Annotated in this window: 93 protein-coding genes, 2 other RNA genes and 2 pseudogenes (1 of these 97 running past the window's edge); 62 read left to right on the top strand and 35 right to left on the bottom strand. The window is 33.8% G+C overall.

From position 1 onward, the window contains the following. Positions 1-710: the 5' portion of a phosphoglucosamine mutase gene (gene glmM, locus E0F91_RS06005; protein ID WP_132065415.1), read on the bottom strand. The gene continues 679 nt to the left of window position 1, outside the view; only the first 710 of its 1,389 coding nucleotides appear in the window; its start codon is at positions 708-710; the stop codon falls past the left edge of the window. Positions 711-828: 118 nt separating this feature from the next. Between glmM and E0F91_RS06000 the strand changes: the two genes are divergently transcribed. From E0F91_RS06000 to E0F91_RS05975, 6 genes and pseudogenes are all read left to right on the top strand, one after another. Then, positions 829-1,413: an acyl carrier protein phosphodiesterase gene (locus E0F91_RS06000; RefSeq protein ID WP_132065414.1), complete on the top strand. Its 585-nt coding sequence runs from the start codon at positions 829-831 to the stop codon at positions 1,411-1,413. A gap of 343 nt (positions 1,414-1,756) precedes the next feature. Beyond that, a pseudogene (locus E0F91_RS17945) lies at positions 1,757-2,035 on the top strand (GxxExxY protein). 283 nt (positions 2,036-2,318) lie between these two features. Further along, positions 2,319-4,004: a gamma-glutamyltransferase gene (ggt, locus tag E0F91_RS05990; RefSeq protein WP_132065413.1), complete on the top strand. Its 1,686-nt coding sequence runs from the start codon at positions 2,319-2,321 to the stop codon at positions 4,002-4,004. A gap of 15 nt (positions 4,005-4,019) precedes the next feature. Then, positions 4,020-5,705, top strand: a complete 1,686-nt coding sequence (gene ggt / locus E0F91_RS05985) for a gamma-glutamyltransferase (protein ID WP_132065412.1) — start codon at positions 4,020-4,022, stop codon at positions 5,703-5,705. Positions 5,706-5,758: 53 nt separating this feature from the next. Further along, positions 5,759-6,427 (top strand): DNA alkylation repair protein, encoded by a 669-nt coding sequence (locus E0F91_RS05980; RefSeq protein WP_132065411.1) that lies wholly within the window; start codon positions 5,759-5,761, stop codon positions 6,425-6,427. A 42-nt stretch (positions 6,428-6,469) separates the two neighbouring features. Continuing rightward, complete coding sequence (locus tag E0F91_RS05975) at positions 6,470-8,254, top strand: chloride channel protein (protein ID WP_073355508.1); 1,785 nt, start codon at positions 6,470-6,472, stop codon at positions 8,252-8,254. Between the two features lie 79 nt (positions 8,255-8,333). On the opposite strand, the gene rnpB is transcribed toward E0F91_RS05975, so the two are convergent. Further along, an RNA gene (gene rnpB, locus E0F91_RS05970) (RNase P RNA component class A) lies at positions 8,334-8,666 on the bottom strand. Positions 8,667-8,784: 118 nt separating this feature from the next. On the opposite strand from rnpB, the gene E0F91_RS05965 reads away from it, so the two are divergent. After that, the gene (locus tag E0F91_RS05965) at positions 8,785-9,081 is read left to right on the top strand and encodes a hypothetical protein (protein ID WP_132065410.1); all 297 of its coding nucleotides are present in this window, start codon (positions 8,785-8,787) and stop codon (positions 9,079-9,081) included. A gap of 223 nt (positions 9,082-9,304) precedes the next feature. After that, complete coding sequence (gene dnaX, locus E0F91_RS05960) at positions 9,305-10,390, top strand: DNA polymerase III subunit gamma/tau (RefSeq protein WP_132065409.1); 1,086 nt, start codon at positions 9,305-9,307, stop codon at positions 10,388-10,390. Between the two features lie 43 nt (positions 10,391-10,433). Here the strand turns inward: dnaX and E0F91_RS05955 are convergent, their stop codons facing one another. Then, positions 10,434-10,649: a hypothetical protein gene (locus E0F91_RS05955; protein ID WP_132065408.1), complete on the bottom strand. Its 216-nt coding sequence runs from the start codon at positions 10,647-10,649 to the stop codon at positions 10,434-10,436. Here E0F91_RS05955 and E0F91_RS05950 point away from each other — a divergent pair. Then, the gene (locus tag E0F91_RS05950; protein ID WP_243698847.1) at positions 10,624-11,040 is read left to right on the top strand and encodes a DNA polymerase III subunit gamma/tau; all 417 of its coding nucleotides are present in this window, start codon (positions 10,624-10,626) and stop codon (positions 11,038-11,040) included. The genes E0F91_RS05955 and E0F91_RS05950 overlap by 26 nt on opposite strands. Positions 11,041-11,051: 11 nt before the next feature. On the opposite strand, the gene E0F91_RS05945 is transcribed toward E0F91_RS05950, so the two are convergent. The 3 genes from E0F91_RS05945 to E0F91_RS05935 all read right to left on the bottom strand — a co-directional run bounded on the left by E0F91_RS05945 (position 11,052) and on the right by E0F91_RS05935 (position 14,599). Beyond that, on the bottom strand, positions 11,052-11,942 hold the full coding sequence (locus E0F91_RS05945; protein WP_132065407.1) for a Ppx/GppA phosphatase family protein: 891 nt from the start codon (positions 11,940-11,942) through the stop codon (positions 11,052-11,054). An 87-nt stretch (positions 11,943-12,029) separates the two neighbouring features. Beyond that, positions 12,030-14,117, bottom strand: coding sequence for a polyphosphate kinase 1 (gene ppk1, locus E0F91_RS05940; RefSeq protein WP_132065406.1), 2,088 nt, complete (start codon positions 14,115-14,117; stop codon positions 12,030-12,032). Then, positions 14,114-14,599 (bottom strand): SixA phosphatase family protein, encoded by a 486-nt coding sequence (locus E0F91_RS05935; RefSeq protein ID WP_132065405.1) that lies wholly within the window; start codon positions 14,597-14,599, stop codon positions 14,114-14,116. The genes ppk1 and E0F91_RS05935 overlap by 4 nt, the downstream gene beginning before the upstream one ends. Positions 14,600-15,189: 590 nt before the next feature. Here E0F91_RS05935 and E0F91_RS05930 point away from each other — a divergent pair. The 4 genes from E0F91_RS05930 (at position 15,190) to E0F91_RS05915 (ending at position 23,039) form a co-directional block, all read left to right on the top strand. Next, entirely contained in the window at positions 15,190-19,581 is a 4,392-nt protein-coding gene (locus E0F91_RS05930) for a DUF7507 domain-containing protein (protein WP_132065404.1), read from the top strand. 158 nt (positions 19,582-19,739) lie between these two features. Further along, on the top strand, positions 19,740-20,648 hold the full coding sequence (locus E0F91_RS05925) for a PorP/SprF family type IX secretion system membrane protein (protein WP_132065403.1): 909 nt from the start codon (positions 19,740-19,742) through the stop codon (positions 20,646-20,648). Positions 20,649-20,660: 12 nt separating this feature from the next. Beyond that, positions 20,661-21,056, top strand: a complete 396-nt coding sequence (locus E0F91_RS05920; protein ID WP_243698846.1) for a flagellar motor protein MotB — start codon at positions 20,661-20,663, stop codon at positions 21,054-21,056. A 42-nt stretch (positions 21,057-21,098) separates the two neighbouring features. Continuing rightward, the gene (locus E0F91_RS05915; RefSeq protein WP_132065402.1) at positions 21,099-23,039 is read left to right on the top strand and encodes an OmpA family protein; all 1,941 of its coding nucleotides are present in this window, start codon (positions 21,099-21,101) and stop codon (positions 23,037-23,039) included. A gap of 522 nt (positions 23,040-23,561) precedes the next feature. On the opposite strand, the gene E0F91_RS05910 is transcribed toward E0F91_RS05915, so the two are convergent. From E0F91_RS05910 to E0F91_RS05880, 7 genes are all read right to left on the bottom strand, one after another. Next, entirely contained in the window at positions 23,562-24,065 is a 504-nt protein-coding gene (locus tag E0F91_RS05910; RefSeq protein ID WP_132065401.1) for a CAP domain-containing protein, read from the bottom strand. A 164-nt stretch (positions 24,066-24,229) separates the two neighbouring features. Next, positions 24,230-24,874, bottom strand: coding sequence for a pyridoxamine 5'-phosphate oxidase (pdxH, locus tag E0F91_RS05905; protein WP_132065400.1), 645 nt, complete (start codon positions 24,872-24,874; stop codon positions 24,230-24,232). Positions 24,875-24,969: 95 nt separating this feature from the next. Beyond that, positions 24,970-25,875, bottom strand: coding sequence for a ribonuclease Z (locus tag E0F91_RS05900; RefSeq protein WP_132065399.1), 906 nt, complete (start codon positions 25,873-25,875; stop codon positions 24,970-24,972). A gap of 294 nt (positions 25,876-26,169) precedes the next feature. Next, positions 26,170-26,502 (bottom strand): ribonuclease Z, encoded by a 333-nt coding sequence (locus E0F91_RS05895; protein WP_066076426.1) that lies wholly within the window; start codon positions 26,500-26,502, stop codon positions 26,170-26,172. 74 nt (positions 26,503-26,576) lie between these two features. Continuing rightward, a complete protein-coding gene (locus tag E0F91_RS05890) occupies positions 26,577-27,503 on the bottom strand; it encodes an aspartate carbamoyltransferase catalytic subunit (RefSeq protein WP_132065398.1) in 927 nt (308 codons plus the stop codon). Positions 27,504-27,551: 48 nt separating this feature from the next. Next, on the bottom strand, positions 27,552-28,091 hold the full coding sequence (gene pyrR, locus E0F91_RS05885) for a bifunctional pyr operon transcriptional regulator/uracil phosphoribosyltransferase PyrR (protein ID WP_066076432.1): 540 nt from the start codon (positions 28,089-28,091) through the stop codon (positions 27,552-27,554). A 976-nt stretch (positions 28,092-29,067) separates the two neighbouring features. Then, the gene (locus E0F91_RS05880; RefSeq protein ID WP_132065397.1) at positions 29,068-31,575 is read right to left on the bottom strand and encodes a M14 family metallopeptidase; all 2,508 of its coding nucleotides are present in this window, start codon (positions 31,573-31,575) and stop codon (positions 29,068-29,070) included. Between the two features lie 238 nt (positions 31,576-31,813). On the opposite strand from E0F91_RS05880, the gene E0F91_RS05875 reads away from it, so the two are divergent. From E0F91_RS05875 to E0F91_RS17690, 5 genes are all read left to right on the top strand, one after another. Beyond that, complete coding sequence (locus E0F91_RS05875; RefSeq protein WP_132065504.1) at positions 31,814-33,241, top strand: L-serine ammonia-lyase; 1,428 nt, start codon at positions 31,814-31,816, stop codon at positions 33,239-33,241. 691 nt (positions 33,242-33,932) lie between these two features. Next, positions 33,933-34,409 carry a hypothetical protein gene (locus E0F91_RS05870; RefSeq protein ID WP_132065396.1) on the top strand — a complete coding sequence of 159 codons (477 nt, stop codon included), beginning with the start codon at positions 33,933-33,935 and terminating at the stop codon, positions 34,407-34,409. A gap of 1 nt (position 34,410) precedes the next feature. Beyond that, positions 34,411-34,842 (top strand): DoxX family protein, encoded by a 432-nt coding sequence (locus tag E0F91_RS05865; protein ID WP_132065395.1) that lies wholly within the window; start codon positions 34,411-34,413, stop codon positions 34,840-34,842. After that, complete coding sequence (gene chrA, locus E0F91_RS05860) at positions 34,832-35,962, top strand: chromate efflux transporter (protein WP_132065394.1); 1,131 nt, start codon at positions 34,832-34,834, stop codon at positions 35,960-35,962. The genes E0F91_RS05865 and chrA overlap by 11 nt, the downstream gene beginning before the upstream one ends. Positions 35,963-36,292: 330 nt before the next feature. Then, positions 36,293-36,463, top strand: coding sequence for a hypothetical protein (locus tag E0F91_RS17690; protein WP_165930094.1), 171 nt, complete (start codon positions 36,293-36,295; stop codon positions 36,461-36,463). Positions 36,464-37,367: 904 nt separating this feature from the next. Here the strand turns inward: E0F91_RS17690 and E0F91_RS05855 are convergent. Then, positions 37,368-37,799 (bottom strand): nuclear transport factor 2 family protein, encoded by a 432-nt coding sequence (locus tag E0F91_RS05855; RefSeq protein WP_132065393.1) that lies wholly within the window; start codon positions 37,797-37,799, stop codon positions 37,368-37,370. Positions 37,800-37,900: 101 nt separating this feature from the next. Between E0F91_RS05855 and panB the strand changes: the two genes are divergently transcribed. The 9 genes from panB to E0F91_RS05810 all read left to right on the top strand — a co-directional run bounded on the left by panB (position 37,901) and on the right by E0F91_RS05810 (position 49,805). Continuing rightward, positions 37,901-38,719 carry a 3-methyl-2-oxobutanoate hydroxymethyltransferase gene (gene panB, locus E0F91_RS05850; protein ID WP_132065392.1) on the top strand — a complete coding sequence of 273 codons (819 nt, stop codon included), beginning with the start codon at positions 37,901-37,903 and terminating at the stop codon, positions 38,717-38,719. Positions 38,720-38,739: 20 nt separating this feature from the next. Beyond that, a complete protein-coding gene (locus E0F91_RS05845) occupies positions 38,740-39,429 on the top strand; it encodes an RluA family pseudouridine synthase (RefSeq protein ID WP_132065391.1) in 690 nt (229 codons plus the stop codon). Positions 39,430-39,574: 145 nt separating this feature from the next. Further along, positions 39,575-40,903, top strand: coding sequence for an aldehyde dehydrogenase (locus E0F91_RS05840; protein WP_132065390.1), 1,329 nt, complete (start codon positions 39,575-39,577; stop codon positions 40,901-40,903). Beyond that, positions 40,894-41,631, top strand: a complete 738-nt coding sequence (locus tag E0F91_RS05835) for a nitroreductase family protein (protein ID WP_132065389.1) — start codon at positions 40,894-40,896, stop codon at positions 41,629-41,631. Before E0F91_RS05840 ends, E0F91_RS05835 begins: the two co-directional genes overlap by 10 nt. A 24-nt stretch (positions 41,632-41,655) precedes the next feature. Further along, positions 41,656-42,438: a hypothetical protein gene (locus E0F91_RS05830; RefSeq protein ID WP_243698845.1), complete on the top strand. Its 783-nt coding sequence runs from the start codon at positions 41,656-41,658 to the stop codon at positions 42,436-42,438. Positions 42,439-42,740: 302 nt separating this feature from the next. Beyond that, entirely contained in the window at positions 42,741-46,583 is a 3,843-nt protein-coding gene (locus E0F91_RS05825; protein ID WP_243698844.1) for a PAS domain S-box protein, read from the top strand. A gap of 87 nt (positions 46,584-46,670) precedes the next feature. Further along, positions 46,671-47,531: a KPN_02809 family neutral zinc metallopeptidase gene (ypfJ, locus tag E0F91_RS05820; RefSeq protein ID WP_132065387.1), complete on the top strand. Its 861-nt coding sequence runs from the start codon at positions 46,671-46,673 to the stop codon at positions 47,529-47,531. 169 nt (positions 47,532-47,700) lie between these two features. Further along, complete coding sequence (locus E0F91_RS05815) at positions 47,701-48,990, top strand: DEAD/DEAH box helicase (RefSeq protein ID WP_132065386.1); 1,290 nt, start codon at positions 47,701-47,703, stop codon at positions 48,988-48,990. A gap of 335 nt (positions 48,991-49,325) precedes the next feature. Beyond that, positions 49,326-49,805 carry a hypothetical protein gene (locus E0F91_RS05810; RefSeq protein ID WP_132065385.1) on the top strand — a complete coding sequence of 160 codons (480 nt, stop codon included), beginning with the start codon at positions 49,326-49,328 and terminating at the stop codon, positions 49,803-49,805. A 437-nt stretch (positions 49,806-50,242) separates the two neighbouring features. On the opposite strand, the gene E0F91_RS05805 is transcribed toward E0F91_RS05810, so the two are convergent. The 3 genes from E0F91_RS05805 to E0F91_RS05795 all read right to left on the bottom strand — a co-directional run bounded on the left by E0F91_RS05805 (position 50,243) and on the right by E0F91_RS05795 (position 53,928). Further along, positions 50,243-50,941 carry a pseudouridine synthase gene (locus E0F91_RS05805; RefSeq protein WP_132065384.1) on the bottom strand — a complete coding sequence of 233 codons (699 nt, stop codon included), beginning with the start codon at positions 50,939-50,941 and terminating at the stop codon, positions 50,243-50,245. Positions 50,942-51,397: 456 nt separating this feature from the next. After that, positions 51,398-51,979: an REP-associated tyrosine transposase gene (locus tag E0F91_RS05800; protein ID WP_424955338.1), complete on the bottom strand. Its 582-nt coding sequence runs from the start codon at positions 51,977-51,979 to the stop codon at positions 51,398-51,400. Positions 51,980-52,392: 413 nt separating this feature from the next. Beyond that, positions 52,393-53,928 (bottom strand): YifB family Mg chelatase-like AAA ATPase, encoded by a 1,536-nt coding sequence (locus E0F91_RS05795; protein ID WP_132065382.1) that lies wholly within the window; start codon positions 53,926-53,928, stop codon positions 52,393-52,395. Positions 53,929-54,161: 233 nt separating this feature from the next. Between E0F91_RS05795 and E0F91_RS05790 the strand changes: the two genes are divergently transcribed. From E0F91_RS05790 to E0F91_RS05775, 4 genes are all read left to right on the top strand, one after another. Then, positions 54,162-57,152, top strand: a complete 2,991-nt coding sequence (locus E0F91_RS05790; RefSeq protein ID WP_132065381.1) for an amidohydrolase family protein — start codon at positions 54,162-54,164, stop codon at positions 57,150-57,152. 70 nt (positions 57,153-57,222) lie between these two features. After that, positions 57,223-58,530 carry an amidohydrolase family protein gene (locus E0F91_RS05785; protein WP_132065380.1) on the top strand — a complete coding sequence of 436 codons (1,308 nt, stop codon included), beginning with the start codon at positions 57,223-57,225 and terminating at the stop codon, positions 58,528-58,530. 9 nt (positions 58,531-58,539) lie between these two features. Beyond that, positions 58,540-58,917, top strand: a complete 378-nt coding sequence (locus tag E0F91_RS05780; RefSeq protein WP_073352947.1) for a PH domain-containing protein — start codon at positions 58,540-58,542, stop codon at positions 58,915-58,917. Between the two features lie 329 nt (positions 58,918-59,246). After that, complete coding sequence (locus tag E0F91_RS05775; protein WP_132065379.1) at positions 59,247-60,563, top strand: ammonium transporter; 1,317 nt, start codon at positions 59,247-59,249, stop codon at positions 60,561-60,563. Between the two features lie 258 nt (positions 60,564-60,821). Here the strand turns inward: E0F91_RS05775 and E0F91_RS05770 are convergent, their stop codons facing one another. Further along, positions 60,822-62,672, bottom strand: a complete 1,851-nt coding sequence (locus E0F91_RS05770; RefSeq protein WP_132065378.1) for a CocE/NonD family hydrolase — start codon at positions 62,670-62,672, stop codon at positions 60,822-60,824. Positions 62,673-63,172: 500 nt separating this feature from the next. Between E0F91_RS05770 and E0F91_RS05765 the strand changes: the two genes are divergently transcribed. From E0F91_RS05765 to E0F91_RS05745, 5 genes are read left to right on the top strand one after another with little or no spacing between them, the layout of a single operon-like run. Further along, positions 63,173-64,645 (top strand): sodium:solute symporter family protein, encoded by a 1,473-nt coding sequence (locus tag E0F91_RS05765; RefSeq protein WP_132065377.1) that lies wholly within the window; start codon positions 63,173-63,175, stop codon positions 64,643-64,645. Next, positions 64,626-65,060 (top strand): GNAT family N-acetyltransferase, encoded by a 435-nt coding sequence (locus E0F91_RS05760; RefSeq protein ID WP_132065376.1) that lies wholly within the window; start codon positions 64,626-64,628, stop codon positions 65,058-65,060. Before E0F91_RS05765 ends, E0F91_RS05760 begins: the two co-directional genes overlap by 20 nt. Positions 65,061-65,066: 6 nt before the next feature. Then, a complete protein-coding gene (locus E0F91_RS05755) occupies positions 65,067-66,209 on the top strand; it encodes an amidohydrolase (RefSeq protein WP_132065375.1) in 1,143 nt (380 codons plus the stop codon). After that, positions 66,199-67,350, top strand: coding sequence for an alanine racemase (gene alr / locus E0F91_RS05750; protein WP_132065374.1), 1,152 nt, complete (start codon positions 66,199-66,201; stop codon positions 67,348-67,350). Before E0F91_RS05755 ends, alr begins: the two co-directional genes overlap by 11 nt. Beyond that, a complete protein-coding gene (locus tag E0F91_RS05745) occupies positions 67,350-68,423 on the top strand; it encodes an alanine/ornithine racemase family PLP-dependent enzyme (RefSeq protein ID WP_132065373.1) in 1,074 nt (357 codons plus the stop codon). The genes alr and E0F91_RS05745 overlap by 1 nt, the downstream gene beginning before the upstream one ends. Before the next feature lie 119 nt (positions 68,424-68,542). Here E0F91_RS05745 and E0F91_RS05740 read toward each other — a convergent pair whose 3' ends face one another. The 3 genes from E0F91_RS05740 to E0F91_RS05730 are packed head-to-tail and all read right to left on the bottom strand — an operon-like array spanning position 68,543 to position 73,200. Continuing rightward, positions 68,543-70,576, bottom strand: a complete 2,034-nt coding sequence (locus tag E0F91_RS05740) for a protein-disulfide reductase DsbD family protein (protein WP_132065372.1) — start codon at positions 70,574-70,576, stop codon at positions 68,543-68,545. Then, positions 70,576-71,886 carry a tRNA lysidine(34) synthetase TilS gene (tilS, locus tag E0F91_RS05735; RefSeq protein ID WP_132065371.1) on the bottom strand — a complete coding sequence of 437 codons (1,311 nt, stop codon included), beginning with the start codon at positions 71,884-71,886 and terminating at the stop codon, positions 70,576-70,578. The genes E0F91_RS05740 and tilS overlap by 1 nt, the downstream gene beginning before the upstream one ends. A gap of 27 nt (positions 71,887-71,913) precedes the next feature. Continuing rightward, positions 71,914-73,200 (bottom strand): anthranilate synthase component I family protein, encoded by a 1,287-nt coding sequence (locus tag E0F91_RS05730; protein ID WP_132065370.1) that lies wholly within the window; start codon positions 73,198-73,200, stop codon positions 71,914-71,916. Positions 73,201-73,623: 423 nt separating this feature from the next. Between E0F91_RS05730 and E0F91_RS05725 the strand changes: the two genes are divergently transcribed. Beyond that, positions 73,624-74,001: a DoxX family membrane protein gene (locus E0F91_RS05725; RefSeq protein WP_073352937.1), complete on the top strand. Its 378-nt coding sequence runs from the start codon at positions 73,624-73,626 to the stop codon at positions 73,999-74,001. A 248-nt stretch (positions 74,002-74,249) separates the two neighbouring features. On the opposite strand, the gene E0F91_RS05720 is transcribed toward E0F91_RS05725, so the two are convergent. Both E0F91_RS05720 and E0F91_RS05715 read right to left on the bottom strand, forming a co-directional pair. Continuing rightward, a complete protein-coding gene (locus E0F91_RS05720; protein ID WP_132065369.1) occupies positions 74,250-75,248 on the bottom strand; it encodes an LLM class flavin-dependent oxidoreductase in 999 nt (332 codons plus the stop codon). A 172-nt stretch (positions 75,249-75,420) separates the two neighbouring features. Continuing rightward, on the bottom strand, positions 75,421-76,623 hold the full coding sequence (locus E0F91_RS05715; RefSeq protein WP_132065368.1) for an NAD(P)-dependent oxidoreductase: 1,203 nt from the start codon (positions 76,621-76,623) through the stop codon (positions 75,421-75,423). A 249-nt stretch (positions 76,624-76,872) separates the two neighbouring features. Between E0F91_RS05715 and E0F91_RS05710 the strand changes: the two genes are divergently transcribed. Both E0F91_RS05710 and ssrA read left to right on the top strand, forming a co-directional pair. Continuing rightward, positions 76,873-78,072 (top strand): serine hydrolase domain-containing protein, encoded by a 1,200-nt coding sequence (locus E0F91_RS05710; RefSeq protein WP_132065367.1) that lies wholly within the window; start codon positions 76,873-76,875, stop codon positions 78,070-78,072. 111 nt (positions 78,073-78,183) lie between these two features. Beyond that, positions 78,184-78,580: a transfer-messenger RNA gene (gene ssrA / locus E0F91_RS05705) on the top strand. 295 nt (positions 78,581-78,875) lie between these two features. On the opposite strand, the gene E0F91_RS18075 is transcribed toward ssrA, so the two are convergent. The 4 genes from E0F91_RS18075 to E0F91_RS05685 all read right to left on the bottom strand — a co-directional run bounded on the left by E0F91_RS18075 (position 78,876) and on the right by E0F91_RS05685 (position 82,641). Beyond that, on the bottom strand, positions 78,876-78,998 hold the full coding sequence (locus tag E0F91_RS18075) for a hypothetical protein (RefSeq protein WP_279432782.1): 123 nt from the start codon (positions 78,996-78,998) through the stop codon (positions 78,876-78,878). 126 nt (positions 78,999-79,124) lie between these two features. Continuing rightward, positions 79,125-79,595: an OsmC family protein gene (locus E0F91_RS05695; protein ID WP_132065365.1), complete on the bottom strand. Its 471-nt coding sequence runs from the start codon at positions 79,593-79,595 to the stop codon at positions 79,125-79,127. A 602-nt stretch (positions 79,596-80,197) separates the two neighbouring features. Further along, the gene (locus E0F91_RS05690) at positions 80,198-81,592 is read right to left on the bottom strand and encodes an exonuclease domain-containing protein (protein WP_132065364.1); all 1,395 of its coding nucleotides are present in this window, start codon (positions 81,590-81,592) and stop codon (positions 80,198-80,200) included. A 272-nt stretch (positions 81,593-81,864) separates the two neighbouring features. Beyond that, the gene (locus E0F91_RS05685) at positions 81,865-82,641 is read right to left on the bottom strand and encodes an XRE family transcriptional regulator (RefSeq protein ID WP_132065363.1); all 777 of its coding nucleotides are present in this window, start codon (positions 82,639-82,641) and stop codon (positions 81,865-81,867) included. A gap of 853 nt (positions 82,642-83,494) precedes the next feature. On the opposite strand from E0F91_RS05685, the gene E0F91_RS05680 reads away from it, so the two are divergent. The 13 genes from E0F91_RS05680 to E0F91_RS05620 all read left to right on the top strand — a co-directional run bounded on the left by E0F91_RS05680 (position 83,495) and on the right by E0F91_RS05620 (position 95,637). Continuing rightward, complete coding sequence (locus E0F91_RS05680) at positions 83,495-84,292, top strand: sulfite exporter TauE/SafE family protein (RefSeq protein ID WP_132065362.1); 798 nt, start codon at positions 83,495-83,497, stop codon at positions 84,290-84,292. A gap of 526 nt (positions 84,293-84,818) precedes the next feature. Then, a complete protein-coding gene (locus E0F91_RS05675; RefSeq protein ID WP_132065361.1) occupies positions 84,819-85,202 on the top strand; it encodes a hypothetical protein in 384 nt (127 codons plus the stop codon). 208 nt (positions 85,203-85,410) lie between these two features. After that, positions 85,411-86,811, top strand: a complete 1,401-nt coding sequence (locus tag E0F91_RS05670; RefSeq protein WP_132065360.1) for an MBL fold metallo-hydrolase — start codon at positions 85,411-85,413, stop codon at positions 86,809-86,811. A 12-nt stretch (positions 86,812-86,823) separates the two neighbouring features. Next, the gene (locus tag E0F91_RS05665; protein ID WP_132065359.1) at positions 86,824-87,141 is read left to right on the top strand and encodes a rhodanese-like domain-containing protein; all 318 of its coding nucleotides are present in this window, start codon (positions 86,824-86,826) and stop codon (positions 87,139-87,141) included. A gap of 233 nt (positions 87,142-87,374) precedes the next feature. Then, the gene (locus E0F91_RS05660) at positions 87,375-87,683 is read left to right on the top strand and encodes a DUF202 domain-containing protein (RefSeq protein ID WP_132065358.1); all 309 of its coding nucleotides are present in this window, start codon (positions 87,375-87,377) and stop codon (positions 87,681-87,683) included. Positions 87,684-87,724: 41 nt separating this feature from the next. Next, positions 87,725-88,939 carry an MFS transporter gene (locus tag E0F91_RS05655; RefSeq protein ID WP_132065357.1) on the top strand — a complete coding sequence of 405 codons (1,215 nt, stop codon included), beginning with the start codon at positions 87,725-87,727 and terminating at the stop codon, positions 88,937-88,939. 60 nt (positions 88,940-88,999) lie between these two features. After that, positions 89,000-89,569: a TlpA family protein disulfide reductase gene (locus tag E0F91_RS05650; RefSeq protein WP_132065356.1), complete on the top strand. Its 570-nt coding sequence runs from the start codon at positions 89,000-89,002 to the stop codon at positions 89,567-89,569. Between the two features lie 102 nt (positions 89,570-89,671). Continuing rightward, positions 89,672-90,235, top strand: a complete 564-nt coding sequence (locus E0F91_RS05645) for a YeeE/YedE family protein (RefSeq protein WP_073354932.1) — start codon at positions 89,672-89,674, stop codon at positions 90,233-90,235. 10 nt (positions 90,236-90,245) lie between these two features. After that, a complete protein-coding gene (locus E0F91_RS05640) occupies positions 90,246-90,743 on the top strand; it encodes a DUF6691 family protein (protein WP_132065355.1) in 498 nt (165 codons plus the stop codon). 6 nt (positions 90,744-90,749) lie between these two features. Beyond that, positions 90,750-91,847 (top strand): c-type cytochrome, encoded by a 1,098-nt coding sequence (locus E0F91_RS05635; RefSeq protein WP_207919035.1) that lies wholly within the window; start codon positions 90,750-90,752, stop codon positions 91,845-91,847. 5 nt (positions 91,848-91,852) lie between these two features. Next, positions 91,853-92,272: a DsrE family protein gene (locus E0F91_RS05630; protein ID WP_132065354.1), complete on the top strand. Its 420-nt coding sequence runs from the start codon at positions 91,853-91,855 to the stop codon at positions 92,270-92,272. Between the two features lie 99 nt (positions 92,273-92,371). After that, a complete protein-coding gene (locus tag E0F91_RS05625) occupies positions 92,372-94,066 on the top strand; it encodes a bifunctional metallophosphatase/5'-nucleotidase (protein ID WP_132065353.1) in 1,695 nt (564 codons plus the stop codon). Between the two features lie 143 nt (positions 94,067-94,209). Then, the gene (locus E0F91_RS05620; protein WP_132065352.1) at positions 94,210-95,637 is read left to right on the top strand and encodes an OprD family outer membrane porin; all 1,428 of its coding nucleotides are present in this window, start codon (positions 94,210-94,212) and stop codon (positions 95,635-95,637) included. Between the two features lie 407 nt (positions 95,638-96,044). On the opposite strand, the gene E0F91_RS05615 is transcribed toward E0F91_RS05620, so the two are convergent. Then, positions 96,045-96,491: a tellurite resistance TerB family protein gene (locus E0F91_RS05615; RefSeq protein ID WP_132065351.1), complete on the bottom strand. Its 447-nt coding sequence runs from the start codon at positions 96,489-96,491 to the stop codon at positions 96,045-96,047. A gap of 461 nt (positions 96,492-96,952) precedes the next feature. On the opposite strand from E0F91_RS05615, the gene katG reads away from it, so the two are divergent. Beyond that, the gene (gene katG, locus E0F91_RS05610) at positions 96,953-99,205 is read left to right on the top strand and encodes a catalase/peroxidase HPI (protein WP_132065350.1); all 2,253 of its coding nucleotides are present in this window, start codon (positions 96,953-96,955) and stop codon (positions 99,203-99,205) included. Positions 99,206-99,873: 668 nt separating this feature from the next. Here katG and E0F91_RS05605 read toward each other — a convergent pair. Both E0F91_RS05605 and E0F91_RS05600 read right to left on the bottom strand, forming a co-directional pair. Next, complete coding sequence (locus E0F91_RS05605; RefSeq protein ID WP_132065349.1) at positions 99,874-101,454, bottom strand: NADP-dependent glyceraldehyde-3-phosphate dehydrogenase; 1,581 nt, start codon at positions 101,452-101,454, stop codon at positions 99,874-99,876. A 59-nt stretch (positions 101,455-101,513) separates the two neighbouring features. Continuing rightward, positions 101,514-101,825 (bottom strand): rhodanese-like domain-containing protein, encoded by a 312-nt coding sequence (locus E0F91_RS05600; protein ID WP_132065348.1) that lies wholly within the window; start codon positions 101,823-101,825, stop codon positions 101,514-101,516. A 283-nt stretch (positions 101,826-102,108) separates the two neighbouring features. Between E0F91_RS05600 and E0F91_RS05595 the strand changes: the two genes are divergently transcribed. The 8 genes from E0F91_RS05595 to E0F91_RS05560 all read left to right on the top strand — a co-directional run bounded on the left by E0F91_RS05595 (position 102,109) and on the right by E0F91_RS05560 (position 107,544). Then, entirely contained in the window at positions 102,109-102,735 is a 627-nt protein-coding gene (locus E0F91_RS05595) for a Crp/Fnr family transcriptional regulator (RefSeq protein ID WP_132065347.1), read from the top strand. A gap of 68 nt (positions 102,736-102,803) precedes the next feature. Next, the gene (locus E0F91_RS05590; protein ID WP_132065346.1) at positions 102,804-103,592 is read left to right on the top strand and encodes a sulfite exporter TauE/SafE family protein; all 789 of its coding nucleotides are present in this window, start codon (positions 102,804-102,806) and stop codon (positions 103,590-103,592) included. Between the two features lie 78 nt (positions 103,593-103,670). Beyond that, positions 103,671-105,086 carry an MBL fold metallo-hydrolase gene (locus E0F91_RS05585; RefSeq protein ID WP_132065345.1) on the top strand — a complete coding sequence of 472 codons (1,416 nt, stop codon included), beginning with the start codon at positions 103,671-103,673 and terminating at the stop codon, positions 105,084-105,086. 17 nt (positions 105,087-105,103) lie between these two features. Next, positions 105,104-105,307 (top strand): YgaP family membrane protein, encoded by a 204-nt coding sequence (locus E0F91_RS05580; RefSeq protein WP_132065501.1) that lies wholly within the window; start codon positions 105,104-105,106, stop codon positions 105,305-105,307. Position 105,308: 1 nt separating this feature from the next. Next, positions 105,309-106,118, top strand: coding sequence for a methyltransferase domain-containing protein (locus tag E0F91_RS05575; protein WP_132065344.1), 810 nt, complete (start codon positions 105,309-105,311; stop codon positions 106,116-106,118). A gap of 35 nt (positions 106,119-106,153) precedes the next feature. Beyond that, positions 106,154-106,360 carry a hypothetical protein gene (locus E0F91_RS05570; protein ID WP_132065343.1) on the top strand — a complete coding sequence of 69 codons (207 nt, stop codon included), beginning with the start codon at positions 106,154-106,156 and terminating at the stop codon, positions 106,358-106,360. Then, positions 106,353-106,655 (top strand): thioredoxin, encoded by a 303-nt coding sequence (gene trxA / locus E0F91_RS05565; RefSeq protein WP_132065342.1) that lies wholly within the window; start codon positions 106,353-106,355, stop codon positions 106,653-106,655. Before E0F91_RS05570 ends, trxA begins: the two co-directional genes overlap by 8 nt. Positions 106,656-106,929: 274 nt before the next feature. Next, the gene (locus E0F91_RS05560; protein ID WP_341825465.1) at positions 106,930-107,544 is read left to right on the top strand and encodes an LOG family protein; all 615 of its coding nucleotides are present in this window, start codon (positions 106,930-106,932) and stop codon (positions 107,542-107,544) included. Between the two features lie 109 nt (positions 107,545-107,653). Here E0F91_RS05560 and E0F91_RS05555 read toward each other — a convergent pair whose 3' ends face one another. The 5 genes and pseudogenes from E0F91_RS05555 to E0F91_RS17940 all read right to left on the bottom strand — a co-directional run. After that, on the bottom strand, positions 107,654-109,801 hold the full coding sequence (locus E0F91_RS05555; RefSeq protein ID WP_132065340.1) for a hybrid sensor histidine kinase/response regulator: 2,148 nt from the start codon (positions 109,799-109,801) through the stop codon (positions 107,654-107,656). A gap of 69 nt (positions 109,802-109,870) precedes the next feature. Beyond that, complete coding sequence (locus tag E0F91_RS05550; RefSeq protein ID WP_132065339.1) at positions 109,871-113,185, bottom strand: chemotaxis protein CheB; 3,315 nt, start codon at positions 113,183-113,185, stop codon at positions 109,871-109,873. 716 nt (positions 113,186-113,901) lie between these two features. Continuing rightward, positions 113,902-114,168, bottom strand: coding sequence for a transposase (locus E0F91_RS18180; RefSeq protein WP_424955336.1), 267 nt, complete (start codon positions 114,166-114,168; stop codon positions 113,902-113,904). A 92-nt stretch (positions 114,169-114,260) separates the two neighbouring features. Beyond that, entirely contained in the window at positions 114,261-114,788 is a 528-nt protein-coding gene (locus E0F91_RS18175) for a transposase (protein ID WP_424955337.1), read from the bottom strand. 40 nt (positions 114,789-114,828) lie between these two features. After that, positions 114,829-115,028 (bottom strand): annotated as a pseudogene (locus E0F91_RS17940) (ISAon1 family transposase N-terminal region protein); the annotation flags it as partial. A gap of 82 nt (positions 115,029-115,110) precedes the next feature. On the opposite strand from E0F91_RS17940, the gene E0F91_RS05530 reads away from it, so the two are divergent. Further along, the coding region (locus E0F91_RS05530) for an ISAon1 family transposase N-terminal region protein (protein WP_207919034.1) at positions 115,111-115,343 on the top strand (233 nt) is incomplete at its 3' end.

Genomic DNA, 115,343 nt, shown 5'->3' with positions numbered 1-115,343 from the left:
AATTCTGAAATATCAGTTAAATGTTCTTTTAACGGTTCTGGATTGTGAGGGAAATGTCCGTTTGGTTCGCAGTATAACTCCACCACTTCAACGCCCATTAGTTCCAATAATCTTGGGATGATAATTCCACCCGATGAGTTTACACCATCAACTACTACCTTGAATTTCGCTGCTTTTACTGCATCAACATCTACCAAAGGCAAATTCAATACTTCATCAATATGAATATCCATATAAGCATCGTTAATCAGAATGACTCCTAAATCATCCACATCCGAAAAATCAAAAGCTTCTGCTTCGGCAATTTCAAGAATTTTTAATCCTTCTTCTCCGTTTAAGAATTCTCCTTTTTTATTCAATAATTTCAAGGCATTCCATTGTTTAGGATTGTGCGAAGCGGTCAAGATAATTCCACCTTCGGCTTTTTCTAACGGAACGGCCACTTCAACAGTTGGTGTTGTCGAAAGCCCCAAATCAATTACGTCTATTCCTAAACCAATTAAAGTGTTCACAACCAAATTGTGAATCATTGGTCCCGAAATTCGGGCATCACGACCTACAACAACAGTGATTTTTTCTTTTCCAATGTAATCTTTCAACCAAGTTCCGTAAGCCGAAGCAAATTTTACTGCATCAAGTGGAGTCAAATTATCCCCTACTTTCCCTCCTATTGTTCCACGAATTCCCGATATTGATTTTATTAAAGTCATTGCTTATTATTTTAATTTTTGAATTGTAAATTTTAAATTGCCTACAAATATAATAATTGACGGATTACAAAAGTCAATTAGATTTCAAATTCATCATTTAAATTCCTAAATTAGGCGAATGAATTTTTTAGCACACATCTATCTTTCTGGCAACAATGATCTACTTAAAATTGGTAACTTCATGGCCGATGGAATTCGGGGAAAACATTTTGAAAGTTATCCATTAGAAATTCAAAAAGGAATCATACTGCACCGTGCCATTGATACGTTTACAGATGCACATCCTGTTTTTAGACAAAGTACGAAACGTCTTCATCAGCATTATCACCATTATGCTGGAGTGATTGTAGATATTTTTTACGATCATTTTTTAGCTAAAAATTGGAGTAGTTATTCCGATGAAAAACTGGAGGATTTCGTTGAGCGTTTTTATCAATCTTTACGGGATAACAACAACGTGCTTTCGGAAAGAACCATAAAAATAATGCCTATTCTATTTAAGGAAAATTGGTTGGTAAGTTACCAAACAATCAGTGGAATTGACCACATTTTAACGCAAATGGATAGCCGGACAAAAAATCAATCAAACATGCGGTTTGCTACAACAGAACTACAAGAGTTTTACACGGATTTTGAAAACGAGTTTACAGCATTCTTTGAACAACTGAGGACTTTTGTAAAACAAAAAATACTTGATGAATGATTACAATGTTATCACATAAAAATATAGATTTTTCTTAATTGGTTAAAATTGAGATAATAAATTTACCTACATTCTTATATAAGATAATTAAAATTTTTGAAATAAATTAAATGAAAATTAACCACATAGAAACATAGAAAAAAAGAAATCTATAGTCCAATTCTTGGATTAACAGAGTTACAATTTATGATTTAGAAACGAAATATTTTTGAAAATTAGATAGCTATAAAATTTAGTTGTTACTGTGTTTTCAAAAAAAATCTGAAAAATAAATTATACCTGTTGGTATTCGTTTAAAGATATAACAGTCTAAAAATAGTATTAATTTGAAATAGTCTAAGGAATGATTACACAAAAATATCTTAATGATTTAAGCTTTCAAATTATTGGTGCGGCAATAGAAGTTCATAAAATCATGGGTAGAGGCTTACTAGAAAGTGTTTATCATCAATGAATGAAAGAGGAATTAAGGTTAAGAAATATTAATTTTATTTCAGAGCATAAAATACCTGTAATTTACAAGGGCAAAATGATGGAATCTGATTTTAGATGTGATTTGTTAATTGAAAACTTGATTGTTATTGAATTTAAAGCCGTTTCAGAAATCCATCCTGCTTTTTAAGCTAAACTTTTGAATCACATGAAATTATTAAAATCACCGAAAGGTATTTTGATAAATTTTAATTGGTTTAATATTTTCAAGGAGGGACAAAGGATTTTTGTTAATGAATTTTATAAAATCTTACCAAAAGAATAAATAAATCCACCTATGAAATCTAATATTAAGCGAAGCTTCTTAATATACAAACTAATATTCTATGTCTCTATGTGGTTAGAACATTTGAAGTAATACATAATAAAAACAACCACAACTTTACACATAAAACCAAAATACCATCTTAAAAATGAAAAAAATAATTCTCTTCCTTTCCTTAGCAATTCTAAGCTGTAAATCGAATGAAAAAACGGTAGAACCTACCGGCTTAGTAACTTCAAAAGCTATGGTAGTTTCAGCTCGGGAAGAAGCTTCGCAAATTGGAGTTGCAATCCTAAAAAAAGGTGGAAATGCTTTTGACGCGATGGTTGCCACAGAATTGGCTTTGGCAGTTTCACATCCACAAGCTGGAAATATTGGTGGTGGTGGTTTTATGGTTTTCAGAAAAGCCAATGGCGAAACGGGAGCTATCGATTATAGAGAAAAAGCTCCTTTGGCAGCTTCTAAAGATATGTTTCTGGACAAAAAAGGAAATGTAATAGAAGGAAAAAGTAGAGCAACGGCTTTGGCATCTGGAATTCCGGGAACAATAGCTGGAATATTTGAAGTACACAAAAAATATGGTTCTTTACCCATCAGTGAAATTCTAAAACCCGTAATTGCTTTGGCAGAAAGAGGTGTTGTTGTCACTAAATTTCAAGCCGAAAGTTTGGCTTATTATAGAGCCTCCTTTGTGAAAAGTAATGGTAAAAATAGTTTGTTTTCCAAAGTTTATAAAGAAAATGACACTATAAAATATACCGCACTAGCAGCAACACTTAAACGAATTGCGAAAAATGGTCGCGATGAGTTTTACAAAGGTGAAACAGCTGAAAAACTGATTGCTTTTCTGGCTAAAAAAGGTGGAAATGCCACAATGGAAGATTTAAATAGTTACAATGCGAAGTGGAGAACTCCAATTACTTTTCAGTATAAAAATTTAAAAATCACGTCGATGTCACCACCAAGCAGCGGTGGAATTTGTCTGAATCAAATTATGAAAATGATTGCCCCTTTCAACCTTTCACAAATGGGACACAACAGCTTAAAAACAGTCCAAGTACTTACAGAAGCTGAACGCAGAGCCTATGCGGACAGGAATTATTTCTTGGGTGATCCGGATTTTGTAAAACTTCCAATAAAAGAATTAGTAAGCCCACCGTACTTAGAAAAAAGAATGAAGGATTTTTCATTTGATCAAGCTTCAAAATCCTCTGATATTGCGCATGGAACAATCAAAGGATATGAAAGCAACCAAACTACGCATTATTCTATAATTGATGCTGCCGGCAATGCAGTGTCAGCAACTACAACTTTAAATGATAATTATGGGTCAAAAATATATTGCGACGAATTAGGTTTCTTTTTGAATAATCAAATGGACGATTTCAGTGCAAAACCAGGTATCCCTAATTTATATGGTCTTACGGGAAGTGAAGCCAACAGCATCGCTCCAGGAAAAAGAATGTTGAGTTCTATGACGCCAACGATTGTTGAAAAAGAAGGAAAACTTTTCATGGTTTTAGGAACGCCGGGAGGTTCCACTATAATTACATCCGTTTTACAAACGATATTGAATGTCTATGAATTTGGAATGAGTATGCAAGAAGCCGTAAATGCTCCAAGATTTCACCATCAGTGGATGCCAGATGAGATTACTTTTGAACCCAATTCTTTCGATAAAAAACTATTGATTGATTTGAAGAAAAAAGGCTATCGCATCAATGAAAAAAATAAAGAAATTATTGGCGAAGTCGATGCCGTTTTGGTTCTTTCAAACGGCAAATTGGAAGGTGGCGCTGATAAAAGAGGCGATAACAAAGCCGTTGGTTTTTAAATTTATATACTGAAAATGAAAAAAATTATTATTCTATTGAGTGTTTTATCTATTGGTTGCAAAACCCAACAAAATAGTGTTCAACCCACCGGATTAGTGTCTAATCAAGCGATGGTCGTTTCGGCACGTGAAGAAGCTTCCAAAATTGGTGTTGAAATCATGAGAAATGGAGGCAATGCTTTTGATGCAATGGTTGCTACCGAATTGGCTTTGGCAGTTGCCTATCCGTTTGCAGGAAATCTAGGCGGTGGCGGTTTTATGGTGTATCGAAAAGCAAATGGCGAAATTGGTTCTCTAGATTACCGAGAAAAAGCCCCACTAGCAGCAACAAAAAATATGTTTCTAGACGAAAAAGGAAATGTAATAAAAGGTAAGAGTACCGAATCTCCGCTAGCTATTGGTGTTCCCGGAACAATTGCCGGCGTTTTTGCAGTTCATGCAAAATTAGGTACATTACCGATCGAAGAAATTCTGAAACCTGTTATTGCACTAGCAGAAAGAGGAGTTGTTGTTACCAAAAAACAAGAAGACCGATTGGCTGCGTATCGAGATAAAATCATCAAGGTAAATGGAGACAAGACCTTATTTGCAAGGGCTTTTAAAGAAAATGATATCATCCGCTATCCTGCACTAGCCGCTACATTGAAAAGAATTTCAAAAAATGGCAAAGATGAATTTTACAAGGGAGAAACTGCTAAAATATTAGTGAAATACCTTCAGGAAAAAGGAGCCATAATCACGATAGAAGATTTGGCTCAATACGAAGCCAAATGGAGAACACCACTCACTTTTGACTACAAAGATTTAAAGGTAATCTCGATGCCTCCACCCAGCAGTGGCGGAATATGTCTGGCTCAAATATTCAAAATGATTGCACCTTTTGACCTAGCAAAAATGGGCCATAATTCAACCGAAGCCATTCAAGTTATTGTAGAAGCAGAAAGACGCGCTTACGCAGACAGAAGTTATTATCTGGGCGATCCTGATTTTGTAAAAATCCCTTTGAAAGCTTTAATGGCAGATGGTTATTTGAAACAAAGAATGTCAAATTTTAGTTTTGAAAAAGCCAATTTATCATCGGAAATAAAAGAAGGAAAAGTGACGTATAATGAAAGTACAGAGACGACACATTATTCCATTGTTGATCAATTTGGGAACGCCGTTTCGTCAACCACCACCCTTAATGATGGGTATGGATCTAAATATTATTGTGATGAATTGGGATTTTTCCTAAATAACGAAATGGACGATTTCAGTGCCAAACCAGGTGAACCTAACATGTTTGGATTAGTGGGCAATGAGGCCAACAGTATTGCGCCACAAAAACGAATGTTGAGTTCCATGACTCCCACCATCGTAGAGAAAAACGGTAAATTATTTATGGTTGTCGGTTCTCCGGGTGGTTCAACAATCATTACATCAGTATTGCAAACCATTTTAAATGTTTATGAATACAGTATGAGTATGCAGGAAGCGGTAAATGCGCCTCGTTTTCATCACCAATGGTTACCGGATTTGATCACATTTGAACCCAACACTTTCGACACTAAAACATTTGGAACCTTAAAATCAAAAGGATATTTAATCAATGAAAAGACAACTCCTGTTATAGGTAAAGTGGATGCCATATTGGTTTTACCAAATAACAAAATGGAAGGTGGTGCTGATTTTAGAGGAGACGATAAAGCCGTAGGATTTTAATCCTTCTCCCCAAACTTCGGAAGCGCTCACGATGACGGAAAAAATTAATACTTATGAACTTTATACTTGCCTTAGAAAGCGCTTTTACAGCAAATAAAAATCCAAAAAATGCATTTGCGATGGCAAAATACATGAAGAACAACTTTACTTTTTTTGGGATAAAAACGGAAGAAAGAAGGCGTATTTTTAAGGAAATTTGGAAAGAAAACAAACAAGAAGTTTCAGCAAATACAGGAGCAATTGTATCAGAATTATATTCAAAAATAGAACGAGAATTTCATTATTGCGCCATTGAAATTTTGATAAAAGAAGGCAAAGGAAAATATAAAAAAGAAGATATTCAACTGATTGAAAAACTGATAAGAGATAATTCTTGGTGGGACAGTGTCGATACGATTGCAAAGTACATTTTAGGTCAGTATTTAACGGAATTCCCATTAGAAACCAAAAAGGTAATAGAACGATTTTCAACAGCAAAAAATATGTGGTTGAATCGAAGTGCAATTTTATTTCAATTGGGTTATAAACAAAAAACAAATGCTGATTTTTTATTTTCCGAATGTTTAAAGCATTCCCATTCTAAAGAATTTTTTATTCAAAAAGCAATCGGTTGGGCGTTACGAGAATATGCAAAAACAAGTCCTGAAGACGTTATAGCGTTTGTAAAATCCAATGATTTAAAAAAATTAAGTACAAAAGAAGCATTAAAAAATATGTGTTAGGATTAAAATAATAGTAGTTTTGTATCCCCTTTAAAAAATATCATGTTCAAAAAATATATTTCAAAACTAGAAACAGTAATTGCAATTGCGCAGTCTTTATTGACTCCAAAACAGTTTATATTTCTATCCGCCGTTTTAGTGGGTATTTCTTCTGCATTTGCTGTAATTGTGCTAAAAACGTTTGCTCACTGGGTTTTTTCATTCGCGACTTACGTTAACGGAATCTTGAAATTAGGGTTCATTAATAGTATTCTACCTATCATAGGTATCATATTGACTGTTTTAGTGGTTAAGAAAGTTTTAGGAGGGAAAATCCAAAAAGGCACTTCCCAAATTTTATACGCTGTCGCTAAAAAAGCAAGTATTATTCCCAAAAAACAAATGTACGCTCAAATCGTCACCAGTTCATTAACCGTTGGTTTAGGAGGTTCCGCTGGTTTAGAAAGTCCTATCGTGATTACTGGTGCAGCTTTTGGTTCGAATTACGCACAAAAATACAAGTTGAGTTACAAAGACCGAACTTTACTAATAGGATGCGGCGTTGCTGCCGGAATTGCCGCCGCTTTTAACGCCCCAATTGCAGGTGTTTTATTTGCCATTGAGGTATTGCTAGTAGATGTGAGTATTGCAGCCTTTACACCCATCATGATTGCGGCTGCAACAGGTGCTTTGGTCTCCGTAATTGCATTAGACGAGAAAATTTTGTTGTCCTTCAAACAACAACAAAGTTTTGATTATCATAACATTATTTATTATATTTTGTTAGGATTGTTAACAGGATTTATATCCATATACTATTCCCGTAATTTCCAGAAAGTAGAACATTTCTTTGCAAGACTAAAATTATCACCCTATAAAAAAGCATTATTTGGAGCTTCCATTTTAGCGGTACTTATTTTTATTTTTCCTACACTTTTTGGTGAAGGATATGAAAGTATTAAAACATTGTCCGAGAGTGATCCAGGAAAATTATTAGAAAACACGTTGTTTAGTGAGTTTAGAGACAACAGTTGGGCGCTATTACTTTTTGTAGGCAGCACAATGATGCTAAAGGTTTTTGCCACAGGGATAACCCTAAGTAGCGGTGGAAACGGCGGTAACTTTGCTCCTTCCTTGTTTCTAGGATCTTATGTTGGATTTTTCTTTTCCAAATTTCTAAATTTAACCGGGCTCACTAACTTGCCAATCAGTAATTTTACTATGGTTGGTATGGCTGGAATCTTGAGTGGTTTGTTTCATGCTCCGTTGACTGCGATATTCTTAATAGCAGAAATAACTGGAGGTTATAACTTAATGATTCCCTTAATGATTGTGGCCTCTATTAGTTTTGCGATTTCAAAACGTTTCGAAAAACATTCCATGGATGTTAAAACGCTAGTGGAAAAAGGACATGCCTTTACTAGTAATAAAGACACCAATGTGCTATCTACTTTAGAGACCAATTCCATCATACAAACTGATTTCTTAACAGTTACTCCTGATGAAAATTTAGAACGACTAGTAGATTTAATTTCCCATTCCAATCAAGTAATATTTGGTGTAGTTGATGTAAAACAAAACTTATTAGGAATCGTTCACTTTAATGATATTCGAGAAATAATATTTAATTCCTACCGCGTAAAATATACGTTGGTCAAAGAGATTATGCTTGCGCCTATTGAAATAATTTCACCTGATGACAGCATGGAAATAGTAATGAACAAGTTCGAGAAATCAAAAAAAGCATTTTTACCTGTTCTTAAAGAGGAAAAATACTATGGTTTTATTTCTAAATCTATAGCACTGGAGGCTTATAGAACAAAACTAAAATCAATGACGATTGAATAGTATAGCACGAAACAAAAAGGAGAATGCTGCTTTAATAAATTTCTTTTGCTTTTAAAAGTAAATCTGAAGAACCCATTGAAAAAAAAGCAGACCTATAAGCCGGATTCTGTAAACACTGAATTTATTTCAGTGTCCCCTTATCATTTATCTAGATCTCATATTACTACGAGACTCAAGCTATCTACCCTTCAGCAACGGACGAGAAGCCCTTAAATGCTGATATACTTGATATTTCACCGCATAGAGTTTACCTGGTTTCACTACAGCATTACCTGTACATACTTTCTGTTGCACTTGTCCTAATCTCATCCGTAAAGACGAGACCGACGGGCGTTACCCGCTATGCTTCCCTCTGGTGTCCGGACTTTCCTCCCTCTTGATTGCTCAAAACGGCGATAAGGCGGTCTGCGGTGCAAACTTACACTATTTAATTCTTTTTTTTCATTTACTGTTACTTACTTTAACAAGCCTTTTACAATCAATTCACAATAAAATAGTTACCTTTAATAAATAACTAAAAAATCTCTATTATGTCAAATATGTATCATTATGCCACCGTTTCTAAAGCTTTAGATGATTTGAATGAAATGGGATTTACCTTTGATTTTAATCTTCATGATGAAGATATTGTAAAAAACCCAAGCCATTATGAAATTCAACATATTTACCGCTACGAAGGAGACACCAATCCAGATGACGAAGCAACAGTTTATGGCATCAAATCTACTTCAGGTAAAAAAGGTGTGTTTGTAGCGGGATATGCAGCAAATTCTGATAATGGTGCCGCAAGGGTTCTAATTGATCTTAGCATCAAAGGAAGAAAATAATAAATCCTTTTAAAAAAATCATAGTGGATACTATTTTCAGGAGCTATTTCCAACTATCCGTTGCAATCTTATCCGCCGAACCACGGCGCATAAGGATTTTCACTACTACCTGGGCTATGGAATTTGGTAAACAAAAACCATTTTGAAAATTCTAAAATCTTTCAATACTTAAATTTTTCCATCTTTAAATTAAAACCTATATTTGCTTTCGAATAAAATTTCTATGGAACAATTTGTTGTCTCGGCCCGTAAATATCGTCCTCAAACATTTAAAGATGTTGTAGGACAAAAAGCCATTACCAATACTTTATTGAATGCCATAGAAAGTAATCACTTAGCCTCAGCATTGTTATTTACAGGACCTCGTGGCGTTGGAAAAACAACTTGCGCCCGTATTTTGGCTCGTAAAATTAACCAGCCAGGATATGATGATCCCACTGAAGATTTTGCCTTTAATGTCTTCGAATTAGATGCTGCATCGAACAACTCTGTTGATGATATAAGGAATCTTATTGACCAAGTGCGGATTCCGCCACAAACGGGACAATACAAAGTCTATATTATCGATGAGGTTCACATGTTGTCTTCGGCAGCTTTTAATGCTTTCCTAAAAACATTGGAAGAACCGCCTAAGCACGCTATTTTTATTTTGGCAACGACCGAAAAACACAAAATTATTCCAACGATACTTTCTCGTTGTCAGATATTTGATTTCAAGAGAATTACCGTTAAAGATGCCAAAGAGCATCTTGCCGAAGTTGCCACCAGTCAAGGCGTAGTTTTTGAAGATGACGCTTTGCATATTATTGCTCAAAAATCTGATGGTGCCATGCGTGATGCTTTGTCAATTTTTGACCGAGTAGTTTCTTTTTGTGGAAAAGATTTAACACGTCAGGCCGTTACAGAAAATTTGAATGTGTTGGATTACGAAACGTACATCAACATCACCGACTTGCTTTTGGAAAATAAAATACCAGATTTATTAATGGCTTTTAACGAAATTCTAGCTAAAGGTTTTGACGCGCATCATTTTGTATCGGGATTGGCTTCTCATTTTAGAGATTTATTAGTTTCTAAAACACCTGCAACTTTAACTTTATTAGAAGTGGGGGAACAAGCACAGCAAATGTATGGGGTGCAAGCACAAAAATGCAGTCAAGACTTTCTATTGAAAGGAATTGAGATTGCAAACGATTGTGATTTAAAATACAAACTGAGTCAAAACCAACGACTTCTTGTTGAACTTTGCCTAATGCAACTGGCCTCTATCACTTTTGATGGAGAAAAAAAAAAGTTGAGCAATATATAATTCCACCTACTTATTATAGAAAGAACGATTATTCAATAACGGTTCAACCGACAATTGAAGATCCAAAACCTGCTATACAAGTTATAGAATCAGTTCCAATAAAAGAACTGGAAACTAAAACTACTGTTCCATCAATTCCAGTTGCTAGTCCCGCAACAAAAAGTAGTATTGCACAATCCGAAGGACCAAAAGTTTCTGCGTTTTCATTATCGAGCATTCGAGCCAAAAAAGCATTGGAAGAAAGCAGTAAAGGAATCATAAAAGAAGTACTTCACTTACCCACGGAATCTTTCACCGAGACAGAAATGTTGTTGTATTGGAATAAATATGCCCAACGATTAGGAGACAAAGGTTACAAAATTATGGAATCCTTATTACTCATTAACGATCCAAAATTAAATGGCACTGCGATATCAATTGAATTACCAAATGAAGGTTCTAAATTAGATTTTGAAAAAGAATTAAATGGGCTTCTAGGCTACTTGAAAGGACACTTACACAATCATGATATTACAATCGAAGTGATAGTCAATGAAAGCGTAGAAAATAAAAGAAGTTTCAATGACCAGGACAGGTATAATAGATTTTTAGAAATTAATCCAAATATTGAACTATTACGCACAACATTTGGATTAGATTTAGACGCATAATTTATGTAAAACTAAATTTTACCGTAGTACATTGCTTTTACAATTCCATCAGAAAGTCCAATTTTTGGTACATATATATTCCGTGCTCCACTCCATTTCATAGCATTCAAATAAATCCTTGTAGCTGGGATAATTACGTCAGCACGATCCGGATTCAACCCTAGTTCAGAAATTCTTTGTTCATAAGTAAGAGAATTCAAAAAAGTATATTGCGAATTCATATAAATATAGGAAAGCGGTTTCTCTTGTATCTTTCCAGACATTTTAAACAGTTTATTTATATTTCCACCGGAACCTATAAGTGTAACATCGTCATATTCTTGCGTATTACTTTTAATCCATTTTTCTATTTCATCCCAAACTACATCGCAGACCATATCATTTAGCAACCGCACCGTTCCTGCTTTAAAAGATCTTGAATTAATCATTTTCCCATTAGAAAACAAGGTGAATTCGGTACTTCCGCCACCAACATCAACAAAAAGATAGGTTTGATCTGTTTTCAATAAATGATGTAAATCAGTAGAAGCAATAATGGCAGCCTCTTTCTTACCATCAATAATTTCAATTTTTATATCGGCTTTTTTCTTAATTATTGCGACAACTTCTTTTCCGTTATAGGCCTCACGCATCGCTGATGTAGCAAATGCCATATAACGTTCTACCTTATGTACCTTCATTAAAAGATTAAAAGCTTTCATGGCGTCACACATTCTTTCGATATTCTCCTCTGAAATTTCTCCAACAGTGAAAGCATCCTGCCCAAGACGAATGGGTACACGAACCAAGGAACTTTTATTAAATTGAGGCTCTTTTCCCTCCTGTTCCACAATATTTGCAATCAACAAACGCATGGCATTGGAACCAATATCAATTGCTGCATATTTTTTTATTTTAATCATCTTTTATTGATTCGTTTTATTTCTTAACTAATGATTTATTCCTTCTTGAAAGATTCAAAAATAAGGTGCTTAATCTTAATCAAATAATTATACTTTAGCTTTAATTTGAGACTCTGCTTGGAGTTTATTTTGATAGTATTTATAAGTTTCTAATTGTGCTCTAAAAATAGGATTGTGATTGCGATAGCGGTATTTATTATCTAATTTATACGAGTGAAAACGAGCTTTTACATTGCCTTTCCACCCAATATCAAAATTATCAATTAGTTCGTTTTTTATACCTTGATCATAAATTGGGCAGGTTACTTCGACCCGACCATCTAGATTTCTGGTCATGAAATCCGCAGATGAAATGTAAACTTCTGTTTGCCCTGCATTACCAAAAATATAAATTCTAGAATGTTCCAAATAATTATCAACAATACTTATGGCCTCAATGTTATCGCTCATTCCAGGAATACCAGGTATTAAGGAGCAAATTCCTCTCACCTCAAGTTGAATCTTAACTCCTGCTCTACTGGCTTCGTATAGCTTATCTATCATTTCGAAATCAGACAAACTATTCATTTTTAGTTTAATATGTGTTTTTCTTCCGGCTAATGCATGGGTAATTTCTCTGTCTATTAATTTCACAAATCGTGTTCTAGTGTAATGTGGCGAAACGATCAGATGTTTGTAGCGATGTACCCTATAATTGATATCAAAAAACTCAAATATCCTCATGATATCTTTCAGAATTTGTTGGTGACTAGTGAAAAGGGTAACATCCGTATACACTTTGGCTGTTGATTCATTGAAATTTCCTGTAGAAATAAAACCATAGCGCTTTATTTTGTCATTTTCATATCTTTCAATAACGCAAATTTTGCTGTGTACTTTAAGCCCTTTTATTCCAAAAATAAGTTCAATACCTTCTAACTGCATTTGCTCTGCATAGGAAATATTAGAGGTCTCGTCAAAGCGAGCTTGTAGTTCAATTTGAACGGTAACTTTCTTACCGTTTTTGGCAGCATTAATAAGGGAACTAATGATTTGAGAATTTTTGGCCAATCGATACAGTGTGATTTTTATGGTAACCACTTTAGGATCTAACGCAGCTTCTCGCAAAAACTTGGTCAGATAAGAAAAGGATTGATATGGAGCATTCAATAAATAATCTTTTTCACTTATTTTTTCCAGCATACTCCCTTCCAAACTTAATCCTGGTATAGGTAATGGATCGTTCGTTTGATATAATAAATCATACCTCCCTAGATTTGGAAAATTCATGTAATCCCTTCTGTTGTGGTATCTTCCTCCTGGAATAATACTATCTGTAGAGACAATTTTCATTTTATCTAGAAAAAACTGCAGTGTATCCTCTTCGATGAGTTGGTCATAAATAAAACGCACCGGTTCTCCTATTCTTCTGTCTTTTACACTCAATGCTATTTTTTCAATCATACTTTTGCTCAAATCACTATCGATATCCAATTGCGCATCTCTAGTAATTTTTATCATGTGAGCAGAAACACTTTTGTAATCAAAAATATTGAAAATATTACTCAAATTATGTCTGATTACGTCATCCAAAAGTATGATATACTGTTTTTCATTATTGGATGGTAATACAACAAAACGATTAATTGTTTTAGGAATTTCGATTACTGCATAACGAACTTCCGAATTTTTATTCATAACTAATTTAATAGCTAAATACCCTGAAGTGTCTTTTAATACAGGGAATTCTGCCAAATCATTTAAGATAATGGTAACTAGCTCAGGACTCACTTTTTGAATAAAAAAATCTTTTAGAAAAATTTCCTGTTCAATGGTAATATCTGATTCCGTAATAATAAATATGTTTTTAGTCTCCAGTTCGCTTTCGATAATGTTTAGAATTCGTAAACTTTCAGATTGTTGTTGAATAACAATTTCAGTAATATCCTTAACTAACTGCTGTGCCGAAATCCCTCCTAAGTATTTTTCTCCAGATATGCCCGTTAAACTTAATCGTCTAATAGCCGCAAAACGAACTCTAAAAAACTCATCTAAATTATTTGAAAAAATTCCCAAAAAACGCAACCGATCTAATAAAGGAACTGAATTATCGCCTGCTTCTTGTAATACACGTGCGTTGAAAGCCAACCAACTTTTTTCTCTATCAATATATTTATATTCTAATACTTTATTCATCTTAAATTTTTGGGAAATATTATTTTTTCAATTTTACCTTTCTTTATTTTTTTCCAGTCCTCTGTTTCAAATTTTAAATGAACAAAACCTGAAGTTGGAACATTTTCGATATAAACATCCCCAAATTTATTAACAAAATCTGTAATTGCTCCATTATGTCCAAAAAGAATGACACTTTCATAAGAATTACTATAGGATTTGATCACTTTCTCTAAATCATTTTCATCAAATGTATAAAGATCATCTTTGTAAATGATACTTTCGATAGGATAGGCTAAATTTTGAGCAAAAATTAACGCTGTGTTTGTTGCTCTTTTTGCAGTACTACTAAAAATTACATACGCTTTCGGAATTGAATCTTTAGCTTCGGACGATACTAGATGAGCATCTTTTACACCCTTACAAGTCAAACCGCGATCTTTATCATGTATGGGAACTTCCCAACTTGATTTTGCATGGCGAACCAAAAATAAGTTTTTCATGAGTGGAAAATAATTTTGTTATCAACTAGTAAAATTTATCAAATACAATTTACAAAACTAAAATTTATTATCCTTGTTTTTAACTTTTTATTCTGTAATAAAGTATAAATATTGTTTATTAAAAACTTACTTAATATAAATATTACTAGTGTAATCTTCTTATAAATTAATGTTAAAAACACTAATTTATTCTAGCAAGCATGTCTCTGTAATAGCGATTTTTATATTTTTTTTATATTTTTTTAAGATTGAATTAACATAAAAATGTACTTAAACGACTTTTTGTGTTGTTTATAGAAAAAAAAGTTAACTCTAACTTTTTACATTTAATTTGGCTCCTTGAACGTCGCCCTGTTTAAAAGAAAATAACTCAAATCTAAACTATCAACCTACATGATAAAAAAATACTTTACCTCAAAAAATTTCTACTCCGAATTTTGTAATTTATTTGAAAATTCATTCACTCAAATTTTCAAAAAATTAGCTTTGTTGTATTTCACTTTATTTAAAGAATTAGCATTTAAAAAAATATACATTTATTAATCAGATAGTTAATAAAAGATCAGGAAAAATCATATACAATAGATTTTATGAAAACAAAATTACTCCAACTTAAAAAAATCATTCTAATTTCCATTATTTTACTATTCGCTAATATAATTAATGGTTATAGTCAAGAAAGCGGAACGGATGGAAATTATTGCCCAGGTCCAGGCTCAGTAGGTGATGAATATGCCACTGGAATATTCTTTAAACAAATAGTAAATAGTGGCGCAAGTACAACATGCGATATTAACACAATATTTGCCAAAGTAAACACAAACACAGCTGTACTAAAAATTGGAATGAAAATTGGTAATTCTGGGTCAGCTTTATTTAGAGTTTATTTAGATACCGATAATGATCCTACAACAGGATTGACTTCTGATCAGTTTGGAGGTTTCTTAGCCGTAGCTGGAGCAGAATATATTATAGAACTAAATGCTAAAAATAATTCTACATATACACTCTTCACTGGAAATGGATCAACATTAACCGCTATATCTAATAATGGTTTAAGCGCTACTAATGGTAATTTCAATGGCTGCAATTCATCAGATGGAACATTTTTAGAATTTAATATCCCCTTTGCAAGCATAGGAGTTGATATCTGTGATTTAAATAATCCTGGTTTAATTAAAGTCACTAAATTGGCTTCAGTAAGTGGTGGATCTTCTACATCAAATAGATGTAACGACATTCCATTAACTTTTGGAATCCCTTTAAAAGGATCTGTTACTCCAGCATTAACTACTATATGTTCAGGAAACAATAGCACTCTTTTAACGGCTAATGGTATTACAGCTGGATCTACTATTGTAAAGTGGCAATCATCAGTTAGTCCATTTACTACTTGGACAGATATAAATACTACCGCTACTACTTACACTCCTATAAACTTAACGAAAACAACTAAATTCAGAGCAGTATTTACTAATTTAGGTATTTGTAGTGGAGTTAATATTGCTACAAGTGAAGCATTAATTACAGTCACAGAAACTCCAATCCCAACTGCTACAAATCAAAATTTCTGTTCAGGGGACACAAAAAAAGTTAGTGATTTAGTTGCAAATGGCACATCTATAAAATGGTATTCTGCAGCAAATGGAGGTGCTTTATACGCAAACACAGATTTATTGGTTTCTGGAACTTATTATGCAAGCCAAACCACTAATGGATGCGAAAGTGCAAGAATCGCCGTAATAGTGACAATAAATCAAACGCCAACTGCTCCAATAATTAATAATCAAACAGTATGTTCTGATGGAACAACAACTCAAACTTTAACAGCTGCAACAACTGATGGGGGTATAGCTTGGTATGACGCAGCCACTGGTGGAAATATAGTAACTTTACCTACTCAAATAGGTGTAGGTTCAAAAACTTATTATGCACAAGCAAATAATGGTTCATGCTCTAGTATAACAAGAACACCTGTTAAATTAACTATAAATCCATTACCAGGAATCCCTACAGCTTTAGATGTAGAGTACTGTGAAGGTGATTTGGCTCAGGCTCTAACTGGAACTCCTAACGACTCTGCTAATTCTTTACTTTACTTTAGTTCAGTGGACGCATTAGGTCAAGCAACCTTAATACCTAACACCAGTACTCCTGGAATATTTACTTATTACGTCGCTGAGGAAAGGAATTCTTGTATCGGTCCTAAAAAACAAATTACAGTAACCGTTTATGCAAAACCAACAGTTACTGCACTGGTAACTAACGTTTCTTGTAATGGTGCTGCTGATGGAACTATCTCAATTTCGGGTGTAAGTGCAGGTGCAACTACAACTATCAAATTAAATAATACAGGTGCTGACTTAAGTGCTCAAACTAAATTTGGTCCCGGAACTTATACTATTACTGCTACAAACGGTTCTTGTACTACTTCAAAAACAGTAACGATCACTGAACCTATTCCGGTAACTGTTACTGTTACTGAAACTAATGTTTCTTGTAACGGTGCTGCTGATGGAACTATCTCAATTTCGGGTGTAAGTGCAGGTGCAACTACAACTATCAAATTAAATAATATAGGTGCTGACTTAAGTGCTCAAACTAAATTTGGTCCCGGAACTTATACTATTACTGCTACAAACGGTTCTTGTACTACTTCAAAAACAGTAACAATAACAGAACCTATTCCGGTAACTGTTACTGTTACTGAAACTAATGTTTCTTGTAACGGTGCTGCTGATGGAACTATCTCAATTTCGGGTGTAAGTGCAGGTGCAACTACAACTATCAAATTAAATAATACAGGTGCTGACTTAAGTGCTCAAACTAAATTTGGTCCCGGAACTTATACTATTACTGCTACAAACGGTTCTTGTACTACTTCAAAAACAGTAACAATAACAGAACCTATTCCGGTAACTGTAACTGTTACTGAAACTAATGTTTCTTGTAACGGTGCTGCTGATGGAACTATCTCAATTTCGGGTGTAAGTGCAGGTGCAACTACAACTATCAAATTAAATAATACAGGTGCTGACTTAAGTGCTCAAACTAAATTTGGTCCCGGAACTTATACTATTACTGCTACAAACGGTTCTTGTACTACTTCAAAAACAGTAACGATCACTGAACCTGCAATAGCAGTGACGGTGAGTGGAATCGCTACTAATGTGTCTTGCTTTGGTGAAGCAAATGGTTCTATCGCTGTCACAAATAGCGTTGGTTCTACTGTAATAATCACCAATTCTTCTAACAATGTAGTTTCTAATGTAAACTTACCTGCTGGAACATATACAATTACTGCTACTGCTCCTAACGGAAACACTACTGGTTCTTGTTCGGCTACAGCTCAAGTTGTAATAACTCAACCCAGCAATGAATTAGCTGCTATAGCAATTGTTACTAACAACAATAATTGTGTGGGATGTAGCAATGGTACCATAACTCAGACTGTTTCTGGGGGAACATCTCCATATACATATTTATGGACTAATGGAGCTACATCAAAAGATCTTACTGGTTTAGCAAAGGGCATTTATAGTGTTCAAATTAAAGATAATAATGGTTGTATTGCAAATTATTCTTATGCAATAACAGAGTCGGGTATTGCTCTTGTCAAAACAGCTGCTGTAGGTGGAACGGGTAAAGTGGGTGATGTAATTACCTATACTTTTGCAGTAACCAATACGGGAAATACAACACTGACTAATGTAGTAGTGACSGATCCAATGGTAGGTTTAACCATTACTGGAAACCCAATTGCAACCCTGGCAGTAGGCGCTTCTAATGCAACTATCAAAGGAACTTACACCATTACKCAAACGGATATCGATGCTGGTAAAGTGGTCAACACGGCTTTAGCTACAGCTCAAGATCCTAAAGGAAATGATGTAACGGATAKCTCTGGTACTACCGTGACTAACGATACTCCTACTGATACGCCGCTAAACCAAACGCCAAGTATTGCTCTTGTCAAAACAGGAGTGTTCGCTGATACTAATAATGACGGTTTCGCACAAGTTGGTGAAAAAATCAACTATAGCTTCACTGTGACAAACACAGGAAATGTAACGGTAACAAATATTAATATTACCGATCCAATGCCAGGGTTAACCATCACAAATAGTCCAATTGCTTCTCTTATTGCTGGAGCGACTGCAACTTTAAACGGAACTTATACTTTAACTCAAGCGGATATCGATGCCGGTAAAGTTGTAAACACAGCTTTGGCTACAGCCAAAGATCCTAAAGGAAATGATGTAACGGATATCTCTGGTACGGCTGTTAATAACAATACGCCTACTACTACTCCATTAGTGCAAAATGCAAAATTAGAAGTTGTTAAAACTGCTTCGACTGATAGTTATAGTTTAGTTGGAGATGTAATTAATTATACTATCGAGGTTAAAAACACTGGTACAGTCACATTATATCAAGTACTAGTAACTGATCCATTAACTGGATTGAGTACAACTATAGCAAGCTTAGCACCTGGCGGTTCTCAACTGTTTAACGAGACCTACACTATCACTAATATTGATTTAGTAAACAATAGTGTTATTAACACTGCTACTGCGAATGGACTGACTCCAGATAACACTAGTATCAGTGCTTCAGATTCTGTAGTTGTTGAAAAAGCTATAGTATTAGGTTGTGGAACAATTCTAGTTCACAACGCCTTTTCTCCAAATGGAGACGGTATAAACGAGGTGTTTGTTATTGATAATATTGATGATACTGATTGCTACCCGGAAAACACTGTTGAAATATATAACCGTTGGGGTGTATTAGTTTTTGAAACTAAAAACTACAATAATCAATCTAATAATTTTGAAGGTATCTCTCGTGGAAGAACAACTGTTAATCAGTCTTCAGGTTTACCTACCGGAACTTACTTTTATATTCTAAATTACAGTACTATTGATGGAAATGGTAAAGTGGAAATCAAAAAATTAGACGGGTATTTATACCTTACTAAGTAATTTTGACTTAATTTTAAAACCTGAGGATTTTTAAATTTCCTCAGGTTAAAAAAATGAATTAGCCCTATTCTTTAATATAAATAATATTGAAATTATTCTTAACTATCCTTCTGGACATAAATAAAGAATTTGTTCAATGACATTAAAAAAAATCTACTATGAGAACAAAAATATTTTTAATCTTGTTAATGTCTACAGCATTTACTGGTTTTGCACAGCAAGATGCACAATATACTCAATACATGTACAATACTATTAATATCAATCCCGCATATGCAGGATCTCGAGGTGCAATGAGTATTTTTGCCATGCATCGTACACAATGGGTAGGATTAGATGGAGCTCCAGTAACAAATGCAGCTTCTATAAATACCCCATTAAATAATAACAACCTAGGACTAGGAATTTCATTTATTAATGATAGGATTGGGCCTACTAATGAAAATACTATTTCTGCTGATTTTTCGTATACAATTCCGATGTCGGAATCTTTAAAGCTTTCTTTTGGTATTAAAGGTACAGCTAATTTATTCAATTTGGATGTCTCAAAATTGAATCCAGTTGATTTAGATCCATCAATTCAAAACGTAGAGAATAAATTTTCACCTAATATTGGAGCAGGTTTATATCTTCATTCTGACAAAGCATACGTAGGTTTTTCCATTCCTAATTTTATTGAATCAAACCGCTATGATGCTAATGAAATTGCCATTTTTAAAGAAAAAATTAATTATTATTTAATAGGAGGTTATGTTTTTGATATAAACAGCACTCTGAAATTTAAGCCTGCAGTACTATCGAAAATGGTCATTGGTGCCCCATTACAAGTCGATCTTTCTGGTAATTTTATGTTTAATGATAAATTTGTCGTTGGTGTTGCCTACAGATGGAGTGCTGCACTAAGCGCTATGGTTGGATTTCAAGTTTCTGATGGTATGTACATAGGATATGGATATGACAGAGAAACAACACGCTTAAGCAACTACAATTCTGGATCACACGAAATATTCTTACGTTATGAGATATTTAAAAATAATGGTAAAATAATAACTCCACGATTCTTCTAGAAATTAAATAGCATGAAAAAAAATACATTCTTTTGCATTATACTAATTAGTCTAATTTATTTTAAAGGAAATGCTCAAGATTCCAAATTATTTATAAATGAAAAAACAAGTGACAAATATGTCTACGTGGATGTAATCAAAACCTATGAAAGGATTGCTGAAAAAGGATATAAATCAGCTGATCTATTTAAAAAAATTGGAGATTCTTATTACTTAAATGCAGATTTTGGTAACGCTGCTAAATGGTACTGTAAATTATTTGCCATGGATATTAATTTAGAACCTGAATATTATCACCAATATTCTAAATCTTTATTATTTATTGGTCAAAATGATATTGCTAATGAAATATTAGAAAAATTAAAACAAAAATCACGGCTATTACACGAGAAAAAAAATCAGAAATAAAGACAAAATCACAACGCCAAAATTCTTTTAAAAACAATTATTATGAAAAATAATATACTCCTCTATATAACCTTATTAACCGCTTTTTCATTTAATGCACACTGCCAACAAGGAAAGGTTACGGCTGCTGATAAAAAGTACGACAACTATGCCTACATAGATGCTATAAAAACTTACGAAAAAGTGGCCGAAAAAGGATATAAATCAGCTGAGATGTTTAAAAAATTAGGCAATTCCTATTATTACAATGCCGATTTAGAAGAAGCTGCAAGATGGTATGGAGAGTTATTTTCGATGGACACAACTGATTTAGAACCAGAGTATTACTTTCGATACGCACAGTCCTTAAGATCTATTGGTCAAAATGATAAAGCAAATGAATTAGTACAACTATTTAATCAAAAATCGGGAAACGATAGCCGCGGAAGGCTTTTCATGAAAAACATGAATTATCTTGACGCGATAAAAGCCAACTCTGGAAGATATAAAATTGAGGATGCGGGAATAAACTCAATCTATTCAGATTATGGAACTGCACTTTATGCAAATGAAATCGTGTTTGCATCCGCTAGGGACACTGGAAGTTTAGGACAAAGAAAACACAAATGGACAAATCAATATTTCACTAATTTATACTCCGCAAATTTAGGGGAAAATATGACCCCGGGACAACCACAGAAGCTTGACAAAAAGATAAATTCTAAATTTCACGAGTCTACCCCTGTTTTTACAAAAGACGGAAAAACAATGTACTTTACCCGAAACAATTATCTTGATGGAAAAAAAGGTAAAGATGCTAATAAAATTACTTTATTAAAAATATACAAAGCCACTTTAGAAAATGACTCTTGGTCAAATATAATTGAACTTCCTTTTAATAGTGACAATTACAGTGTTGCACATCCTATGCTAAGTCCTGATGGAAAGACACTATATTTTGCATCAGATATGCCGGGAACAATTGGTCAATCTGATTTGTTCAAAGTACAAATAAACGATAATGACACCTACAGTAATCCAGAAAACTTAGGTAAAATGATCAATACGGAAGGAAGAGAAACTTTTCCATTTGTAAATGATGAAAACGAAATCTACTTTGCGTCAGACGGTCATCCCGGTATGGGAGGCTTAGATGTTTTTGTTTCAAATATAAATGCTGACGGAACTTTTAGCAATATACAGAATCTGGGTGCAGATATCAATTCGCCCAAAGATGATTTTGCTTATCTTATCGATACAAAATCAAGAAAGGGTTTTTTTACATCCAATAGAGATGGTGGATTGGGCTATGATGACATTTATAAATTTTTAGAGTTAAGAAAAATCAAATGTCAGCAAATTTTATTCGGTGAGATTACCGATCTTGTAACAGCAGAATTACTACCTGATACTAAAATAACACTATTTGATAATCAATTTAATGCTATTAGCACAACTGTATCTAATGATAAAGCGGCTTATTCTTTTATGGTTGAATGTGGAAAAACTTACTACGTAAGGGCTCAAAAACCGGAGTATACCACAAAAGAACTAAAGACTACAATAGCTGAAGAAAATGGAAAAACATACTTACCAATAGCATTAGAAAATGCAAAATGTAAAGTAACTATTGGTGATGATTTGGGTAAATGTTTCAATATTAAAATGATTTATTTTGATTTAGATAAATCAAATATTCGTCAAGAAGCAGCATTTGACTTAGAAAAAATATTAGATGTTTTAAACCAAAATCCAACAATGAAACTTGATATTCGTTCCCATACCGATAGTAGACAAACTTTCAAATATAATGAAGCTTTATCTGATAGAAGAGCTAAATCTACTATTAACTGGCTCATCAAAAATGGCGTAAGTGCTGACCGATTAACTGGTAAAGGATATGGTGAAACTCAATTAGTAAACAAATGTGCAGATGATGTAGAGTGTACTGAGGAAGAACACCAACTAAATAGAAGAAGTGAATTTATCATTACTGCTCTTTAATCAATCACAATTGAAATTCAATAGGCTGTCTAATTTAGGCAGCCTATTTTTTTTGCATTAATCGAACTTAAATAGAATAAACATTTACCATTAATAGATACAGTATCCAGCATATTGATCATCAAAATACATTACATAAGAGGTAAAAACAAAAAAGCCTAATGAGAAAAAGATTCATTAGACTCTTTAAACCTGGAAACTCTGTTAATATTTTTAGAATATCAAAACAATATGAATTCTATAATCAAATATTTAAAAAAGATAAAACTGTTATGGATTTGATTAATAAAAAAATAGTAAAAACTAGTATTTAAGTTGTTCTTCACCAAGAATTATAAAATCATTTGAAACGAATATTAAACGCAACAACAGTTGTTTTATTAAACCAAAATAGAAATTAAACGACATTAACGCATCTGATTTTATACTGCATTTTCTTATAGGCTCTTTTATCAGCTTTTAGAAAATATAAATGGCTGTCTCTTGGGGGGAAGACAGCCACTTAAATATAAAAAACTCAACTTAAATTTTCGCAAAGATGTTTGTGTAATATTTTCTACCATTTAAAGGATTTTCTTTTATTGCAATTCCAAAATGGGTAAAGTTACCTTCTATATTTTCTTTATGACCAGGACTTGCTAACCACGCATTCAAAACTGCCTGTGGTGTATTAAAGTTGTATGCTATATTTTCACTTACAGATTTGGCTCCTAAAGTCTTCATAATGTTTTCTGAACGCGCAGCAAAATCATTATGATTAACTACATTGTTTGCGATCATGTAATTATCATGCTCTTCTGATTTGTATGACATGTGGTTGATTTTTTCCAAGCGATTCAAACCTTTGCTAACTCTGTGAGCATTTATCAAATCCATAGTCTCTAACTCAATAGAATTGTATGAGTAGGCAACTACTTTTTGAACGGTTGCGTCAGCGGTTTCAATTTCAGAACTGTCTGAGGAACAGGAATTCATAGTGCATATCACAGCAGCGAGCAATAATGCACGAAGTAATTTTATTTTCATAATTTAGGTAGGTTAGGTTTAAAGTAGATTGTGGGGCAAACAACTTTAATATATAATACTATGTTTTTTATTTCTTATTCAAACATACATCTTTTACCGTTTAAGTACCTAAAAAAATCGATGAACTACATCATAAAAATAATTAAATGTGTATAATTCTTACATTAAGGAGAAAGACGGTCTATTTTCCAAGAATAATCTTGTTGGCTAGAATACCGAATTCTATCATGTAATCTATTAGGTCTTCCTTGCCAAAATTCTACCTCTAAAGGAGTTACAAGAAATCCGCCCCAATGTTTTGGCCTTGGAATTACAATGCTATCAAAATCTTTTTCTAACTGCTTCAAGTTTTGCTCTAAATAGTCTCTAGAAGGAACCACTTCACTTTGATTGGACACAATTGCTCCTAATTTACTTCCATCGGGTCTGGATTCAAAATAACTATCAGAAGTTATTTCCGAAGTTCTTTTTGCAATTCCCTTGATGATTACTTGTCGTTCCATAGTATGCCAAAAAAAAGACAAGCAAACATTTGGATTTGCTGTAATAGCCTTACCCTTTTCTGAATTGTAATTGGTGTAAAAAATAAAACCTTCTTCAGTAAACTTTTTTAACAAAACAACTCTAGACTTCGGAAAACCATCTAAGCCTATTGTAGCAACTGTCATCGCATTAACTTCGCTGTCACCTCCAAATTCCTCTACTTCATGAAACCATCGGTTAAACAAGTTAATTGGGTCTTCTGGGATATTAGATTCCAATAACTCACTCTTCTCGTATGATTTTCTGTAATTACTTAAATCATTCATAATTTTTATTTTAAAATGTTATTGCTGAACCATTCGATTTAAAATTATCGAAAAATCCAGCAGTTATTTGATACTTAAAATTGTTTTTTTTAACTTTAAAACTCAAAGGTTTTTCCGTCATCAGCCAAGAGCACTTTAGGAAAAATAGTTTCGGCTTCTTCCTTAAACAATTCGATACTTTCATATCGTGTGGAATAATGACCTAAAATCAATTGTTTAGCATTAGCTTTCAAAGCAATTGTTGCCGCTTCTTTTGCAGTAGAATGTAATGTTTTTTTTGCCAGATTTTCCTCAGATTGCAGGAAAGTAGATTCGTGGTACAACACATCTATATTTTCTATAATTGGAAGCATCGCTTCATTGTAAACCGTATCAGAGCAAAATGCGTAATTCATTGCTGGAATTGGATCAAATGTTAATTTACCATTTTCTATAACTCTTCCGTCTTCCAGCGTTATGTCCTTTCCGTTTTTTATTTTTTGGTAATAACAAGTCTCTATCTCATAATTTTGGACGGCATCCAAATTCAATTTTCGGTCTCCAATTTTTTCTTGGAACAAAAAACCATTCGTATACACACGATGTTTCAAAGGAATGGTTTTTACCAAAACCTTTTCGTCTTCAAAAATAATTTCACTTTCTAGAGATTCCAATTCGTGGAAAAACAAACCATAATTTGTCCAAGAATTAGACAATCGCAATTGCAATTTAATAATTTCCTTAATTCCTTTTGGTCCATAAATATGTAGATCAGTCGTTCTGTTCAACAAAGTAAATGTAGAAACCAAACCAACCAATCCAAAAAAATGATCCCCATGTAAATGAGAAATGAAGATATGATTAATTTTAGAAAACCGGATCTTATTCTTGCGCAATTGCACTTGCGTTCCTTCTCCGCAATCGATTAAAAAAAGTCTGTTTTTTATTTCTAAAATCTGGGAGGTGGGATTGGTAAAAGTTCGTGGTGTAGCTGCATAGCAACCAAGTATTGTTAGTTTCAATTTTTAAATTTCATGTTAGAAGTTACGATAGAATTAGAAATGGAACATTCATAATTCGCTTTATAAAAATTAATTACAAAATACTATCCTTGTTTTCCCTGATATTTTTTAATTTGTAACCCTTGAGAAATTGCCAATAATAAGTTAGCACCTACTCCCAAATAGCTGTATGTATCGTCATCAGTAAAAACTTTATAGAGATTGAGACCCATTAAAATTATAAAACATGCGAATAGAATAATGCTTAAAATATGTGCGTCCTTTTTGTTTTTGTAAAAATCCATAAGATATTTGTTAAAACCCTAAATCTCTTTCAATCTCTTCCATTTCTATAATATCATGCGCCTCTAATAAGGAAGGCACCACGGTTAATTTAGCAGGAACGGCATTATAATCAAAATCAGAAGTAATGATAACAAAAGATTTTTTTGCTTTTTTATGTTGTTTCGATAAAGGCATAAATTGCTTAATATCATTCGTAGATAAATCTTTATGTAACAAAAGATCGATCATTATGTTGTGTTTTTCGAACGTTTTATACTGGTGCGTAACCTTCATAAGAAAAGACATAAAATCCCCTTGTGTATCTCTAATCGTTACGGTATGTCCTTTTTGATCTACTTTCATTTTTATTATATTTATGAAACTACCCAGCGGTATTTTCGATTACAAGTAGCTAATTTACAAAGTTTCACCTAAAACTACTGAATTTTTGATGCCAAAAGATAAATTACAGCCATTCTAATTGCAACACCATTTTCTACTTGGTTTAAAATCACTGATTGGCTTGAGTCAGCAACTTCGCTAGTAATTTCCACACCACGATTGATAGGCCCTGGATGCATGATGACAATTTCTTTATCTAAAGAATCTAAAAGTGTTTTATCCACTCCATATTGTTGTGCATATTCTCTTGTTGAGGGAAAAAAATTCACGTCCATCCGTTCATTCTGTACACGCAACATATTTGCCACATCACACCATTCAAGTGCTTTTCTAAGATTCGGTTCTACCGTAACTCCTAGCGATTCAATATACCTAGGAATAAGTGTTTTAGGCCCACAAACTTTCACTTCGGCCCCTTGCATTTGCAAGGCATATATATTAGATAATGCAACTCTAGAATGCAAAACATCACCAACAATAACCACTTTTTTCCCAGCGACCTCTCCTAATTTTTCTCTAATCGAATAACTGTCTAATAAAGCTTGCGTAGGATGTTCATGCGCACCGTCTCCAGCATTAACGATACTTGCTTTTACATTTTTGGATAAAAAATAAGCAGCTCCCGGATTTGCATGACGCATTACCACCATATCAACTTTCATCGAAAGTATATTATTCACCGTATCAATTAGTGTTTCTCCTTTTTTGACAGAGGATTGTGCAGCTGAAAAACTAATAACATCAGCTGATAACCGTTTTTGCGCAAGTTCAAAAGAAAGTTTTGTTCTCGTACTATTTTCGAAAAAAATGTTGGCAATGGTAATGTCTCTTAAAGAAGGTACTTTTTTTATGGGGCGATTAATGACTTCTTTAAAATGATCGGCTGTTTCAAAAATTAGGTCAATATCATTCTTATTGATGTATTTTATGCCTAACAAATGATTTACGCTTAATTCTTTCATTGCTGTTTACGATTATTAGTTTTTTAATAGTTAGCGTTTAAAAACGATCTAACTTGTAATTAGATAGACACCATCTTCCCCTTCATTTTCTTTCCAGCTCACTTTGACTTTTTCGTTATTGATTGCATCAACCTGTCTTCCTCTATAATCTGGCTGAATAGGCAAATTGCGACTGAAACGTCTGTCGATTAATACCAATAGTTCAATTTCTGAAGGCCTACCAAAAGATTGAATAGCGGTCAAAGCAGATCTGATACTTCGTCCAGTGAACAAAACGTCGTCTATAAAAATGACTTTTTTATTTTCAACAATAAAATTAATTTTAGTTTTATTGGCCTCCAATGGTTTGTCGGTTCTTCGGAAATCATCTCTAAAAAAGGTAATATCCAAGTAACCTAATTGAATTTCAGGAGTTTGGTATTCATTTTCCAGAATTTCTTTCAAGCGCTCCGCTAAAAAAACACCTCGTGGTTGAATTCCAACTAAAATTGTATCAGAAAAATCTAAGTGTTTTTCAATTAATTGACAGGCCAAACGATGTAATATGATAGTTACTTCTTTTGCAGTAAGTAATACTTTTTGACTCATAGTAGATTATATTGTTTGGTTTGACAAAGATACGAATTCCGATTTAGGATTTTATAATTTAAAACAGAGAAAATAAACATCCCCGCTTGCTTATGAATTATAATCCAAATTGCTTTTTTATAAAAACATCCTAAAGCATTTTTATAATGGGATTTCGGACACCAATTATAAGTGAAATTGAATAAAATCTATTAAAAGTCTAACAGATAAGCTATAAGAATAAAACAATGGTGCATTTTTTTTACCATATAAGTCATTTAAGTTTCATTTTTTAGGCTTATATACCTTAAACAACAATAAGGTCATTTAAGGCTTAATGCTTATATGACTCCTATGTTAAATATTATTTCAGTCATTTTTATAATACGACATTAAATAGGTCCAACTACTTAGATTAGCTAATGTAGCTGTAATATGATAAATTCCTTTAAACAAATTTGATACTAGAGCATTTCAGCGGCAATTGAGATGATTGATTTTGTTCGACTGCTTTTTATAAAATAACGCTACTTTTTATTCTGCTTTGTTGTGTAAAATAAAGAATAGTGCTGTTTAACGATCCCTATTTTTGTTTTACTTTTATACTTAAACATTAATTTAAATTACCATTTCACACACTTTTTTATATGAATTATATAATAACGTCTCTAAATTATATAACAAACTGCTTAGTTGAAAGCAATAATTTTACATTTTTAACCTAAACTAATTAATCATGCAAAAAAAATTAACGCGATTATTGATACTTTTTATAGTATTGATATCATTTTCAAGCTGTTCAATAATAGAAGGAATATTCAAAGCTGGAGTAGGTGTTGGCATATTTATAGTTGTTGCAGTACTGGCCATACTAATTTTTATAATCAGCAAAATTTTCGGAAGAAAATAAGTCACTGCACTTTCGAATGGTCATTTGATCCCAATAAAAAAGAGCCCATTGCTGTGCTCTTTTTTATGGTTTCAATATTTTGGCTATTTAATTTACTAAAAACAAAGCATTACTAAATAATAAATTGCCATTTTCCCAGAAACCTCTAAATAATGGATTGTCGACCATATAGATTACAGATCCGTCACCTTTACTTTCTACAGCAAAACTTACCGTATTATTCAATTTCTTTTTGATTTCATTCCCAATAAAACCATAGCTTTTATAATCTTTGGGCACATAAACGACATTAGTCGCTTTCTTTAACAAAGAATAATGTCTATCGTCCGTTTTTAGACTGAAATATTTATCCCCTAAACCAAAAGACATTGGATGTGTTTTATTAAGCATGTTCTCGATAATAGCGCCAGGAATTGATTTAGAAATATACCTACGCTCCGAATCTTGAAAATCTAAAAAACGTTCTTTTAACGCTTCCTCTTCAGCCTCTTTCTCTGAACTCAATTTGTCTTCCTCGGATGCAAATGGACTTAATGCATAGCCTTCTTTTCCCTCAAATAATGTCAACGCACTATTCATTGCAATCACTTTTCCTCCGTTTTTAATCCATTCTCCAATTTTCTTTTGTTGGTCTTCGGAAAATTCATAATACCCATCTGCTAAGATTAACGTGTTATAATTAAACAAGTTTAATCTATTGAAATTATTTACTTCAATCACACTTACTGGATAACCAATTGTTTCTTCCATATAATACCAGGCAGCACCAAACTCAGTGGAACCAACACCTTTTCCAGATAATAAAACCACTTTTGGCGCTTTTAATAAATTAAAATTTTCGCCTCCTACATCTTTTGAATTCGAGGAAAAACCCGTAGCAATATAATTGTAATCGGTTTTTATTTTTACTATTCCTGAAATTGTTTTTTCAAAATCAACTATTTTAGGATTATCTGCTTTGGTGACTAACAAACCACCCGGCTCCACAATTACTTCTCCAAAAACAGCTTTCTTCATTGCTGATCGCACTTTGATATTATTTTGGTGCAACAAAGATAATACCTGAGCTGAAATTCTATTATTCCAAGGAATATGAAACGCATACACGTTTTGCGGAATGACTTTTTCCTGCATTTCAATTGCCATTTTTGTTTTAACAGCTACACTATTTTTCAATGCATACCCTTCTACTCCATAAGCCAGAGGCAATGCCCATGAAGTAATATCATACGATAAACTGTCATTCAATTTTTGGTTTGGTTCAAAAAGTACTTGCGCAAAAACAGCTTTCGGCTGGTCTACTTTCACAATTAAATCATTTGGTTCAATCGTAAAACCTTTTTCTGTTTTTGTAGTATAATTAAATCCTGATGCTTTTTGAGTGCCATCAGCATAACTAAATTCTACATTATTTTTTTTCAACAAATCCGCCATTTGAACCAACTTCGGATTGTTTTTCATCACATACATTTTATAATTTCCCTTGACTGTTTTTCGAGAATTATTCATAAAACCTCTAAAACCTTTTAGCAAAACATCTGCTTGTGCTGCCGCTGATTCTACAACCGTAAGAACCGCCGTTGCATGATGGGTTAATCGGTCTTTTATTGTCAATGTGATTCCGTTACTCATTGTGACTGCTCTCCCAGCTCCTATTCCGCCCTGTTCCATAGTCATGCCTACTGCTCCATTGTAAGTAGGATAGGTATCTCCATAACTTGGATAAAACAAATCAAAACGCTCCCCTGTATTGTACATCCAGTTTTGAGCATCAAATTTTTTAGATATATTTTTACCTAACGTATAATGAAAATCTTTTTGATACTTTTCAATATATTCGTGCAATGGTTCCGCTGACGGTGGGAAAAAATAGGGAGAATTATAGCCCATTTCATGTACATCCGTGTGTACTTGAGGCATCCACTGGTTGTACAATGCAATACGCTGTTGGGTTTCCGGTTGGGTTTGCCATGCCCAATCCCTGTTTAAATCAAAGATATAATGGTTGTACCTTCCTCCTGGCCAAACTTCCATGTGCTCTCTGTCTGACAAATCGGGATGCGTTTTTTTACTTGAAATTTCTCTTAACCAATTCCCATATCTGGAATATCCATCAGGATTAATGCATGGATCCAAGATTACAATGGTGTTTTCTAACCACTTTTTAGTTTCAGAGTTGGAGGGATTTACCAGCTCATAGGCCACAGTCATGGCACTTTCAGTTCCTGCAAATTCATTTCCATGAACATTAAAACTCAACCATACAATTAATTTATCACCAATCATTTGGCTTTTGTTATTGGACAAACCAATAGCGGCTAAATTATTATTTCGAATTTGTTCTAAGTTAGCCAAATTCTCAGGACTAGAAATAAAATATACATTTAAATCCCTTTGTTCAGGAGTTACTCCATATTTTTGATGTTTTATTAAAGGAGATTTTTCAGTAAGCTGCCTAAAATAATTTTCAGCTTGATGGTAATACGTTATTTGCTTTCCGTAATTGGGCAAAAATTCTGAAGGACTTTGCACTTGAGAGTGAACACTGAGCACCAGAGTTAGCATTAGGTAAAAAGAAAAAACAGTCTTTTTCATATTATTTCGGGTTAGTTATGCCTCAAAAATAGCCATTTACAAAGTCTTTCACAAGCAAAATTTTCTATTAATTAAATACGGATTATACCATAGCTCCCCTCGTTCATTAATTAATTTTTCTTTGAGGAATACTAACATTACAGCACTATTCTTTATTAAATAATTAATAAAATCCTGTATATAATTCGGATACTAATAACATTCTATTATATTTGTCGATCACAAAATGAAACAACAGATGGAAGAATGTATCTCAGTTTTTGACATGCTAAAAATTGGTGTAGGACCGTCAAGTTCACACACACTAGGCCCATGGAGAGCTGCCGAACGCTTTTTAGGTGAATTGAGAAATGAGTTGTTACTTCATGCTGTAATCCGAGTAAAAATAGACCTGTACGGTTCTCTTTCTTTGACTGGAAAAGGGCATGCAACGGATTTAGCCGTCATGCTAGGATTGAGCGGACAAGATCCAGAATACATTCCAATAGAAAACATTGCTGCTATTATAAAATCCATTGAATCAAAAAACGAAATTAATTTAGGAAACGAAAAGCCAATCCCTTTCTATTTTCTTCAGGACATCATTTTTAATAAAAACTTCCTTCCTTTTCATGCCAATGGAATGACGTTCACGGCTTTTATGAACGATGATAGCGAATATATATCTACTTTTTATTCTATTGGTGGAGGATTTGTAGTCAAAGAGGAACGCATTAACGCTAAAAAGAAAATACAAATAAAATGTGCTTTTCCTTATCCTACAGACAAAGCATCAGAACTATTAGAATACTGTAAAAAAGAAAATAAATCCATCTCGGAAATCGTTTTTGAAAACGAAAAATCAATGCGTACGGAAGCCGCAATTGATCACGAACTGATCCGTATTTGGCACACCATGCTGGAATGCATGTACATTGGCTGTCATTCTGAAGGGATTCTTCCTGGGGGATTAAACGTGCGCCGAAGAGCATTTGATATGCACCAAAACCTAATTGGTTTAGCCAATTATAATTCTCCTCAAAGTTGGCTTGAAGAAATTAGAAAAACAGAAGTTAAATTTCGTCAAATCCTACAATGGGTGAGCTGTTTTGCACTTGCAGTAAATGAAGTCAATGCCGCATTAGGCCGTGTGGTAACAGCTCCAACTAACGGAAGTGCTGGCGTTATTCCTGCAGTTTTAATGTATTACTTAGTGATTGAAAACCACCAAGCCGATGAAAAGCAAATCAAACAATTCCTGATGGTTGCCGGTGAAATAGGAAGCATTTTCAAGAAAGGGTCTACTATATCAGCGGCAATGGGCGGTTGTCAGGCTGAAATTGGAGTGTCCTCCTCGATGGCAGCTGCCGCTTTATGCGAATTAATGGGTGGGACACCAGAGCAGGTTTTAATGGCAGCCGAAATTGCCATGGAACATCATCTTGGAATGACCTGTGATCCTATTGGCGGATTAGTGCAAATTCCTTGTATTGAACGCAACACCATGGGCGCCATAAAAGCTATTAATGCAGCCGAATTAGCCTTAGCAACCGATCCAGAAAATGCAAAAGTTCCCTTAGATAAAGTAGTAGAAACCATGTGGCAAACCGCCAAAGATATGAACAACAAATACAAAGAAACTTCCGAAGGTGGTCTGGCAATTGCCGTGAATATGGCAGATTGTTAATACTAAACTTATTTCAATAGTACATCACACATTTTTTTTAGCAAACAAACTGGTTGTCAATTGCAAACGTAAATTTTTATATACGTTAAATAAAGCTGTAGCAAACAAAAAAAGACTGATTAAAAAGATAATTGAAAGAAAGTTAATCCATAAATATTTTACGAAAATTTTCATTATTTACAATTAGTGTTTACTGAATATTATTAGTAAACTTATCGAGTGCGCTGTAAAAATTTGTAAAAAAACGATTTTTGATGACGCCAAAGTGAAGAAGAACTTTTCATAGTATTCAAAAAGACCTTTTAATGTATTTTAAAGAAGGCGAAACAGTCAAAGTAAAATAGAATTAGGCAGTAATCGTTCTGAAAGGAGAAAAATAGACCTTGTAAAAACTAAAAGTTCTTTTCAATTACTCTTCAAGCCTAAAGCTCCCTTGCATAAGGGAAAAGTTACAAGCAAAATGATTATAAAAATTTGAGTTAGATTTGATGCTTTAGCAAAAATTGCGAAACAACAAAAGCAAGTACTTTGCATCCTTGAAAACCCAATAACCAAATATCGTTCCTAAAACAGGACAGATGTATTCACTTATTTACCAGAAGATTATAAAATAATTTAAATAATTGAGGATAGATTTAACTATTTGAATCCTTTAATTAGGGTATATTGCACTATTTGAATTTACAAGACAATGAAACTACTATTTAGCATAATAGCCCTAGGCCTTTTAGGTTGTAATCAACAGAGAAACCAAAAAACGGTGCAAGGTAACTGGATTAAAGGGAGTGAAAGCGATCAAATTACTACCATTGAAAAACAATTTAGAGGTTTTGACAAAGCGATGATTGAAACTGGGTATCGTTATCAGGAGCTTTACTGGGCTGGACAAGATAAGAATTGGGAATACGCCGATTATCAATTAGATAAAATTAAAGTTGCCATTGAATCTGGGCTCGAAAGAAGACCTAAGAGAGCTAAGTCTGCGGAGCATTTTTTAACACTTGTCATACCTGAAATGAGAAAAGCAATAAAAAGTAAAGATACCGCGCTTTTTAACAAAGATTTTAAAACCATGACAATTAACTGTAACAATTGTCACGCCATGGAAAAAGTTCCTTTTTTTACCGTAAAAATGCCAATAAACAGACAATCACCAATACAAAAATAAAATGTTTAAGAAATTAATAAATACAGATCGCGAAAAAACAACTATGCTCATTCGTTTAATGGTTGGGGCTGTTTTCCTTTCTGAAGGTATTCAAAAGTTTTTATTTTCAGAAACTTTGGGAGCGGGAAGATTTGAAAAAATTGGTTTACCAGCTCCTGAATTTTTAGGCGGTTTTGTTGGCCTATTCGAAATTCTTTGTGGTGCTCTGATTTTAATTGGACTTTTTACAAGATTAGGAAGTATTCCGTTAATAGTAATTATGCTTGTTGCAATTGCAACGACAAAAGCAGATGTGTTAGCTGAAAAAGGGGTTTGGGAAATGCTGCATGGAAGTAGGACAGATTGGGCAATGCTAATAGGCAGTATCTTTCTATTATTGAAAGGCGGTGGCTTTTGGTCGCTCGACTTAAGAATTTCAAATAATGGAGCATAGAGTTGACTTGAAAGAAATTGCAAAACTTTTTCTAAAACTGGGCATCATTGGTTTTGGTGGTCCTTTGGCACATATTGCAATGATGAGGGAAGAGGTGGTTGCAAAGAGAAAATGGCTAACGGAACAACATTTCCTAGACTTAATTGGCGCAACAAATTTAATTCCAGGACCCAACAGCACCGAAATGGCTATTCATATTGGACACGAGAAAGCAGGTTGGAAAGGTTTACTTGTGGCAGGAATTTGCTTTATTTTTCCTGGAGTTTTTATTACCGGAATCTTTGCTTGGATATACAAACAATACGGACAGTATCCAGAATTCCAACCTTTTATCTACGGTATAAATCCCGCCATAATCGCCATTATACTTGCTGCAACTTTTCCTTTGGCTAAAAAATCATTAAAATCAGTTGAATTGGCCATCATCGGAGTTCTAGTTTTAATAAGTTCATTGCTTCACTTTAATGAAATTTACTTAATGTTTGGGGCTGGCCTAGTCGCCTTACTCCTGTTCACAATCCGGAATAATAAATTACAGAAAACCAATACTCTTTTCCCTCTTACATTTTTGCAAATAACAAATACAACAGTACTTTCAGCTACGAATTTAAATCTATTCTGGATATTTTTAAAAATTGGAACAGTACTTTATGGAAGCGGTTATGTATTATTTGCTTTTCTGGATAGCGAATTAGTATCTACAGGACTTTTATCAAGGCAGCAACTCCTTGATGCTATTGCAGTAGGACAATTTACTCCTGGTCCTATTTTTTCATCGGTTACTTTTATAGGTTATCAAATCAATGGGATTTCTGGTGCTATTATTTCTACTATTGGAATTTTTGTTCCTGCTTTCCTTTTTGTTGCAATGCTTAATCCACTGGTTAAGAAAATGCGAAGTTCAAAATCGTTCTCTGCTTTTTTAGATGCAGTAAATATTGCTTCAGTAGCTATAATTATTTCCATTTGCTTTTCAATGGGAAAAGAATCCATTACAGATTGGCGAACCACTAGTATTGCTATTTTAAGTATAGCTTTTACATTTGGTTATAAAAAAATAAATAGTGCTTTTATAGTTTTAGGAGGTTCCTTATTTGGTTATCTGTTAACATATTTATAAACAACTCATTGGATGCAAATAGTGAAAATTTCATTTATAGACCTTTGTGTATAAAAGAATGCTTCGAAAACTAATTCCCCAACAAATTTAAATAGAATTAAGGTGTATGGATTTGAATTAAAAAACATCTTAAATTTTGCTATAGCTTTATAGACTAAACAACGATTTTAAAATCTTTTAATCTTGACAAAAATAACTTTTTTTGAGTCGAAAGCGAGACGCTCAGAAGTAAATAGTTTAAAATTTTCCTACAGATCATTTAAATACAGATAACATACAATTTAAATTTTATCCCTACCTTTAAAAATACTTTTATTTAATCTAAAAAAAATGGAAATCAACTGGATTATTATTGGCATTGTCATTTTCTTCGCAATTATTTTGATTGTATTCCTTTTTAGAAAAAATCAAAAAGATAAAAAGAAGTACACTCATTACTTGAATAATAATTACAAAAAAGCTACTGAGGAAGAATCAGATTTGAATGATGATACGTATTAATTTACATACTTCCCATTTATAAGAATTAGCATTATTTTTCGTTTGACTTTTCAAAAATTTGTTTATTCACTAATTTAAAAAATAAACAATAAAATCACACTAAAAATGAAATAATAAATCTTAATTGCTGATAGTATCTATAGTAGTTAAGAACAAAAAGTACTTATTTAAAATTTCAAAGACTTGATTCAAGAAACAAATGAGTTTCACAAAGCAAATTTATTACAAACCCCGAATGCAAGTTAATGTGTAGAAATTCATCGTTTTATGATAAATATAGATCCAGCAATAAAAAATATTTTCAGTTAGAGCGAAAAATAGGATTCACAAAAATTAATTTCAAATCGCGTTATGCACTCAATTAATTAGAAATAGAAGTGCCTACACATCTAAATGTTCCTCATGTAACGTGGAAAAATTATTCAACGGAAGCTGGATTGAAACTTAATTATTCAAAAAATAAAAATTTACCATTAAAGTAAATACTTATTACAGCGTCCTATTTTAAAAAATGCCTTCAAAATATTTTACAATAGGACTGGCAAATGGTAATAAGGAAAACATGAAATTGCTTCTAATTTTATACCGTTAAAGAATAGAAAGTAGTTCCTAAAAAAAAGAATAAAATGCGTTCCTTAAATACGTTAAAGTAGAGAATCCTAAAATACTACTAAGAATAGTATTCCAACTATAACACCAATAAAACAATACTGTAACTCCATTTATTGTGTCATTTCGCGCTACAAAAGTGCAATTGGAAATGTTTTATTATATAATTACGTCAAAGTCTATTAGAATAATTTTTCTTCTTTGTCAATAACCAAGTAGATTTTCGAAAAACGATCTCTATAAATTTAAAATACAAAGCTACCTTTTTAAATGCTCACAAATAAATAAACAGGGTTTACTTTCTTCGAGTATCAATAATATGAATGATTTTCCAACTGCTATCTTCTTTGAAAAGTGTAAAAGCATTCACGCCTTTATGACTTAATTTTTCATTTATATAAAACTCATAAGGTGTCCAAGCATGAGCCACAGCACCGTCTACTTGAATAGAAAAACTTAGAATTTTTTCAAAAAACTTTAAATCCACAGGAATAGAAGCGATGGATTTATAAAATGTTTGCAGTTTTTCATTAGACAAAGTATTGCCTTTATTGCTCTCAGCAATGGATTGTAAAATCATGCCCTCGTCGCAAAGAGCCTTAAGTTTTATTGAATCTTTGGCATGAAAAGCTATGAAAAAATTTTCAATAACTTTTTGAATCTCTTGATTTTGTGCCTGAGAATATCCCGAGTAAAGCAATAAAATTAATACTAGCATTTTTCGCATGATTCTTTTTTTAATTAATTTGTATCTGTAACAATATTAGTGTTACATTTTTCATCAAAAATTATACATTTCATTACCTTTACAAGCTTAAAATAACAACTATGTCTGTCGCTAAAAAAGATTACAAAAGGATTACCACGAAATCACTGATTGATATGAAAGCCAACGGAGAGAAAATCTCTATGCTAACGGCTTATGATTACACTATGGCAAAAATCGTTGATACTGCCGGAATCGATGTAATTCTCGTTGGTGATTCTGCTTCAAATGTCATGGCAGGTCATGAAACAACATTACCTATCACTTTAGATCAGATGATCTACCATGCCTCCTCTGTAGTTAGAGCTATAGAAAGAGCTTTAGTTGTCGTGGATTTACCTTTTGGAAGCTATCAATCAGATCCCAAAGAAGCCTTGCGATCTGCTATTAGAATTATGAAAGAAAGCGGTGGACACGCAGTAAAGTTAGAAGGTGGTAAAGAAATTAAAGAGTCTATCAAGAAAATATTAAACGCAGGAATTCCTGTTATGGGCCATTTGGGTTTAACCCCACAATCCATTTATAAATTTGGGACTTATACCGTTCGCGCTAAGGAAGAAGAAGAAGCACATAAACTAATCGAAGATGCTAAATTACTTGAAAGACTAGGTTGCTTCGCCTTAGTTTTAGAAAAAATACCAGCACATTTAGCCGAGAAAGTAGCCCAAAGCATATCGATTCCAGTTATAGGCATTGGTGCCGGTGGCGGAGTTGACGGACAGGTTCTAGTGATTCACGATATGTTAGGAATGAACAATGAATTCAGCCCTCGTTTCTTGAGAAGATATATGAACTTATATGAGGGAATGACCACTGCTATAGGTCAATATGTAGCTGATGTGAAATCGAGTGATTTCCCTAATGCAAATGAGCAATATTAATCCTATAAAGGGGAGCTAATATGAAGATTATATCCAATAAAAACAATATTCAAATTCTGCATGAAGACAACCACCTCATTGTGGTCAATAAGCGTGTGGGCGATATTGTACAAGGCGATAAAACGGGTGATAAACCATTGTCTGATGTTGTTAAAGAATACATTAAAGACAAATACAGTAAGCCTGGAGAAGTATTTCTGGGCGTCGTACATCGTTTAGACAGACCCACAACTGGAATTGTGGTTTTTGCCCGAACTACTAAAGCATTGACGAGGATGAATGAGTTATTCAGTAACCGGGAAACTCAAAAAACCTATTGGTGTATTGTCAAAAATAAACCTTTAAAGTCTGAAGATAAACTCGTTCATTATTTAAAAAGAAACGAAAAAAACAATTCTTCAAAAGCACATTTAAAAGAAGTTCCCGACAGTAAACTAGCTAGTTTAGACTATAAAATCATTAAGGAACTCAACAATTATTTCGCTCTGGAAATCAATCTTCATACTGGCAGACACCATCAAATTAGGGCGCAACTTTCGGCTATTGGGTCCCCAATAAAAGGAGATTTGAAGTATGGTTTTGACCGAAGTAACCCTGATGGTGGAATTCATTTGCACGCTCGAAAATTAGTTTTTACACATCCTGTAACCAAAGAAGATATTGAAATAGTTGCAGCAGTACCAAACGATGTGATCTGGAATGCTATTTAATTTTTATTGGAATAGTAACAAAATAGATACTTCAAAGACTTATGTATTATAAAACAGGAATAATTTTTCCTGTTTTTTCGTTTTTATTTGGAATAGAAACTTGGATTAAAATAATAATCTGTATTTTTAAAACTAAAATCATCTAATGAATCATAAAACCGACATAAATTACCGAAAAGAATCCTTAAAAAAACTATTACATGTCATTACAAAGCATGAAGAAGCGATCATTAAGGCTTTGTATGATGATTTCAAAAAACCTGCTTTTGAAGCTGTTTTAACTGAAACCAATTATGTGATTAGTGATCTTAAAGAAACTATAAAAAATATAAATTCTTGGGCTAAGCCAAAAAAAATTAGGGCTTCGTTGTTGAATTTTCCTTCTTCAGATTATGTTTACAGCGAACCGTATGGCCATGTTTTAATACTTTCACCATGGAATTATCCTTTCCAATTAGCGTTATGTCCTCTTGTGGCTGCAGTAGCCGCTGGAAATAAAGTAACCTTAAAACCATCCGAACTTACACCACACACTGCCGCTATTATTTCCAAAATTATAAGTGAAACTTTTCCTGTAAAAGAGGTAGTAGTTGTCACGGGTGATGCTACTGTGGCGGCGGATTTGTTAAAAAAACGGTGGGATTATATCTTTTTTACAGGAAGTGTCGCTGTAGGGAAAATAGTAGCGAAGGCTGCCGCCGAAAACTTAACTCCTGTTACTCTGGAGTTAGGAGGAAAAAGCCCTTGCATTGTTGATGAAACGGCTAATTTAGAATTGAGCGCCCGTCGTATTGTATGGGGGAAAATTATAAATGCAGGACAAACATGCGTTGCTCCTGATTATATTTTGGTACATCATAAAATGAAGGACACTTTAGTGAAATTCTTGATTCTGGAAATTGAAAAAGCTTTAGGAACAAATCCAGAAGAATCTCCTGATTATGCTAGAATTATCAATTTAAAAAACTGGGAACGTCAATTGAGCTTATTGGAAAATCAAGAAACGCTCTTTGGAGGAAAATCTACCAAAGAAAGCTTATACCTAGCTCCTACTTTACTCGACGAACCTAAAATGGACAGTAAAGTCATGCAGGAGGAAATTTTTGGTCCCATACTTCCCATACTTTCTTATAAAACAAAAGCAGATATTGAGAAAATAATTTTAAGCTTTGAAAAACCATTATCATTGTATTTATTTACTCAAAATAAATCCTTTGTAGATGAAGTGTTACAAAAATATTCGTTTGGTGGCGGCTGTGTCAATGATACAGTAATTCATTTGGCTAACAATAAACTTCCTTTTGGTGGTGTTGGAAATTCTGGCATGGGTGCTTATCACGGAAAATTGAGTTTTGATATTTTTTCCCATAAAAAAGCGATCGTAAAAAGAGGAACTTGGCTGGATTTACCGATGCGCTATGCTCCGTACAAAGATAAATTACAAACCATTCAAAAATTATTGAAATGGATTTAAGCACTGAAAAATCAGTGAGCGAAGCTATTAAATACAGACGCTCTGTCCGTGTTTTTAAAAATGAAGCACTTGATATTCAAAAAGTAAAAGACTGCATTCAATTAGCGGCTCTTGCACCTACGAGCAGTAATATGCAGCTTTGGGAGTTCTATCATGTAGTGTCTCCAGATTGCATTGAGCAGATTGCGAAAGCAAGTTTTGATCAAAACGCAGCAAAAACGGCGCAACAATTAGTCATTGTTGTCACTAGAAAAGACCTTTGGCGCAAAAGAGTTAAATCAAATATTAAGTATCTAAAAGCGCAATATGGCAATAAACCGGAAGCCGATTATTCGAAGAGAGAAAAGTTTGCTTTAAATTATTATCAGAAAATTATTCCTGCTCTTTATTTTGATTTTTTTGGAATCATTGGAATGATTAAATTTCTTGCTTTTCAAATTATTGGAATATTCAAACCCATTTATAGGCAGGCTCGCCAAAGTGATATGCGGATTGTGGCACATAAAAGTGCTGGACTAGCGGCACAAAATTTTATGATTGGTATGGCTGCCATAAAATATGATACCTGTCCCATGGAAGGTTTTGATTCGCTGAGAATTAAAAAAATACTACATTTGCCCGCTTCTGCAGAAATAAACATGATTATAGGATGCGGGATCAGAGCTACAAATGGGCTTTATGGGGATCGATTCCGTATCCCTTTTGAAGAAACCTATTTTAAAATATAACCAATTAAATAATACTAAAACCAAATGATGAATACTACTCAAAATCGAATAGAAAGAATAAAAAATAACGGATACGAATTGGATTTTGGTACTGTTTTCAACCATGCATTCGAAAATTACAAAAAAATTGCACTTTATGGCGGTCTAGTTATTTTTGTGTTTTTTTTCCTCTTTAGTTTAGTAGCATTTGGAATACTCATTGCTTATTTTGGCAGCGCCGCCACTTTAGAATTTCTAAAACCAGAAAACCTAAAACCAGAAGCACTTTCTTTATCTACTTTATTAATTATTTCAGCTGTTTCCGTTTTAATCGGTTCGTTGTTAAGTCCTTTTACTGCTGGATTAATAAAAATGGCCTATTGTGCTGAAAGAGATGAGGAGTTTCATGTTTCAACTATGTTCGAGTTTTTTAAAGCTCCATATTTCAAGGAACTTTTCATCGCTACATTACTCGTTTCTGTAGTGAGCTCTATCCTCTCTGCGATAATTGATTACGCACAAATTCCAATTCTGGGTTTTGTTAATACCTTGACTGTAACTTTATTCACCATCTTAATGATTCCGCTTATCATTTTCGGGAAATTAAAAGCCATTGAAGCTATAGAAACAAGTCTTATGATTGTATCGAAACAACCCCTGATTCTATTGGGTTTAATTATCGTTGGAGGTGTTGCAATAATGGTGGGATTAATAGGATGTTGTATCGGAATTTTCTTTACTATACCTTTTATGTATTCTTTATACTACGTTATTTATAGTAAAATAATTGGATTTGAAAGCGAAATTGAGCAAGAGGAAACAATCTAATTAAACTTGTATTTGAATAAAAACCATTACAGAAATAGCAATCTGTTTTGGTTTTTTATTTAAAATAAATTACTAAATTAACTGCCAAAATAACTCCTAATTAATTTAGTTTTTAACCTAAGCCAATACAACCTATGGTATTCTACTATAGCCAATTATATACTTCCCCAAGAGAATTGATTTTTTTGTGGACACCTAACTCATTAGTAACTAATGTGCTATTTTGTATTGTTATTCCTGTTTTAATCCTTTTTCTAATATATAAGATTTTCAAAATAAGAACAGGATTAAAAAGTAATTTATTGGAAAAAAGTGCCAAGGCCATTACTAAAAAAAAGGAATATCAAATTTATCTGCTGTTTTTAGGAATCATATTACCCATCATAGAAATTACTTATGAATTTTTAAAAATCAGACCTAAAAGCTTACTGGTAATTAACTTCAGTATCGGAGCCTGCTTTCTGATTTTGTTTTATATCAGCACCAAATCCGAAATAATTTTTAGAAATATTCAAAAAATTTTTACTGTTTGTTTTTTACTCTATTTTAGCGTAATTTGTAGGAATATAATAGTTACTCCTACAGATATTATTCCTATAATAGCTTTTGTAGTAACGTTATTTTTTTCCTATATCGTTCTCAAATCTTTAAAACTGTACTGGGGTTTTATAACGGCTGTCACTATCTATTTTGTTGTTATTTATGTTTTTGAATTAGTGCCCTTTAAAACAATTTTAGTATTATTTATCAACTCCGTTATCATTGTAATTATAAATTATATTCGCTTCATATTGTGGATAAATAATAATAATGTAACTAAATTTAACAATCAAATTATCAACAAAGGAAATTCTCTGATTTTAGCAACAAATAAAAAAGGAGAAATTGTTTTTTGTAGTGAAAATGTAGGGACCATTTTAGGTTACACTGTAGCCGAAGTTATGGGATTGGGCTATTGGAAAGTAAGCGAAGATACTGAATTCTATGGGGAAGACTATCACAAGAAGTTTAAAGTTGATAGAATTTTTACCCGAAAAGTAAAATGTAAAAACGGAGATTACAAGCACATACAATGGAATGACAAGAAATTTTCAGATGATTTAATTATTGGTATTGGTCAAGATGTGACTAGTGAAATCAATTTACAAAATCAATATAAAAATTTAATTCAAAACGCAACTGATCTTATTTTTGAGGTAGACAACCTGGGTAATTTCACCTTTGTAAATGAATTTACGATAAAAACGTTAGGATACTACAAAAAAGAAATGTTGACCAAACATTATTTAGAATTCATACGCGAAGATTACTGTACTAAAATCAAAAGCTTTTATCAGAATTTGTTAGAAAATGAGCAAGACTTTCCTACGATCGAATTTCCATTACTTAAAAAGAACGGCGAAGAATTATGGGTATCTCAAAAAGTAATTACCAATCGAAATGAAACAGGAATCTTAATAGGATACTCCGGTATTGCAAGAGATATTACTAAATTAAAAAATATTGAATTTGAAAATAAAATTCGTCAGAAAAAAGTAGAAGATTACAACAAAACAATTAAAAAACTATCCACTACAAACTTTAGTAGTTACAAAAATCTTGATCTTAGTATAATGCAAATCATTGAAGCTGCTGCAAAAGCTACTAAATGCAATCGAGTTAGTTATTGGAATTATACCGAAGAGTTGATTACTTGTGAAAACTTGTATGAATTAGAAACCAATACCTTTAGTAAAGGATATGTTATTGAAAAGGAAAATTATCCTATTTACTTTGAATCTATAAAAAGCAAAAAACAAATAAGTGCACCTGATGTATTTAAAAAATGGGAATTATCAGAATTTAAAGAAAATTATTTTCTAAAATATGATATCAAATCTCAACTTGACATTCCTGTTTTTATCAGTGGCGAACTAACTGGGACGATCAGCTTTGAAACGGCAAAAAATAAAAGGTTATGGGATAATGATGATATTATTTTCGCCAGAACAATCTCTGACATCATCTCATTGACTATAATTTCTCATAGTAGATACGAAGCAGAGAAAAAATTAAAATATAAGAGTGATTTGTTATCGGCTATGGCTCTTTGCACCGAGAAATTTTTAAACAGCAATGACATCAACGATATTTTCTCAGATGTTCTTATAATTATGGGAAAAGCGACTAAATCTCATAGAGCATATTACTACGAAAATGATTTAAATACAGGTTTGATAAGTCAAAAATACAGGTGGATAATACAAAACATAAAACTATCTGAAAACAATGTTAAGCTTCAAAATTTACCACAAGAATACTTTGAAGAACTAATAACGCCCCTTCTAAATAATAAAATATATACAGCCTTAATTCCTAAAATTCAAAATGTTTCCTTAAGAAATAAACTGATTAATGTTGACGTAGTGTCTCTAATCCTTTTTCCAATTTTTGTAAAAGACAAATTCCATGGATTTTTGGGATTTGATGATACAAAGGAAGAGCGAAAATGGTCAGAGGATGAAGTAAATATTTTACAAACATTAGCGAGTAACATCGCATCTTCAATAGAGCGCATTACAAATGAAACCGCTATTTATGAAAGTGAAGAAAAATTCCGATTGTTAGCTAATAATATTCCAGGAAGTGTATATTTATCAAATTATGATGACGATAATACTAAAATTTATATCAATGATGAAATTGAAAAACTTACTGGTCATCCAAAATCAGAATTCTTAAATAATCAATTGTCATTTATTGATTTAATTCATCCCGAAGATAAAGTGAGCACTATTGCTGCTCAGAAATATGCAATAGACAACAGAATCCCAATTCATTTAACGTACCGAATTATACACAAAGACAATCACATTGTTTGGGTAGAAGAGTTTGGTGATACTATCTATAAAGATGGAAAAATTGCTTTTATTGAAGGCATTTTTATTGATATTACCGAGAGAAAAAAAACCGAAACCGTTATGCAACAAAAAGAATTAGCTGAAGCCGCCAACAAAGCTAAATCTGAATTTCTAGCGAACATGAGTCATGAAATAAGAACGCCTTTAAATGGAATTATTGGGTTCACTGATTTATTAATGAAGACAAACCTTGGAATCACACAGGAGAAATACATGACAACGATAAGTCAATCTGCACATTCTTTACTAGACATTATCAATGACATTCTTGATTTTTCAAAAATTGAAGCCGGTAAACTCGATTTATACATTGAAAAATATGATATTCATGAAATATTAAAACCTGTAATTGATTTAATTTTATATGAGTCCAATCAAAAAAAGTTGAATTTAGAACTTATTATTCCGTCTGATATCCCTAAATATCTTTGGATCGATAGCGTTCGCTTGAAACAAATTTTAATCAATTTATTAGCCAATGCAGTGAAATTCACTTTAAAAGGTGCTATAAAACTAGAACTATCCTTAATCAAGGAAATAGATAATTCAAGAAATATAATTCGATTTGCCGTAATCGATACAGGAATTGGAATATTAGAAGAAAATAAAAAGAAAATATTTCAGGCCTTTTCACAAGAAGACAGCTCAACTACTAGAAAATTTGGTGGCACGGGTTTAGGACTAACAATTTCAAATCAATTGCTTGGTTTGATGAACAGTCATTTACAATTAGAGAGTACAGTAGATGTAGGAAGTACTTTCTATTTTGACTTAGAATTAAAAACTAGTAACGAAGCATCTGAAAGTATTAGCTTATTCGATACTAATTTTGATACCATTAAAGACATAGCAGTGAGAAGCAAAGTCACAACTAAAATAATAACTGTTTTAATAGTGGAGGACAACAAGGTGAACATGTTGTTACTTCAAACTATTATCAAAAACTTATCGGTACCTACTTCTATTTATCAAGTTGTAAATGGTAAAGAAGCTGTAGAACAATATGAAAAAATAAATCCTGATATTATTTTTATGGATATCCAAATGCCTGTGATGAATGGTTATGAAGCGACAGAAATCATTCGGAACTTAAAATCGGGACAGGACGTACCTATAATTGCCATTACCGCGGGAACAGAAAAAGAAGAAAAAGAAAAATGTCTAAATGCAGGTATGAATGATTATATTCCAAAACCAATAATAAAAGGAATCATTGAAGAAACATTTTTGAAATGGGTACACTGAACTCAATTTAAAAAGATAAAATAATTATACCTAAAATGATGTAATTTTGTAACACAAAAGCGTACTAACAATTAAAAATAACAGATTATGAAATGGAGTGGCAGACGTTCAAGTGAAAATTTTGAAGACCGAAGAGGAATGTCTTCTGGTGGAAAAACAATTGTTGGAGGTGGAATTATTGGTATTATTATTTTGTTACTAAACACTTTTGGTGGAGAAAATGTCCAAATGCTTACGCCAATCCTAGAACAAATGAATCAAGGAAATAGCGCTCCAACGGAACAAAGAGATTTAACCGCAGCCGAAATCGAAGAAGGCAAATTTATAGAAGCCATATTAGTAGATACGGAGGATGTGTGGAAGAAAATATTTCAAGAGAATAATATGCAGTATGAAAGACCAAATTTAGTATTGTTTACCCAAGCTGTTGAAACAAAGTGCGGTAACGCTACTTCTGCATCTGGACCTTTTTATTGTCCAGCAGACCAAAAAGTCTACATGGATTTATCATTTTTTGAAGAACTGAAAACTAAATTTGGTGCTCAAGGAGGCGATTTTGCAACAGCATACGTAATTGCACACGAAATTGGTCATCACGTACAAACGGTACTAGGAACTTCCGCAAAAATGAGACAAATGCAACAAGGAAAAAGCCAGGCTGAAGCCAATAAATTATCAGTAGCGCTGGAATTACAGGCTGATTTTTACGCAGGTGTTTGGACACATTACAATCAAAAAATGAACAACTTCCTAGAAGAAGGCGATATTGAAGAAGCATTAAGTGCGGCACATGCCGTAGGTGATGATGCAATTCAAGCTAAAATTCAAGGACATATTGTTCCCGAATCTTTTACGCACGGAACTTCTGCACAACGAAAAGCTTGGTTTATGAAAGGCTATAAATCGGGAGATATCACTCAAGGCGATACTTTTGCAGAAATAAGATAAAGTTCAATTCAATAAGAATTTAAAAATCGGGATCTATTCCCGATTTTTTTTTGTGCTTATATTTAAACAAATCGGGTCAATCAAAAGCACATCGGAAAAATTAACAGTACCTTTGCGCCCAATTAAAAAAGTAACCTACATACTAGTGTTTACTTTATAAACACCATTTATGTCATTTAACTCATTAGGTTTATCTGATGCTTTACTTAAAGCCATCAGCAAAAAAGGATATACAACTCCTTCTCCAATACAACAAAAAGCAATTCCCCCAATATTAGAAGGTAAAGATGTTCTGGCATCCGCACAAACAGGAACAGGAAAAACAGCCGGCTTTACATTACCTATTTTACAACTATTATCACAAGGGCAGCACTTAAGACAAAGACCTATTCGGGCCTTAATATTAACGCCAACAAGAGAATTAGCCGCGCAAATATTAGCGAATATCAAAGAGTACAGTGTGTTTTTAGACCTGAAAAGCACCGTTATTTTTGGTGGTGTAAACCAGAATCCACAAGTGACACAACTGCGTCAGGGTGTCGATATTTTAGTGGCCACGCCAGGTCGATTAATCGATTTGCAAAATCAAGGACTAATATCACTTGCTAAAGTAGAAATCTTAGTTCTTGACGAAGCAGACCGCATGCTGGACATGGGTTTCGTAAGAGACATTGAGCGCATTATAAAAGTATTGCCTTCAAAAAGACAAAACTTGATGTTTTCGGCAACATTCTCAACAGACATCAAGAAATTGGCGATGGGAATTTTGCACCATCCCGTTCATGTAGAAGCTACCCCGGAAAATACAACAGTGGATGCTATTACTCAAATAATATATCCTGTTGCCAAAGAGAAAAAAACAGAATTAATCATTAAATTGATCACGGAAGGAAACTGGAAACAGATTTTAGTTTTTACCCGTACCAAACAAGGCGCTAACAAACTGACGGAAAGCATGATTAGCGCCGGTATTAAAGCAGCAGCTATTCACGGTAACAAAGGGCAAGGCGCACGAACCAAAGCCTTAGCGGGTTTCAAAGATGGAAGCCTAACAGCTTTAGTCGCTACTGATATTGCCGCGCGAGGTCTGGATATTCCATTGCTGCCGCATGTTGTCAATTTTGAATTGCCTAATATTCCTGAAGATTACGTTCACCGAATTGGTCGTACCGGAAGAGCTGGAGCAAATGGAGAAGCTATTTCGTTATTCAGCCCGGACGAAACGGTGTTTTTACGTGATATAGAAAAACTGGTAGGTTTAAATTTACCTAAAGAAAACATCAAAGGTTTTGAACCAGATCCTAACGCTTCCAAAGAACCAATTAAACAAGGGCAAGGAAGACAACAACGCGATTCAACTCCGCGAAAACCAAAAACCGAAACTACAAACCGAAGCAGCAATAACAGTTTTGGTCCAAGACGCCCGAGTCAAAGTAATGACAGACGCTCTAATAGATAATTAATTTTTATTCTTTTTTAGGAGCAGCATATTTTCGTTTTTTAAGAACGTATTTCCCGCTATACATTACAAACCTAGTAAGAGCTGAACACCAGCTCTTACTAGGTTTTTCATTGCTATCGGGGCTATATAGCGCGTTTTTATTTTCATAATAGTATTTGTAAATTCATCCCATAAATTTACAATAGCAAGATGACTTGTAAGAAAAAATCAATATATTTGGAATAAATAGTATGACTGTTGTGAGACCTATCGACCCTGAATTGGGTGGCTTTGTATGCTTTTGTCAGACATACAAGCAAGTCAGCTGTAATTGCTAAAAAAAACAACTCAAAATGAAGAAATGGATTTTAATATTATTTATATTTTTTGGTTTAAAATCAAGTGCTCAAAATTCAATTCCTCGTTTTGTTAAACTTACATTGACAGAAATCAAATCTATTGAAACAGAGTTTAATTGGCATGATGAAAATATATTGGTTATTAACTTCATAACGCCGATAAATTTTTCAGATTTAGATTATGATAAAAATATTACTCAAACAATTGATTATTGGAGTGAATTTTATAAAAATGTAGATCTAAAAAATGCTAAAAAAGAATTTGTTTATTCTGACTGCATAGGAAGAAATCAAATATCTAAAAACAATAATATTCATATTGACAAAAACGAAATCATTCGCAACATTTTTTTTCCTAAAGATAAAACTTGCTCATCAATAGTTATTCTTAATAAAAATGGTGATTTCAAAATACTAACTGGAAAATATAATCAACAAGAAATTACTGATTCAATATCCGAATTGAAGAATTAATTGCAACTACTTGTAACAGCGCGCAAAACTTCATTGCTAAGTTTTCGGTAAGTTTTGACCCCGCTGGCGCGAGTGTACTGCTCGTGAATACTATCAAAAGTAAATCACTAAAAATTTGTAATAGCCACGAGCGGGACTCGCGCGCTAGCAATCACATCATCAATTTTGCAGATTTTAAAACCTGCTAAGCAAAGTCTCTGACTTTGAGTATGTTTTTTTCAGTATCCGACTGACCTTAAAATTCAAATATTTTAAAAACAAAATCGATTATAAATAGAAAGTCACTCCTCAAAATAAGAGACTCTGTGGAACGTTGCGATAAAAATCTGAAATCAAAAATCGTTAATCAAAAATCTGAAATCTATTCCTCTTTATACTGAAAACTGTTGATTCGAAATAGACCAATCATTTATAGCATTACTTTACAAATCAATATTTTATTCATACTCTTTCAAATCTAGCTTAAGAATAGTACCAACTCTGCTAAACTCTTCATTAATCTTAGCATTCAAGATCAGTGGTTCATTTGTTATGGGATGATTAAAAATTAACTGATGTGCATGAAGCATCATTCCTTTCAGTTCAAAATGCTCCAACCATAATTTATTTTGTTTGTTACAACCATGTGGCCGACTTCCTAAAATGGGATGAAAAATATGTTTGAAATGTTTTCGTAATTGATGCATACGCCCCGTTTCTGGAATCGCTTCTACCAAACAATATCGTGACGTTAGTTTATTGTTAAATTCTAACTCAATTTCGGTACTTTGCAAGCGATGAAAGTAGGTTATTGCATTTTGTACAATACCATCATCATTGGTTAAATCATAATCAATCGTTAGTTCTTCGGGTGACCAACCCCGTAAAATTGCTAAATATTTTTTTTCGACTTCGCGTGTGGCAAAACGATCATTCATAATTTTTAAAACGGCTGTATCCAACGCAAATAATAAGACACCAGATGTTTTGCGATCCAACCGATGAATAGGATAAACGTGTTGCCCTCCTATTTGATTTCTCAATTCTTGAATAGCAAACACTTTTGCATCGCGCGCATAAAATGATTTGTGAACTAATAATCCACTTGGTTTATTAATTGCAATAATATATTCGTCTTGGTACAGGATTTCTAACATGTGGCAAAAATAAAAGAGATTTCTATCGAAATCTCTTTTTTGACTTATTTATTTCTATACTTTTCTTTTTTCCCTGCTCGATCGCTCCGCAAAGTCTCTGACTTTGAGGATGCGTAATAAGGTCTCCGACCTTTCTCAGCACTTGTCAAAAGTACTAATCGATTGCGGTTTCAAAACATCAATTACTCACGCTCCGCAAAGTCTCTGACTTTGAGAATGTGTAATAAGGTCTCCGACCTTTATCACCACTTATAAAAGGTATTAATCGATTGCAGTTTCAAAACATCAATTACTTACGCTTCGCAAAGTCTCTGACTTTGAGAATGTGTAATAAGGTCTCTGACCTTTCTCAGCACTTATCAAAAGTACTAATCGATTGCAGTTTCAAAACATCAATTACTTACGCTCCGCAAAGTCTCTGACTTTGAGGATGTGTAATAAGGTCTCTGACCTTTCTCACCACTTATCAAAAGTACTAATCGATTGCGGTTTCAAAACATCAATTACTGGATTATCAACTTTTGTAATTGCTGTAATGCCACTATCTTCAACATAATTGGAAGCACTGGAATATATATAATGAGAAGCTTTGTCCACTATTCCTGCTCGAACAGGATTCAAATGTATATAATCCAATTTCGACCAAAAGAACTTTTCTGAAAAAATTTCTTCAGGATGACTCCCATATTGCCAGAACTGATATTTTTCATTTCGACTGTGACTTTTACAAGCAAATTCAAAACGTTTCAGCATCCAATCGGCTCTACTTTCTGGCTCATTTTCAATTTTACTCAAAATAGTCTTTGCCGTAAACTTCTTGAAATCCCGAATCAAATCAGATAATTTATTGTTTTCTGATTGAATAATTAAATGCATGTGATTGGACATAATTACAAATCCATACAAAATCATTCCTTTGTTTTTAATGCAAAAATCCAAACTTTCGATAATACAATCTTTATACGTTTTTCTAGAAAAAACATCAACCCAGTCTACAACCGTCGCGGTTATAAAATGCGGTTTGGATTGATCTCGAATTATAAATCCTTCTTTATCTTTAATTTTGTCTTTTTAGGGTCAGTCAGAGACTGAAAATCACTTCCTCAAAGTCGGAGACTTTGCGGAGCATAAAATTTTAAATTTTGCTTCCGCAATACAAAGTATCCGAATTGAGGATGCGGTCATCAGTAGTAACGGACTTATAAATTACTCGTCTCGCTCCGCAAAGTCTCTGACTTTGAGGATACATTCGTCAGTCTGTGACTGACATAAAATCAACTATATCAAATCAATTTCTCGCTCCGTAAAGTCTCTGACTTTGAGGATGCATTCGTCAGTCTGTGACTGACATAAAAATCAAATAATCAAAAATAAAATCGATTGAAAACCGAGAGTCACTACCTCAAAGTCGGAGAATTTGCGGAGCATAATCTATACAACTAAAATCTATTTTAACCCAACCAACCATCACGATCCAAGCTTCTGTATTGGATTGCTTCAGCAATATGACTGGAAATTACTATTGGAGCGGCATCAAGATCAGCAATTGTTCGTGCCACTTTCAAAATACGATCATAAGCTCGTGCCGAAAGATTCAATCGTTCCATTGCCGTTTTCAATAATTGTTTGGAAACATCATCCAAGGCACAATATTCCCGAATGTGTTTGGTATTCATTTGTGCATTGTAATGGATGTTTTCCATTTGCTCAAAGCGAGCAGTTTGTATTTCTCGAGCAGCAGTCACTCTTTTACGAATGTCAACACTGCTTTCTGCTTTTTGGTCATCAGATAATTTTTCGAAAGGAACTGGCGTCACTTCGATGTGAATATCAATTCTATCTAATAAAGGTCCGGAAATTTTACTTAAGTACCGTTGCATTTCGTGTGGAGAAGATGTTTGTGGAGAATCAGGATCGTTAAAAAAACCGCTTGGACTAGGGTTCATACTGGCCACCAGCATAAAAGAGGAAGGATAGGTAACTGTAAACTTGGCTCTCGAAATTGTCACTTCGCGATCTTCTAAAGGTTGACGCATTACTTCAAGAACATCTCTTTTAAATTCCGGCAATTCATCCAGAAATAAAACGCCATTATGCGCCATAGAAATTTCACCCGGTTGCGGATAACTTCCTCCACCAACAAGCGCGACGTTCGAGATCGTGTGATGCGGACTACGAAAAGGGCGTTGATTCATCAAACCGACTTCCTTTAGCTTTCCGGCAACACTATGAATTTTAGTCGTTTCTAATGCTTCACGTAACGTCATCGGCGGCAAAATACTTGGTAATCGTTTGGCAAGCATTGTTTTTCCAGCACCCGGCGGACCTATCAAGATAATATTATGTCCTCCCGCTGCCGCAATTTCCATACAGCGCTTGATGCTTTCTTGTCCTTTGACATCTGAAAAGTCAAATTCGGGAAAATCTAATGTTTTATAAAATTCGGCTCGTGTATCTATAGTTGTTGGTTCCAGAGTTCCTTTTCCTTCCAAGAAATCAATCACTTCCTGAACATTTTCGATTCCATAAACATCTAATCCAGCAACAATTGCTGCTTCTTTTACATTTTGCTTTGGAAGAAAAAAACCTTTAAAACCTTCTTCTTTGGCTTTTATCGCAATTGGCAAAGCGCCACGTATCGGTTGAAGACTTCCATCAAGAGAAAGTTCTCCCATAATAATGTATTTATCAACATCCTCCGCCTTGATTTGTCCGGACGCAACCAAAATTCCTATAGTTAAAGTTAAGTCATACGCAGAACCTTCTTTACGCAAATCGGCGGGAGCCATATTGATCGTTATTTTTTTCCCGGGCATGGCGTAACCATTATTTTTAAGTGCAGCCGCAATTCGGTAACTGCTTTCCTTGATGGCATTGTCTGGCAAGCCAACTAAATGATAACCAATCCCTTTATCAATATTTACCTCAACTGTAATAGTTGTAGCTTCGACTCCAAAAACTGCACTTCCAAAAACTTTAACTAGCATCTGTATTTATTTTATTCTAAAATTAGAGAAAACTTTTCTTATTATTATAAAAAATCTTACATAACTTCTGATAAAATACTAAATAACATAAAATATTCAAAAAATACTCCAAATAGTATGATGATCAACCCAATACCATTCATTATTCGCAAAAACAAAATGTTAAAATTTAAAAAATTGAAGGTATAATATTAACATTTTTCTACTTTTAGGAAATAATTAGAAACCACACTATGAAAAAAATTGTATTACTTCTCTTTTTAAGTTTTTTACTGCCAAAAACCTACGCACAAGAATACTTTCCGAATAATGAAAGTGTTCAAAACAAAAACACCAATTTTACCGCTTTTACCAATGCGAAAATTTATGTAACGCCCACACAAGTTATCGAAAAAGGTACCTTACTGATTCAAAACGGAAAAGTTATCGGTGTTGGAACAAATATTTCCATCCCAAAAAATTGCACGACAATCAATCTGGAGGGAAGATCCGTTTATCCTTCTTTTATTGATATGTATACCAGTTTTGGAATCGAAAAACCAAAAGGAATCACCGAAAGAAACCCTTTGTATGATACAAAAAGATCAGGTTTTTATTGGAATGAGAGCATTCGTTCCGAGGTGAATGCTTACGAAGCTTTCAAATACGACCAAACTAAAGCCGAAGAATTATTAAAAGCCGGATTTGGTGTTGTGGGAACTCATATCCCAGACGGAATTGCACGCGGATCAGGAACTTTAATCGCTTTAAACAACTTTGAAAAAAAGAATCAATTGCTTTCTGATAAAGTGACCAATCACTTTGCGTTTACTAAAAGTGTAACCACAAATCAATCCTACCCAAGTTCTTTAATGGGAATGATGGCATTATTACGCCAAATGTATCATGATCTGGATTGGTACAAAAAAGGCAATTCAACAACCAAAGATTTATCATTAGAAGCCTTAGCAAATAATGAAAAATTGATCCAAATATTTGCTTCTGAAGACAAATTAAACAGTTTACGTGCTGCCAAAATAGCGAAGGAATTTGGTTTAAATTATGTTCTTAAAGGAAACGGAAACGAATTTGAACGCATTGAGGAAATCAAAAAAACGAGTTCTAAATTTATTATTCCAATCAATTTCCCTGAAGCCTATGATGTTTCAGATCCCAATCAAGCGAACCAAATGGAATTAAAAGATTTGCGTTTTTGGAACCAAGCGCCTACTAACCTTAAAGTTTTAGCTGATAACGGAATTGTTTTCGCATTGACGACAGACAAATTAAAGAAAATGGAAGATTTTAGACCGAATCTTTTAAGAGCCATCAAATATGGTTTTGATAAAACAAAAGCGTTAGAAGCATTGACTACAATTCCTGCTGCACTTTTAGGAAAAAGTAACGAAATGGGAACTTTGAAAACAGGAAGTTTAGCGAATTTCGTTATTACTTCTGGAGAAATTTTCGAAGAAAAAACAATACTCTATGAAAACTGGGTTCAAGGAAACAAATTTGTTATTAATGACTTGACTACAAAAGATATTCGTGGGAATTATGATTTAACCATCAACAATGAAAAATACAAATGGAAGATTAATGGCGAAATTAGCGCACCAAAATCAGAAATTACAACAGTTGATGCTAAAAAAGTAAACTCAAAACTGACGATGACCAACAATTGGATTTCGACAGTAATCAAACCTAATGATTCCACTAAAACTAGCTTTATTAGATTAATTGGATATATTGAAGACACACAAAATCTTTCTGGAAAAGCCGTTTTATTTAATGGAAATGAAGTAAAATGGTCTGCTGTAAAAACGGCACCTTTTGTAAAAGTGGTTGATTCCTCGAAAATTGAGAAAAACAACATGATTATCCCAACAACATTTCCAAATGTTGCTTATGGTAATTTGAAAAAACCCACCGCAGAAACCTTATTATTCAAAAATGCTACTGTTTGGACCAATGAAAAAGAAGGGATTCTTGAAGAAACGGATGTATTAGTTAAAAACGGAAAAATCGCGTCTATCGGGAAAAATATTTCTGACGCAGCTGCAACAATCGTCGATGCCAAAGGCAAACATTTAACCAGCGGAATTATTGATGAACATTCGCATATTGCAATTTCTAATGGTGTCAACGAAGGCGGACACAATTCTAGTGCTGAAGTAACAATACAAGATGTGGTAAATTCAGAAGACATTAATATCTACAGAGATTTAGCTGGTGGAGTAACTATTTCGCAATTATTACACGGTTCCGCTAATCCTATTGGTGGACGCTCTGCAATTGTAAAATGGAAATGGGGTGCTTCTGCAGAAGAAATGCTTTATAAAAATCAACCTGGTTTCATCAAATTTGCTTTGGGAGAAAATGTAAAACAAGCCAATTGGGGAATCACTAATCCTACTCGTTTTCCGCAAACCAGAATGGGAGTTGAACAAGTTTTTACCGATTACTTCCAGCGTGCAAAAGAATATGATATGGCTTGGAAAGCATACAATTCTAGTGGTAAAAAAGCAAAAGGAAATGCGCCAAGAGTCGATTTAGAATTACAAACATTAGCTGAAATATTAAACAAAGAACGTTTCATTAGTTGTCATTCTTATGTACAATCGGAAATTTTGATGTTGATGAATGTTGCCGAAAAATTTAATTTCAGAGTAAATACGTATACTCACATTCTTGAAGGATATAAAGTAGCCGATAAAATGAAAGAGCACGGCGTTGGAGCTTCTACTTTCTCAGATTGGTGGGCGTATAAATTTGAAGTAAATGATGCTATCCCTTTTAATGGGCCAATAATGCACAATGCGGGACTTGTAGTAGCCTACAATTCTGATGATGCTGAAATGTCCAGAAGACTGAATCAAGAGGCGGCAAAAGCAGTGAAATATGGTAATATATCGGAGGAAGATGCTTGGAAATTCGTGACGCTGAATCCAGCTAAACTATTGCGTATTGATGATAAAGTAGGAAGTATAAAAGTGGGTAAAGATGCGGACGTTGTATTATGGAATACTAATCCGTTATCTATTTACGCTAAAGCTGAAAAAACCCTTATTGAAGGAGTTGTATATTATGATGCGCAAAAAGATGAAGCGCAAAGAGTAGCGATTGCTAAAGAAAGAAATGAGCTGATCGGTCAGTTACTGCAAGAAAAGAATAAAGGTATGAATACTCAGGAACCTAAAAAGAAGGAAAAAATAGAATATCACTGTGATTCTATGGAAGAATAACGGAGTAATTTGAATTTCAAAAAACCGAGCTTTTATAAAAAAGCAAAGCAATTTTAAAAAACGTATAAATATGATTAGTAAAAAAATATATCTCTTAGCGTTAGTATGTAGTATATCAATACTTGCAAAAGCACAACAAACACCTGCCGCTAAACAATTAAAATCTGTTTTAATTCTTAATGCAACAGCGCATTTAGGGAATGGTGAAATAATTGAAAATAGCGCCATCGGATTTGTGGATGGAAAAATCACTTTGGTTGCGGATGCTACAGTAATCCGACTAGCCGCAGGAGCATACGATGTAACGATTGATGCCAGCGGAAAACATGTCTATCCAGGATTTATTGCACCAAATTCTACATTGGGACTTGTTGAAATTGATGCTGTAAAATCATCCGATGATGAAGATGAAATTGGAGTTATGAATCCAAATGTAAGAAGTATTATTGCATACACCGCCGATTCAAAAGTAATAGAAACCGTGAGACCCAACGGTATTTTAATGGCTCAAATCACGCCACGTGGTGGAACAATCTCTGGATCTTCCTCCATTGTTCAATTGGATGCCTGGAACTGGACAGATGCTTTGGTAAAAGAAAATGACGGAATCCATGTAAATTTCCCGACTACCTTTAGAAGAGGTGGCTCACGATTTGAACCTGGAAATATCGAAACCAATAAAGATTATACAAAACAAATTTTAGAATTATCAGGATTTTTATCTAATGCCAAAGCCTATTTAGGTGAAAGTTCAAAGGAAAGAAATTTAGTTTTAGAATCCACAAAAGGTCTATATGACGGAAGCCAAACGCTATTCATTCATGCCAATGAAGAAAAGCAAATTATAGATGCGGTGCAATTTACCAAAGAAAATGGTATTAAGAAAATGGTTATTGTTGGTGGTTATGAAGCCTACAAAGTTGCTGAATTATTACAAAAAAACAATATTGGTGTCTTATTAAGGAGAGTTCATGACATGCCTGACAATGATGATCATGATATCGATTTGCCATACAAAGCAGCCAAATTATTATCCGACAAAGGTGTTTTGGTTGGTTTAGAAAATAGTGGTGCTCATGAAAGGATGAATACCAGAAACTTACCATTTTTAGCAGGAACATGCGCTGCTTACGGAATGGATAAAGAAAAAGCGTTACAATTAATCACTTCGAATACTGCAAAAATATTAGGAATTGATGCGCAGTGTGGTACCTTGGAGCAAGGAAAAGATGCTACGTTATTTATATCCGAAGGTGATGCTTTAGATATGAGAACCAATAAATTAACAAATGCTTTTATTCAAGGTAGAATGATCAGTTTAGAAACGCATCAAACTAGGCTGAATGAGAGATACAAGACTAAATACAATCAAAAATAAAGCAATATCATGGGACTATTTAACGCCATTTTAGGCAATGCATCTGAAGTTAACATTGAAAATGTTTCGAAGGAATTCGAGCCTATCTTAATTGATGGTGAGGTAATTGAAAAAGCATATAAGCTCATTCGCGATATGTTTATCTTTACGAATAAAAGGCTGATTCTAGTCGAAAAACAATTGGTAGGTAGCAAAGTTGATTATATGTCGATTCCATATTCTAGTATCAAGAAATTCTCTAAAGAAAGTGCAGGAATATTAGATTTGGATGCCGAATTAAAAATTTGGTTAAACCACGATAATAATCCAATTGTGAAGCAATTTGGAAAAGGTGGAAATAATATTAATGAAGTCTATAAAATTTTAAGTCAACATACGTTGAAATAAAAAAACATAATTTTCAGCATCGAAAGGCACTAATTGTAATCCAAACAATTAGTGCCTTTTTTAGTTTAACCCATTTTTAGTTGAAAATGAGAACCCGTAATTAGAATCCAGTTGATTTTTTTTCTAATAATAACGCGTTACTGGGCTTTATACTAAAATTTCTTTAACCTAATTTTAACAAATTATAGATATTAAGATTAAATTATATAATACCTACAATAAAAAGGGGTGTAGATTATTTAAATCATAAAAATTAAACATTCAACTGATTTTTTAAGGGGGTATATTCAGTATTTTTATATTTTTATCGAAATTTAAAACTAAAAACAATGCGAAAAATTATTTTAAGTGTATTATTGATCACCATTTTGGTAGTAACCCTTTTTTCAAATTATTTTCTAATAGACAGCCCTGCGCCTGCTGAAGCTGTCAAATTTGACACCGGCGATACCGCTTGGATGATTGTTGCTACAGCACTTGTATTAATCATGACTCCTGGTTTAGGTTTCTTTTACGGTGGAATGGTAGGTAAGAAAAATGTAATCAGTACCATGCTTCAAAGTTTTATGGCTATGATAATTGTAACCGTATTATGGGTTGTAATCGCTTTCGGATTATCATTTGGACCAACGATTGGTGGCGTTATAGGAAATCCAATCCCGAATTTATTCTTTCAAGGCGTAGGTACTGATACAGCTTGGAGTCTAGCTCCTACAATTCCATTTATGCTGTTTGCTTTGTTCCAAGCAAAATTTGCAATAATTACACCTGCCTTAATCACAGGAGCTTTCGCTGAAAGAATTCGTTTTTGGGCATACTTACTATTTATGGTTTTATTTATATTACTTGTTTATACACCACTAGCACACATGACTTGGCATCCAGATGGTATTTTCTTTAAAATGGGAGTATTGGATTTTGCCGGTGGAACAGTAGTTCACATGAGTGCTGGATGGGCAGCATTGGCAGGAGCCATTTTCTTAGGAAGAAGAAAAGGACAAAAAGTTAATCCGGCACGTATTACGTATGTGTTATTAGGAACTGGTTTATTGTGGTTTGGATGGTTTGGTTTCAACGCAGGTTCAGCATTAGGTTCTAATGGCCTAGCAGTTCAAGCACTTGGTACGACTACTGTTGCTGCCGCTGCCGCTGGAATGGCTTGGGTATTTCTTGATAAAATTCTCGGTCACAAACTTTCTGCAATGGGAGCTTGTATAGGTGTAGTTGTAGGTTTAGTAGCGATTACTCCTGCCGCAGGTTTTGTTAGTATTCCTCATGCTTTGTTCATCGGAATTTTTGCCAGTATTGTGAGTAATATAGTGGTTAGAAGTTTCCACAAAGGAAAAATTGATGATGCTTTAGACGTTTTCGCTTGCCACGGTGTAGGTGGAATGGTTGGTATGCTTCTAACGGGCGTATTCGCTTCAAAATCAATCAACTCTGTTGTAGGAGATAATCAAGGACTAATTTTTGGCGATGCTACACTATTCTTAAACCAATTAACAGCATTAGTTGTGGTTTCAGTGTTTGCATTTTCAATGTCTTATTTCCTTTTCTTTATTGTAAACAAAATTACTCCACTTCGTGTAAGTGAAGAAAAAGAAGAATTAGGTTTGGATATTTCTCAACATGGTGAGTTTTTATAAATCGATTTTTAAATAAAATCTAAAAAACACTCTGAAATTCAGAGTGTTTTTTTTTGCACTAAACTCATTTATATATTAATGATTTAGTGCTGTCTGCCAATTTATTTAGAGAAGAAAAACTATCTTTCAAAACCGAATTTACTAGATTAATTTTAGTCTCTGTCATTTAAAAACAAAATCCCAATCTTAAAGAAAAAGATTGGGATTTTGCTTTTAGTATAGTGGAATGCTTTTTTAGCACAGAACCAGATTACCATCTTATTTTAATATTGTAAACTCAATTTTAGAGTCGTTATATATTCTATGTGTTTGTTTTTGGAAATCCTCTGGTTTAGCATAAAATATATTATCAACAAACGTTTGCGGATTCAAATCAATAAACGGAAACCAAGTACTTTGAACCTGAATCTGGATTTTATGCCCTTTTTTGAACGTATGAAAAACATCTTGCAACTTAATATTTACTGCTGTTTTCTCATTGGCAACAAAAGCTTCTGGTTTTGAAAAACTGTTTCTAAAACGACCTCGCATTACTTCACTGCGGACCATCATGTGGTAATTGCTCATTTTCAAATAAGGAGCCACATCTTTCGTCTCTGGTTCATCGTTAGGAAAAACGTCCACCACTTTCACAATCCAATCGGCATCCGTTCCTGTTGTTGAAACTTGTAATTTAGCCAATATTTCTCCTGCTAATGTGGTATCATCGGCCAATACTTCTGTTTCAAAAACAATAACATCTGGACGTCGAGCAGCAAAACGCTGATCATCTGTCATATATTTCCTTGGCGTAAGCCCTGCTTGTTTAATGTCTTCAGAATAAGGAACCGGTTTCTTAGGATCACTGATGAATTCTTCAAAAGAGATATTTCGCTTTGCCATTTTTGTCAATTGACTTCCTTGCAAAAAGAAATCTTGTTTCTCTGTATTCTTAGGTGGCCAAGTTTCATAGGTTTTCCACTCTTTTCTACCCGTATCAAAAACATACGCTTCCGGTAATTTATTTTCACCTTTTCCATTATTTTTCAAGAAATGACGGAAGAAATTAGCTTCGATATTTTTTTGATAATAACCAGAAATACTATCTCCAAAATTAATATTACCAATCACTTGTTTTGCTGAATTTCTAGCCCAATCGCCGTGACTCCATGGTCCCATAACGATGATGTTGTAGTTTTTACTACTCTTTTCTATCGTACTGTAGGTATTCAAAGGTCCATATAAATCTTCGGCATCAAACCAACCTCCTACTGTCATAACCGCTGGTTTTATATTTTTTAAATGTTGTAAAATGCCACGTTTTTGCCAAAAATCATCATAACTGGAATGATCTTTAAGCTGCTGCCAAAATTCATTCTCTTTACCATAATATTTATCCAAATTTGACAAAGGACCTGCATCCAAGAAAAACTGATAATCATCATTTGTTCCTGTATTTGTAAATTTATACCAAGGCTCTGTAGTACGCTTTGTTTTTTGTGGCCCAAATAATGGCGTTACTTTCCAATAGCTCAACAAATATGCTCCATTATGATGAAAATCATCAAAAAAGAAATCGGCAATACACGCTTGAGGCGAAACCGCTTTCAAAGCTGGATGATTACTCAACAAAGAATATGTTGCGTAAAATCCAGGATATGAAATCCCCCAAGTTCCAACATTTCCGTTGTTATTTGCCACATTTTTCACCAACCAATCTATCGTATCATACGTATCCGATGCTTCATCGGTAGCTGTCCTTCCTTTTTTATTTGGAATAAAACCACGCATATTATCGTATAATCCATCACTCATAAACCTACCACGAACATCTTGATAGACCACAATATAACCTTCTTTCATCATTGTCTCGCTTGGAGAAATACTTCTTTTGAACTGACCTTCTCCATATGGACCAGAATTATAAGGCGTTCTTTGCATTATAATCGGATATTTTTTAGAAACATCTTTGGGAGTGTAAATAGCAGTAAATAATTCTGCACCATCGCGCATCTTGATGTGCACTTCTTTTTTAGTATAATTATCCGAAACATAATTTGTTGCTTTATTGTCTTGGGCAAATAATAGTGCTCCAATAAAAAAAAGCGAAATACTGAGTAGTTTTTTCATGAATTTTTTGAATTAAAATAGTTTCTAAAGATAAAAAATCTCTTTTGAATAAAATATCCTTATTTTATCTTTTTTAAAACTCCTATTTAGAAAGTTTAAATAAACATCAACGCTATTTCAATAGCTTATTTTTTTTGAAAAAATCATTCTAAAAACAATTCAATTACACCTTCAAATCTGTCTTTTTCTGCATTGAATAAAACTTTGACAAAAACCAAATCACTTTGACTATTTACACACAAAACAAGCGATTTTACATACAAAAAGCACATTTTACCCATTTTAAGAGCTTTTTTCAGATAATTCGCCTTATATTTGTAAAATACGAAATTTTATTTCGAGGTTATTTAAGTCTTTTTTTTTGACTTTAATGCCTATATCTAAGATCCCTTATTTCAGATATTATTCTGAAAAATCATCTTTTTTTTGCAGCTTACTGCATCTTTTGCCTTTTGGAAAAATTCCATTTTCAGGCTATTAAATAATCGAAAATTAAGAATATGCACATAATAGATTATGCAATCTTTGTTGTTTATATGTTAGCAATGTTAGGCGTTGGTGTTTACTTTTTTAACAAAAATAAAACTGCTGAAGATTTCTACGTAAGTGGCAGAAATATGAGCAGCTGGCACATTGGTTTATCCGTTGTTGCCACTGATGTTGGCGGTGGATTCTCAATAGGATTAGGCGGACTTGGTTTTACAATGGGAATATCTGGTTCTTGGATGCTTTTCACCGGACTTCTAGGCGCTTGGTTGAGTGCCGTTTTTCTTATTCCAAAAGTAAGCGCATTAGGACACAAATACAAGTTTTTTACTTTTCCGCAAATATTTAATCATTTCTATAACGCTAAAGTGGCGCTGCTGGCCGGAATTATTTCTGCTATTGGATATATCGGATTTACGAGTTCTCAGGTTTTGGCTGGAGCCAAATTAGCTTCGGCAACCATAAAAGGACTTGATTTACAAACTGCATTAATTGTCATGGGCCTAATCGCAGTAATTTATACCGCTATTGGAGGATTAAAAGCCGTCATTTATACCGATACGATCCAATGGTTAATCTTAATTGGAGGGTTAGTATTCATAGGAATTCCTATTGCCTATACTGCCGTAGGAGGTTATGATGCGATCAAAACCACCTTAGCACCTGAATATCTCTCGCTGACTAATGTGAAATGGTATCAGATTCTAAACTGGTCCATAACCATTATTCCCATTTGGTTTGTAGGAATGACTTTGTACCAACGGATTTATGCCAGCAAAGGCGAAAAAGAAGCGAAAAAAGCATGGATGATTGCCGGGGTTTTTGAATGGCCAATAATGGCATTTATGGGAGTAATTCTGGGAATGCTGGCAAAAGTGGCGGCAACAAAAGGAATGTTTGATGGCATTACTGATGCAGCCAATATGGACAGCGAAATGGGATTGCCTATTTTACTGGCCACCATATTGCCTGTAGGATTAATGGGATTGATGCTTTCCTCCTACTTTTCGGCAATACTTTCTACTGCAGATAGTTGTTTAATGGCGGCATCAGGAAATATTGTTACTGATATTATTGCTAAGTTTTCAAAAAAAGAATTAAGTCATAAAAAAGAGCTTCGACTTTCACAAATGGTCACCTTAATCGTTGGTTTTCTTGCCATTTTAATTGCGTCCCAAATGCAAAATGTACTAGAACTAATGCTGTACTCCTACGCTTTCATGGTTTCAGGATTATTCGTTCCAGTAATAGGCGCTTTATTTTGGAAAAAAAGCCATCCAACAGCTGCTTTTTGGAGCATGCTTTTTGGCGGTGCCACCACAATCCTGCTAATCGTCACAGAGAACAAACTTCCTTTAGGAATAAAACTACCGGAACACTTAGACGCAAACCTTTACGGAATAAGTATTTCACTTATTTTATTCGTCACAATATCAATTTATTACAATAACAAAAAAGAAAGACAAAATGGAATTCAAACAAATTAATGCCACAACTGGAGAAGATACCGTTTATACCAACCCAATTATAGCCTTATTTCTTTATGCTCATTTAGAACAATACGGCGATACCGTTGCGGACATCACAAAATGTATGGATTATGTAATGAATCCCAGTAAAGGAGGAAACATCATAGTTGGTATCGAAGAACAAAAAATTGTAGGTGTTGTGATCTTAAACAACACGGGAATGAAAGATTTTATTCCCGAAAATATTTTAGTGTATATCGCCGTAGACAACAGTCAACGCGGAAAAGGTTTTGGAAAACAATTAATGCAAAAAGCCATATCGATCGCTGAAGGAAATATTGCGCTACATGTAGAACCTGATAATCCGGCTAAAAAATTATATGAAAAATTAGGTTTTACCAACAAATACTTAGAAATGCGTCTCATAAAATAGACCAAAATGGAAAACTCAAACGCACTCATTCTTTTACGAAAGGAATTACACCAACATCCTGAGGTTTCAGGAGAAGAAATTCACACGGCAAAACGAGTCCTTTCTTTTCTTGAAAATTATCCTCCTGATGAAGTAATTACGGAAATAGGAAAAACTGGCCTGATTGCGATTTACAAAGGTAAAAAAACCGGAAAAACAGTATTATTCCGATGTGAACTCGATGCTTTGCCAATTGAAGAAACTAATGTTTTCGGACATCGTTCCCTAAATAATGGTGTTTCACACAAATGCGGTCACGATGGTCACATGGCTATTCTTTGTGGTTTAGCTGCTGAATTGTATCATAATAAACCGGAATCAGGAACTGTTATTTTGTTATTTCAACCTGCTGAGGAAGATGGTAGTGGTGCTCAAAAAGTATTATTGGATACCAAGTTTGCTTCTATCCAACCTGATTACGTCTTTGCGCTTCATAATTTACCAGGTTTTCCAATGCATCAAATTGTAGTTAAAAACGAAACTTTTAGCTGCGCTGTCAATAGTATAATTATCAAATTAAAAGGCAAGACTTCCCATGCAGGCGAACCCGGAAAAGGAATAAATCCTGCATTAGCCATAGCCGCAATAATTTCGGAATTTAACACCATTATTCAATCCGATATTACCAAAGAAAACTATTGCTTGATTACTGCTATTTATACCAAAATGGGTTCGAAAGCCTATGGCGTTTCTGCGGGCGCAGGAGAAATTCATTTTACAGTGCGGAGTGACAGCAATTCGCAAATGAGAAGGATTGAACTCACTTTAGAAAATTTAGCCCAATCAATTGCAAAAAAACATAAATTAACTTGCAAAACAAGTTGGACACAAGGTTTTCAAGCCAATGAAAATGACAAAACTGCTGTGACATTCATCAAAAAAGCAGCAACTATAAATGGTTTTGACTTGCTTGAAAAAGACAAACCATTTACTTGGGGCGAAGATTTTGGTTTGTTCACACAACACTATCCCGGAGCCATGTTTGGACTCGGTGCAGGAATAAACACTGCTGCTTTGCACAATCCTGATTATGATTTTCCAGATGAAATTATTACAACTGGAGTATCCGTTTTTCATCAAATTAGTAAACAAATTACAAATGCACACTAATTCACTCATAGAGCTTAATCGCTCCGCGTATCAGAACAATATCGATTTTCTGAAAAAGACTTTCGGAAAAAAAGTATTGGTTTCCTCTGTAGTAAAAGGAAACGCGTATGGTCACGGAGTACAGGAATTTGTTTCTATGGCTTTTCAATGTGGCGTAACTCATTTTTCTGTTTTTGATGTTCAGGAAGCTAAAGTTGTAAAAAGCACATTAAAGAATAAAGCAACTATTATGGTTATGGGACTTGTTCAGGATGAAGATATGGAATGGGTAATCCAAAATGATGTCGAATTTTTTGTTTTTGATAAAAGTCGATTGACGAAAGCTATGAAAACCGCTAAAAAACTGGATAAAAAAGCGATTTTACATATTGAAGTTGAAACCGGAATGAACCGAACCGGTTTTGATAAAAGTGAACTCAATGCGGTGATTGCCTTTTTAAAAAAAGAAGATCAACATTTTACTTTCAAAGGGCTTTGCACGCATTATGCGGGTGCTGAAAGTATAGCCAATTATTACAGGGTAGATCAACAAATCAAGAAGTTTGAAGAAATTTATGCCTTTTTCTGTAAAAATGACCTGAAGCCACAAATCAGACATTCTGCTTGTTCTGCAGCATCTATAATGTTTCCGCAAACCAGAATGGATATGGTACGGATCGGAATAATGCAATACGGATTGTGGTCCAGTCCAGAGGTATTTGTGACCTATTTAAACTCTAAAAAGAATAAAATTGATCCGCTCCAGCGCGTCATCAGTTGGAAAAGTACTATCATGAGTATAAAAAAAGTCAATATTGGTGATTTCATTGGGTATGGAACTAGTTTTATGGCTAAAAGGAAAATGAAAATTGCCGTCATCCCTATTGGCTACTGTCATGGATACAGTCGCTCATTGAGCAATCAAGGTCGTGTTCTTATCCATGGGCAACGTTGTGTTGTAGTGGGTTCCGTAAACATGAACATGATGACTGTCGACATTACTGACATTGAGATGGCAAAAAAAGAAGATGAAGTGGTACTTATCGGCACTCAAAAAGAGCTATCTGTTTCTGTCGCTTCTTTCAGTGACTTCAGCAACCAACTTAATTACGAATTATTAACTCGGATTTCTAAAGCAATTCCACGTAAAATTATAGAATAATGGCCTTTATAAAATTATATCGCAAAAAACTCGAAGAAAATTATGCCTTTCTGGATCACATTTTTAAATCTAGAAATATCCAGTGGGGTGTAGTTTCCAAACTTTTATGTGGAAATAAAATATATCTCAAAGAAATAATTGCTTTAGGAGTGCGGGAAATTCATGATTCCAGAGTGAGCAATTTAAAAAAAATCAAAGCACTGGATCCGGAAATTCAAACCGTTTATATCAAACCACCCGCAAAACGAAGTATTGAAAGCATTGTTAAGTATGCCGATATCAGTTTTAATACTGAAATCTACACCATACAATTGCTTTCTAACGAAGCTGTAAAGCAAAATAAGATTCATAAAGTCATTATCATGATCGAAATGGGTGATCTTCGAGAAGGTGTTATGGGTGAAGAGCTAATCGCTTTTTACGGTACTATTTTAAAAATGCCAAACATCGAGATTTCAGGAATAGGAACTAATCTCAATTGCCTTAGCGGTGTGATGCCCACGCAAGACAAGCTCATTCAATTGAGTTTATATAAGCAATTAATTGAAGCTAAATTCGATATAAGCATTCCGTTTGTCTCTGGAGGAACCTCCGTGGCAATTCCGCTTATACTTAAAAATGCACGCCCAATGGCTGTCAATCATTTTCGAATAGGCGAAGCGCTCTTTTTTGGAAAAGATCTATTCACCGGCGATACTATGGAGGGAATGCATAACGATGTATTCAAATTATACGCTGAAATTATAGAAATTACCGAAAAACCAAATACGCCTACAGGTGAATTAGGTGAGAACGTCGCCGGAAATTCTTTTTCCATGAATGACGTTACCGATTTAGGAATTACGTCTTTAAGAGCTATCTTAGATATTGGGTTGTTAGATATGCAACCGCAGTATTTAGAATCGGATGATGCTGATATTACTATTGTAGATGCCAGTTCTGATATGTTGGTTATCGATATTTCTAATTCTAAAAAGACGTATAAAATTGGAGATTTAGTTGCTTTTAAAATTAGATATATGGGCGCTTTATATCTTTTAAATTCAGATTACATCGAAAAAACAATCGAGTAGTAAAGTACTTAAGCGAGATGTATTGCTATACCAAAATCAAAAAATTGCACTAATTACCTAAGATTACTTCTTAGAAATTAGTGCAATTTACGTTTACTATTTTGTCCAGAAGCTAGCTGCTATTTTACCTTTACAAAGCGATCAATTCCTTCTCTTAACCAGCTTTTATAAGCATTGATGTCTGAGTTATAACTCTCTGGTTTACTGGACAACATATTTTCTTCTATATCTATAACAATGTAATACGGTTGTGCATTGGCTTTGTACCGAGTGATTTGGAAATCACTCCATTTATTCCCCACACTTACAATTTCTTTACCCGTTTCTTTAGATACATATTGCTCGCTTTTTGGCAATTCTCTTTTATCATCCACATACAAAGAGATTAGTACCACTTCCTCTTGTAATATTTTTAGAATCGCAGGATCAGACCAAACATAATCTTCCATTTTTCTACAATTCACACAAGCATATCCTGTAAAGTCCAGTAAAATAGGTTTGTTTACTGATTTGGCATAAGCCAATCCTTTTTCATAATCTTCAAAAGCAATAAGATCATGGGGTCCTAAATGTGCGCCTTCCGGCAAAATTTGAGCTGATGCGTTTGAACCTCCTTTTGAATTTCCTACTCCGTATGGGTTTTCGCTATACGTCATTGGTGGCGGAAAACCAGAAATTAATTTTAATGGCGCTCCCCAAATTCCAGGGATCAAATAGATGGTAAAGGCCAAAACTACCAATCCGAAAGACAATCTTCCTACCGAAATATGACTCATCGGACTATCATGTGGCAGCGTAATTTTCCCGAATAAATAAAAAGCTAATGTTCCAAAAATAGCAATCCAAATTGCCAAGAAAACTTCTCTTTCCAAGAAATGCAATTGCAATACCAAATCTGCATTTGACAGAAATTTGAAAGCTAAAGCCAATTCTAAAAATCCTAAAACTACTTTAACAGTATTCAACCAACCGCCGGATTTTGGTAATGAATTCAACCAACCTGGGAACATCGCAAATAACATAAAGGGTAAGGCTAAAGCCAATGAAAATCCGAACATTCCTACAATAGGCGCAATTCCGCCTTTAGAAGCAGCTTCGACTAAAAGGGTTCCTACGATTGGTCCTGTGCACGAAAAAGAGACAATCGCTAATGCCAAAGCCATAAATAAGATTCCAATTATTCCACCTCTATCCGCTTGATTGTCTACTTTATTTGCCCAAGAATTAGGTAACATAATTTCAAAAGCACCTAAAAATGAAGCTGCAAATGTGACTAACAAAACAAAGAAAATAATATTAAACCAAACATTGGTCGACAACGCATTCAGTGCATCGGCACCAAAAATCCACGTCACTAAGAATCCTAAAACTACATAAATGAAGATGATAGCAATTCCATAAATAATGGCATTTCTAATTCCTTTTGCTTTTGTTTTACTTTGTTTCGTAAAGAAACTTACCGTCATAGGAATCATTGGGAAGACACATGGCGTAAGCAATGCTGCAAATCCAGATAAAAAAGCAATAAAGAAAATAGACCACAATCCTCTTTGTTTGGAAGGCTTCGTATCCAGAACAGGAACTTTTTCAGGAGTAACAACCTGTTCTTTATTTACATCTGTATTTGTAACTGCAGTGTCAACTTTAGCTGAATCTATTGTCGTTAAATCTGTTGCTATAGTAGCGATTTCTGTTGTTTTTGAAGCCGCAGGAATGGTAAACGTGAAACTTTTTTCTATATTAATACAAACCTCTTTGCACACCTGATAATTAAAATCGACTTTAATTTCAGTCAGCTTCGGGTTTGTTATTGCAATTTCTTGTTGTATTTGGCCTTTCTTTTCAAAGAATGTTTCGTTAACCTCAAATATGTCATTATAGGCCGTTCTTGTTTTACTTTCTTTGGCCTTACCTACTAAAGTAAAATTCCCTTTTTGATTTTTGAAGATGATTTCTAATGGTAATGGCCCACCGTCTGGAGTAAACTGCGAATACAAATGCCAATCATTTTCTATGACAACATTAAAAGTAAGGATGTAATTACTCTCTGATTTCTTTTCTATTTTCGTAGTCCATTTTGCAGGATCAAGAATTTGGGCATTTCCATTGGCAAAAGCCAAAAAAGCAATAAGTATAAATAGTAGTTTCTTCATTATTCCAATTGTATTTTAAGTATATTCTTTGTTGTATTGTCAATTCTAAAACGTTCGTCTTGACGAACATTAATAATCCAAACGATTGCATCATTCGAACATAAAAGCCAAGTGATTTCTTTTTCTAACAAGGATAATTTTTCATCTTTAAAAAGCTTACTCACTTTCTTTGATTTGCCATCCATTCCAAAAGGTTCAAAACGATCGCCCTCATTCCAATGACGCAAAACCAGTGGATAGTGTAATTTATCAGCGTCCACAAAGATAGTTTTATTTGAAACGATACTCATGTCGGCTACTTTGCAAAACGTAAGATTTAAGGGAATATTAACTTCTTTTTGATTTTCAGCAATAAAATATTCTTCGCTTTCATCCGCAGAATTTATCGGACTTAGGATTAAAGAATCTCTGTCTTTCAATAATCGATATTCTGGCGAAAAAACGAATTTACCTGATTGGCTTTCGACCAAATTATAAATATCATCCCATGCCGAAAATCCAAATTCTTTCAGCCATTGGTATAAATACGATTGGTAATTGGGCAATTGTTGCAATTTCTTTAAATCAAAATAAATAGTATCCTCCTCTTGTTTAGCCACTTGCTGATAAATCATAATCGAAGCATCTTCAATCATAACTTGCGCTTCTTGCAAATAGTTTTGCGTTTTATGAAACGAGGAAAGAAAATTTGGATTCAATTCCTTTAAAAGCGGAACCAGATGATGGCGAATTTTATTTCGAAGGTATTTATCGGATGCATTGCTGCTATCCTCACGCCATTGAATATTATTTAATGTGGCATATTCTGCCATTTCTTCTTGGCTAAATGCCAAAAGTGGACGGATTACTTTATCATTTTGCTCTGGAATACCTATTAATCCCTCTAAACCAGTACCACGTGACAGATTGATAAGAAAGGTTTCTAAATTATCATCGGCGTGATGTGCGGTTAGAATATAATTGAATTTTTCGGTTTCTAATAATTCATAAAACCAATTATATCGCAGCTCGCGAGCGGCAACTTGCGTAGAAACTTTATAATCTTCAGCAAAAGCTTTAGTATCAAATTGTGTTATAAATACCGGAATATCATTTGCGACAGCATATTCCTGAACAAAATTTTGGTCTTCAAAACTTTCCATTTCACGCAACTGAAAATTACAATGTGCAATTCCTATTTTATAATCCAATTGTTGAAATAAATGCACCATTACCATACTATCTTTCCCTCCGCTTGTAGCAAGAAGTATTTTTTTTCCGTCCAAGAATTGGAAAGTATCACGAAGATGGTTTTGGAATTTCTGTAGCATGTTCAAATTTAATTAATTCGTTTGTATTTAACTTAAAACTTCTCGCATCGCTTTTGCTTTAAGCAAACATTCTTCATATTCGTTTTCAGGAATGGATTGCGAAGTGATGGCACTACCAACCGAGAAAGAAATATATTTCTTTTCTTGATTGTACAAAATACTTCGGATCACGACATTGAAATCAAAATCACCGTTTGGTGCAAAATAACCAACTGCTCCACTGTATAAACCTCGTTTTGTTTCTTCCAATTGTTCAATGATTTTCATCACCGAAATTTTTGGTGCTCCAGTCATACTTCCCATTGGGAAAGTGGTTTTTAAAACATCAACAACAGAATATTGCGCATCTAACTTTGACGTCACTGTAGAGATCATTTGATGCACTTGCAAAAAAGAATAAATTTTGCACAATTCTTGGACTACAACAGATCCTTTTTGTGCCGTTCGAGACAAATCATTCCGTACTAAATCCGTAATCATAATGTTTTCGGCTCTTTCTTTTGGGTCTAAAGCCAATTGTACTTTTGATTTTTCATCTTCGATTGGGTCTGAAAATCGTTTCGCAGTTCCTTTAATCGGTTGCGAAATAATCAGTTCTCCCTCTTTCCTTACATAGCGTTCTGGTGTCGCCGAAAGTAAAAAGTGCATGTTATTTTTAAAAAAAACAGCGAATGGAGGCTGAGAAATTTCATTGAGTTTACTAAATTTTTCAAAAGGATCTAGGGTGGCATTTTCGGCAAAAAACTCCATGCAAAAATTGGCTTCATAGATGTCCCCGCGATGAATGTATTCCAAAATTTTAGCCACTTTTTGAAGATAATTCTCCTTCGGAATCCGTTGTTGAATGGCTGTTTGTGAATCCTGATTACTGAACACTGAACACTGAACACTTATTTCTTCAAAATCTTCCTCCACTTCATCATCACACATAGTAAGATATTGAATTTCGAGTTCATTTCCTTTCAATAAAAACAGTTTTTTAGGCTGAAAGAAATACAAATCGGGAAATTCTAATCCGTCAAAATTATGAGATTGTAACTCCTCAATATCATTTTTTAAATCATACGATAAATAGCCAAAAAGCCAGTCTTTGGTACTTTGTTGGTATTGTTTCAAGTCTTCAAAAGCATTGTGAAAATCAGTTTTAATGGATGTTAATGCATCAACAGCAAGAACACAATCATAACTGGAATAATTTTGTGGATAATCATTACTGTCCAAATAAATGATTTCTCGAAACTGTTGAGACCATAATAAAAGCTGTTCTTTAAACAGTTTTGGATCAGAAATAGACTTGTAAATTGAAGTTCTCAAAGAGTATTGGTATTTAAAATTCAAAATTACAATAAAAAATAAACCTTCAATAATTGATTTTACTAAAAATAGCTTATTTTTTTGTAAATTTGATAAAGCAGAATCAATTTCAGTTTTTTCAATCTTTGAAATAGTCTTTTAAAGTCTCAAAAAAATCAGACCTTAAGACCTTCAGGGACAAAAAAGCAATTGATTTTTTACACGAAAAGAATTTTACTTCAATCCACAATTTACGGATAAAAAAACAACTTGTAGGATTGTATCAGACTATAATTCACGAATAGGAACCAGCAGCTCAACAGTGGTTTAACACTACTAATTTTGCAGCTTTAAATGGGCACGGATGGGAAATTGCAAATAGGATAAAAATTGCAAACCCATTATGATAATTCTCTTATATGTAACCAATAAAAACCATATAGTATGAAAATTGCAATCCTTATTATTCGATCTTTATTAGGAATCTTATTCCTTTACACCTCAGTTAGTTTTTTTCTGCACCTTGCACCTGAAGCCGAAACTACAGGTAATTTTAAAGCTTTTAATGTTGGTTTAATGGCGTCAACTTATCTGATTCCTTTGGCAAAATCTTTAGAATTCCTTTGTGGACTTTCTTTCATCACTGGTCGCTATGTAACCCTCGCGAACCTTATCATTTTACCCGTTACATTAAATATCCTATTGATTAATTTTTTCCTAACCCCAGAAAATTTACCAGTTGCCTTATTTGTGTTTTTTGGTAATATCTTTTTAATAATTAGTCATTGGTCAAATTACAAAGGTTTATTTGTAGCAAAATAATTTGGTTTTAAAAGTAAACTTTACATTCCAAATCAAAGCCTTGATTTATTGGAATGCCTATTTTCAGGGCTACATTTTTTAACAATTTAAACAATTTCAAATCAACAACAATCACATGTACAAAAAGCACTAGTTAGTGCTCCATTTAGAATTTAACACAATAAGAAAGAGTGTTTTACCTGTGTCAGATAATAAAAAAACAGTACTAAAGGGATTCCATTTTAAAAGTCACAATCTTTATAGTGAATTTATATGGTATCGATAACCTCTTTCATTAATTGTATGCTTTTCAATTTATCCTCGTGATTAAAAATTGGACTGGTAATCATCAATTCATCGATTTGCGTGTAGTCTATAAATTGTTTTAGTTCGATTTCTACTTTCTTTTTGCTTCCAATAAAGGAACAAGATGTCATTTGGTTCACATGAAAATGTTCTTCTTCCGTCATAATTCCATCCAAAGAATCCACTGGCGGCTGCAATGGTTTTCTATTATTCCGAATCAAGTTCAGAAACATTTGGGTCAAGCTAGTGGATAACCTTTGAGCTTCTTCATCTGTGTCAGCTACAATTGCATTGGCGCAGGCCATTGTTTTGGGTTTGTCTAAATATTTTGAAGCTTGAAAATTTTCACGGTAAAATTGAAACGCTTGCACCATTTGTTTGGGGGCAAAATGTCCAGCAAAAGCGTATGGCAATCCATTGGCTGCAGCCAAAGCAGCACTATCCATACTAGAACCTAAAATCCAAATAGGGACATCCGTTCCTTCTGCAGGAAAGGCTCTAACCTGTGCATTCGCATTATCTTTTGAGAAAAAATCCTGAAGAGCAGCAACATTCTGAGGAAAGCGCTGTGACTGTTCGAAAAAATCTTTGCGAATGGCTTGCGCGGTTAATCCATCGGTTCCTGGCGCTCTTCCTAAACCTAAATCAATACGGTTTGGATACAAAATCTCCAGTGTGCCAAACTGTTCAGCAACAATTAATGGAGCGTGGTTAGGCAACATGATTCCGCCAGAACCTACTCTAATATTCTGAGTTTTACTGGCAATATAACCTATGAGTACAACCGTAGCGGTACTGGCTACATGAGCCATATTATGGTGTTCAGCCAACCAAAATCTATTGTATCCTAGACTTTCAGCAAGTTGCGCTAGTGCTGTTGTTTTTTGAAAAGTATCCTTTGCATCGCTATCTTGAGTAATTATGGCTAATTCTAATATGGAAATTGGAATGTTTTTTTTCATTATTAATTTCAAATTTTAACAAAAATAATCATTTCCTATTGAGCCTAAAATTCTGTGGTGTTAATAGATTTATAATGTTTGAAAAAACGAAAAATTGCTTACTCCCTTGGAGCCATAAAAAAAACCTGCAACTTGAAAGGGCAGGTTTTATAATTTATTTTAAAAAAAAGACTTATTTCCCATCTACATAATCTTGCAAATAACTAAATCTTGGAGTCAATTTACCATTCTCAGTAATTTTAGCTCTTTTCAGAATCCCGTTTTTATCTTCGTTAAAAAATGCTGGAATTACGTGTTCTAAGAACATTTCACCAAATCCTTCACTAGCATCTTTTGGCAGTTCGCATGGTAAATTATCCACGGCCATGACAACAATTGCTGCAGGATGAAAAACATCTGATTCTTGATGTTCGTTAGGTAAATAGCCATACAAAGGTTCTGCAATAGTAGAGGATCGTAGCGTGCAAGCGATAGGACCATTCACATCGCAAGAGACATCGGCAACCACTTTAATCTTGCAATCATTCGCTTTCAGCATTTCTTGGGTAAGAATTACTGGAGCGTCATTACCATAAAAATGTCCTGTGATATAGATGTCAGACACTTTAGTGAATTTTTCAAAATCAGAAATGTAATCCTTTGGATTTTGATAAAAATCAGTGAAGTCTAAAACCTGTCCGTCCTTGCGCTTGTTGTATTCCAATACATCAATTTGAGTGTAAACTGGTTGCGAATAATTTTTTGTCAAATAATTTTCAATGGATACTTCCTTTATTTTTATTGCATCTAAAACTTCTTTAGCTCCATTACCTACTTTACCCGTTCCAGTAATTACAAATTTTAAAGGCGGTAATACCAATCTTTTCAAATGAGCAATTAGTGCCTCTTTATCTGAAAGAGTTTCTGCTTTTGGCAATTTAAACAATTCAAATTTTATTCCAAAAGCCCGAATACTATTGTAAGCGCCCACAATTCCAGCGTATCTTCCAAAACCAATTAATCTGCGGTTTTCTGCATCTACAATGGTTTCATAGTCGTACAAATCAATATTATTGGCTAATATGGCTTGCAACAATTTTCTATTGTAGGGTTGCCTTTTGATGGTATGGGAAAAGAAAAAATATGTTTTATTAGGAATTAAATTTTCTACCGGTACTTCTTTCACGCCAAACAGTACATCACAGTCACTGATATCAGCGGTAACTTCAATTCCAAGATTTTCATATTCAGAATCGGTGAAAATCCTAATATCAGAACGTTCTACCATTACGGAAACATTTTGATATTGCTGTTTTAACTTTGTTAATGCGTTTGGTGAGAAAACAACTCTTCTATCAGGCGGATTTTTTCGTTCTTTTAAAATTCCAAATTTCATATCTCTTGTGCGCTTTAAAATTTATTTAATATAACTTTATTGTGTTTATTTGTTACAAATATAACAATTTAAACGAAATTGAATTTATTTTTCAGTAAAATCTATAATTTGCAATCCCACTATACACTGACGCACATAATGATACAGTAATTGTAATCAAAAGCATCTGGTAAAATAGTGTTAAGGTTTAAAAAAACAGGGAATCAAAACACATTGATTCTATATATTTGCCCTTCTAGCACTACAGAAATGAATTTTATAAAAAAAACAAATATACTACATATATTCCTGCTCCTTGTGATATTAAGCTCTTGCGCCAAAGAGAAAAAGAAAGTGGAATTAAATGATGCGCAACTCCCAAAGAGTACATTGCCTAAAATGAAGCCTTTATCTAAACCAGAGCCCAAGCTCACTGCCGCGTATATCAATTCAAAAAAGCAGGAGATTGACTCTTTTTACAAAAAAAATTGGCCAAATAATAGTGCAAATGGCAGTTTTCTGGTAGCAAAAAACGGGCAGATTATTTATGAAAAATACGAAGGGTACGCTAATTTTAGAGATAAGATAGAAATTAATAAGACCACACCACTGCATCTTGCATCAGTTAGTAAAGTCATTACAGCTACTGCTATTTTGAAATTAGTCAATGCCAAAAGAATCGAACTAGATCAAAAGGTCAACACCATTCTCAGGGAATTTCCTTATCCAGATGTTACCATAAAAACATTACTCAATCACAGAAGCGGCATGCGCAATTATGCCTATTTTACAGATCGTGATAAAACGGTTTGGGACAGACACAATATACTGACCAATCAGGATATCCTGACGATTATGGCAACCAAAGATATTGGTCTGGAGTTCAAAACTGACACCCGTTTTAGTTACTGCAATACTAATTATGCCATGTTAGCCTTAATAGTAGAAAAAATCACAAAACTTCCGTTCAAAGAGGCCATGAAACAAATCATTTTTGATCCCTTAGGAATGAAAAACACGTATGTTTTTGATTATGATAAGGATAAAGATTCTGCTGTCACGTCCTATAAAGGAAACAAAGTAGAGATAGGAAAAGACTATCTAGATGCTATTTATGGCGATAAGAATATCTATAGCACACCTAGAGATTTATTAAAATTTGATAGAGCAAGAAGCAGTGCTACTTTTTTAACACCAGCATTGCAAGCTATGGTATATAAAGGATACAGCAACGAACGCAAAGGAACCAAAAATTATGGTCTTGGAATCCGAATGGTGAATTGGGAAACGGGACAAAATTTTTATTTTCACAATGGTTGGTGGCATGGAAACACCTCATCCTATATTACTTTGCGAAAAGAAGGTGTTACTATAATCGCATTATCTAATAAATTTACGCGCAAAACGTATGACGTTCGGAAATTAGCCGTTTTATTTGGAGATTATCCTTTCAAATTACGAGACGAATAAAAAAAGGTATGATTTTTAACACTGTCTTTAAAGATTAGCGATACAAATTCAACTTTAAAAGTGTATATTTGCAAACTCAAAATTCAAGTTTAAATTTTGAAATTAAATAATGGGGTCGACTGGTTTTGACAGCAAGTCGAATTGATAAGTAAGCACGTCGAGCATTGAGACCTTGCTCGTAAATATAAGATCTTACCATTTTACACGGCGAAAATAACTACGCTTTAGCTGCATAATCCGAATTATAGTACGATTAAGCCACGTTCCTATCAGATAGGAAAGCTGGATTCTCCTTGAAAGCCTTGGTTTGTGGCGTTCAGATAAGGGGAACCGTAAAAATAGACCTAGATTTCCATGAGCTTCGGGTGGATTTCAAAATTAAGAAGATAAGTAGCGTGTGGCTGTTTCTGGCCTAGCACACTATCGAAAACTCAATCAGGAAATAAACGCGTAGAAAGCTTTTTAGTTGCTTGTTTGGACCCGAGTTCGATTCTCGGCGACTCCACAAAATGCCTTGTAAATCTTTGATTTGCAAGGCATTTTTTTTTCGAATCAAGGAGTATGCATTATTACAATGCTGGTATTTTTGGACTATAAGTTGTTGGTAGAAAAGTAGGAGAGTAAAATTTGAATTCGTAACTTTGGGTAAATACATAAAAAACAATGAAAAAACCAACTAATAAATCCCCTCATTTTGAAGTAAGTGACAGCTCTTATTTTCGAGTAATTCATCAGTTTTTAGACTTTACTCTTTTAGCAAGCCACTATTTAAATAAAAACTTCGGTTTTTCAAGAGTTATGGCTTATGTAGAGTCTCTTAAATTATTTTTATTGGCACGAAGAAGAATTGTTTCGGTATTTCTTTTCTTAGCCGTTTTGTTTATCGCAACTTCATCGTTTGCTGTTTCTTCCCTAGCTGTATTCATAATCACCTCTTTCACTTTTAGTTGGACTCTTTTTCTTTCATCATCTAAAAAATAGAAGCCGAACACAATTGAAATGTAAATAAATTACGCGAAACCTTACAAATTCTTTATTTAACTTCTACGAAATTATCCTAGTTCACAACTTGGTTCATGAAGAATTGGAAAACTACAGGAGTTGGCAATAAAACAAAGTTCGTTTGCTTTTTGATGTAAACGTAGTGCTTCGGCTATTTTTTCTTTTTGTGTTATGACTACTTTTGGATACAAGCGTACTTCAATAAAGCGTCCGCTACCGTTATCTAAAACTTCAAGCGTTGCCTCAGCCGCATCAGTGTAAGACAGCACTTCGATTCCGTTTTGAGAACAAACATATAAATAGGACATCATGTGGCAGGAAACGATACTGCTCAATAATAAATCTTCAGGATTATACAAAGTTGAATCTCCTTTGAAAGCCTTAGCAGCCGAAACATTTAAAATAGGCTTCCCTGCTATCGTAATGCTATGGCTTTTACTAGACTTTTTAGAAGTAGGACCCTGCTCACTTTTAACTAAAAACCAGTCCAATTTTGCTTTGAATATATGTTTAAAACTCATTTTTTTATTTTTATTCCAAAAGTAATCAAATCAACGATTGCTTACTTATACTATTTGATGACTAACTTAGATTAAAAACGCTGTCAATTTAAGCAGTACGCAGTAAACAAACAAAATATAAAACAATCTTCCATTCAATAAGTAAACTATTCTTTATGTTCAATATCAAAATAATACAACAAGCTTAGTAGCATTATTAAAAGTAAAGGCATGGCTATTAAAAAAACCACCTATTACCGCAATATTTAGGCCCTTATAAGTTCGGAGTAAGATTCTAAATTTCGATTAATAACTATTACATTAATTTATTCATTATCATATAATTAAAAAAAAACATACTAATTATTATGGGAGTTTGATTGACAACATTAGATATTTTAAATTACTGCCGAACACCAATGTGACAAATTCCCTTTTTTGTTTACTTTTTTATTACTTATATATAGAGTAAATTCCTGTTTGTCCTTAATTTTTTAATAAAGTGCTTTTCTATATTTAAGGCTAACTTGGAGTGATAAGGAAAACCACGAAATTCTGTTTGGTAGGATTAAGTTATTATCTTTTAGTATAGTTATAAGTTGTTGTTTACCAAATTTTTACGATTACTCAAACGCCACAAAATTATCATCCCTTTTCTGAATATGAACGGTTCGAGGATACTTTTGTGCATGAGAAAAGATGAGTTGCATGATATATTGATTTGATTTACAAGGCGTAACATACTCTTTGACTTGAGATGGATCAGTAATTACTAGATCTGAATCCAAATAACCCATACCAAAAAAATGTCCGTTTTCGACCCAAATGCAACTGCGTTCATCCGTTGTTCTTCCTTTGTCAATAATCGCAAAACTGGGTCTGCTATTCAAATAAAAATCAATTGCTACTTGAATTGTATCGTTATGTACCTCGATTTCAGGTAAGGCTGCCGTATCATTATGAGTTGTAAAAACGCCATCGGACATACTTCCGTATTTGCAAAACCTTTGATCAATTTCAAATTGTTTGGCTAATTCTTGCAATAGATTTATACCACGATAAATACTATCAAAAGTTTCAAGACAATTTTGATTTTTAGCCAGCTTCCCTATTGCCAAGTATCGGTATCCATTTCTTGCTTCGTATTCGAACAATCCAAATTTTGGTTCAAAGCGTTTCAAAGCTTTATTATGAATGGGCCACAATTGTTTTATTTCACTGCATTCGAGTAACAAAGCCATTAGTTCTGTACCGCAAACTTCATAAGTAATGGCGTAGATATCCCGTAAGAAGTGTTGCCTTTGCGGTGTAATTTTATGTCCTCCAAAATGGGATGACACTCGTTTTTTTAAGTTAACTGCTTTGCCTATGTATACTACTTTTTTATGTTCATCATAAAAATAATACACTCCTGGTTTATCTGGTAATTGATCAAAATCTTCTTTTGGTAAATTAGGTGGTAATTGCTGCTCTTGGGATGTTTTTTTAATCATGACATCCATTACTTTTTCATGGTCCCATTCCAATAATCGGCTTAACAAAATGGCAGTTGCATCAGCATCACCTCCTGCACGGTGGCGGTTCTCTAAATCGATATCTAAGGAGCTACAAAGTCTTCCCAAACTGTAAGATGGCAATCCGGGCTTAATTTTTCGTGCTGCTCGTACGGTACATAATTTTTTTGCAGTCCACTTTAATCCGGCTCGTTCTAGTTCATGACGAACAAAGGAATAGTCAAAATTAACATTGTGAGCCACAAATACCCGATCTTTTAAAAGTTCAAAAACTTGATCTGAAATTAAATCAAAAATAGGTGCTTCACGTACCATTTCATTGGTAATACCCGTCAAGGCAAAAATAGCGTCGGGTATGTGTTTTTGAGGATTAACTAAAGTCTCCCAGCGATCAATCACTTTCTCACCATCGTGAATAATAATGGCAATTTCAGTAATGCGGCTGTGTGTGGCATTGCCGCCTGTGGTTTCAATATCTACTATGGCGTATTCTTGTTTTTTCATTTTATGGTAAGGAAGGCTTCTCGACTGCGCTGGAAGTGACAGTGTTTTGATTGAAATTGAATTATACCTTTTATGTTGAGTAATACCTCTCGGCTGCGCTCGAAGTAACAGTGTTTTGATTGAAATTGAATTATAACTTTTACCTAAAGTAATGCTTCTCGACTGCGCTCGAAGTAACAGTATTTTGATTGAAATTGAATTATAACTTTTACCTAGAGTAATGCTTCTCGACTACGCTCGAAGTGACACTATCAATCTCAAATATTTAGTTGTTAATTTGTTAAACCAATACTGTTTTTTACCTCAGCTAGATCTTTCTTTAATTCAACAAACATGTTTTTGATCGTATCACTTTCCAGTGCTTCAGTCCGTTTGTCGCTTCTGGCAATGCTGCACTGGTATTCCCAAATTTCAAGAATATGGGACGCTTTGACTTCGTAAGGCGGATAGAAATAATTATCTGATGCTAGTACCAAGGCATTTTTGTTGTTTTTATTGAGTCGTTTGTATACCATTCCTTCACTTCTGGTAATGAAAATATACGTTTTCCCATCTAAAACTTCACCCAAACCTTCTACGTAACGTCCCACGATAATATCGCCGTCTTGGTGCGGTGGCATGGAATCCCCTTCTACGGGAAAACCACGGTATTTGCCCACGCCTAAAAACGGTAAGGATATTTGTTGTAATTGTTCGATATATTCGGGATCAGCATATCCATTTAAGTATCCTGCTTTTACTTTTTGGGTTACTACTTCAATGCAGTTTTCGCCCATTTGATCTACTTGAATAGGCAAAATGAGTCGGTTATTTTCGAGTTTTAATAAATCAGAAACTTCAATTTTTCGCATATCAACAGACAGTAATAAATCAATACTGATTTGATAATATTGACCCATTTTTTTTAGGATTTCATAAGGCGCTTCGGAAGTTCCGTCTTCGTACTTCACATAGCGACCCCTAGTAATCATGAGGCTTTCGGCTACTTTTTCCTGTGAAATTTTGTGCTTCACACGCAAGGCTCTGATATTGTCTGAAAATAACGACATAATAAATTTGTTATAATTTAGAACAACAAATATACTAAATAATGTTAGCATCTGTACTACTTTATATTCTAAAAAGAAATAAAATGGCACGTGCAATTGTAGCTATGGATTTGGATACTTTTTTTTCTACGAAAGATTGAACAACTCGTAACTAGAATCTATTACGTATATTATTGGTGGTGATCAAGGTGTTGTTGCTTCTTGTTCGCAGTCCGATATACCAACTTAATCCATAGGTGGAATTAAGAAATAGATCTTAATTTAACTTATGAGACAATACCGCAAAATTTACTTCAGAGGTTTTAAAAAAGTAGCAGTTCAATTAAGTTATGATTGAACAACTAAGTTAGAATTCACCCTATAATTAGGTATAACGGCTCCCCAATTGTATACAGGGTGGAAAGATTTTGAGGAGTTTTGGAAGGCAAGTTTTCTTGGAAAAGGAAATTAAAAGCTAATTACCGCACAAGAAAAAATCCATGAGCTGAATAAGAAATTCAAAGATACCTTACTGTAGCAAAATGCTCTTTAAATTCTTAAAAAACGGACTCGAGCCATAGCGAACTAGAGAAACAATTGATTTATAAAAACAAACTCATTCTAAAAACTAATGAAACAGGAAGTCTTACCAATTATTGAGATTTGGTACAATAAAAAAAGAAGGCACTCAACTCTGAATCATTCAACTATTAAAAAACGTAACAACCAATTAATTATAAAATGTAGCATAACTGAATACACAGTTTTTTATTTGCATATCCATCACTATAATAAAGATAAAAACAGCTGTGTGATAAATGTTACTGTACACAAAATTTAAACGGCTAATCTTTGCATCATAAAATTTATGATTATGGAATATATCGGGTATTTTTCTTCAATACTTATAGGCGTAGCGTTAGGACTAATTGGCGGTGGCGGAAGCATTCTTACGGTCCCCGTTTTAGTTTATTTATTTACTATTGAGCCTGTTTTAGCAACAGCTTACTCGCTATTTATTGTCGGACTTACAAGCGCTGTGGGTTCTGTGGGTTACTTCAAAAAAGGGTTGGTAAATATCAAAACAGCCATTGTCTTTGGTATTCCGTCAATTATTGCCGTTTTTACTACACGAGCTTTAATCGTTCCTGCAATTCCTAAAGTTTTATTTTCTACTGATAATTTTACCTTGACCAAAGATTTATTTTTAATGTTACTTTTTGCTGTTATCATGATTTTTGCTTCGTACAGCATGATAAAAAAAGACAAAAAAAACTCAATGGAAGCACCACAAGCACAAAAGTTCAACTACCCAATTATACTTCTTGAAGGAGCAGTCGTTGGAATAATCACGGGATTAGTAGGTGCTGGAGGTGGTTTTTTAATTATTCCTGCCTTAGTAATTTTGAGCAAATTGCCCATGAAAGAGGCCGTTGGAACTTCATTAGTAATTATTGCGGCTAAATCGTTGATTGGTTTCTTTGGCGAAAGTGGTGAAAATGGAGTAAATTGGCAATTCCTATTTACGATTTCAGCCTTTGCCATTGTTGGTATCTTCATTGGTACTGCATTATCTAAAAAAGTAGATGGAGCGAAACTTAAACCCGCTTTTGGTTGGTTTGTTTTAGTGATGGGAATTTACATTATAACCAAAGAGCTTTTTCTAAAATAAACAGAGTGGACTACAAAACCATAGAAGTGATTTGGCGCAATGAGATTTTTTTAATTAAAATAGTAGTCTCCGTTACAACCACTTTGTCGATTTAGTGCATGCTGTTCATCAAAAATAAAAAATCCATACCACTTAAAATAGGAATCCCTTTCGATAAAAATTGAAAGGGATTTTTTTCGTTTTGTACACTTTTGGAATTACAAGTAAATAAATAACGTATAAAATACACCCTAACTATAAAATTATATAAATACTTGAAAATAAACTACTTACAATTTTAATTGCATTAAAAATATTCTTAAATTAGTGGTCAAAAATAAATCAATAGTTCAATTTATAAGTGCCCTTTTATAAAAATATTTCGAATTTTTCAGGAAAGTAATACTGTTCTAACTACTATTATTTTATTAGTACTTGTATTAAATGGTAGTGCGTTGAATTATATTTCTTGATTTTTTTTACATTTTGAATTATTAATTAAAATAATGCGGACTAAATTAATCTCACCTTTTATAAAACAATAAAAATGGAAACTTCAAAAACAATTTATGAATTACACGAAGAGCACAAAACATGGATAAACAAGCTTTTGTTTTACAAAGACGAACTTTCCATTATTGCAAATCGACTAGCTGAAGTAGCTACTAAAAACACTTCAAATGAGGTACGCTCCGCTATAGACCACTTTCAAAATCTGCTTGTTATCCAGAACGAACAGATTGATATTTTAAATCATGATATAGAAAGTCACGAATCTTTTCTTGAAGGAGCCATAAGTAAAAATGCTGCTAATATTGAGTATGAAAAATTTTCAGATCATAAAAAACACCGCGAAAACATCGCTATTTTCGAAAAAATATTCAAAGATTTACGAGAAGAGTTGATTGATTTTCTGTCAAAATGGATGTAATTTTAAAAATATCAATTGATACAATATGCAATTTGATAATCGAAAATAAAGCCACAACAAGAAGTGCTGCGGGAATTATCTTCGTCTTCCTTCTTGAGTGAAGCATTAGATTATCCAGTTAAAAAAGCCTGTGTAACATTAGTCACCAACTATAAGGGAAACATGTCCTAATTTTGTAAAATAAATTATGAACTAAAAAATTAAAGATATGTTTTTTCAACACGTTTACGACAAGAGTCTTGCTCAAGCAAGTTATTTTATTGGTTGCCAGAAAGCTGGAGTAGCTGCAGTAATTGATGCTAAAAGGGATGTTGATACGTATATCGAAATCGCCAAGCAGAACAATATGAAAATTACTCATATTTTAGAAACGCACATTCACGCTGATTTCCTTGCAGGATCTAGAGAACTTGCGGCTTTGACAGGGGCTGAGCTGTATCTTTCGGATGAGGGTGGATCCGACTGGAAATACGAATTCCCGCATTCAGGATTGAAAGATGGCGATGTCATTAAAGTAGGTAACCTAAAAATAGAAGTAATTCATACTCCAGGACATACTCCGGAAAGCATTAGTTTTTTGCTAACGGATACCCCTGCGAGCGATGAACCTGTAATGTTATTCACTGGGGATTTTGTTTTCGTTGGAGATGTAGGAAGACCTGATTTACTTGAAAAAGCAGCAGGAATGAAAGGTACTCAAGATATTGGTGCCAAACAAATGTACCAATCTATTAAAAAATTTGAATCCTTACCGGACTTCATCCAAGTATGGCCTGGCCACGGAGCAGGTTCTGCTTGTGGAAAAGCATTAGGAGCGGTTCCTAGTACAACAGTAGGTTACGAAAAAATTAGAAACTGGGCTTTTCAGTATGAAAATGACGAACCTGGATTTGCAAATTATTTATTGGAGGGTCAACCAGAACCGCCTAAGTATTTTGCAATGATGAAAAAGCTAAATAAAGTAGATCGTCCACTGCTCACTGAAGTTCCTAAATTGAAAAAATTAGAGTACACGGAGTTAACAGCGGCTTTAGCCAAAGGAACTAAATTAATTGATGCTAGAGACAAAACGGAATTTTCCAAAGGTTTTATCCCCGGAAGTATTAACATTCAGGGAAACAATTCTTTTGCCACTTGGGCTGGATGGTTTCTTGCGTATGAGGAGCCTTTTATCCTGCTTGCAGAGGAAGCGCAATTGGATGATTTAACTAGAAAACTTATGAGAATAGGACTAGACAACATTCAAGGATACGTTCCATCTACAAATACATGGGAAGAACATGGCGGTACTTTAGAGACTGTGAATCAAATTTCATTGGAAGAATTTAAAACCTTGCAACAAGATAAAAATGTTCAAATAGTTGACCTTCGTGGTGTTTCTGAATACAACGCAGGTCACATAAAAGGAGCTGATAACGTATTTGTAGGTACATTAGTAAACAATATGGATCAAATAAGCAAAGATAAAAAAGTAGTAATCCATTGTCAAGGCGGCGACAGAGCTGCAATTGCCTATTCCTTACTAGCACGAAACGGTTATAAAAACGTGCTGAACTATTCTCCGGGAATGAATGAATGGATGAACCAAAACAATGCTGTTGAATACTAAAAAAACTTAATTATGTTTGGAATTTTCAAAAATATATTTTCAAAAAAAGACACCACTCAAATGGAAAAATTAATAAAAGAGGGCGCATTTCTAGTAGATGTGCGCACCCCAGCAGAATTCGCTGAAGGCCATGTAAAAGGATCAACAAATATTCCTTTAGATCAAGTTCCTAATCAATTGGCTCAATTTAAAGGAAAAGACCAAATTATTGTTTTCTGCCGTAGTGGAAATCGTAGTGGTCAAGCCAAAATGATTTTGGAAAGAAATGGCTTTAAAAATGTGACTAATGGCGGAACTTGGCAGGATGTAAATGAATTCCTAAACAGTTAAAAAGCGAAATTATAAAAATAGTGTGCAGTTTAAAGCAACTGAAATAGTTGTTTTTAAACTGCACAATTATTTAGGTAGGACTTGATAGCCTTATAAACTGAATGATTTTTTAACTACTTTAAATAAAAGAGTAAATTTGAGGGATTCAGTATCAGATGTAGCGCTTTGACCCGTTAAATTCAAAACGGCATTTTCAAAACTTCCCTTTTAAATTAATTCGAAAAAAAAATAGTATGGAGACGAAAAAACCAGTTAATAAAGACTTGATTTTAAGAGAAAAATTGGCTTTACAGCGCACTATTTTGGCCAATCAATCTACTTTTCTTTCCTTTTTGAGGACATCAATGTATTTTTTAATTGCTGGCTTGAGTTTGAGAAACCTACTAAAAGTTGAAAATAGTCTCTTGATTGAAATTGCTCTTTTTGTCACTTCGTTTGTGATTTTTGTTTTAGGAACAGTCAATTTTTTCAAACACAGGAAATCCATCGCCAACAATAAAAAGCATATTGGTGATTATCAACTAGAATATTATGAGATGTAAAGAACCTCTTTTTTAAATTTTCAAATTAATAAATACGAGCCTTGGAAACGAGTACGACCAAATTAGGATTGAAAAATAATTGGAAACAATTTACACTGCTAGTTATTGTTAATGCCTTTGTTGGTGGAATGATAGGAATGGAACGAACCATTATTCCAAAGTTTGCCGAAATAGAATTTGGCATTGCCTCAAAAACAGCACTTCTCTCTTTTATTATAGCCTTTGGGATTACAAAAGCCATAACGAATTATTTTACGGGTAAGTTAGCAAACCAATTTGGCAGAAAAAATTTACTTTTATTTGGTTGGGTTTTGGCACTGCCGATACCCTTTATTTTGATCTATGCTGAATCATGGAATTGGGTGATTTTTGCTAATATTCTGTTAGGAATTAGCCAAGGACTCACTTGGAGCAGCACGGTAGTGATGAAAATTGATTTGGTTGGAGAAAAAGATCGTGGACTAGCGATGGGACTTAATGAATTTGCTGGTTATTTCGCCGTTGGGTTGGTCGCCTTTCTCTCCGGTTATATTGCACAAAAATATGGCATCACACCCTACCCTTTTTACTTGGGAATTGGAATTTCCATAAGTGGCTTTCTATTGACTTTGTTTTTTGTCAAGGATACTAGAAAATTTGTCCAACAAGAAAACACGACCAATACAACTCAAAAATTAGAAAATATTTTCCTGGAAACCACTTTCAAAAACAAAACATTAAGTGCTATAACACAGGCGGGTTTAGTTAATAATTTGAATGATGGAATGATTTGGGGTTTGCTGCCTATTGTGCTACTTTCTTTAAATTATGATTCGCAAAACATAGGAATTATTACAGCCATTTATCCTACTGTTTGGGGATTTGGCCAATTGATTACCGGAAAAATGTCCGATGTTTATTCAAAAAAAAAAATGTTATTTTGGGGAATGCTACTGCAAGGAATAGCGATACTTTTTATTCCTTTGGCTTCAGCATTTTATCAACTGGCAGCAATTTCAGCATTTTTGGGATTGGGAACCGCTTTAGTTTACCCTACTTTTTTATCAGCCATCGCACAGGCGACAACTCCGAATCAAAGAGCGGAAAGCATAGGTACATTCAGACTTTGGAGAGATTTAGGATATGCGATAGGCGCTATTATTTCAGGAATAACAGCTGATTTATTTGGTATCAATTATGCCATTATATTAATAGGCGTCATCACTATTGTATCGTCCCTAATTATTGAAATCCGAATGACACAAGACGCTTTATAAAAAATTAACAATACTAGAAATAAATCAAAAAAAATTACTTTTAGAAAATAATAATTAAAAATGGAACCAAAAAAATCAAATAAATCTACTATTCAGAATATTGTTTTTATCGTGTTAATAGCACTGCTTTTGTTTAGTCCCATAGGCACTTTTGTAAAAGTACACTTAAACCGGTTAATTGCTTTTTCGCCTAAAACAATCGCTGCAACAGATCAAAAAGAACTCTCGACTTATCAGTGGCTATTAAAAGATGGCACTGGAAAGACGGTGTCATTAGAAGCATACAAAGGAAAAATAGTGTTCATAAATTTCTGGGCTACTTGGTGTCCACCCTGCATTGCCGAAATGCCGAGTATTCAAAAATTATATACGGATTATCAAGATAAGATCGTCTTTTTGTTTGTCACTACAGATTCTTTTGAAAAAGCAAATGCTTTTATGGTGAAGGAAAATTTGACACTTCCCGTTTATCAATCGGTTACAAATCCGCCTTTAGAAATGGAATCATCAACAATTCCAGCAACCTATCTTATTGATCAATCAGGAAATGTGATTGTATCCAAAATTGGAACAGCAAATTGGAATAGTGATTCGTTCCGAGAAAAGTTAGACGAGTTAGTAAAGAAATAAAATCAATGCCATTTTTTACTTTTTTTTTCTTGTGTGACAAAAGTAACATAACTACTCCTTAATAAATTTGATCTTTGCATCAATAAATCAACAAATATGGAAATTTTAGAAATAATCAAACAACCTTGGCCTTGGTATATTGCAGGACCATTAGTTGGACTTACAGTACCAGCATTATTGCTCATTGGAAACAAATCATTTGGAATTAGCGCCTCATTACGTCATACTTGTGCCATGTGTTTGCCTGCAAATATTGCCTTTTTTAAATACGATTGGAAAAAAGAAATCTGGAATATGTTTTTCGTTTTCGGTATTTTACTTGGTGGCGTTATCGCATTCCAATTTTTATCAAATCCAGATCCGATATTGATAAACGATAATCTAAAAACAGAGTTATCTACCTACGGAATCACATCTATTTATGGCATGTTGCCAGAACAATTGTTTTCCTGGGAAAGTTTGTTTACCCTTAAAGGATTTTTCATGATGGTTATTGGAGGTTTCTTCATTGGTTTCGGTTCCCGTTATGCAGGAGGTTGCACTAGTGGTCATTCCATTTCAGGTTTGTCGAATTTACAACTGCCATCGCTTATAGCAACGTGTTGTTTCTTTATTGGCGGATTGATTATGGCTAATTTTATTTTACCCTTCATTCTTTCACTTTAAAAAATTAATTATGCAAATTAAAGATCAAAATACAGATTTCGAAACGCGTTCTTTAGATACGGTCTGTATCAACGAGAGTCATTTAGAACACAAATGGTATCACAATTTAAAATACTTAATCATAGGTATATTATTTGGTATTGTATTTATCAAAGCTGAAGTAATCAGCTGGTATCGCATTCAGGAAATGTTTCGGTTTCAATCTTTTCACATGTATGGAATTATAGGAAGCGCCGTTGTAGTGGGAATGCTATCTATTTTTATTATTAAAAAGTTCAATATTAAAACCATTTATGGCGAGAAAATTGAATTTCACGACAAAACGTTCAACAAAGGACAAATATATGGCGGACTGATCTTTGGACTCGGTTGGGCAGTAACAGGAGCGTGTCCAGGACCCTTGTTTGCACAAATAGGAACTGGAGCTACTGTGATGATTGTTACCTTGTTGGCTGCTATAGTAGGAACTTGGGTATATGGCTATTTTAGAGAGAAACTTCCTCATTAAAAAATTATGAACACTGAAAAACAAAATATAGTCCAATTAAAACTTCTTGTAAAAAGATTAATCTATCTTTTTACAACAATTATATTCTTAGTAATGGCATTGTTTCTAGTTTTGTTTTTCAATTCAACAATCACAACTTGGTTTCAAAATAGTGAAACTAATACTGATTCCCTTTATACCGATGCCAAGAAAAAGGTGATTTTGCAAAATGAAATGGCAAAATTCTGGAAACCAGCGGACATTGATCTGATTACAGATACCATTTTAAAACAAGAAGTGGAATATGGCAAAGACTTAATTGCTCATACGGCTAAATATTTTGGTCCAAATGGTAGTGTGAAACAAATCAGCAATGGTATGAATTGCAACAATTGCCACTTAGATGCAGGTACCAAACCATGGGGAAATAATTATGGCTCCGTATATTCCATGTATCCAAAGATGAGAGCAAGGAGTGGTCAAGTTGAAAATTTATACAAAAGAGTCAATGATTGCATGGAAAGAAGCTTAAATGGCCAACCGCTCCAAGAAGATGAAAAAGAGATGAAAGCCATGATTGCCTACATCGAATATATTGGGAGTACTGTTCCAAAAGGCAAAGAGGCAAATGCGGCTGGAATTTATGATTTAGAGTATTTAGATCGTGCCGCCAATCCAATCAAAGGGAAAGTGTTATATGATGCCAAATGCGCCAGTTGCCATCAAGTCAATGGTCAGGGAATTTTAGCCGAAGATAAAAAAGAATATACGTATCCACCGCTTTGGGGTACTAATTCCTATAATAGCGGGGCTGGATTGTTTAGAATCAGTCGTTTTGCAGGATACATAAAATACAACATGCCGTTAGGTGCAACTTATGAAAATCCGCAATTATCTGATGAGGAGTCTTGGGATATCGCAGCTTATGTGGAAAGTCTTGAAAGGCCATCAAAGGATCTAAGTAAGGATTGGCCAAAAATTTCTAAAAAACCAATCGATCATCCTTTTGGGCCCTATTCTGATAAATATTCTGAAACACAACATAAATTCGGACCATTTAAACCAATTAAAGAAGCAAAAAAGAAAATGGAAGAAGCGGCTGAAAAATTGAAATCTAAAAAATAAAATAAATGAGAAATCTAAAATTGATTGTTCTAGTAGGATTTTTTTCAGTTAGTGCTTTTGCTCAAAAGAGAGCGAATCATCACAAAATTGTTTTTCAATTTACAAATGCTGTAGATACCTTGCAACAAAAGGCATTTATAAACCAGCTCAATAATCTTACCGCGCATTGGCCAAATGCCAAATATGAAGTTGTCATTCACAGTATGGGCCTTCCCTTTGTAATGTCAGCTAAATCGAAGCAATTAAATGCGATAAAAGCGCTTGGTGCAAAAGGAGTTCGCTTTTTAGTATGCGAAAACACAATGGAAAATCAAAAAGTAACAAAAGACCAATTAATTCCCGAAGTAGAATATGTAAAGGTAGGAATTGCTGAAATTGTAGAAAAACAAGAGCAAGGATGGAGCTATATCAAAGGTGGATTCTAATTAAAAAAGAATACTTTTTGCACTAAACTACACCGTTATTTTAGCTGTAATTTTTCAATAAAAAATTGACTACAGAATAAATCTAAAAACCTAAAAACGATGAGTAATAACCGAAGAGATTTTCTAAAATCAGTGGGAACATTAGGGCTTGGAGCTGCGATAATTTCGCCTATTTCCGCTATTGCAAATACAAATCAAAGGGAAGAATTAGACTTAAATAAAGATATTGATAGTACTAAACCGCAAACCATTTCTATTCTTCAAACCACGGATGTGCATTGTCAGATTCATCCGCACGACGAATTGTTTTGGGAAAATGAAAAAGTAGTTTTTAGAAAAACAGGTGGCTATGCCTACATGGCAACCTTGTTGAAAAAATTAAAAAAGAAAAATCCCAACACGTACAGTATTGATACTGGCGATATGTTTCAAGGTAGCGAATTGAGCGTAGAAACTACTGGTGAAGCATTTGTCCCTATTTTAAATGCAATGCAATACGACCTCTATCTTCCTGGAAACTGGGAAGTAATTTACGGAAAAAGGAAAATGCAAACGCTATTAGGATCGCTTGATGCTCCAAAAATTTGTACTAATATGTACCATGATTTAGGCGAAGGAAAACGAGGTGAACTTATTTTTCAACCCTATACCATTTGGCATATTGCCGGAGCAAAAATTGGTTTTCTAGGCTACACGGATCCTTTAGTACCGTTGCGACAAAGTCCAAATTACAGCAAAGGAATTTTATATACCAATCCCGAGGAAAATCTAGCACATTATGTAGATGTACTACGAAATCAGGAACAATGCAGCTATGTAATCATGATCGCACATCTAGGATTATCGCAGCAAATTGCATTAGCGAACCGACCGGAATGCAAAGGGGTCAACTACATTTTAGGCGGTGACACACACGAGCGGGTTCGGAAACCCATTGTTTGTACTTATGCTAAAGTGGTAGAGCCAGGCGCATTTGGTTCTTTTATTGGAAAATTAGATTTGACCGTCCTCAACGGAAAAGTAATCGAAGACAATTATGAATTAATTGAAGTCGACTCTCCTTTAATAAAAGCAGATCCATCTATCGAAAAATTATTAAAAGAAAAAGAAGCGGTTTATCACGAAAAAATCAATCAAATTATTGGTTACAGTACCATCCCATTGTACCGCTATTTTGTAGTTGAAAACCCAATTGATACTATGATTTTGAATGCATTGCATTGGAAATTTCCTGAAATAGACATTAATCTTTCAAATGGATTCCGCTTTTGCCCACCTAAAACTACCCCGGACGAAACAGGAAATATTCCCATTACAAGCGGATTTATTTATGACATGCTTCCTGTTGATAGTACGGTAAGAACCGCAAAAGTAACGGGGAAACAATTGCAAAATTGGCTGGAGAAAGAACTGAATAATGTTTTTGCCCAAGATGCTTCAAAACGTTTTGGTGGTTGGGTTGTAAAATTCAAAGGGATGGAAGTACGATTCAATGCATTTGCCGATATGGACAAAAGAGTACAAAGCATCACCATAAAAAATATTCCTTTGGATCCTGATAAACTGTATACAATCATGGCGTGTGAGCGCGATGGCGACCCTGTAGATATGCTTTGTAGAATGAAGGGCGTTCTGGATGCCAAAAACACTACAGCAACCTTGCATACGGTCATGAAGGAATATTTAAAGCTAAATTCGCCCGTTACGCCCACACCCGAAAAAAACGCCATCATCCTAGATGCCCCAGAAACATTGCTTTCGCAAGTTACCGGCGTTGATTATACTTTCAGATAGTTCTTTTAGTAACAAAGTAAAAGGTCATAAAGCCGAATGCATAAAAACATTCGGCTTTATGACTTTTTATAGCTACTGTGATAAAAGTTACTTCCCACTCGTTAGGATGGTCTTAATTTTGTACCAAATCTAAACGTTCAAAAATGAAAAATTTTTTCGTACTAATTTATATTACTAGTTTGCTTTTTGCTACTAATGCAATAGCACAACATCAAGAAATAGCAGAAAAACCAACAGTTTGGAAAGAAAAAAGTAACGAAAAAATTGATTCGACCTCGATTTTAAATGCTTTTAAAAATGGAAATTTCAGTGGCCACTTTCGCTATTTTTTCATGGGTACAAATAATGAAAGTGGCTTGTCGGATTACTTCGCTAATGCTCTTGGAGGTGGCGTTAAATTTGAGACGGCTCAATTTCATAATTTTCAATTTGGTGTTAGCGGTTATTACATTTATAATATTGGTTCTTCCGATTTTTCTAAAAAAGATCCAATAACCAATTTATCCAACAGGTATGAAGTGGCTCTTTTTGATTTACAAAATGCATCAAGTAAAGGCAATTTAAGCCGATTAGAAGAATTATACTTAAAATATAATTTTAAAAAATCAACCATAACTCTTGGAAAACAACTTTTAAACACCTCTTTTATAAACCTACAAGATGGCAGAATGCGACCTACAGAAGTAGATGGAATTTGGATAGATTTTAATGAAATCAAAAAAACAAAAATTAACATAGGCTACTTGTATGGGATTTCACCACGAAGCACAATGAAGTATTTCAGAATTGGGGAATCCATTGGTATTTATCCAGCAGGAGTCAACCCTGATGGAACAAAATCAGACTATGCTGGAAACCTAGACAGCAACGGTGTTTATATTATTGGAATCCAAAATGAATCGGTATCTAATTTAAAAACACTTCTGTGGAATCAGTACGCAGAGAATTTATTCAATTCGGCCCTGTTCCAAATGGACTACAACTACCCTTTACATCATAATTCAAAACTACTTTTAGGTTTTCAAACGATATACCAAAATGCACTGAATGAGGGAGGAAATATAGATCCACGCAAAACTTATTTTCAAAAAAATGGTAGCTCACAGACCTTTGGCGGTAGACTCGGCTGGAAAACAAAAGCCATCGAATGGACTTTAAATTACAATCGAATTACTTCAAAAGGACGGTATTTAATGCCACGCGAATGGGGACGAGATCCATTTTATACCTTTATGCCTAGAGAACGAAATGAAGGTTTTGGGGATGTAGCTGCCATAATGACTAAAATACAATATACGAATCCTAAAAAAACATTCAAATCGCATTTAGCAGTGGGATATTTTGATTTACCAGATGTAAAAAACGTTGCGTTAAATAAATATAGTTTGCCTTCCTATTGGCAAACTAATGCGGACCTACGATATGAATTTCAAGGGCTCCTAAAAGGTTTTGATGCACAATTATTATATGTGCACAAGTTCAATGCGGGGGAAACTTACGACAATAAAAATTATATTTTCAATAAAACTAACATGAGCAATATCAACTTTATACTCAATTTCAATTTTTGAAAAATTTCTTTTTTAATCTAAATAATAAAACTTCTTAATTAAATAACCCACGATAAAATAGACAAAGACACCCACAACAGTTAGTGTTAGCAGTAAACTGATGAGGTTGAGTACGATGTTAGGTATAAACTTCAATCGAGGATGCGTGAGCACAGGCTCGCGATGCAGTCTGGCGTGGAAGGCTTCCTTTGCTATTTTAATTTTCTTTTTGATAGTAAATGATTTTTTAAAACAATAATAAGTATTTATTCAAATTCAATAGTGGAAACAATATAACAATCTAAAGTAACCAATAATGTTGTTATACATCGGTTTTAAAACAAGTAAAAAAAATTTTAATTGAAATAAACTGCTTGGTTAACTATTCCATTACCTATAATATTTACCTATATTTTTTTAATATCGGCTTAAATTCTTTTGATATTACCTCTATTTTTTAAGAAAATAACCTCAATAATTTTGCTGATCATTTCAGACTCGATTTTTAACTGATTCGATAAAACTTCAATTATATCCTTTTCTTCTTTCTCTAATATTCCGTCGGCGAGTAATACTTCTAATGCAAGGGCAAAAACGGTTTCTTTATCTTCTTCATTAATCTGTTTACAACAAGCAGCTAAGTATTTTAATTGTCCAACCTCTGCTCTTAAATTAAATGACTTAGTATAAAGAGGTGCAATATCGATTCCCACAAACTTCTCTTTAGAATGCAATAATCTTGTTAATGCAGCTTTTTCAGAATCTTTAATTTGATTGTCGGCAGAAATACAGGAGTATAAAATCCCAACCCAAGCTTCGAAATCTGACGCTACCCAATTTTGATCCTCCTTATTTTTATCTTCAAGTGAACTCATGTGTATTATTTTGGTTTAAAGTTACTACTTAGATTGGAAAGGATTACTTGGTTTATAATTAAATTATCTTTTTATTTTCAACATGTTGTAATTCAATTCAAAATGAGATAGATAAAAAAACATAACGGTAAAAGTTTTTAAAAAAACTCTCGAATATTAATAATACGGTATAAAATTCTAATAATTTATTTCAAAGGCGATAGAACTATTATTACAACTGTTAAAATCTAAAATTGATAATAAACCAATAAAATCAGAAGTATATTTAATTCCATTTAAGGGGCAATTCCACTATAAATTTGTAATTTTAAAGCAACGCAAAAGAGCAATTACTAAATATTTTCATTAAATTTAGCATGTTAAACACGACTTGCACTATAGTTTTTATCTATTAAAAATAAAATCAGGTACGAATACTTTTTAGTAGATTTGCTTTAAGTAAACAAAAAATCAATCATACTATGGAAAATAACACAAAACCAACGTCCTACAATGTAAATGGCGAAAGCAAATGTCCCTTTTCTGCTGGAGCAAATGCTCCAAAACAAAGCGAGAGAAACGGAAAAATAAATCGTGACTGGTGGCCAAACCAATTAAAATTGAACATTTTGCGCCAAAACGCATTAGAATCTAATCCGATGGGAGCTCACTTCAATTATGCTGAAGAGTTCAAATCAGTTGATTTAGAGGCTTTAAAAAAGGATATTACAGATGTCATCACCACCTCTCAAGACTGGTGGCCTGCTGATTATGGCAGCTACGGGCCATTTTTCATTCGGTTAGCTTGGCACAGCGCGGGAACCTACCGTATTGCGGACGGACGTGGAGGAGCAGGTTTTGGAACACAACGTTTTGCGCCTCTAAACAGTTGGCCAGATAATGCAAACTTAGATAAGGCACGTTTATTATTATGGCCTATTAAACAAAAATATGGTAATAAAGTTTCTTGGGCTGACTTAATGGTCCTCGTAGGAAACTGCGCACTAGAATCTGCTGGTTTTAAAACTTTTGGTTTCGCTGGAGGCCGTGTAGATGTTTGGGAACCACAAGAAGATATCTATTGGGGTCCTGAAAAAGAATGGTTGTCCCTAAGCACAGAACCACATAGTCGTTACTCTGGTGATCGTGAATTAGAAAATCCTTTGGCTGCAGTTCAAATGGGATTAATTTATGTTAACCCTGAAGGTCCTGACGGTAATCCTGATCCACTTTTGGCAGCACATGACATTAGAGAGACCTTTGCCCGTATGGCGATGAATGATGAAGAAACTGTTGCACTTTGTGCAGGAGGACATACCTTAGGAAAAACTCACGGTGCCGCTGACCCAAATAAATATGTTGGAGCAGAACCTGCTGGTGCATCTATCGAAGAGCAAAACCTTGGATGGAAAAACACCTATGGAACAGGAAATGGTGCTGATACGATTACAAGTGGTTTAGAAGGTGCATGGACTACTACACCGGTTACTTGGAGTAATAATTATTTCGAAAACTTGTTTGGTTTTGAATGGGAATTGACTAAAAGTCCAGCTGGCGCACACCAATGGAAACCAGTAGGAGACGCAGGTGCTGGAACGGTTCCTGATGCACATGATCCAACTAAAACACACCAACCTTTTATGTTGACTACTGATTTATCTTTGCGAGTAGATCCAGCATATGAGAAAATTTCAAGATACTTTTTAGCTAACCCAGCTGAGTTTAATGATGCATTTGCAAGAGCATGGTTTAAACTTACACACCGAGATATGGGACCAAAAGTACGTTACTTAGGTACTGAGGTTCCTGCCGAAGAACTAATTTGGCAAGATCCTGTTCCTGCTGTTAACCATGTTTTAATTGATGAGCAAGATTCAACTTCTCTAAAAGCAAATATTCTTGATTCTGGTTTAACAATATCTGAACTTGTAAGTACAGCATGGGCTTCAGCATCTACCTTCCGTGGATCTGACAAACGTGGTGGTGCTAATGGTGCTCGCATCCGTTTAGAACCACAAAAAAATTGGAAAGTAAATAACCCATCGCAATTAGAACGTGTGTTACATACTTTAGAAAACATTAAAAACGAGTTCAACAATGCGCAAACTACTGGCAAGCAAGTCTCTATTGCTGACTTGATTGTTCTAGGCGGTAATGCCGGTATTGAGAAAGCTGCTGCAAATGCTGGTCAGCATATAACCGTTCCTTTTTCTCCAGGGCGAACAGATGCTTCACAAGAACAAACAGATATAGAATCTTTTTCAGTTCTAGAGCCACAAGCAGATGGATTCCGTAATTATGTAAAAACAAAATATACTGTTTCTGCTGAAGAAATGTTAGTTGACAAAGCACAGTTATTAACATTAACAGCTCCTGAAATGACTGTTCTTGTAGGAGGTATGCGCGTATTAAATACCAACTTTGACCAATCTCAAAATGGCGTTTTCACCAATAAAAAAGAAGCGCTGACAAATGATTTCTTTTTGAACTTACTCGATTTAGGAACTACATGGAAAGCAGTATCAGAATCAGATGATGCCTTTGTAGGAAGTGATCGTATGGCCGGCGGATTGAAATGGATTGGAACTCGAGTAGATTTAATCTTTGGTTCAAATTCAGAACTTAGAGCGCTTGCTGAAGTTTATGGATATAGTACAAGTCAAGACAAGTTTGTACATGACTTTGTAGCAGCATGGACTAAGGTGATGAACCTTGATCGTTACGACGTAGTGTAATTTTAGATTTATAATTTGTTTAAAAAGGTGATCTGGTAACGGATCACCTTTTTTGTTTATCAGTAAAGCTAACATTAAACAAACAAAATCATATATTGTTTCAGAAGCTTTCTATTCCGATATTTTTTACTTATTGCGACTACTTTTTTTTAAGAATTAAAATAAGCGCTGTGAAGCAGTTTTAATTTTTTGAATATATTGTTCAAAGGTTTGCAAATTGCTATTAGGGCAAGTATAGAAAATTATTTTTGTCCCCAAACTTTGATTTGCAAATGTATATTTAGGTGCTTTTTAATATTTTCATCTATGAAAGATTCGTATAATTTGTCCACATCATCAGTTCTGATATATACTTCTCCGCAGTTTTCTTTGGGGTCGAGTTCTTTAAATTGAAAAAATGAATTTGTATGTTTTTTTTTGTATTCGTAATAGCCTCACTTTGTAATTTTGGCGTAAAAGATTTTTGTTATTATAAACTACTGAAAGTTGATCTAAGTAAAATCTTCATAAATCAACTCTTCTTTTCTTTTATTATTTTTTTCCCTATATCATTTTTCATTTTTTTAGAATCCTTATTTTAAAAAAAGCAAAATCCACTTTCCAGATTATAAACCACAAAAAAGCCGTCCAAATTTATCGGGACGGCTTATTATTTAAAATCTTGAAGACTACAAAATATAATCAGTATTGATGAAATTTGATTCTTTACTACTTAACAATTCTTGTAAAATGGCATTATTATATGCATTGTCTTTGGATGCAACAAAAGTTCTAATTGAGAACGAACGCAAGGCATCATGTATGCTTAAGGTTCCTACAGCAGAATCTTTTCGTCCTGTAAACGGTAAGACATCTGGACCTCTTTGACAAGAACTATTCAAGTTTACTCTACATACTAAATTAACTAGAGTATCAATAAGTGGTGCAATGGTTTTTATATCTCTCCCAAACAAACTCACTTGTTGTCCATAATTTGATTCGGCCATATCATCTAGAGGCTCCTGAATGTCTTTAAAAGTCATTACAGGCACAACTGGACCAAATTGTTCTTCATGATACACACGCATTTCTTTGTTTACTGGAAATAATACCGCTGGAAATATATAATTAGCAGTGTGCTGTCCTCCTTTTTCATTAATAATTGAAGCACCTTTACTGATAGCATCATCAATTAATTCCTGAATATAAGCAGGTTTTTCTTTTTCTGGTAAAGGCGTCAAAAAGACTGAGGCATCCCATGGATTTCCAAAAACTAAGGAATCTACTTTAGCTGCAAAACGTTTGTTGAACTCATCTGCAATGGATTCATGTACATACAACACTTTCAAGGCTGTACAACGCTGCCCATTAAACGATAAAGAGCCTGCTATACATTCCTGGATAGCCAAATCTAAGTCGGCATCTGGTAAAATAATTGCTGGATTTTTAGCTTCCAAACCTAGTATCAAACGCAATCGGTTTTTATTAGGGTGTTGGTCCTGTAACGCAATCGCTGATGTACTATTTCCGATCAAAGCTAAAATTGCTACTTTACCAGATTTCATAATCGGCGAAGCTACTTCACGTCCACGTCCATACACAATATTAATAGCTCCTTTGGGAAAACTATTTCGGAATGCTTCTAATAAAGGAGAGATTAACAAAACACCTAGTTTTGCTGGCTTAAAAATGACAGGATTTCCCATAATCAAGGCAGGAATCAGCAACGAAAAAGTTTCATTTAACGGATAATTATAAGGTCCAAGGCATAAAACAACCCCAAGCGGTCCTCTACGAACCATAGCATTTATTCCTTGAACTTTAGAAAATTTAGCACTTCGGCTATTTAATTCTTTTAAGCTGTCAATAGTATCATAAATATATTCTACCGTTCTATCAAATTCTTTCTCTGAATCACCTAATGATTTTCCAATTTCCCACATCAATAATTTAACAACTTCTTTACGGGTGGTCTTCATTTGAGTAACAAAATTTTCCATGCATTTTATGCGATCAGAAACTTTCATTGTAGGCCATAATCCTTGACCATTATTATAGGCCGCACTTGCTGATTCAACGGCTTCCAGAGCTTCAGCTTCTCCCATAAACGGAACGGAACCTAATATAGTTGGACCATACTCCGCTGTGGATGATATTGTTGAAAAAACAGCCGTAGTCTGACCTTCCCATTTCTTTAATTCACCATCCACTAAATAAGTATCTTGATTCAACAATGATGTAATCTGATATTCTTCTGGTATTAAATTCATATAAAGCGAGTTAAATTAATTATTTAAGTAAATAAAAGAGACAATCTTCTGCTTCTTTTTTATGGCTCAATTATTTCTCCATCCCATTCTAAAATCCCGCCCAATAAGTTATAAGCGTTTTCAAAACCAAGTTGATTCATTATTTCACAGGCTTTTGCACTACGCATTCCAGAACGGCAATATACATAGTACTTTTTATGTTTGTCTAAAGCTTCTATTTCGTTTACAAAATCTTGTCCTCGGTGAATATCGATGTTGATAGCATTTGCTATGAAACCTTCGTTAAATTCGGCCTCCGTTCTCACGTCGAGAATGACTGCATTTTCATCCGCTTCAAATTGAGCAACCCAATCTTCTTGTAGTAAATTCATAATGATGTTTTTTGTAAAAATACAATGTTTTTACCGAACAATAAACGCAACAATTGTTAATTAGGAACTATTTGTAAGAAATCGTTTTCGCAAAACATTAACTATCAAGAAACTATAAAAACGACCTTATTTTTTACGAAAAAACAGTCTATCATGCCTATAGGTAATTAAATTTTAAAAGGTATAAAATCAAGTAGTTATCTTTTATTTTGTATCAAAACCCTCCCATTTTTTAAGTTTTTTAAACTACTTTTACAGTACAAAACATAGAAAAAAGACCAAAATGCTTGATCCAATAAAAAAAAAATTTCCTTCATTTTCTGCTGAATTAGTTAAAGAAATTGAAACTAGTGCCACAATTCATTCTTTCCAAGCAGGTACTATTATTATACGAACAGGACAATACATAAAAAACACTGTTTTGGTTATTAGTGGAAAAATTAAAGTATACCGTGAGGATGAAAACGGAGGCGAATTTTTTATGTACTACTTGCAACCCGGTCAAGCCTGCGCTATTTCAATGATTTGCGCCACTAAGAACGAAAAAAGCCAGATTATGGCAAAAGTTGTTGAGGATGTAGAACTAATCATGGTGCCTTTGCCCTTAATGGATAAATGGATGATGCAGCACCGCAGCTGGTATGAATTTGTTATCGATACCTACAGAAGTCGTTTTGAAGAGGTGCTCGAAGTAATTGATAGTATTGCTTTTCGGGCGATGGACGAGCGCTTAGAATTTTATTTAAAGCGCCATGCTGAGGTTTGTGGTTGCAAAGAATTAAAGCTTTCTCATCAGGAAATTGCCTCTGAATTAAACACGTCTCGAGAAGTAATTTCACGTTTACTAAAGAAAATGGAGCAGCGGGGTTTGGTCACTTTACACCGAAATAATATTGAACTCCTGAAATAAATTTTGTTCTACAAAGAATATTTTCTGTAAATAAAATTATTCAAACCGTCACTTCGAAAAATTTACAAATGGAATATTTAGGTTATTTTGCTTCGATTATTATTGGACTTTCATTAGGATTAATTGGAGGTGGAGGATCGATTCTTGCAGTTCCAATTTTAGTATACCTTTTCAAAATTCATCCGGAGCAAGCCACGAGTTATTCCTTATTTATAGTTGGAGTGACTGCTATGATTGGAAGTTACAGTCACTACCGCCTTGGCAATTTAAAAATTAAGGCAGCACTTATTTTTGCAATTCCTTCTGTATTTTCTTTACTTTTTGTAAGGGATATTATTCTGCCAAAAATTCCAGCTCTTCTTTTTACCTTACATAATTTTGAAGTATCAAAAAATTTATTGATCATGGTTGTGTTTGCTTTTCTTATGATTGCGGCATCTATATCGATGATCAAAAAATCAAATACAAAAAAAACACCTCCAAAAGACAGTTTTAGTAGAATTGCCATCATTGGACTTTTAGTCGGTTTTATCACTGGATTTCTAGGAGCTGGCGGCGGTTTCTTGATCATTCCAGCCTTACTTTTCTTTGCAAATTTACCAATGAAACAAGCCATTGGCACCTCATTATTGATTATCTTTATTAATTCATTAATTGGTTTTGGTGGTGACGTATGCAACGGCATTGTTATAAATTATAAATTACTTTTTACGATATCTGCTATAGCAATAATTGGAATGTTCCTGGGTACTTATTTGTCAAAAAAAATAGATGGAGCAAAACTGAAACCAGCTTTTGGTTGGTTTGTATTAGTAATGGGATTTTATATTATACTCAAAGAATTTTTCCTGACTTAAAATAGGAATGTAACAATTGTCACTGTATATCCTAAAAAACGGAAGTACATTTGTACTGTAAATTAAAAATATGAAATCATGCAAATAGAACAAATATATACTGGATGTTTAGCGCAAGGTGCTTACTATATTACTTCAAACGGGGAAGCAGCCATTATTGACCCACTGCGTGAAACCCAACCCTATTTGGACCGACTTGAAAGAGATGGTGTGAAATTAAAATATATTTTTGAAACCCATTTCCATGCTGACTTTGTTTCTGGACATGTTGATTTGAGTCGTCAAACTGGAGCTCCTATTGTTTATGGACCTAATGCAACCTGTGAATTTGATTGCATTTCTGCAAAAGACGAACAAGAATTCAGCATTGGAAACATCAAAATAAAGGTCCTGCACACTCCAGGACATACTATGGAAAGCTCCACTTATTTATTGATTGACGAAAATGGAAAAGATCACGCTATTTTTTCAGGTGATACTTTGTTCATTGGAGATGTGGGAAGGCCAGATTTAGCCCAAAAGGCGGCACACATGACACAGGAACAACTAGCCGCTACGCTCTTCCATTCGTTACGGAATAAAATTATGACTTTGGCAGATGATGTTATTGTCTATCCCGCTCATGGTGCGGGAAGTGCTTGTGGAAAAAACATGAGTAAGGAAACTATTTCAACCATTGGCGAACAAAAAAATACAAATTATGCATTGAGATCAGATATGACTGAAGCAGAGTTTATTCAAGAAGTAACTGAAGGTTTATTGCCACCACCAGCTTATTTTGGCATGAATGTGGCCATGAACAAAAAAGGATACGATAGCTTTGAAAATGTTCTAAATTTAGGAATGCAGGCGCTTTCGCCGTTAGAATTTGAAGTTGCCGCTGATGAAACCGGAGCCTTACTCTTGGACACTCGCAAAAATGGAGAATTTGCAAAAGGATTTATTCCGCAGTCAATAAACATTGGAATTGACGGTGATTTTGCTCCATGGGTAGGTGCGTTAATTGCTGATGTGCAGCAACCCATCCTTATTGTTTGCGAACCTGGACAAGAAGAAGAAACGGTCACCCGATTGAGTCGTGTCGGTTTTGACAATTTAATGGGCCATTTAGCAGGCGGTTTTGATGCTTGGGCAAAAGCTGGAAAAGAAATTGATACTGTTAATAGAATTACAGCAGAGCAATTTGCGAAAGAAGTAAAAATTGGTGAAAGTAAAATAATTGATATTCGTAAAGAAAGTGAATATTGTGCAGAGCATGTTGAAGAATCGTTCAGCAAGCCATTAGCCGCTATCAATGATTGGATAGAAGATATTAATCCAAAAGAACATTTTTACTTGCATTGCGCTGGTGGATACCGCAGTATGATTGCCGCTTCAATTCTAGAAGCCCGTGGTTTTAGAAATTTTACTGAAATTGAAGGCGGTTTCAATGCAATCGCTAAAACAACGATTCCAAAAACTGATTTTGTATGCCAAAGCAAGGTTTTAAAATAACTAAAGACAAAGCTATCATGAAAAAAAACATGGGTTCTACAGACAAGATTATTCGAATTACAATAGCAGTAATCATCGCTATATTGTATTTTACTAATACAATCAGTGGCACAGTCGCATTAGTGTTAGGTGCTTTTGCTGTTATTTTTTTACTAACAAGCTTTATCAGTTTTTGTCCGCTTTATTCCCCGTTTGGAATTTCAACTCGAAAAAAAATATAAAATGTCTGATTTAAAATGTGGCGCTACTTCTTTGGATAAACCTCTGGACGCTGCCTATTGGGAGGCACATTACAACGCCAAAACCACTGGCTGGGATTTAGGTACAGTTGCTCCTCCCATAAAAATGTACATTGATAAAATAGCTGATAAAAACAGTAGAATTCTGATTCCTGGTTGTGGCAACAGCTACGAAGCCGAATACCTATTGAATCAAGGATTTACAAATATTACTGTCATCGATATTGCACCAACACCTGCTGCAATTTTACAAGAAAAGTTTAAAAACAATACTTCCATTCAGATTGTATTAGGCGATTTTTTTGAGCATCAAGGAAACTATGATTTGATTATTGAACAAACTTTTTTCTGTGCTTTACCGCCTAAAATGCGTCAAAAATACGTTTGGAAAATCCATCAACTTTTGGCAGATAAAGGAATTTTGGCTGGGTTATTATTCAATAGAAAATTTGAATCTGGACCTCCTTTTGGAGGCAACCAAGAAGAATACGAAATGCTTTTTAAAGACGCTTTTAGTTTTTTAGAAATGGGACCGACTCATAATTCTATTGCACCAAGAGCCAATTCAGAATTATTTTTCGAATTGAGAAAGAATAGTACCGTTTTTGTTAACATGTATCAATCTGAAAACATCAAGTGCAGTACTTCCTCTTCAGATGTAACAGAAAAACTTTTCACAATTGAAAGTGTTTTAAATGTCAGCAGAAGCAGTGATTTTGAAGAAATCCTTATTGTTAGCAGTGCTGCTATTGATAGCAAAACTATCAAAGATGCCATTTCCAACAGTAAATAAAAGATTAAATTAATATTCCTTTTAAAGCAACAAAAATGAAAGCACTACTTTTTACTAATTGGCATATAATGCGATGGGTTCGGCTGGCCTTTGCCTTATTTTTATTTGCCCAAGCGTATATCGTCAAAGAATGGATGTTCATTGGTCTTGGACTGTTTTTCTTCATTCAAGTAATTTTCAACTTAGGTTGCGGTGTAAATGGCTGCAGCATCCCAAAAACTAAATCTAGAAAATATGAGTAACTTTGATACCATTATCGAATCCGACAAACCGGTTTTAATCGATTTTTTTGCAACATGGTGTGGTCCGTGCAAAATGCTTGGACCCATTTTGAAAGAAGTTAAAGACAATTTAGGAGATCGTGTTTCTATCATAAAAATTGATGTAGACAAAAATCAACAGATTGCAAGCAAATATCAGGTTCGCGGTGTTCCTACAATGATATTGTTTCAAAACGGAAAACAGTTGTGGAGACAATCAGGCGTATTAAGCAAAGAGCAAATCATTCAAACTATTGTAGAAAAAAACAATAAATAGACCTAAAATAGCACCTATAAAAATGGTTTTACTTTAGTTAATTGTTATTATATCTGACCGCATTTACTTTTGTCAAATAGTTGAAAGTGATTTTACAAACCTAGAAAATGGTCCAATAGTATTATTTTGCTACCTTAGTCATCCTATGGAAAAACCAAGACAATATAGACTTTCAAGATCCGAATCTGTATTTATAAGAGGACCTTTGACACGATTAAGAAACCTATCCTTTGTTTTTAAAGTCCTCTATAACTTTATTAGAGCGTTTCAAAAAATGCATTTTATAGGTCCATGCGTTACCGTTTTTGGTTCTGCTCGATTTGGCCCTGAAACACAACATTACAAAAGTGCTGAACGAATTGGTGCTGGAATAGCTGATTTAGGTTTTACTGTGATGACGGGCGGTGGACCTGGAATTATGGAAGCTGCAAATAAAGGAGCCTTTCAAACGGGAGGATACTCTGTAGGAATCAATATAATCCTTCCAACGGAGCAGAAACCAAATCCGTATTTGCACAAGTGGATTTATATTCCTTATTTTTTTGTACGGAAAGTGATTCTAATTAAATATTCCTATGCATTTGTAGTAATGCCGGGAGGAATGGGCACATTAGATGAATTATTTGAAGCATTAACTTTAATTCAAAATAAAATCATTAATAATTTTCCAATCGTAATTTTTGATTCTGTTTATCACAAAGAATTGAGTGATCATATCCAAAGAATGGTAGACAATGAAAGTATCAGTCCCGAAGACATGAAACTCCTATTTATAACTGACTCAGAGGAGGAAGTGATGCAACATATTCAAAAACACGCTATTAAAAAATTTGGTTTAAAAAAACAACCATATAAAGCTAGATGGTGGCTTGGCGAAAAAAATAGATAATAATTTGAATCTATTTTATAATAAAATAAAAATGGGTTAAAGAATCTTTTTCCTACTTCTCTATCACTTTGAAATATATATTTTTTTCGTGAAATTATCTTTTTAAAGTTTAATTTTTCAACCACTTATATAAAACTTCCTCTAAATTACAACGGATAATTGGTTTTGAAACATAATCATCCATTCCAGACTCCAAACATTTTTCTTTCTCTCCCAGCATTATTCCTGCTGTTAAAGCAATTATTGGAATATTATTGTATTTTTTTAACTGCTTTATTTCGGCGGTTGTTTGATACCCATTCTTATGCGGCATTTGAATGTCCATTAAAATAAGATCCAACTTCTCTTTCTTGTACATTTTAATTGCTTTTTTTCCATCTGAAGCTTCTAATATAGTGCTCCCAGGAAGTATAGATTTAAGCAATGTTCTAACCAAAAGCATGTTTATTTTATTATCTTCCACAACCAATATTGTTTTACCTGAAAAATCACTAGAACAAAAGGAGTTATCTTCTTGCACAATTTTCACTTCGTCAATTCCTAAAACAGTATTATTTTGTACTCTTTCTAAAGTCAGATTAAAATAAAACTCACTACCCTGTCCAAAGGTGCTTTTTAATTGTAACGCACTATTCATGAGACCCAAAAGCTGATTCGATATCGCTAAACCTAGTCCTGTTCCACCAAATTTGCGTGCAATGGAACAATCTTCCTGAATAAAAGATTGGAATACTTTTTCTTGATTTTCTTGTTTTATTCCAATTCCTGTATCCTTAACGGAAAAGTGTAAATGACATTGATTCTCATCTCCAGATATAAGATCACACCCAATAGATAAATACACATACCCTATTTTAGTAAATTTCAGAGCATTACCTATTAAGTTTACCAAAACTTGTTTTAACCTTATGGAATCAGCAAATACAAATGTAGGAACAGTGTTTTCAATTTTTAAGATTAGATCTATTTTGTTTGCTTCTGCATGGAATTTAAAAATATCAATAACGTGATGAGTTAGTTCAAAAAGATTTACTTCTTCAATATGAAGTTCTAATTTTCCAGATTCTATTTTTGAAAAATCTAAAATATCATTGATGATTTCAATCAAAATAGTGGCTGATTCATTAACCGCGCTCATGTATTCTTTTTGATTAAAGTCCAGATTCGTTCTCATCAATAAATCAGTAAAACCAATTATTCCATTTAAAGGAGTACGGATTTCATGACTCATATTAGTTAAAAAACTCGATTTAGCCCTATTTGCTGATTCTGCTGATTCTTTAGCCTTCTTTAGTTCAATTTCTAACTTTTTTAATTCTGTTATTTCTATAAAACTAATGATTACTTCATTTATATCTCCAGCGGAATTAAAAATAGGGAAGCCATTCAGAAAAAACCATTGAACAGAAGTGATATCTGGTTTTTTTATACCAATAACACAATTAGTAAGTGCCGTTTTAGTCCTAATAATTTGATTTACAGGATAGTTTTCTGCCGATAGTAGTTTATAGTCATCTTTTACAAATTGCCAAATTGGATTAAGACTCTCCTTTTCTTTTATTTGTTCTTTATCTAAACCAATTAGTTCAGAAGCTTTGGGGTTCGAGTAAAGAATAGAAGCATCTTTATTATGCAAAATAATCCCAACATCAAGATTATTCAACAAATCCCGATATCGTTTTTCACTTTCAATCAAAGCAAATTCTGTTTCTTTCAGGTGTGTGATGTCTACTATTGTCATCAACACATGCTCTTTATTCTCCGAAAGGATTCCTGTCAAATATACATTTGTCAAAGCAGTGTCCTCTAGTACTAATTTAATTTCACAGCACTCTTTTTTTTCAACTTTAAATACAGAATCTAAAAATTCATTAAACACCAATTTTGTGTCACCAGAAACAAAAAAACCAAATTGACTATTGATTAATTTTGATCTGTCTTTACGCAGCAACTGAGAGCCTAAAAGATTTAGTTCTATAATAGTGCCTGAATTTGTAAGTGTAAAATAGCCTGTAGGTGCAAAATCATAGAGCTCTGTGTACTTTTGAATTGCATTTTCAGCGGTTTCTTTAGCAAGCATCAGCTCCTCTTTTTGCATCTCCAACTCTATTTGATGAACTTCTAATTCATGGATTAGTTTTAATGTTTCTACTTCTGAAAGATGAGAACTACATTTTGATTCTTTTATTAACTGCAATTCCTCCGCTTTTTGTCTAATTATAAGGCTGGAATCAGTTTTTTTTTCGATATTACCCATAAGTGCTATTTTTTAAAATACTACTATTTGAACGATCTAGAATTGGGAATTATGGAACCTTTACTTCATCTATATTGCTATTTCATGTATAAAAAATTGAATATTTTTTTGATTACCAATAAAATACACAGTACTGATAAATTCGATATTGATATTACTTTTAGTTGCTATTTCCATATCCTTATACACGGATTGAAATGATTTTTTTTCACTTAATTCAATGAATTCTTTTTTATTTTCTATAATATTTTTTAGAAATTCAATAGTCCACACTTCTTTTCCAATAAAACTTTCTTTCGAAAGACCTAGTAAATTTGTAAAAAAAGGATTGATAGCATTTATCTTTCCTGTTGCTCCATCAACAAATAAAATTCCATCTTTTACAGAATCGAAAAGATGCTTGTAACGAGTTTCAGCATTGACTAAAGCTTCTTGGACAAAAACACGATCTGAAATATCTCGTATAATGCACTGGATTACTTTTTTAGTATTAACTAAATAAACATTACTCACAAACTCAACATGTATCTTTCTTCCTTTTGCTGTTTCAAGTGGTAAGTTCTCATAACGAACAAACTCTTTTTTTTGCAGTTCTAAAAATTTGTCTTTATTAGCTACAATATCTTTTAAAGAACCTATTTCCCAAATTGATTTTTCAATTAATTGCTCATAAGAATAACCAAGCATACCAACTAGAAATGGATTTACATCGATTATTTTCCCGGTATCAAAGTTCAGTATCAGAATTCCATCTTTGGCAGATTCAAAAAGACGGCGGTATTGATTCTCTAATTTGAGTAGTTCCTCTGCTTGTTTTGCTGCTGTAATATCTGTAAAAGTTATCACAAGTCCGTCAATTCGATCTTCAAGAGTTCGGTAAGGCATGATTCGAACATCATAAAATCGATCGTTATGGGATGCTATTTCTTTTTGAATAGGCACCAGCGTTTTGATAACTTTAAGAGCATTATTGGCCATTTCAGGATAGATCAAATCACATACTAAATCAGTAAAAGGCCTTCCCGTATCCGTAGCCCGTAATTTGAATATCTTGGTCACAGGATCCGTAAACCGACGAATGTTTAATTCTTTGTCTAAAAAAAGAGTTGCTATTTCCGTGCTATTCAGTAGGTTTTTCATGTCATTGTTTGCCTGTTCAAAGTCAATTAATTTACTTTGTAATTCCGTATTAACGGTCTGTAATTCTTCGTTTAGGCTCTGTAACTCTTCCTTTGATGTAGTTAATTCTTCATTAGTAGATTGTAGTTCTTCATTCGTGGATTGTAATTCTTCATTAGTAGATTTAAGTTCCTCCTGAGAAGTTTGCATTTCTTCTCGAACACTGTTTAAATCTTCATTACTACGAACGAGGGCTCCTTCCAGTTCACGTTGTTTAATGCTTGCAGTTTGTTTTCTTGATTTTAAAGTATTCGAAATATTTTCGGATGCAGGTTGGACATCAGTAAAAACAACAAGAATCATCCCTTTTATCGCAACGGGACTTTCTATTTGTTGTACCGTCACATTAATAAAATGATATATTCCATTTTCAGAAATCTTTACATTTTCAATACACACGGGATTAAAATTCTGTAAGGCTTTACGAAATGCAACCGGCAACTCATGTCTTAGACCTTCTCGCGCCATGGCATGAACATTCCAGTTTGCTTTGCCAGCAACTGGTTCTAAATATTTACCTGTTCTACCTGTAATATAAATAATATCTCCTTTGCTGTTAACCAGAATACTTGCTGGTGAGAAACGTTGCAGTACTATTTGATCTGTTATAGTTTGTATATTTTCAACAACCTTAGTTTCATTCATAGTGTCAATAGTTATTCTTTTTGGATGGGAAAAAGAACTTGGAAAGTTAGCAAATTTAGGAGAAACTGATCTTGCAATTCGTTTATAAAATTTCAATTTAGAATCGATTACTTCAAACCCTTTTATACTACTTGCTATCGTCTCAGCAGTTCCCAACATCATTATCCCTCCTTGATTTAAGCTATAATTAAATAAAGTGATTAACTTATTTTGCAACTCAGGCTCCATATATATTAGCATATTACGACAAGTAAGTATGTCTAATTTTGTAAAAGGAGGATCCTTTACTACATTATGGGGTGCAAAAACAATCATTTCCCGAATGGATGTATTGACACGGTATCCGTCATTCTCCTGAGTGAAAAAATTATTTATCCTTTCTTTAGCAACATCTTTTGTTATAGTAGAATGAAAAAAGCCTTTCCTAGCTTTTTCAATAGATAAAATGTCTAAATCCGTTGCAAAAATTTGCACTTTAATTCTTTTAGACACTTCAATCTTTGATAAAAGTTCTTCAAAAACGATAGCCAAAGAATAAGCTTCTTCTCCTGTTGAACATGCCGGGACCCAAGCCCGCAAGACATATCCGCTAGGTAATTCTGATAAAATGTTAGGAATTATTTCCTCTTTAAGTTTGGCCCATACTTCCGGATCCCTAAAAAAACTAGTTACACCAATCAGTAATTCTTTAAAAAGTAACTCAATCTCGTTTGGGTTTTCCTGTAAAAAACGAACGTAGTTTTGTATTTTATCTATGTGATGTATTCCCTTTCTTCTTTCAATACGCCGCATCAAGGTACTTTCTTTATACATTGAGAAGTCATGCCCCGTATGTCCCCTTAATAAAATTATAATTTTATCAAGATTATTTTTAGATTTATTAATAAAGTTAGACTCATCATCTACATGAGGAAAATAGTTCAATATAGCTAGCATTTTACTTGGTATTTCTTCAACAGATGCGACAATATCAGGAACTACTAATTCTAATACACTGCGTGGCATACTATCAAACTTTGCAGTAGCTGGATCTTGTACTACTACAATTCCATTATTTTCTTTAATAGCTTTCAATCCCAATGTACCGTCAGAACCCATACCAGATAGAATAACTCCAATACTTTTTTCCATCCGATCCATTGCTAAAGACTTAAAAAAAATATCTATTGGTAATCGTAGACCACGAGCTTGTGTAGGACTAAATAAATGCAATTTACTATTTAACAAAGTCAAGCTTTTATTTGGTGGAATTACGTAAACAGTATTCGGTTTTACACTAACTGCGTCTACGGCTTGGAAAACTTTCATTTTAGTCATTCTTTGCAATAATTCGGGCATCATTCCAATATGAGTTGGGTCTAAATGTTGAATCACAACAAACGCCATCCCAGTATTGATAGGCATCTTTTCAAAAAATAATTCAAGTGCTTCTAAGCCACCAGCTGACGCTCCAATACCAACAATAGGAAAATCATTGATACCAGTTTGGAAGAAGCTTGATTCTGGTTTTATATCCAGAACTTCACCTTCATCAAGACTAAATTGAATATTTTTCATCATTACAGCTGCAACGTTTTTGTGAAGATTAAAATACAAATTGGAAGTACATATCCCGCACTTGTTTTATCTTACTTATTTTTCAATAAATAACTAATTTAGGAAGTTTATCCTCCTCGCAATACTTTTGTAGAAAAAAAAATTTTTTTAATTTAATTTGTACAAAAGAACAAAACTGAATATTTAACAATTGTTTATTTAATAATATGAATTGGTAAAAATTATATACTTTAAAAAAGAAATTATTTACATAGAAACTGACACTATTATCTAATAAGTACTCATAATTAACTATTTATGAGTAAATATATATATTAAATTTAATAAAAAAAATACATTTTACACTACGAATACAAAATAAAAATACTTCAACAAATAATCACTAAATTTTTTTACTAAATAAAAATTTAAAACAAAAAAAGAAACTGGAAACTAAGCATTATATTTGTCTGTATTACTACTTTATAAACCACCAAAATATAGGGTTTACTCCCAAATCTTTCCATAAGATTAAAACACAAAAGCATATTTTTTTTAAATTTGTATTAAAAATAATATATCCTTTTATAAGTAATATAAATGCTAAATGTGGATTACTACGGATTAATCTCAAAAGTTGGGGATTATCCGAAAATATTAGATAATCTGAATAGAAAGAAATCTATTTTTCTCACCCCTCTAAACTGACTTCTGAACGCTTTAATTTTTGCATTAAAAGATTATTCACTTTTTATTTTTTTTGTTTTGGAGTTCATGAATTTCATTTCTGGTGAAGCATTAGTACTCCTGTTATCAAAATAGTTTAAGATCGACTTATAATTAAGAGTTAGGGTATTGAGTAGAATATTGAAATTTTTAAAACCTGATTCCTCCACATTTCTGTACCAATGTGCAAGTTTGGTCATTGCAATATGTTTGTCGTTGTTATTATAAATACCGCGAAACTGCTGACTTAAATTATACGCTTTCTTTATATCGGGATACAACCCAAATAGCATTTAAGCTCTTTCGTTTTGACGCTCAGTCCATTTTTCGCGAGATTTATAGAGTACATATCTACTTCTAGCTAAAAGCTGTTTTACGGAATCTCCATTAGGTAAGAGTTCGGGTATATATGTTCTGTTCTGTTCTCTCTTTTGGCCTGCATTATCAATTGATTTTCAATATCCATAGCTTCCCATCGATGTTTGATTCTGATTTCTTGCATGGCTTCCAAAGCTGATTTTTGAACATGGAACCTATCTGTGATTTGTATTGCTCTGGAGAAACATTTTTTAGCGATCAACTTCATCGAATTAGCCATGTCAAGAGTGATTTCTTGAACACAAGCTCTTTTTTTATAATCAATCTTACAAATATGCTCTATGACCTTCTCTGCCTTAGTTCCGGCAACAATAGCAACTAAGCAGCCTTGTTTGCCTTTGAACTTCTTGTTGGTTACAATGGTATAAAGTTCTCCCTGAGACAAAGCCACTTCGTCAATCGATAAATGTGTGCCCATATTTTCAGGGTAAACAATCCACTGATGAGCGTGTTCTCGTGGAGCCCATGTATTAAAGGAACTCAGATGTTTTTTATACTGTCTTTGGAGTTTTTTTCCGTTAATCCCGAAAAACCTACCGATGGTGTGACAGTCGGTAGCGCTGTTATCTATTAATTTCTTTTAAAAAAGCCGCAAACTCTTCAGTCATGCGGGTTCCTTTAGCCACTAAAGTCCAATCTCTTTTAATAATTCCCCAGTGGACTTATTAGTCCAGCGGCGTCTTTTGATATGCAAATACACAAACTTACCTCTTAGAGGAAAATCCGGAATGGTAATCTCATCCTGAAATCCCTTTGAGACTAATTCAAGAGTATCAAACGGATCAAGACAAAATGTTGTGGGGAAATATTAAAATCTAGATATTTGTGTTTCCAAATTATACCAAATGCAAGACTCCTATAGCGAACTAATCAAGTTATTATTACCTGAAATCATTGTTGAATATTTTGAATTGACGTCTTACAAGAAAGGAGATGAAGTCTTGCATATATTTCTTAAAGAGATAAATTCGATTCCTAAAGAATACAGACCGTATAAGTTAAGCTCAAAAGGCTTCTTTGATGAAATTACAGTTCAGGATTTTCCTATTCGGGGACATCAGGTATATCTACATATTAC

The sequence above is a fragment of the Flavobacterium sandaracinum genome (assembly GCF_004349135.1).
Classification (GTDB): Bacteria; Bacteroidota; Bacteroidia; order Flavobacteriales; family Flavobacteriaceae; genus Flavobacterium; species Flavobacterium sandaracinum.
The sequence above is the reverse complement of the archived record's forward strand: the minus strand, read 5'-3'. Positions and strand labels throughout refer to the sequence as shown.

Bases quoted from the DNA above. Each gene is read 5' to 3' on its own strand.
- E0F91_RS05805 (WP_132065384.1), bottom strand. From the start codon at position 50,941: ATGTTAGAAATCCTGTACCAAGACGAATATATTATTGCAATTAATAAA.
- E0F91_RS05630 (WP_132065354.1), top strand. From the start codon at position 91,853: ATGAGAAATCTAAAATTGATTGTTCTAGTAGGATTTTTTTCAGTTAGT.
- ypfJ (WP_132065387.1), top strand. From the start codon at position 46,671: ATGAAATGGAGTGGCAGACGTTCAAGTGAAAATTTTGAAGACCGAAGA.
- E0F91_RS05660 (WP_132065358.1), top strand. From the start codon at position 87,375: ATGGAGACGAAAAAACCAGTTAATAAAGACTTGATTTTAAGAGAAAAA.
- E0F91_RS05685 (WP_132065363.1), bottom strand. From the start codon at position 82,641: ATGTCGTTATTTTCAGACAATATCAGAGCCTTGCGTGTGAAGCACAAA.
- E0F91_RS05650 (WP_132065356.1), top strand. From the start codon at position 89,000: ATGGAACCAAAAAAATCAAATAAATCTACTATTCAGAATATTGTTTTT.
- E0F91_RS05715 (WP_132065368.1), bottom strand. From the start codon at position 76,623: ATGAAATTTGGAATTTTAAAAGAACGAAAAAATCCGCCTGATAGAAGA.
- E0F91_RS05855 (WP_132065393.1), bottom strand. From the start codon at position 37,799: ATGCGAAAAATGCTAGTATTAATTTTATTGCTTTACTCGGGATATTCT.
- E0F91_RS05570 (WP_132065343.1), top strand. From the start codon at position 106,154: ATGAAAGCACTACTTTTTACTAATTGGCATATAATGCGATGGGTTCGG.
- E0F91_RS05845 (WP_132065391.1), top strand. From the start codon at position 38,740: ATGAAGATTATATCCAATAAAAACAATATTCAAATTCTGCATGAAGAC.
- E0F91_RS05870 (WP_132065396.1), top strand. From the start codon at position 33,933: ATGAAACTACTATTTAGCATAATAGCCCTAGGCCTTTTAGGTTGTAAT.
- E0F91_RS05620 (WP_132065352.1), top strand. From the start codon at position 94,210: ATGAAAAATTTTTTCGTACTAATTTATATTACTAGTTTGCTTTTTGCT.
- E0F91_RS05935 (WP_132065405.1), bottom strand. From the start codon at position 14,599: ATGAAAAACTTATTTTTGGTTCGCCATGCAAAATCAAGTTGGGAAGTT.
- E0F91_RS05890 (WP_132065398.1), bottom strand. From the start codon at position 27,503: ATGAAAGAATTAAGCGTAAATCATTTGTTAGGCATAAAATACATCAAT.
- E0F91_RS05955 (WP_132065408.1), bottom strand. From the start codon at position 10,649: ATGATTCCTTTACTGCTTTCTTCCAATGCTTTTTTGGCTCGAATGCTC.
- E0F91_RS05810 (WP_132065385.1), top strand. From the start codon at position 49,326: ATGAAGAAATGGATTTTAATATTATTTATATTTTTTGGTTTAAAATCA.
- E0F91_RS05835 (WP_132065389.1), top strand. From the start codon at position 40,894: ATGGATTTAAGCACTGAAAAATCAGTGAGCGAAGCTATTAAATACAGA.
- alr (WP_132065374.1), top strand. From the start codon at position 66,199: ATGCACACTAATTCACTCATAGAGCTTAATCGCTCCGCGTATCAGAAC.
- dnaX (WP_132065409.1), top strand. From the start codon at position 9,305: ATGGAACAATTTGTTGTCTCGGCCCGTAAATATCGTCCTCAAACATTT.
- E0F91_RS05675 (WP_132065361.1), top strand. From the start codon at position 84,819: ATGGAAACTTCAAAAACAATTTATGAATTACACGAAGAGCACAAAACA.
- E0F91_RS05790 (WP_132065381.1), top strand. From the start codon at position 54,162: ATGAAAAAAATTGTATTACTTCTCTTTTTAAGTTTTTTACTGCCAAAA.
- E0F91_RS05945 (WP_132065407.1), bottom strand. From the start codon at position 11,942: ATGATTAAAATAAAAAAATATGCAGCAATTGATATTGGTTCCAATGCC.
- E0F91_RS05595 (WP_132065347.1), top strand. From the start codon at position 102,109: ATGCTTGATCCAATAAAAAAAAAATTTCCTTCATTTTCTGCTGAATTA.
- E0F91_RS05550 (WP_132065339.1), bottom strand. From the start codon at position 113,185: ATGATGAAAAATATTCAATTTAGTCTTGATGAAGGTGAAGTTCTGGAT.
- E0F91_RS05600 (WP_132065348.1), bottom strand. From the start codon at position 101,825: ATGAATTTACTACAAGAAGATTGGGTTGCTCAATTTGAAGCGGATGAA.
- ppk1 (WP_132065406.1), bottom strand. From the start codon at position 14,117: ATGAATAAAGTATTAGAATATAAATATATTGATAGAGAAAAAAGTTGG.
- E0F91_RS05695 (WP_132065365.1), bottom strand. From the start codon at position 79,595: ATGAGTTTTAAACATATATTCAAAGCAAAATTGGACTGGTTTTTAGTT.
- E0F91_RS05640 (WP_132065355.1), top strand. From the start codon at position 90,246: ATGCAAATTAAAGATCAAAATACAGATTTCGAAACGCGTTCTTTAGAT.
- E0F91_RS05925 (WP_132065403.1), top strand. From the start codon at position 19,740: ATGAGAACAAAAATATTTTTAATCTTGTTAATGTCTACAGCATTTACT.
- pyrR (WP_066076432.1), bottom strand. From the start codon at position 28,091: ATGAGTCAAAAAGTATTACTTACTGCAAAAGAAGTAACTATCATATTA.
- E0F91_RS05980 (WP_132065411.1), top strand. From the start codon at position 5,759: ATGAACTTTATACTTGCCTTAGAAAGCGCTTTTACAGCAAATAAAAAT.
- E0F91_RS17690 (WP_165930094.1), top strand. From the start codon at position 36,293: ATGGAAATCAACTGGATTATTATTGGCATTGTCATTTTCTTCGCAATT.
- E0F91_RS05560 (WP_341825465.1), top strand. From the start codon at position 106,930: ATGCATTTTATAGGTCCATGCGTTACCGTTTTTGGTTCTGCTCGATTT.
- E0F91_RS06000 (WP_132065414.1), top strand. From the start codon at position 829: ATGAATTTTTTAGCACACATCTATCTTTCTGGCAACAATGATCTACTT.
- E0F91_RS05680 (WP_132065362.1), top strand. From the start codon at position 83,495: ATGGAATATATCGGGTATTTTTCTTCAATACTTATAGGCGTAGCGTTA.
- E0F91_RS05725 (WP_073352937.1), top strand. From the start codon at position 73,624: ATGAAAATTGCAATCCTTATTATTCGATCTTTATTAGGAATCTTATTC.
- E0F91_RS05780 (WP_073352947.1), top strand. From the start codon at position 58,540: ATGGGACTATTTAACGCCATTTTAGGCAATGCATCTGAAGTTAACATT.
- E0F91_RS05745 (WP_132065373.1), top strand. From the start codon at position 67,350: ATGGCCTTTATAAAATTATATCGCAAAAAACTCGAAGAAAATTATGCC.
- E0F91_RS05615 (WP_132065351.1), bottom strand. From the start codon at position 96,491: ATGAGTTCACTTGAAGATAAAAATAAGGAGGATCAAAATTGGGTAGCG.
- pdxH (WP_132065400.1), bottom strand. From the start codon at position 24,874: ATGAATGATTTAAGTAATTACAGAAAATCATACGAGAAGAGTGAGTTA.
- E0F91_RS05635 (WP_207919035.1), top strand. From the start codon at position 90,750: ATGAACACTGAAAAACAAAATATAGTCCAATTAAAACTTCTTGTAAAA.
- E0F91_RS05840 (WP_132065390.1), top strand. From the start codon at position 39,575: ATGAATCATAAAACCGACATAAATTACCGAAAAGAATCCTTAAAAAAA.
- ggt (WP_132065413.1), top strand. From the start codon at position 2,319: ATGAAAAAAATAATTCTCTTCCTTTCCTTAGCAATTCTAAGCTGTAAA.
- tilS (WP_132065371.1), bottom strand. From the start codon at position 71,886: ATGCTACAGAAATTCCAAAACCATCTTCGTGATACTTTCCAATTCTTG.
- E0F91_RS05670 (WP_132065360.1), top strand. From the start codon at position 85,411: ATGTTTTTTCAACACGTTTACGACAAGAGTCTTGCTCAAGCAAGTTAT.
- E0F91_RS05895 (WP_066076426.1), bottom strand. From the start codon at position 26,502: ATGAAAGTAGATCAAAAAGGACATACCGTAACGATTAGAGATACACAA.
- E0F91_RS05755 (WP_132065375.1), top strand. From the start codon at position 65,067: ATGGAAAACTCAAACGCACTCATTCTTTTACGAAAGGAATTACACCAA.
- chrA (WP_132065394.1), top strand. From the start codon at position 34,832: ATGGAGCATAGAGTTGACTTGAAAGAAATTGCAAAACTTTTTCTAAAA.
- E0F91_RS18075 (WP_279432782.1), bottom strand. From the start codon at position 78,998: ATGAATACAGCTAGGGAAGAAACAGCAAACGATGAAGTTGCGATAAAC.
- E0F91_RS05880 (WP_132065397.1), bottom strand. From the start codon at position 31,575: ATGAAAAAGACTGTTTTTTCTTTTTACCTAATGCTAACTCTGGTGCTC.
- E0F91_RS05580 (WP_132065501.1), top strand. From the start codon at position 105,104: ATGAAAAAAAACATGGGTTCTACAGACAAGATTATTCGAATTACAATA.
- E0F91_RS05555 (WP_132065340.1), bottom strand. From the start codon at position 109,801: ATGGGTAATATCGAAAAAAAAACTGATTCCAGCCTTATAATTAGACAA.
- E0F91_RS05965 (WP_132065410.1), top strand. From the start codon at position 8,785: ATGTCAAATATGTATCATTATGCCACCGTTTCTAAAGCTTTAGATGAT.
- E0F91_RS05775 (WP_132065379.1), top strand. From the start codon at position 59,247: ATGCGAAAAATTATTTTAAGTGTATTATTGATCACCATTTTGGTAGTA.
- E0F91_RS05915 (WP_132065402.1), top strand. From the start codon at position 21,099: ATGAAAAATAATATACTCCTCTATATAACCTTATTAACCGCTTTTTCA.
- E0F91_RS05665 (WP_132065359.1), top strand. From the start codon at position 86,824: ATGTTTGGAATTTTCAAAAATATATTTTCAAAAAAAGACACCACTCAA.
- E0F91_RS05720 (WP_132065369.1), bottom strand. From the start codon at position 75,248: ATGAAAAAAAACATTCCAATTTCCATATTAGAATTAGCCATAATTACT.
- E0F91_RS05710 (WP_132065367.1), top strand. From the start codon at position 76,873: ATGAATTTTATAAAAAAAACAAATATACTACATATATTCCTGCTCCTT.
- panB (WP_132065392.1), top strand. From the start codon at position 37,901: ATGTCTGTCGCTAAAAAAGATTACAAAAGGATTACCACGAAATCACTG.
- E0F91_RS05865 (WP_132065395.1), top strand. From the start codon at position 34,411: ATGTTTAAGAAATTAATAAATACAGATCGCGAAAAAACAACTATGCTC.
- E0F91_RS05575 (WP_132065344.1), top strand. From the start codon at position 105,309: ATGTCTGATTTAAAATGTGGCGCTACTTCTTTGGATAAACCTCTGGAC.
- E0F91_RS05690 (WP_132065364.1), bottom strand. From the start codon at position 81,592: ATGAAAAAACAAGAATACGCCATAGTAGATATTGAAACCACAGGCGGC.
- E0F91_RS05605 (WP_132065349.1), bottom strand. From the start codon at position 101,454: ATGAATTTAATACCAGAAGAATATCAGATTACATCATTGTTGAATCAA.
- E0F91_RS05770 (WP_132065378.1), bottom strand. From the start codon at position 62,672: ATGAAAAAACTACTCAGTATTTCGCTTTTTTTTATTGGAGCACTATTA.
- trxA (WP_132065342.1), top strand. From the start codon at position 106,353: ATGAGTAACTTTGATACCATTATCGAATCCGACAAACCGGTTTTAATC.
- E0F91_RS05920 (WP_243698846.1), top strand. From the start codon at position 20,661: ATGAAAAAAAATACATTCTTTTGCATTATACTAATTAGTCTAATTTAT.
- E0F91_RS05975 (WP_073355508.1), top strand. From the start codon at position 6,470: ATGTTCAAAAAATATATTTCAAAACTAGAAACAGTAATTGCAATTGCG.
- E0F91_RS05740 (WP_132065372.1), bottom strand. From the start codon at position 70,576: ATGAAGAAACTACTATTTATACTTATTGCTTTTTTGGCTTTTGCCAAT.
- ggt (WP_132065412.1), top strand. From the start codon at position 4,020: ATGAAAAAAATTATTATTCTATTGAGTGTTTTATCTATTGGTTGCAAA.
- E0F91_RS05625 (WP_132065353.1), top strand. From the start codon at position 92,372: ATGAGTAATAACCGAAGAGATTTTCTAAAATCAGTGGGAACATTAGGG.
- E0F91_RS05590 (WP_132065346.1), top strand. From the start codon at position 102,804: ATGGAATATTTAGGTTATTTTGCTTCGATTATTATTGGACTTTCATTA.
- E0F91_RS05910 (WP_132065401.1), bottom strand. From the start codon at position 24,065: ATGAAAATAAAATTACTTCGTGCATTATTGCTCGCTGCTGTGATATGC.
- katG (WP_132065350.1), top strand. From the start codon at position 96,953: ATGGAAAATAACACAAAACCAACGTCCTACAATGTAAATGGCGAAAGC.
- E0F91_RS05815 (WP_132065386.1), top strand. From the start codon at position 47,701: ATGTCATTTAACTCATTAGGTTTATCTGATGCTTTACTTAAAGCCATC.
- E0F91_RS05830 (WP_243698845.1), top strand. From the start codon at position 41,656: ATGATGAATACTACTCAAAATCGAATAGAAAGAATAAAAAATAACGGA.
- E0F91_RS05785 (WP_132065380.1), top strand. From the start codon at position 57,223: ATGATTAGTAAAAAAATATATCTCTTAGCGTTAGTATGTAGTATATCA.
- E0F91_RS05795 (WP_132065382.1), bottom strand. From the start codon at position 53,928: ATGCTAGTTAAAGTTTTTGGAAGTGCAGTTTTTGGAGTCGAAGCTACA.
- E0F91_RS05585 (WP_132065345.1), top strand. From the start codon at position 103,671: ATGCAAATAGAACAAATATATACTGGATGTTTAGCGCAAGGTGCTTAC.
- E0F91_RS05760 (WP_132065376.1), top strand. From the start codon at position 64,626: ATGGAATTCAAACAAATTAATGCCACAACTGGAGAAGATACCGTTTAT.
- E0F91_RS05875 (WP_132065504.1), top strand. From the start codon at position 31,814: ATGGAAGAATGTATCTCAGTTTTTGACATGCTAAAAATTGGTGTAGGA.
- E0F91_RS05765 (WP_132065377.1), top strand. From the start codon at position 63,173: ATGCACATAATAGATTATGCAATCTTTGTTGTTTATATGTTAGCAATG.